Raw genomic sequence first — 114303 nt, 5'->3', positions numbered from 1 at the left:
CCGGCATCCACCCGCGCGCGCGCGGCCTTGCCCAGGTCCTCCAGCGCCGTTGCAGTGTTAGCGACAAGGACGTGCGGGCCGAAGCTGGCATGCTCCACCACCGCGCCTGATGCGCCACGCGCCGTGGCGCCTTCAAGGTAGCGATGGCCGTCAGATGCCTCACCCTTTAACGCAAAAAAGAGATCGCCTTCAACCACTTCGCGGCTGTCTATCTCAACGCCGGACACGGCAAAATGGGCGCTGGCCCGCCCACCGGTGGCGCGGGCGATGTCCTCACTGGTCCAAAGCGCAAGACCCGCCGTATCCGACGGGTCTTCTGGCCATGAAATAAGCGCGGGATGGGCGGTCATGTCGTGCACTCCCTTGCGACCTGTACGTCATCGAACGGCAGGATGCGCATTGCCTCACCCCTGCCAATGATCTGACCCTGTTCGTGCCCCTTGCCTGCGATCAGGACTATATCATCGCGCCCTGCCTCGGCAATGGCGACAGCAATGGCGGTGCGCCGATCACCGATCTCGCGCGCCTTGCCATCGCAGCCGGCCAAAACCGCTGCCCGGATCGTGGCGGCATCTTCGCCGCGCGGATTGTCGTCAGTCACGATCACCACTTCGGACCCCGCACAGGCCGCGCGGCCCATCTCTGGCCGCTTGCCTCCATCGCGGTCGCCGCCAGCGCCAAATACGGTGACCAAGCGCCCAGCGGTGTGTGGCCGCAGCGCAGTGATAGCGGCTTCTATCGCATCAGGAGTATGGGCGTAGTCGACATAAACCGGCGCGCCGGCGCGGTTGATCGCCGCGCGTTCAAGCCGCCCACGCACCGGCTGCAAGCGCGCCAATGCATCGAAAACCTTGTCCGCATCGCTGCCCGAGGCGATGGCGAGGCCTGCCGATACCAGCGCATTGGCGGCCTGATAGGCTCCGATCAGCGGCAGCGTGATCTTGCGCGCTTTGCCCTGCCATTCGATCTCAAGCGTCTGGCCAAGCTGGGTTGGCGCGCGGCCGGCGAGGCGGATCGTGGTGCCACAGGTGCCGACCGAGAACAGCTCTAGCCCCCGGCGCTGTGCATGTTCTGCCGCGCGGGCCGACCATTCGTCGTCCATCCACACCACCGCCGTGCCGCCATCTGTCACAACATGGTCGAACAGCCGCATCTTGGCGGCGAAATAGTCTTCCATCGTGGCGTGGTAATCGAGGTGATCGCGGCTCAGGTTGGTGAAGCCGCCTGCCACCACGCGAAGGCCTTCGTTGCGGTACTGCGAAAGGCCATGGCTCGATGCTTCGTAGGCAACGTGGGTCACCCCCTCGCGGGCGAGGCCGGTCATGTTCGCCAGAAACGTGACGATATCGGGCGTGGTCAGGCCGGTGGAGACGCTCTCGTCTGCGGTAGTGACGCCCAGTGTGCCGATCGAGGCGGCAGACTGGCCGAGCATGCGCCAGATCTGGCGCGTCATCTCCACCGTGGAGGTCTTGCCATTGGTGCCGGTGACCGCAACCACGGTTTCGGGCACCGGCTGAAAGAAGCGCGCGGCCAGCATGGCAAAGGCGCGGCGCGGTTCGGCATCGGCGATGTGGATCGCGCCTTCGACCTTTGCCTCAGGCCGCGCGACAACGGCCACTGCGCCAGACTTTACGGCATCGGCAATGAAATCCTCGCCGTTGAAGCGCGCGCCCGGAAATGCGCCGAAGATCGTACCCGGTGCAACCTTGCGGTGATCAATGGCAAACCCGGTGACATTTGCATCACCGCCAGCAGCCGGAAACCCCGCCGCTTCCAAGATTGCGGCCAGCTTCATTCGCCGTTCCCATTGCCGACCAGTGGCGAGAGGTCGGAGATATCGATATCGCGCGTATCGTCAGGCACGACGCCGAGGAACGGCCCAATGCGCGGTACCAGACGGCCAACGATGGGGCCGGCATTCCATGCGGCCGTGCGCTGGAACGATGTGGCCGCCGTGCCTTTGGGTTCATCCAACATGGCAATCACGACATAGCGCGGCTTGTCCATCGGGAAGGCAGCGGCAAAAGTCGCGACCAGCGAAGTGCGGTTGTAACCACCCTTCCCGCCAGGCTTTTCAGCCGAGCCGGTCTTGCCGCCCACACGAAAGCCGGGAGCATTGGCGGACTTGCCGGTGCCATCGACCACGATCATGCGCAGCAACTGGCGCATGCGTGCGCTGGTGGAGGCCTTGAATACGCGGCGGCCTTCGGGGGCCTTGGCCGGATCAACCTTGTAGAGCGTAGCCGGACGCCAGACGCCGCCATTCACCATTGCCGCATAGGCCGCAGCAAGGTGCAGTGGCGTGACCGCGATGCCGTGGCCATAGCTGACCGTCATCGTGGTGATGCGCGCCCATTCGCCGGTCTTTTCGTGGCCACGCGGCCAGAGCGGGAAGCCACGCGCAGGCAGTTCGATATAAGGGCGCTCGTTCATGCCAAGCGCGGCCATCGTCTTCTTGAGCGCCGGACCGCCGAGCTTGTCGGCCACTTGTGCGGTCACGATGTTCGATGAGTGGATCAGCGATTCTGGCACATTGAGCGAAGCGCCGAAGCTGTGGCTATCGCGGATGCGGAAGCCGCCGATTTCCAGCGGGCGATCCGCTGGATAGCGCACTGACAGATCGGTCACGACACCGGCATCGATGGCGGCGGCAACTGAGAGCGGCTTGAAGGTGGAGCCCAGTTCGTAAACCTGATTGGTGACCTTGTTGAACACCAGATCGTTGTAAGCCATATCCGAACGGTTGGGATTGAACGTTGGCAACGAGGCGAGCGCAATGACTTCGCCGGTATCGACGTCGAGAATGATTCCGGCGGCACCCTTGGCCTCGGTTTCCAGCATGCCCCGACCCAGTTCATCTTCAAGCGCGCCTTGCGCGCGCATGTCGATGGAGAGCGACACCGGACGGCCCCGCAAGGATGGGTCGAGCAGCTGCTTTTCGAGTACCTGCTCCATGCCGACCTGGCCCTTGCCTTCGCTGTCGACATAACCGAGAACATGAGCACCCAGCGACCCTTGCGGATAATAGCGCTGGTTTTCACGCGGAAATTCGAGCGCAGGTTCCCCCAGCGCAAAGATGCGGTTGGCTTCTTCTGGCATGATGCGGGCACGCAGATAACTGGGCCGGTCAGACTTCAGCCGCCGAAGCAGATCGGCATAATCTGCATCAGGAAATATCTGCATCAGCGCAGCGGCAACTTCTTCCGGTGATTTGACAAGCGGCGAACCATTTTCTCCGAATGCCTTGGGATTGTACCACAGAGCATAAGCAGGAAACGCGCGAGCCAGCGGCGCACCGTTGCGATCCACAATCTCACCCCGGGGCGGCAGAAGTGCTTCGGCCAGCGACCGGCGTTCAGGCGCGCCTTCAAAAAAACCAAGCTGTAGAATACGCACGAATGCTGCAAGTGCCGCACACACGAACAGGAACGCCACAACCAGCACGCGGATCTTGGCTTCCACCAGCGAACGCTGACGAACATTGGCCAGAGTGACCCGGCCTGAAGCGATGGCGGCAGAAGCGGTTAGCGCATTCACAGGGCTGCCCTAGCCTCCTTGCGCTTGGTTACACGAGAGGCTGCAGCTGTATTGCCTTTCGCCGCCTTGGATTTTTCCGCGGTTGTGGCAGCCTTGGTCAGCTTCGCGGCCGGCTTGGTCGCCTTGGCCTTTTCCGCTTTTACTACAGATGCCTTGCTGACGCTTTCCACAGGCTTTTTGCTCGCTTTTTCCGACAGTTTCTTGGACCGTGTCGGGGCCTTTGGCTCCGGCTTTTCGGACTTAGTCGCAGTGCGTACGGGCTTGCTCGGTCGTGAATCGACCACTTTGCCGAGCCGTTCATTCAAAGTTTCAACAGCATCAGCATGATCGACTTGAGATACATCACTCGCCTTGATCAGCGTTGGCTTGGGCTCTTGCGCCTCATCACCCAGCGGCTTGCCTGAAAGCGGCGATACCATAGCTGGAAGAGCCGACGAAGAGATCACCGAGTCATCAATGCTGGCGACGCGGATCGGCGCGGGCGCATTGGGTACGCTTGGCATGCTGAATGCTGCCAACTGCCGTTCACCTTCCAGATATTGCCCAGCCAGCGGTGCGGCATAGCCAAATTCTACATCATTCCAAGTCTTTAGCTGCTGCTGGTTCGCGCGCGTCTCAAACTCGGTTTCGAGATACATCTTCTCCTGCTTGAGCGCGACGATGCGCGCTTCCGCATGGTGAATCTGGCTGCGCAGCGCATTAACGCGGAACGCCAAGATCAGCACCATCGCCAGACACAGGCCCAGCAGCACCAGCCATCCAACGGACCGCAAGCGGTTGGCAGAAGCGATCATGCCGCGACCTTTCCTGCGTTTAGGCGGGCGGGTGCCGTCGTGCGGACAGCCCAGCGCAGCGTTGCGGACCGTGCACGCGGATTGCGTGCCTCTTCTTCTGCGGTCGGGCGAATTGCGGCCGATGGCTTTTCGAACACGGCGACCGACTTTTGCGCAATTTGCGGCATATGGCGCGATGCCGCGGGCATGGCTCCTGCTGCTTCACGTAGGAACTGCTTGACGATGCGGTCTTCCAGACTGTGGAAACTGACCACAACCAGGCGCCCCCCCGGCGCCAGCACTTTCTCTGCTGCCGCAAGGCCCGACAACAGCTCATCCAGTTCGCCATTCACGTGAATGCGCACCGCCTGAAAGCTGCGCGTAGCCGGGTCCTTCTGCGCCTTGGGGCCTTTGATATCAGGACGATAGCCAAGCGCTTTGCGCACCACGGTGGCAAACTGACCCGTAGTGGTGAGTGGGCGGGCCGCCACAACGGCGCGGGCAATGCGGCGCGACTGGCGTTCTTCGCCGTAGCGATAGAGCACGTCGGCAATATCTTCTTCAGCCGCTTCATTCAGGAAATCCGCCGCAGTTGGACCGTCCTGTGACATTCGCATGTCTAACGGGCCGTCCGAGGAAAACGCAAATCCGCGCGCTGCCTGATCAAGCTGCATCGAACTGACGCCGATATCGAACACGACACCCTGAACGCTGGCAATTCCGGCATTGGCAAGCCCTTCTGCCAGTTCGGAAAAGCGGCGCGGATGAAGGATCAGGCGCGGATCTTTTCCACAGGTTTCTCCCCAGAGCTGTCCCGCCGCAATCGCGTCCGGATCACGATCAAATGCATGGACGGTCGCGCCGGTGCCAAGGATCGAGCGGGTATAGCCGCCCGCGCCAAAAGTTGCGTCGACGATCAGATCACCGGGCTGCGGGTTCAGCGCGGCCAGCACTTCGTCGATCAGCACGGGAATGTGGGGGGCGCGCATGGTTTCAGCGGGGGCCATTTCAGGCGCGGTCATTTGCGCTTGCCCTTTGCAGCTTCAGCCATCTTGGCGCGGCAACCGGCCTGAGCAATCGCCCACGCCGCATCCTGTTCGAACAGGATGCGCGGGTTCCAGATGGTGATCTGGCGACCACCGCCGTGGAAATAGAGGCCGTCCTCTACTTGCCCGAGTTCGGACAGGTAATCGGGCAGGACGAACCGGCCGCTGTCATCATAGCTGACACGGGTGAAACCGTAGACTTGGCCTTCTGCGGCATCGCGATCAAAATCGAGGCCGAGCCGCAGCTTCTTTTCCTCTTCGCGATCAATCTCGGCAGCGAAATCGGCGAGGCGGGAGAGGCCGAAACCGGTGAGGCATGGCAGGCGCGGGTGCTTATCGAGGCAGAGCACGCGCTGATTCGCAGACGCGGTGAAAATATCGGAGCGGAAATCGGCAGGCAGAACAAAGCGGCCCTTTTCGCCGCGTGGCGAAAAGCCCTGTCCTACGAGATTTACCGACCCTCCCGTCACGCCGACCACCCCGCTCGCGGACGAAAAACTCCATGGCCCGGCCCCACGCCTGCGCGCAGAACCGACTCATCCCCCGCGGATGCGACTGGAGTTCGTCCCGATAACGCACACTCCTAACGCGGGACCGGGCGGGCGAAAAGGGGAAAATGCGGGAAAATGCGGACTATCGCTGATTCTGGACCGTTTTTTCTACTTACTTACGAAAGAGTAACCATAACCTGCCGCAAATAGTGACACAGAACGGCCCGATATTCAGGCCTTTATCCTTTGCCTGGATTTGCTGAAGCACTGCCTGCCCGCGGTTTCCCGCACGCAGGGCCATTTCAACGGTCGAACGCTTCATCCAGAAGTCGCTGCAGCCCGGAAATGCGGGCACTTTCGCCATCGCCGCTTTCCAGCAGAGCGGCGTCTGCAACCAGCACGGCGCGCCCTTTGCCGATGCGGCAGCGCGCAATCAGGCCTGCTGCGCCGATCCGACAATCGGCATCCTGCCCGCCTGCCTGTGCCGAAAATTGCCCCGGAAGGTTGACCGGAAGGCGCTCTCCCGCATTTTCCCGCTCACCCGCAGGCTGGTCTTCATCAAAGCGCAGTTCCAGCCCCCAGCGCGCGAGGATGGGCGAGACCAGCGCCACGTCCTGTGGCCTGCGCCGGTCACCCAGCGCATAGTGGCTGTCTTGTGTGAGCATGGGATCGGCAAAGAACAGCACAGCGCCGCCCCCACGCACCCATGAATCGAGCGCGACGTTTTCTTCCGGGGCAAGCGGGCGCGGCTGGGCAATGATCAGGTGACGGGTGGCGGAAAGATCGAGCAGCGTATTGAGCGGGATCACACGCGCGCGCTCTTCCAGCATGGCTCGCGCCCAGTGCTGGGTCTCTTCGCCATCAAGCATGCCCCTGAGGTCGCTCGATTCGCTCCATAGGATTGGCAGACTGGTGAACAAGCCAAGGCTCTGATCCGCAGCTTTGCCGCGCGATGTGGTGAACCACACACGGCTTGCAACCACAACCAACAACGCCAGCGCCAAGATCAGAATGCGGCGCATTGCCGCTCAGGGTTTTGGCGCGTTGACCGATGGCGCGGGCGCAGGCGGCGCTGGCGAGATCGTGACGGTGGGCTTTTCGTTGGCACTGACCGGGAGTTTTGGGGCGACGCCCATGTCTGCCAGCGGATCCTTGGCTGACGTAGCGCTTGCTTCGACGACAGGAGCAGCGGCATTCACCGCGCTTTCGTCGATGTATTTCGCCCGGTCCATGATCACGTTGGCAAGGCTGACGAGCAGCAGCATCCCGGCAAGGCCGAACAGCCCCACTTGCAGCCGGTGGACCGCCTGTGCCCGCATTTCGCGCATGGTTGGCGGCACGTGCGCCAAGGCGCTTGCAACGGCCGCAGCAGCCTGCTGCTCAGCCGGAGATGCGGGTGCCTGCTTTCTGCCGGGGAGGCCGAACATTGCCATCAGGGCATGGTAGCCTATTGCTCCAACCAAGGAAAGACCGGGAGGCCCTTCGCCTTCAACCAAGCAGGATTGTAGAGCGAGGAGAGATAACGGAAGCCCGTGTCGCACAGAATCGTCGCCACGCGGCTGCCCGGCCCCAGTTGCTTTGCCAGCGCCACCGCACCTGCCACATTGATACCGCTCGAAAGGCCAAGGCACAGGCCTTCGTCGGCCAGCAGGCGCTCCACCCAGTAGATGCCCTCTTCGTCCGAGATGCGGAACTGCGTGTCGATCGGCGCGCCATCGAGATTGGCGGTGATGCGTCCCTGCCCGATGCCTTCGGCCACCGAAGAACCTTCGGACTTCAATTCGCCGTTGGCGTAATAGTTGTAGAGCGCTGCGCCGTGCGGATCGGTCAGCGCGATAGTGACGTTCTCGTCAAACGCCTTGAGGCCCATGCCCACGCCTGCGATGGTGCCGCCGGTGCCCGCAGCGCAAGTGAAGCCATCGATGCGGTGCTCCATCTGCTCCCAGATTTCCGGCGCGGTGGTTTCGATATGGGCGCGGCGGTTGGCGATATTGTCAAACTGGTTGGCCCAGACCGCGCCTTCGGTTTCCTCGGCAATGCGGCGCGAAGTGTGGACGAAGTGGCCGGGGTTGGAGAATGGCGCGGCAGGGACCAGCACCAGTTCGGCGCGGAGCGCGCGCAATGTGTCCATCTTTTCGCGCGATTGCGTTTCGGGCATGACGATGACCGATTTGTATCCGCGCGCATTGGCCACCAGCGCAAGACCGATGCCGGTGTTACCCGCCGTGCCTTCAACGATCGTGCCGCCGGGCTGCAGCAGCCCTCGCTCTTCGGCATCGCGCACGATCCACAGCGCGGCGCGGTCTTTTACCGAGGCGCCGGGGTTGGCAAATTCGCACTTGCCATAGATTTCGGCACCTGCCGCTTCGCTCGGTCCTTTGAGCAGGACGAGCGGCGTGTTGCCGATGAGCGAAATGGTATCGGGTGTAATCGGTGGAGCGTTCATAATCCCCGAATTAGGGACTGTCTGCCCAATTGCCAACGCAATTGCGCTTGTCTGCCAACAAGCGAAGTTACTCGCGTCCCGCCCGGATCGCCGCTCCACCGGCAAAGGGCGCAACTGCCAGCGCAACAAGGCTGCACGCCGCGAGCAAGGCCAGCCCGCCCTCCCCGTCTGGCTGGAGCGAGCCTGCGCCGAAGATTAGGAGCGGCACCGCCATCGGAATTGCCAGCAAGCCGCCCAGCGCTGCACCTGCGCGCATTCCGGCGGTCAGCGCGGCGATGGTCACGCCGATCGCCGCCAGCCCCGGTGTGCCGAGCAGCAGGCCCAGTTCCACCGTCCACAACTGCTGCGCATCAAGCGACAGCAACCCTGCCGAAAGTGGCGCGGCCAGCATCAGCGGCACCCCGAAACTGAGCCAGTGCGCTAGCACGCGCACCGCTAGCAGCGCTTCCTCCGAAATGCCGCGCAAGGCCCATTGATCGAACAGGCCTGCCTCCACATCCGGCTCTACCAGACGGTCGAGCGGCAGGATCGCTGCCAGCAATGCCGCTACCCAGATCACCCCTGCCCCGGTCCGCGCCAGCAACCGCGCATCCGGCCCGACCGCGAAAGGGAACAGCATAGCCACCGCAAGGAAGAACAACAGCGGCAGCACCGCCCCGCCGCGCCCCTGCGCACCGCGCGTCAGCAGGGCGAGATCACGGGTGAAAATCGGCCAGAGCTTGCGGATCATGCCTGGAAGTCCAGCAGCTTGATTTCGTCCACCGCTTCCAGCGACAGCGGCTGGTGCGATGCGATGATAACCGCACCCCCGGCGCGGCAATGCGCATCGATGGCCGCCTGCGCCTTGCACGACCAATAGGTGTCGAGGCCGTTCAGCGGCTCGTCCAGCAGCCACAGCGGGGCACCGCTTGCTGCCACGCGAGCGAGCGCTGCACGTTTACGCTGCCCGGTGGACAGATAGCGAACCGGCACATCAAGCAGATCGGCCAAACCGAAATCGGCGTCCATCGGCGCGGCCCGGTCGATCCGCTGCCAGAACGCCAGCGCCTGCGCCAAAGGTTGATGGCCATCAAGCGCGAGCCGTTCATCCGCCAAAGCAATGTTGCCGGTGCGCTCAACCGTCCCGGCATAGGGCCTCAGCAATCCGGCGAGGATGCGGATGAGGCTCGATTTGCCGATGCCGTTGGGTCCAGCAAGGTGGACGATTTGCCCCGTGCCAACAGACAGCGACAGGCCCCGGAACAAAATCCGGTCCCCGCGCCTGCAGGCAATATCCGTGGCGACGAGACCGCACTCTTGCATAGGATGGAGCGATAGGGGAAACGATGGCGACTGCCAAGCTTACCAAAGGACCGACGATGACCATAGCCCGCCTGACCGACGCCGAACGCGATGCGCTGCTGGCCGAACTGCCCGAATGGCAATTGCGCGAAGATGGACTGGCGATGGTCCGCACCTTCCGCTTCGGCGATTTTTCGGAAGCTTGGGCCTTCATGAACCGCGTCGCGCTCTATGCGGAAAAGGCCGACCACCACCCGGAATGGTTCAACGTCTACAATCGCGTGGAAGTGACACTGACGACGCACGACGCCGATGGGCTGTCGGCAAGGGATGCGGCGATGGCGCGGGCGATGGAGGGGTTTGTTTGAGGGATTGAGACGCGCGGAGGGGTGGCGGGTTTTTGAGGTTTCCGATTGAAAGCTGTCATGCGGGACACGACCCCATTGCGGCCATCGCTCGGTTCCGCTCTAATGTTGCAATGACAAAGGTTTTTTACGGTAGCTACGTGATCTGCGCACTGCTCGGGCTTCTTTTTCTGTTCATGTTCGTCGAGACGTATTTGCGCGGTGAAATAGGAATCTATCACCCAGTGGTCATCTTCACATCGGGTGAGACGAGCATGTTTTTGCTGGCAAGCATATTCTTCCCGCTAAGGGCGAAACTCGTCGCGCTATTGCTGTTCGCATTGTGCACGATCTCCACTTATATTTGGGAAATGAGCAGATGGCCTATCGACTTAACAGGCATGTCATTCTCTAATCGTCTTTTTCAAGGGGGGCTTTTCCTGATCTTTGCTTTCGTGCCGCGCTTAGGCATGGTTAGCGGCGTGTCACTTTTGAGGCGGCATCCCGACCACAAAAGGCACAATGAGGAGGCGTCCTGTTGAACAGCTTAATGCCCGCTTCCCACCCAATTCAAGTCGCTCAAGTTCTCCACAGTCTATCCCAAATCCCGCCGTCACCCCGGACTTGATCCGGGGTCCCGCTTTTCTTTGGCGGCACAAAAAGGGACAGCGGGATCCCGGGTCAAGCCCGGGATGATGAATGAGGGGATGGATTCTTGGCGCAAGGCAGAGTGGCCCTACTTCCCCAGTGGCTTTGCCGATGACCGCATCTGCTTGCGCAACGCCCCCGGCATCCACCGCGACGCGAAGGCCAGTTTGCGGGCGGTCTTGCCTACCACGGTGTGCAACCGGCTCCCGTGCACCGCTGCCCACGCAGCCTCGGCCACTTCGCTCACCGGCGTGAGTTCGAGGCCTGCGCCGAGTACGCGGGTGCGGATGTCTTCGTTGCTGGCGCGGTTGGGGGCGTGGTCGAGCAGCGGGGTTTCGATGAAGCTGGGCATCAGGTCGCGCACCGCAATCCCGTCCTCGGCCCATTCGCCGTCGAGCGATTCGGTGATCGCACGCACGCCGAACTTGGTGGCGGAATAGACCGAAGCTCCGGGTGAGCCGTAGATGCCCGCCGCGCTGGAGGTGTTGAGCAGGCAAGATCCCGGTGCGCTGGCCTTGAGCCAAGGGTGTGCCGCCTGTGCGCCGAAGATCACGCCCTTGAGGTTGATGTCGAGCGTGCGTTCGATCTCCTCAGCAGTCAGGTCGACGATTGCGCCACCAATCGGAACGCCCGCATTGTTGAACACCACATTGATCCGCCCGTCCGAAGCCTTGGCGCAATCCGCCAGCGCCTGATCCCATGCCGCACGGTCACGCACGTCGAGTTTGTGGCAGGAGCTTTGCGCAGACGGCAGCGATGCTGCGGTTTGCGCCATTCCCGCCTCGTTCACATCGGCCAGCCCCACGAACCAACCCCCTTGCGCAAAGCGCTGCGCCACCGCGCGGCCGATTCCCGAAGCGCCGCCGGTGATGAAGATCGTCTTTCCCGCCACTGCCATCCCCTGCTCACATTGTTGTCAGCAGCAGATTACAGCGCCGGATTGTTATAGCAATGCCACGTGAAAATCGCCGCCGCACCGCGATGCGGACGCCAGTCCTCGGCCAGAGCGCGGGTCTCCTTCTCGCTCGGTCGCTCTTCAAGGCCCAGCAGTTTGCCTAGCCCCACCTGCACCGCCAGATCGCCCGCAGGCCAGATGTCGGGCCGTCCCTCGGCAAAGAGCAGGTAGATTTCTGCCGACCAGCGCCCGATGCCCTTGATCCTGACCAGTTCGGCAATCGCCTCCTCGTCATTCTTGGGCAGCGCCTTAAGATCGAGTTCGCCCGAAACGACCAGTTCGCACAAGGACCGCACATAGCCCTGCTTTTGGCGCGACAGGCCGCAAGCGCGCAGCGAATCGAAATCGGCGGCAAGCAGATCGTGCGGTGGCATGTCCTCGCCCAGGAGCGCCTCAAGCTTGGTCCACACCGATGCGGCGGCCGCCACGCTAACCTGCTGGCCGACGATGGTGCGCAGCAGCGTGGCGTATCCAGTGGGGCGCAGGCGCGGTTCGGGGTAGCCGACGCGGGCGATGGCCCCGGCCAGAGATGGATTGCGGGCGGCGATGAAATCCAGCCCTTCGCGGATTGCCTCTGCCGAAAGCCCCACCTTAATTCTCCACAAACACGATATGGCCGGTTCGGCAGTTGCCAAAGCCGGATTGCCGCGATAGCAGCCCCGTCCAAAGGCGAACAGGGGGCGCGGGGATTGCGTTTGGGCCTGCCGCCGATTTTGGAGAACAAGCGATGCCGAAGATCGTGGTTGTCAATCGTGCAGGTGAAGAAAAGACGGTCGAGGCCGATGCTGGCCTTTCAGTGATGGAAGCCATCCGCGACAACGGCTTTGACGAATTGCTGGCCCTGTGCGGCGGCTGCTGCTCGTGCGCCACGTGCCACGTCTATGTCGACCCGGCCTTTGCGGACAAGGTTTCGCCGATGAGCGAAGATGAGAACGATCTGCTCGACAGCTCGGATCACCGCAACGAAACCTCGCGCCTGTCGTGCCAGGTGCAGCTGACCAGCGCGCTGGACGGCCTGCGCGTAACGATTGCGCCGGAAGACTGATTTTCCGCGCTTTGCGTGATGAAAAGGGCCCGCCTCCCGATGGAGCGCGGGCCTTTTTCTTTACTGGGCCTGCTCCCCCGCGAAGGCGGGGGCCTCAGGAGTATTAAGCCGAGGTTCTGTAAACGGCACGAGGTCCCCGCCTTCGCGGGGACGCAGAAACCGCTGAACTAAACGCGCAATCCCGCCGTCTCGTCCAGCCCGGCCATCAGGTTCAGCGTCTGCACCGCAGCGCCACTCGCGCCTTTGCCGAGGTTGTCCAGCACTGCCACCAGCCGCGCCTGTTCACCATCGCCGCTGCCCATCACGTGAAGCTTCAGCCCGTCCCAAGGCTCCATCGACCCTCGCAGCAGCAATTCGCCCTCAGCCGTAGCATCCTGCGCCACTGTCACAATCTTCGATTCGCCATAAAACTGCGTCAGCGCCGCGCGCAGCAGGTCTGCGGGCACATTGCCCGGCATAACACCCAGCGGCAGCAGCACTTCCACCACCATGCCGCGATGGGCAGGCACCACGGCGGGGCTGAACAGCGGGGCAATGGCAAGGCCGGCATAACGCTGCATTTCCGGCACATGCTTGTGCCCAAAGCCAAGGCCATAGCCGCGCCATGCGATATCGCGGTCATCCTCAAACCGCTTGATCAGCGCCTTGCCGCCGCCCGAATAGCCAGAGACGCCGGTGCAGGTATAGGGCCACGCCGAAGGCAGCAGGCCGTTGTGGACCAGCGGGGCCAGCAAGGCGAGGAAGCCGGTGGGATAGCAGCCGGGGTTGGAAACCCGCGCAGCCTGCGCCACCACCTCGCGTCCGACGAGCTCCGGGAAACCATAGGCCCAGCCATCGGCCACCCGGTGCGCGGTTGAAGCGTCGATCACCTTGGTGCGATCATTGCGGATCATCGCCACGGCATCGCGGGCGGCATCATCAGGCAGGCACAGGATCACCACATCGGCGTCATTGATGGCCTCGGCCCGCGCCGCATCATCCTTGCGGCGCACATCATCAAGCGCGATGATCGTGAATTCTCTGCGGCCTGCCAGCCGGTCGGCAATCTCAAGGCCAGTGGTGCCCGCAGCGCCATCGATAAAGACCGAAGTTGTCATGCCGATGGCTCCAGTTGCGCGATTTCGACATAGCCGACCAGCAAGTCTGTGGTGGCCTGCCCCCAGGCCCAGCCGCCTGCGATATCAAGCACATCGAACCCTTCGCCCGCCGCCAGCGCGCGCAGTTCTTCGCCATCGGGCTTGCCCGCGGCCCGCAACATGGCGGGCGATTTCAGCACATGCGGCATTGGCACGGCGTAGTGCGGCACGAAGTAGCGCCCCGCGAGGCCAATATGCGCCAGATCGCCGCGCACCGGCAGGTGCGGCTTGTCCGAACGGTCCGCCGGACGGGTCAGCACGAGCGGTCCAGTCGGCAGTTCGGCAGAAAGAGGCGTGGCGTCAACGGTCAATTCAGGGTGCCCTCGCAGCAGGAAAGCCGGGCGATTAGCGGCGTCGGGGCGGTAGGGCAAGTCATGCGGCATGAGCGGGCGCAATCAGCCGTAGCGCGCCTTCAGCAGGCCCCAGGCCGCGCGTAAGCCCAAGGCATCACCGCCTTTGGGCCGCCCGGGCTTGGCCACAGGCCGCCAGGCGAAAGTATCAAAGTGTGCCCAATCAAGGCCTTCGCCCACAAACCGGTCCAGAAACAGCGCGGCTGTGCTGGCCCCGGCAAAGCCGCTAGCAGGCGCATTCAGCAGGTCTGCCACATCCGATTTGAGGTATTCGCGATAGCCTTCGTAAAGGGGCAGTTGCCAGCACGGATCGTCGCGTTCAAGCCCTGCGGCGATAAGGCCTTGCGCGGTTTCGCTGCGCCGCGCGAAGAGCGCGGGCAGATCCGGCCCCAGCGCCACGCGGGCAGCGCCGGTCAGCGTGGCAAAATCGATGACCAGTTCGGGCTTCAATTCGCTGGCACGAGTCAGCGCATCGCCCAGCACGAGCCGCCCTTCGGCATCGGTATTGGTGATCTCCACCGACAGGCCCGCGCGCGAGCGCAGGATATCGCCGGGGCGGAAGGCATTGCCCGATATGGCATTTTCCACAGCAGGCACAAGCAGATGGAGCCGGATCTTCAGGCCCAGTGCCATGATCAGACCGGCAAGAGCAATGGCATGAGCCGCGCCACCCATATCTTTTTTCATCAGCGCCATGCCGGACGATGGCTTGATATCGAGCCCGCCGGAATCGAAGCAGACGCCCTTGCCGACAATGGCGACGCGCGGATGCTTGGGATCGCCCCATTCCATCTCGATCATGCGCGGCGCGTGGCTGCGGGCAGCGGCACGGCCAACGGCGTGGACCATCGGGTAATCGTGTTCCAGCGAATCGCCTGAAACCACGTGGACTTCGGCGTGGTGCCGTTTGGCCAGCGCGCGCACTTCAGATTCAAGCTGTAGCGGCCCCATGTCTTCGGCCGGGGTGTTCACCAGATCGCGCACGACCAGCACGGCGGTGGCCTCGGCCAGCACAGGTTCGATCCGGGCGACGTCCTTGGTCAGGAGTATGCGCGGCTCTGTGTCCTTTGCGTCCTTGCGATAGCGGTCGAAGCGGTATTGGCCGGTTACCCAGCCGTGCAGCGCCTTTCCTGGTTCTCCTCCGGCGCGGCGATAGGTGCCGCCGGGAAGGACATCGGCCAGCTTGGCCATGCACCACGATGAGAGGTCGTTGACATTGGCAACGCCTGCCACGGCGAACCAGCCATCGCCATCGGGGACGATAGCGTGTTCATAGCCTCCACCTTCAAACTTCTGCGCGGTGAGCGCCGCACGCTGGCCTGGGTTCAGACTTTTGAGAAAGTCAGGCAAGGTGGCCTTGTCAACCAGGTGGAGGACGGTGGCCGGTTGGCCGCGATCAGGCTGGATCAGCGCGTGTTTGTCGGTCATGTTGCCCCACTGCATGCCGCACAGCGCCTTTGGTTGCGAGTGGAATTTGCAGAGTGGGATGCGCACCCGCCTTTGGGACACCGCGGGAATGCCACCAGTCGCAATGAAAAGGTACGTATGGCCTTGCCGGGCACCTCGCATTTTGCAGCATCATTCGCTACATGGGCGCGATGACACAATATCTGACCGTTGAAGACCACGATGTCCTGATGAGGGATGGCACCATCAAGCTGCACGGCCCCGCCGGGTTCGAAGGCATGCGCAAGGCCGGGCGTCTGGCCGCAGAGATCCTTGACGCTTTGGCACCGCTGGTGGTTCCCGGTGCGCGGACCGACCATCTTGACGATGTGGTGCGGCAGATGACGCTGGATGGCGGCGGGATTCCGGCCACGCTGGGGTATCGGGGTTATACCCATTCCTGCTGTATTTCGATCAATCACGTGGTGTGCCATGGCATTCCTTCGGACAAGACGCTGAAGGACGGGGATATCGTCAATATCGACGTGACACCTTTGCTCGATGGCTGGCACGGCGATTCCAGCCGCATGTATCTTGTTGGCGATGTGCCGCTGAAGGCGCGCAAGCTGGTAGACGTCACATACGAATGCCTGATGATCGGCATTGCGCAGGCCAAGCCTGGCGCACGGCTGGGCGATATTGGCGCTGCGATTCAGGCCCATGCCGAAAGGCAACGCTATGGCGTCGTGCGCGAGTTTTGCGGGCATGGCCTTGGCCGCCTTTTTCATGATTCGCCCGAAGTCATTCATGCCGCACGTGCCGGAACCGGGCCGGAGCTGCGCCCCGGCATGTTCTTCACGATTGAACCGATGATCAATCTGGGCAAGCCGAGCGTCAAAATTCTGGAAGATGGCTGGACGGCCGTGACGCGGGACCGTTCGTTGTCGGCGCAATTTGAGCATTCGATCGGGATTACCGATGACGGGTGCGAAATCTTCACCGCCAGCCCCAAGGGATTGCACCAACCGCCCTACGCGGCATGATCTGCCCAAAAAATCGGCAGCCTCTGCGCAAAATTTGAGCACTAATTTAATAAGCCCGCGCAATCTTGCGCATGCAACGCCTGCGCATTCGATTCAAATCTTGCACGCCCCCGGATTTTACGGCTTTCGCGATGCAGCATCATGTCCTAGTGATTTGTGACAGCACGTGGCACGATTCTTGTAACGGGAGTGCTACGAAAAGGATAAATCGCCGGTTTGCGCCAGTTGTGCTCCGGCCCGCGTTGCAGGGGTCTGAACGACGTGAAAAAGGTCGAAGCGATCATCAAGCCCTTCAAGCTCGATGAAGTAAAGGAAGCGCTGCACGAAATCGGCGTGTCGGGCATTACTGTTACCGAAGCCAAGGGATTTGGCCGCCAAAAGGGCCATACCGAACTATATCGCGGTGCAGAATATGTCGTTGATTTCCTGCCGAAGGTGAAGCTTGAAGTCGTTGTGGCTGATGCATTGGCCGATCGCGTAGTCGAAGCCATCGCTTCTGCTGCACAGACAGGCCGGATCGGCGACGGAAAGATATTCGTGATCCCGGTTGAAAGCGCGCTGCGCATCCGCACCGGAGAGCGCGACGACGACGCGATCTGATAATTCCAAACGAATTTTGCCCCGTCCGGTAAACGCGGGACGGGGCGTCAAAGCGGGGGTAGGCCTGTGGACGGGCACGCCTCCAGAAAACCCCAGATACCCCCCGGACCTCTCCCACGGGGGCAAAAGAAGGACTAGCCATGGCAAGTGCAAAGGACATTCTCGCCCGCATCAAGGACGAGGAAATCGAGTGGGTCGATCTGCGCTTCACCGATCCCAAGGGCAAGTGGCAGCACCTGACCATGGTTGCGGGCCTGCTTGGCGAAGACGAGCTGGAAGACGGCCTGATGTTCGACGGTTCGTCGATTGAAGGTTGGAAGGCCATCAACGAATCCGACATGATCCTCAAGCCTGACCTGTCGGCTGTGTTCATCGATCCGTTCAGCGCTTCGCCGATGATGATCATCGTTTGCGACATCGTTGAGCCATCGACCGGCGAACTCTATTCGCGCGACCCGCGCTCGACCGCCAAGCGCGCCGAAGCGTTCGTCAAGTCGGCTGGCGTTGGCGATACTGTCTATGTCGGTCCCGAAGCCGAGTTCTTCCTGTTCGATGACGTCAAGTTCTATGACGGCTACGATGGCAACGGATTCCGCATCGATGACGTGGAACTGCCGACCAACAGCAACAAGGAATACGAAGGTGGCAACATGGGCCACCGTCCGGGCGTAAAGGGCGGCTATTTCCCGGTTGCCCCAATCGACAGCTGCGTCGACATCCGCGGCGAAATGGTTTCGACCATGATCGAAATGGGCCTGCCCTGCGACAAGCACCACCACGAAGTGGCCTCGGCCCAGCACGAACTCGGCCTGACCTTCGGCACGCTGGTCCAGACCGCTGACCGCATGCAGGTTTACAAGTATGTCGTGCAGCAGGTTGCACACGCTTATGGCAAATCGGCCACGTTCATGCCCAAGCCCATCAAGGGCGACAACGGATCGGGCATGCACACCCACATTTCGATCTGGGAAGCAGGCAAGCCTCTGTTCGCCGGTAACGGCTATGCCGGCCTTTCGGAAATGTGCCTGTACTTCATCGGTGGCGTGATCAAGCATGCCAAGGCACTGAACGCCTTCACCAACCCGACCACCAACAGCTACAAGCGTCTGGTGCCGGGCTATGAAGCCCCTGTGCTGCTGGCCTATTCGGCCCGCAACCGCTCGGCATCGTGCCGCATTCCCTATGGCGCCGGTGCCAAGGCGAAGCGCGTCGAGTTCCGCTTCCCTGATGCGATGGCCAACCCTTACCTTTGCTACGCCGCACTGCTGATGGCTGGTCTCGATGGAATCAAGAACAAGATCCATCCGGGCGAAGCCATGGACAAGAACCTCTACGATCTGCCGCCGGCAGAACTCGCCGAAGTTCCAACCGTGTGCGGCAGCCTTCGTGAAGCTCTGGACAGCCTTCAGGCTGACCATGACTTCCTGCTGCAGGGCGGTGTGTTCACCAAAGACCAGATCGAAGCCTACATTGAACTCAAGTGGCCCGAAGTGATGCGTTGGGAAACCACGCCATCGGCGGTCGAATTCGACATGTACTATTCGCTCTGATCCCTGCGATCAGCGAAGACACGAAAGGGCGTCCGGGAAACCGGGCGCCCTTTTCGATTCCCCACCCCGAGCGCCGACAACAACGCACGACGCTGTGATCTTTTCCACAGATTGCGACGAAGCGAGGTGAACGGTGATTGCCGCAGGATGAACGGAGGTGCGCAGGACTCCCCGAATTCGCCAAAATCCTTAGTCATGCTGCACATGCTAAAGAACGTGGTCGCAGCCCTCTTCGCCGTTTTCGCCTTTGTGGCTCTCCCGACGGCAGCACATGCCCGCCTGCAATGCGTGGTTTACGCCCGCCAGATTTCTGACGTGCAGATCAGCGGCAACGCACGCGAATGGTGGAGCAATGCCGAGGGCCGCTACGAACGAGGCCAGGAACCCATGGCTGGCGCAGTACTTGCCTTCAGCGGCACCCGCGCCATGCCCTACGGCCACGTGGCCGTCGTTCGCAAAATCGTCGACGATCGCCACATCCTGATTGATCATGCCAACTGGTCGGGTCCCGGCATGGTTGAACGCGGCGTAATGGCGATTGACGTTTCGGCAGCTGGCGATTGGAGCGAAGTGCGCGTCTGGTTTGCTCCAACAAAATCGGTCGGTCTGCGTGCCAGCCCGGCAAAGGGCTTCATCTACCCTCACACGCAAACTGCCGGGTCTGTGGCAAAGTCAGAGCTTCAAGGCTAAGCGGCCGCGCGCTTAGCCATTTACGACTTTGGCGGGCACGACCGCCGTTACATCGCCAAGCAACGCACGCGCATTCTGTGCAGGCATCGCCTCCCAGAACAGGTGTCCCTGAATCATCTGACATCCGGCCGCCTGCACCAGCGCACGTTGCATCGGGGTTTCTACCCCTTCGGCAACCACCTTCATTCGCAGCGTATGGCCAAGCGATACTATCGCCCGCAGGATCGCATGAGCGTCCAGATCAGCTTCGATGTTCTGCACAAACGAGCGATCAATCTTGATCCGGTCAAACTGGAACGAGCGCAAATAGCTGAGCGAGGAATAGCCAATCCCAAAGTCATCAAGGGCAATGCGGAATCCGCGATACTTCAGCCCCTTGAGCACCTCGATCACGTGCTCACTGCGGTCCAGCATGATCCCCTCGGTCACCTCCAACACGAACCGGCGGGGATCGGCCCCGGTTTCACGCACCATTTCGTCGATAGACTGAAGAAAATCGCTGGCCATGATCTGCAAAGGTGAAAGGTTTACCGAAATGTCGCAGTTCGGCCAGTCGCGGCATTCCGTAAACACGCGACGCAAGACCCATGCACCCAGCGGGATCATCAACCCGGCCTGCTCTGCCACGGGGACGAAAAGCCCCGGACGGATCGATCCGCGTTCAGGGTGAGGCCAGCGAAGCAAAGCCTCGAAGCCTTCGATCGTACCATCAGCAGCGGTCACGATAGGTTGGAAGGCTAGGGTCAGTTCGTCCCGCGCAATGGCACGGCGCAGTTCCATTTCCATTTCGCGCCGCAGTTTTACCGATGCGTCCATATCGCGCGTGAAACGGCGATAGCGGGCTCGACCACGCTGTTTGGCCCGATACAGAGCGATATCAGCACGGCGCAACAGTTCGCCGGGGTCCTCACTTTGATCGGGTCCCCAGCTGATACCGCAGGACAGGCTGATCTCCAGGCTATGTCCAGATATGATAAACGGCTCGCGCGTCATCGCCATCAACTGCCGGCCAAGCATGTCTGCGGCAGTTTTGCCGCCTGTGCTGCGCCGCATAAGCACGAATTCATCTCCGCCAAAGCGCGACAGGAAATCGCCAAGGGGGAGCGAGCGACGTAACCGGATGGCAACCTGCCGCACGAGTTCGTCCCCTACGTGATGCCCCAGCGTGTCGTTCACGACCTTGAACCGATCAATATCGACATAGGCGACGAACACATCGCCCAATTCGCGGCGAGCCACGCAAGCGGCAAGCTCCTGGCGAAGGCGCTGCATGAAATGGGCGCGGTTCGGCAGGCCTGACATGGCATCATGCAGCGCATTGTGCTGGGCCTGCGCCTCACTTGCCATCAGCTCGCTGGTCGTGCGCCGCATGCGCCGCACAATGATGGCACCCCCCGCGACGACACCGACGAAGAACAGAATGTAGATAGCCAGCAAAGGGGCCGTCTGGCGCAGGATGGCTGGTCCTGGCGGCTTGGTCTTCCACCCGATCCAACCGATCGTGCCTCCGTGAATATCCTTGATGGCTAAAGAATTGCGGGTAGGCTCGCTTATCGGCGACGCGAGAATGTGCACGTCCTCCAGCAGCAACGTGGATTGAAGATCGGCAATGATGCGCCGATCCAATTTCCGCACAAACACGAGATAGTCTGGCGCTCCCTTCAGCACAGACGGCGTTGCATTCGGTATGACTGAGGCTACGGCGACGATGGCAGGACTGCCATCGATGCGCATGATCGCCGAAGCCCCCAGCGACAGTGGCAGCCCTTGCGCGTCATAGGGCCATCTTACCGCGCCTTGCTGACGCCACTCGCGCGCATCGTTGCCCGCAGCATCCCTGCGCAGCGATCGTTTGATCAGGTCGTTCGCGGTGGTTTGCAGCTGGTCATAGCGACAATCTTGAACCACCGTCGGCCCTATCCAGCAGCGCAGCAACTGGCCGTTTATCCCGACGTGGTAGATCCTGTCGATCCTGTGGCTGCCCCAAAAATAGCCTGCGATAAAATCCCGCGCCCATACTTCAGCATCTGGAGCCCGGAGCCGGGTAACAGCATCATCCCAGACGAGTTGCAGTTTTCCCGCCTCCAGGATCTGGCGTTCGCTACGCACCAGAAACCGCTGGACCAGATGCTGCTCCTCTTCGCGGGCAAACTTGTCGGCAATGTCGGTGGAGTTGCGGAACGCTGCAACCAAGGCTGCGGTGAGCGCCACAAGGGCAAGAAATGTCGCCACGACAATCCATCCGGCGTTCGTCTCACCATTGTTCTGCCGCCGCCCGGCCATTGTGGATCGTCCCTTCCCCATCTTCGGCAACGTAGACAGAGGGTTGCAAAGAAATGGTTACCAAAAAGTACGCACCGCGACCTTAGGCATTGAAAGACTTGATTCATCTGTCGCGGCGGAACCGAAGCCGCGCTCAGCGGTTTGCGGCATGATACAGGACGGGATGTGGAGAGAACTTTCATGCTGCTGACAATCGCGCTCGTGCTGTTCGTCCTGTGGGCGCTTGGCGTCTTTGCATTCAAGGTTACGGCCGGGGTAATCCACCTGGTGCTGGTTGTGGCGCTGGTGATCGGGATGGTTCAGCTGATCAGGGGCCGCAAAGTCTGAATCTTTAAGTCTGCGATGCTCAAAGGCGAAATCTGACGGAATCTGCCAAGGTAAATCGGTTGCGGATGGCAACTGTGTTGCCTAATCTTCAGCCTCAGACCGGCTGCGTTTTCTCGCGGCCATAATCTCGTGGAGAGCATGACATGCGTGAGCGGCTTCAGCATTACATCAATGGCAAGTGGGTCGACAGCGAAGGAGGCAAGCGCCACGAGGTGATCAACCCGGCAACAGAAGAGGCCTGCTGTGCGATAACGCTTGGCACGTCGGCCGATGTCGACAAGGCGGTCGCCGCCGCTCAAGCCGCATTCAAGACTTTCAGCAAGACATCGCGTGAGGAGCGCTTGGCGCTGATGGATCGCATCGTCGCAGAATTCAAGAAACGCGCTCCCGATCTTGCTGTTGCCATGGCTGAAGAAATGGGAGCACCGGTAAGCTTTGCCGGAACCGGACAAGTCGGTGCCGGGATCGGCGGGTTCCTTGGCACGATGGCCGCGCTCAAGAATTTCAATTTCATGGAAGACAACGGCGCCTACAAGGTCGCTTACGAACCCATCGGTGTGGTCGGCATGATCACCCCGTGGAACTGGCCGCTCAATCAGATCGCGTTGAAGGTTGCACCGGCGCTGGCAGCGGGCAACACCATGATCCTGAAGCCATCGGAAGAATGCCCCACAAACGCTGCGATCTTTGCCGAAATCATGGACGCAGCAGGTGTTCCCCCCGGCGTATTCAATCTAATTCAGGGCGATGGCCCGGGCGTTGGTACGGCGATCAGTTCGCACCCCGGCATCGATATGGTGAGCTTCACCGGATCGACCCGCGCAGGCATTCTGGTGGCCAAGGCCGCAGCCGACACGGTCAAGCGCGTGCATCAGGAGCTTGGGGGCAAATCGCCCAATCTGGTCCTGCCCGATGCCGATTTTGCCGCTCATTTGCCATCAACCGCGTCTGGCCCGCTGGTCAACAGTGGCCAGTCCTGCATCTCGCCCACCCGCATTCTGGTGCCGCGTGAGCGTGAACAGGAGGCTGCAGCGTTCGTCTCTGCGATGTATGCGGCAACGCCGGTGGGCGATCCGATGCAGGAAGGGCAGCACCTTGGTCCGGTGGTGAACAAGACGCAGTTCGACAAGATCCGCGACCTGATCCAGTCCGCCATTGATGATGGTGCCAAGCTGGAGACGGGCGGGCCCGATCTGCCTGCAAACGTGAACCGCGGCTATTACATCAAACCCACGGTGTTTTCGGGCGTAACGCCAGAAATGCGCATTGCGCAGGAAGAAATCTTCGGCCCGGTGGCCACGATCATGGCCTATGACAGCCTTGATCAGGCCATCGAAATCGCCAACGACACCGCCTACGGCCTGTCCGCCTGCATCACCGGCGATCCGGCAAAGGCTGCGGAAATCGCGCCAGCCCTGCGCGCCGGTATGGTAGCCATCAACAACTGGGGCCCATCGCCGGGCGCACCATTCGGTGGCTACAAGCAATCGGGCAATGGGCGCGAAGGCGGGCTTTACGGCCTGAAGGACTTCATGGAAATGAAGGCGATCAGCGGCCTGCCTGCCTAAGCCTGACACCGGGCAAGAGTGAAAGGGCCGCTCCTACTGTGGAGCGGCCCTTTTCGTTGCGCTGCCGGGCAGAGGCTAAGGCGCGGGGATAGACTTCTCCCAGCAACTGTTCGAATGTTTGCTGCCATTCAAAGCGTCCGGTAACGTGGGCACGTGCCGCACGGCCCATCGCTTCGCGTGCCCCGCTGTGCCAGACCTGCATGACCGCGGCCGCCATCGCCTCTGCATCATCAACACTTACCAAGAGGCCGGTTCCCGGAACGACACGCTCGGGCATGGCGCCCGATGAAACGCCGACCACTGGCAATCCGCTGGCCTGCGCTTCAACAATCGATATGCCAAAGGTTTCATCCGCCATCGCCGAGACATAGATATCGGCCGACGCGAGGGCCCGGGCGAGCTCTTTTCGTTCAGCCATGAAACCCGGGAAAGCTACCTGCATGCCATTTGCTTCCTCACGCAGGCTGTCGCGCAACTTGCCATCGCCAATCATCACCAGCCCCGCATCAAGCGCAGGCGGCAAGCGTCGGAACATCGCCAGAAGCCGGTCGGCGCGCTTTTCGTTGTCGATCCTCCCAGCGTATACCAGCAGCGGTCCCTTGGCCGTCAGGCCCAGTTCCGTGCGAAATGCAGGATCATGGCGGTCCGGGTGGAACAACGTCGTATCAACACCCAGTGACATCACATCCACGTGATCGACGCGATATCCCCGCAGCACATCGGCCATCATCGCGCTCAATGTATAAACCCGGTCGAATTCGCGATACGTCACTTGCGCGTAACTTGTCGCCAATCGCCGCAAGCCACTTCCGACGAATTCGCCAAAGAGTTCAGAGCCAACCCGGTGGATATGGGCGTTGGGAAAATCGGTGTGATAACCCGCCACCAGCGCCGTATGCGGAAAGGCTCTGCGATAATTGATCGCCGTCCACGGCAGCACCCATGGGCATTGCGATTCAATCAGGTCGGGCCGAAACTGTTCAAGCACTTCGCGCACCACTTTCGTGCGCATGATGAAGCGATAGTTCGGGCTGCCCCGCACCGGATCAGCGCCCACTTCCACCCAGATATGGCGCCCCTGCTCCACCACGCGGTCTTCCGGTCCAGGCACGATCTGCAACAACCGGTGCTGCGTCTGGTCGATCACATGGCGCTGCTTTTCGCGCAGATAAGTGCCAATTCCGCCGCCGCCGTGCGGAGCATAGCTTTGAGTGAGGTCGCATATCAGCAGGGGTTCAGCGGAGGTGTTCATGCTCCCCGAAAGGCCATGCCAGCGTTTCAGTTTAAGGACGACATGAAGCTGCCGTTACAACCGGATCAGCAATTCCTCAAAGCTCAGTAATCCTTGGCGATGCGCAAGTTGAGGCTCTGATCACCGATGGTCGAAACCATGCCAAGCAACGCCAGCCAGCGGGTGATGCGGAATTCTACCGACGTTGCGTTATAGCCCGCGCCATCGGTAATCAGTTCCACGAACACCCGCCTGCCAAGGTACTTGCCCACCGCGATGCTGGTGCCCGCACCCAAGGCAGGATCGGCACCCACAATCCTCAACCGGTCCAGCCCTATGGCCGCGCGCAGCTTGTTTATCGGATCCAGCCCGCCACCACCACGCAGCGATGCCAGCGCTGCTGCCAATTGCACAGCTTCAGGTGCAGAAATCTGCGTGATCGAACTGCCAAACAGGATGCGACTTAGCAGTTCTTCTTCTGGCAAAGCAGGTGTCGAAGAAAATCCGATGACCGGCTTGTTCCCTGTGCCGGAAATCGTAATCTTCGCATTGATATTGTTGGCATCGCCTTCGGCCACGATATCCAGTTGCGGGTCTACCGGCACTTCGCCGGCAAAGCGGATGCGACCGCGCGTCAATTCAAAGCGCTTACCCGCAAATTCATAGCCGCCGCGCACCAGATCTGCCGTGCCGAAGATTTGCGGCGCAGCAGTCGTCCCGCGCAGGCGGATGTCCGCTCCCCATTCGCTGTCCAGGCCAAGCCCGCGAACATCAATGCGGTTTGCGCCTGCCGCATCGATCATGAACTGCCACGGCTTGAATGCCGCGCGCGGCGGCGCAGCATCGGCATGAGCGTTGATCTCACGCGTGGGGATGTTAGGCAGTTCGCCTACGGCCGTGGCTTGCCCCAGAGCCCATTTTGCCCGTTCAATCCGCACCCGGCCAGCTATGGTGCCACCGACGCCGGAACTAATAATCCGCAAGGGTCCGGTAACGGTCGCACCCATATCGTCTCGGCTGATGAGCTGCGCATTCTGCGCCGACAGCTTCAGGTCGATGGTCGGCCCATGTTCCGACAATTCGGCCAGACCGATCGTGCCACTGCCCGAAACGCGCCCGCCGTTCGCCGTCACACCGCTAAAGCGCGCCAGTTGCAACGAGGAATCGGTGAAGGAGCCCGTCAATGCCACATCGCGTATGTCGGTTCCGGTCAGCGTACTCTGCACGCGCAACCCCTTGGACGAAACCGCCCCGCGCAGAACCGGAGCCATGATCGTGCCCGAAATATCGGCCTGCACGCCAACCGGGCCAGTCAGATCGAAGATTTCCACGCCCGAAAGCCGCCAGAGCGCTTCGGCTGCACCTGAATAGCGCAATTGCCCGGTCAGTTGCCCCGCCTCAAGCCGGTCCATGAACGCACCGCCACGCGGCAATCCGCCGATACGCGCCTGCAACCGCCCACGTACCGCTCCGCTTTCACGGAACACGGTGCGCATCTGCACGGCATCCGGGTCCAACCGGCCCACCAGCGCTACATCAACTGGACGCGACGTCAGCACAAGGCCAGACCGCGACAATCCTTTGATCATCAGCGCAACGTTTCCTGATGGCGCACCCTGCCCATCATTGCTGTAATCGATGATGCCTGAAGCAAGGCCACCAAGGCCCAGATCAGCCACGACAATATCGATCACGGACAGCGGCATCCGCGCCAATTGCACGCGCAGTTGGGTCGGCCCGCCCAATATTCGACCCTCGGCGATGATGATGCCCCGGCCAAATCCGATCTGTGTGGGAGACAAGCGCCAGCCGCGATCTTCACCGTCACCTTCGCGGGTCAGTATGGCGCGCCGCGGCATCGATACCTGTCGCCCGGCATACTCGCCCGAAACGTATGTCACCACCTGTTCCGGTGAAAATGCCGCAGTGCCCTGCAGATTGAAACGGGTTCCCCGCCGACCGGCAACAGAAGCGGTAACCGATCCACTCCCGTCCTGCAGATATGCCGCCGCCGCCAGTTTGCCGATGAAGACTTTGCCCATGCCGATGCCCTCGGCCAGAAGATTGCCCTCAATGGTCGAACTGCCATCTTTCAACAGGCCGCTGGCATCGATCCGGGCATTGCCAACCGAAAGCGGGCTGGCTCCGCCAAATCTGGCATTGCGTGCCGTGATATTGGCATCAAAGCCCTGGCCACCATCGCGTGGAGCCAACAGAACTGTGCCGTCAAGCCCTCCGCCGACCAGCGCAATTTGCCCCGCAAGCCCCTGATCACCCAGCGTAAGCCCGCCAGTAACGTCAGTTTGCCAAACGCGGAAGCGCTCGATATCGATGCGGGTTGCCTGCTTTGGCGGCATGAACAGGCCAAAAGCGCCATTGAATGGTCCAAGAGCGGATTGGCCTTCAGTCTCGATACGGAACCCGTCGGCGATGGGCGCCAACGCAACCCGCACATCCTTGAGCCCTGCCGCAGGCAACGGGCTGGCCAATACCAGCACGGCGTTCGGACCGGCAGACGTCATCGCCGCTTCGACTGTGAACGACCCATATTCGGTATGCCGCCCGCTGCCTTTGAGCGAGGCAGTACCACCCATTTCAACCCGCCCATCGAGCGCCATCTGCAGCTTGGCCGAATTGATCGTTGCCTTGCGGAACGTCACCGGCACCCGCTCACCCAGCGCCAGCCCACCGGCGAAGCGCAAGCCGCCGCCGGTCAGCGTTTGTAGAGTAGCGTTGTCGATCCGGGTCATGCGTCCGGCAAGATTCGCCTGCAACGTCCACGGCACGCCATTGCCCAGCTTGAACAGGATCTTGGCAGTACCGTCCACGGCACCAAGGTGTTCAACCGCAAACCCGCGCGCGACCACCGGCCCGGCCAGCGCATAGCCACCGCGCGCCATATCGCCACGCAAATAGAGCTTTGCGCCAAGGCCTTTCATCGCCAGCGTCAGGTCATCCGATGTCAGCCTGCTGCCTTCGAACACCAGATTTCCGCCAATGCGGGCACCTGGGAAACGGGGATCGATCATCGCATTGCCGCTGACAACGCGCCTCGCCGTTACGGCCAGTGGCAGTACGAAGCGCTTGCCATCCCATGTTGCAGTGCCTTCTGATCTAAGGCCTTGCGCGTCTAGAGTGCCAAGCTTCAAGCGCTCTACTGCAACCGTATGTTCGATGGCCAGATCATCAAATGCGCCATCCAGCGTCGCATCAATATCCACGCCCGCCAGTTCGGGCGTTGCCAGCACCAGCGCTGGCTGGAGCAGCTTGGCTTTGACCCGCAGAGCATCAGCCGTGTTTTCGGCCAGATTAAGTCCGCCCTCAGCCGATGCCTTGAATGCAGCGCCTGCCGTACGGAACTGCCCGTTGAAGACGTTGCCCGCAAATGTGCCGTCATAAAGCACCGATAGCGCGTCACCGACAGCTTGCCCTGCGGTCCCGCTCAACAGTGATCCAGCATAGGCCTGCCCGGCAAGGCGATAGGTGCCCGAACGGTTGCCAAGCTGGAACGCCGCCAGCTTGCGTCCGTCTTGCGTGGCATAAGCGATGCCATCCCACTTCGACCAACCACCACGGCCAAAGACTTGTGCCTTGATATCGGATTCCACGCCCGCCATCGCCGCGATCACACCATCCTTGGGCGCATCATAGACCAGCCGCAGATCAAACTTGTTGCGATCAGGCTCGCTGTCCAGCCGGAACATGATCCGGTCCTTGCCACCAAACAGGCCGTCCACATCGACAATGGCATTGCCGCCCCGGATATCGGCCTTGGCCAGAACGTCGACACGCCGCTTCTGTCCGGCCAGCGCTTCAGACACGGTCAGGTTGTCGATCACCAGCTTGTCCACCCGAATATCGAAGTCGGGCAGAATCGGCGCATTGGGGTCTTCGCTGGGCCGCAAGCGCGGGGCGCGGCGCAGAACACCGCGATGCAGTGCAAGCAGGCGTACGTCGAGGCCGGTCTTCAGCCATGACAATGGCCGCCAGTCCAGCTCAGCTTCCGGCACGGTCAGGAACACGCCTTCAGGGTCGCTCACCCGGATATCGCGCAGCTTCGCCTCGCCATAGATCGAACCGTCGATCCGGCCGATCTCGATGCGCAGGCCCGATCCTGGCGTGATCGCAGCGATCCGGTCGGCCACCAACCGGTGCCCCAGCGAAGAATCGAGAATCATCAAAGCCGCCAGAACAAGCGCGACAGCCGCCACCGCCAAAATCGCCAACCGCTTGGCAAAACCACGCGCAATGCGGCTCCGGCGCGATCGGACCGGTACTGCGGGTTGCGCTGCAATCTGCAGATCTTCGTCTGGCGACGGCATAGGCGGCTGTTCGTCGGCCATCAGAATGCCTGCCCCAAAGCAACGTACACACCGATGCGGCTGTCCCCCGGCGAGGGGTTGAGCGGCGTGCCCAGATCGATACGGATTGGGCCGAAGTTGGTTTCGTACCGCAGGCCGATCCCTACGCCGACCTTGATATCGCGCAAGCGGGGCGTGCTCGTGGTGTCCACCGCGCCTGCATCCACGAATGGCACAAGGCTGATCGCCCCACCCATCAGGCCCGTCTTGACCCGCGCTTCGAGCGAGAATTCGCTCAACGACCTGCCGCCGCTGGGCTCGCCTGCGGTATCGCGCGGGCCGATAAGCTGGAACCCATAACCGCGCACCGATCCGCCACCACCGGCATAGAACCGGCGCGATGGCGCAATGTTTGTAATATCGGTGCCCAGGATCGAACCAAGACGCACGCGCCCTGCTACGACCAGCTTTTCGCCAAACGGCTGATAGTAGCTGGCATCAAACTGCAGCTTGCCATAGCTCGACCGCGCACCATCCTGCACCGAGATTTCGGGCGAGGCGCGCAAGCCAACGCGGAAACCTCGCTTGGGATCCAGCAGATCGTCGCTGCCATCGTAGGCGATACGCATCGGCAGTGCGCCGATGAAATAGGTCTGGCGCGGCGCATTGGCTGCGATTGCTGCAGCATCGCGTTCACTCGTCGCCAGAATTTCAACGCCCGCTGCAAATATGACCGGCTTCTGGTATAGCAGCGTCTGCAACCGCTCCAACCCGCCAAGGAAGGAAACCGTCCGGGCCTGAAACGCCGTGTTGCGCTGCTGCCGTCCATAAAGATCGGCGGTCAGCACCAGATCACGCGTCAGGAAATTGTTGCGGCGGAACGTCAGCCCCAGCAATTGCTCCTGCGTCCCCGCCACGCCGCGCACGCGCACCATGCCTTCGGGCGGGAAGAAGTTGCGGTGTTCCCAGCTGGCTTCCACGCGGAACCCTTCGCCGCTGGAATAACCCACCAGCCCAGCTAAAGTGCGCAGCGGCCCCGGTGTCAGCGAAACATCGACATCGACCGTCCCCGGCGCCCCATTGGCTGGCGGCGTGGCTTCGCGCGTTTCGACAGATACCGATGATACCAGCCCGGTCGCCAGCACGGCCTGCCGCAGATCGTCCACGTCTGATCGTTGGAACACATCACCCGGATCGAACTTGGCAATGCGCTGCAAATGCTTTGCGCTCAGGAACTTGTCGCGAGAAGATGTAACCTTGCCAAAGCGGTATAAGCCACCCGGTTCAACCGGCACGGTAAGATCACCTTCGCGCCGTTCATGGTCGATCAGCAGGTCCGGTTCGGCCACTTTGGCAAAGGCATAGCCTGTTTCACCAAGCGCGGCCTGAAGGTTCAACCGTTCGGCCACGATCCGATCAGCGTTGACGGCGTCCCCGGGATTGATCTTGAACGCGCCGCGCAAAGCGCTGAAGTCGTTGCCAGTCGCTTCCAACTTTCCGAAAGCCAACTGGCCAAATTTGTACTGCGGACCCGGCTGGATGTCGAAGCGCACTACAACCTTTTCGACATCAATCGGTCCGCGCGCATCGCCCTCGCCGGCTCGCTCCAGCCCACCCAGCGATTGAAACACGCTGGCGTCATAATATCCGTAAACCCGCAGTATCTCTACCAGCAGTTCGGAATCCGTCCTTCCGCGCCGCACTACCTGCGCAAGATTGTCCTTGCTGTCGTCATAAGTCTTGAGGCTGGACAGCGAAGCAAACCGGGCGACAATTTCGTCTTTCTCGGCAATCGCATCTTGCCCGATCGGGAATGCCAGCTCCACCTGCTTGCCAATCCGCGCAACATCGGCTTTGGCGAGGCGCTCTTCCACTTCGGCCTCGTCCTGACCCGGAAGCGCGTCGACCGCCGCATCGACGGACTGTTCAGCTACATCAATGTCAGGATCGGGCGAGAGCGGCGTGATCTCGGGAATCTCGCTGCCATCGGGCCAGGGGATCGTAATCCCCGGCAACTCAGGCATTTCCACATCAGCCGAAAGCTCGCTGACGGCCAGAGCGGTCGGCACGACACTGCGCGCCGCTTCGGTATCAAGCGCCCAGCTTTCCGCATCCTTCACCGCCGAATCCGGGATCAGCGCTTCAAGCTCCTGATCCGCATTTAACGATTGGGCCAACGCATGACCGGGCAATGCCAGCACCATCAGTCCGGCAAGGATACGGAACAGCGGCTGCTGGTAGTTTGGCCTAGATGTGGGCGTAACGCTCCTGCGCGCCGTGCACGCCATCTTTAAGGCTGCCTTCGACACCTGGCTCCACACCGGTCCGCCCGCGCCGCAGCGATACGGCCCGCTCGATTGCAATGGCCTGTTCGGCAGGTTCAAAGCGTTCCCACCCATCGCGGCCCAGTTTTTCCATGGGGCGGAAGCGCACCTTGTATTGCATGCGCTCGGATCCTTCGACCCAATAGCCGAGGTACACATAGGACAGCCCGACTTGAGCCGCGCGCTGAATGTGGTCGAGGATGATGAAAGTGCCAAGCCCGGCCCGCGTCTCGTGTTGGGGATCATAAAAACTGTAGATCATCGAGAGGCCATCGCCCTGCTCGTCGGTCAGACAGGCTCCTACCAGTCTTCCCGGCGAGCCGTCCAGCGTTGGCTCCCTGTATTCAATCACATAACTCTTGACGGGCGTGTGCTCCACCATGTCCGCGAAATCCATCTCGTCCATGGTCGCCATCCCCCCGCCGGGATGACGCACGGCCAGATAACGCTGCAACAGTTCGAATTGTTCCGGCGTCGACCAGGGTTTGCAAACATTGACCACCAGATCGCGATTGCGCTTCCAAATCCGCTTCTGCGTGGAGGAGGGGCGGAAATCCTGCGACACCACGCGAACCGATACGCAAGCCATGCAATCAATGCAGCTCGGCCGATAGGCTACGGTCTGGCTTCGTCTGAATCCGATGCGGCTAAGCGCATCGTTCAATTCGTCCGTGTTCGCGCCCTTAAGCTCGGTAAATACCTTCCGCTCGCTCCGCCCCGGCAAATAAGGGCACGGCGCGGGGCTGGTCACGAAAAAGCGCGGAAAGCGGACGGGCGCGGTCACGGCGTTGCGGATGCTCCTCAGGCCGGACTATCCTGCCTGTCAGTAAGGAACATGCCCCAGTCGTGGCATTCGTAAAAGCCCCTTAACCATATCGTTGTGTACATTTCTGGCAGAAAACGGTGCCGAAACGGCGTCAACACCCGTTCATTTACCGCCAGTCCGGATACAGGACAGTGCCCCGTCAACAAGTTAACGCCACCAAGCCGCGCTCAGCCCAGTTCCACCTGCTCCACATCGTATCCTTTGGCGCGCAAGCCCGCCACCAACTGGTCGATCTGTTCGCGGTCCCTTGCCTCGCACTCGATCTCGGCGGTCAGGCCCTTCGCAGGCAGCGAGGTAAAGATGCGCTGGTGCCAGACCTCAAGGATGTTCACCTGATGGCGGTTGAATTCCTCCACCACCTTGAACAGCGCCCCCGGCCGGTCCTGCAGCGTAATGCGCAGCCGCCCCAGCCGCCCGGACCGCGCCAGATCGCGCAGCAACACGTTGGCCAGCAGCCGCGTGTCGATATTGCCACCGCACAGCACCACGCCCACCTTGCGCCCGGCAAAGCGCTTGCGATGCGTCATCACCGCCGCCAGCCCCGCCGCGCCTGCACCTTCAACCACGGTCTTTTCAATCTGCAGCAGCAGCGCGACCGCACTTTCCAGCGCCGGTTCGCCCACCAGCACGATATCGTCGACAATCTTGGCCAGTACCCTTCGGGTAAACTGCCCCGGCTCCTTCACCGCGATACCCTCGGCCAGCGTATCGCCGCCGCAAGGCAGATCGAGGTGCTTGAGCGTGGCATACATCGAAGGGAACAGTTGCGCCTGCACGCCCACCAGCCCGATCCCCGGCTTGATCCCGCGCGCCGCTGTGCCCATGCCCGAGAGCAGCCCGCCACCGCCAATCGGCACGACCAGCGTCTCGATCTCGGGCGCATCTTCCAGCATTTCCAGCGCGACAGTGCCCTGCCCTGCCGCCACGTTCGGGTCATCGAACGGGTGAACGAAGGTCAGCCCCAGTTCACCCTCCAGCCTCCGTGCGTGGGCATAGGCCTCGTCAAAAGTCTCACCTTCCAGCACCACTTTGCCGCCCACCGCCTCGGTCTGCATGATCTTCACGGTGGGCGTGGTCTTGGGCATCACGATCGTCACCGGCACGCCCAGCCGCGTGCCATGATAGCTGAGGCCCTGCGCATGATTGCCGGCCGAAGCGGCGATAACCCCCCGCGCGCGCTGCTCATCATTCAGCAGCAACAACGCATTGAGCGCGCCGCGCTCCTTATAAGCCGCGGTAAACTGCTGATTTTCAAACTTCAGCCAGATATCGGCCCCAGTGATCGCGCTCAGCGTCTTGCTGTGCATCGTGGGTGTGCGCACCACATGGCCCGCAATTCGCCCCGCTGCCGCACGAACATCGGCAAGGGTCAGCAGGGCATCGCCCTGATCGGCGGTTTTGAGCGCAACATTTTCCATAGGGGAGCGCCCTAACGGAAAGCGGGCTTCAAGAAAACCTCCGAGTCTGCACCAAACTGCCGGTCAGACCGTGCTGCGCTGCTCCAACAGGCTGCGAAACACCGCCACTGGCACCAATGCCGCGCAGATCGCAGCAGTATCAGCCACCCAATCGCGCCAATCTGCCGTACGATGCAGCGCCGGAATCGCCTGCACCAGCTCAATTCCCGCCCCCACCAGCGAAAGCCAGACCAGCGCCCGCACCAGCGAAAGGCGCGGCCACCCCGTGCCTGCCAGCAACGTCAGCGTGAAAAAGGCCAGCATGTGCTGCACCTTGTCGCCCACATCGGTCATCGGCAACTGGGGTGGCTTGGGCAATACCGCCATGACCAACGCAAAGATCAGCGCAGGCCAGAACAGCAGCTTCGCCAGACGGGAGAGGGTTTCAAGCGCTTTCAGCATCTGCCTCAACCATGCTGCAATGCAGCACAACTGGCAAGTCCAAGCGCCAAGTAAGCGGGGGTGGCACGAGGCCGTAAACCGGATATGAAGCGGTGCATGACAGACGAAATCGCCCCCACATCGCCCCTAAATGTCTCCTTCCTCGGCCTTGGCAAAATGGGCGGAGCCATGGCCCGCCATCTTGGCAATGCTGGGCACCGGCTAACGATCTTCAACCGCACGCCAGCCCGCGCAGAAGCCTGGATTGCCGCCAATCCCGGCCTTGCGACGCGCAGCGCATCAAGCCCGGCAGAGGCCGCCGATGGTGCGGACGTCGTGATCACGTGCGTCGGCAACGATGATGATCTGGCCGACGTCGTACTCAGCCCGAATGGCGTTTTCTCCACGCTGAAGCGCGGCGCGCTCTACATCGATCACACCACTGTCTCTGCCCGTATCGCCCGCCAGATCGCCGTCGAAGGGCGCGACAAGGAATTGCTCTGTGTTGATGCGCCGGTCACCGGCGGCCAGTCTGGCGCCGAAAGCGGCACGCTGGCCATCATGTGCGGCGGTAGTGCAAAGGCGGTAGACGCCGCCCGCCCGGTGCTATCAGCCTATGCCAAGCGCGTGGTTCATGTTGGCAAATCAGGAGCTGGCCAAACCGCCAAGATGGCCAACCAGATGTGCATTGCAGGGGCCATCGCTGGTCTGTCTGAAGCCATCCGCTTCGCCCAGCTTGCGCACCTTGATCTTGATAAAGTGTTCGAAGCCATTTCGGGCGGCGCGGCGCAATCGTGGCAGATGGACAACCGCTTCCACACGATGGCCAAGGACGAATTTGATTTCGGCTTTGCGGTGGACTGGATGCGCAAGGATCTGGGCCTTGCCATGGACGAAGCGCGCAATCTGGGGGCCAGCGTGCCCGTCACCGCGCTGGTCGATCAGTTCTACGTCGATGTTCAGGCCATGGGCTATGGCCATGAAGATACGAGCGCGCTGATCCGCCGCTTGCCTCACCGGAAGGGCAAGGCATGATGCTGCTCCGCACTGCGCTGGCAGCCCTGCTGCTCACCACATCAACTACAGCCCTTGCCGATACGCTGGTTGATAACGTGCGCGGCGCAACTATTGGTGCAAACGGGCAAGTCGAACAGTTCACCGGCCTGCTGTTTGATGCCACCGGCACGATCAAGCGCGTTATCCATGCGGGTGACAAAAAGCCCCGCCCACGCAAGGAATACCAGTACCGCATTGATGGCAAAGGCCGCGTCATGCTGCCCGGCATGATCGATGCCCACGCGCATGTGATGGGCCTTGGCTTTGCCGCGCTCAGCCTCGATCTGTCCGAAACCACCTCGCTGGCCCAAGCGCTCACCCTGATTGGCAAGTTTGCGGCCGAACACCCTGATCGGCCATGGATTGTCGGGCGCGGCTGGAATCAGGAATTGTGGAAACTGGGCCGCTTTCCCACAGCGGCAGAGCTTGATGCCGTCACCGGCGGCAGGCCGGTCTGGCTCGAACGCGTCGATGGTCACGCCGGATGGGCCAATAGCGCGGCGCTGAAAGCTGCGGGCATTACCGCCGCCACGAAAGACCCGGCAGGCGGCAGCATCGAACACTTGGCCGATGGCGGACCCGCAGGCGTACTGGTCGATGCTGCGATGGACCTCGTCGGCGCAAAAGTTCCTGCCCCACGCGCTGAAGACCGCGACGTTGCCTTTGCCACCGCCCAGCAGATCCTGTTCAAGCGCGGCGTTACTGCGGTGGCCGATATGGGCAGCACCATCGAAGACTGGCAGACCTACCGCCGCGCAGGCGATGCCAACAAGCTCTATGTGCGCGTCATGTCCTATGCTTCGGGCGTCGATCAGATGACGCTGATCGGCGGCCCCGGCCCTTCGCCCTGGCTCTATCAGGATCGGTTGCGGCTCAATGGCGTGAAGCTCTATCTCGATGGCGCACTCGGCTCACGCGGGGCATGGCTGAAAGCCCCCTATGCTGATGCCCCCACCACGCGCGGGCTGCCGCAATTGAACCAGACTCAGCTTGGCAATCTGATGAGCCGGGCGGCGATGGACGGCTTCCAGATTGCCGTCCACGCCATCGGCGATGAAGCCAACGCCACCGTCATCAGCGCCATCACCGACCTTGCCGATACCTACAAAGGTGATCGGCGCTGGCGCATCGAACATGCGCAGATCATCGATCCCAAGGACTACGCAAAGCTCGCCCGCAGCGGGGCCATCGCCTCGATGCAGCCCATCCACCAAACGTCTGACCGTGTGATGGCCGAAGCCCGCCTTGGGCCAGATCGCCTCGCCGGGGCCTATCCGTGGAAGTCGCTAAAGACTGCAGGCGTCCGCCTTGCTTTCGGGTCAGATGCGCCGGTCGAACTGGCCGATCCATGGGCAGGCCTCGCCGCCGCCATCAGCCGTCAGGGCCCGGACGATCAGCCCACCGGCGGCTGGCAACCGCAAGAACGCCTTGCCCCTGCCGAAGCGCTGGCCGCTTACACCGCCGATGCCGCTTATGCAGGCTTTGCCGAAACCCGCTTCGGCCGCCTCGCCCCGGGCATGCGTGCGGATTTCGTGCTGGTCGATGTCGATCCCCTCACCGCCAGCGCTGCACAGGTCCGCGCCACGAAAATCAGCGAAACGTGGATCGGTGGGGGCCGCGTGTGGTCGGTGGAGGAAGGGACGATTACAGGTAAGTCCGCAAACTAGGAAAATCTCCCAAAGTCCCGTTCGTGTCGAGCGAAGTCGAGACACCTCACGCGGTGTCTCGGCTTGGTGCCACGGCACGAAGTTCATCCCGAGCTTTTCGAGGGGCTCAACACGAACGCCTCTTGATCAAACTCAAGGCAAAAGCGGCGTCTGCCTTGCGTCCATCTCCGCTGCCCGCTCCGCCGCCTCTTCCTCGGCCCGGCGCTTGGCATCGGCCTTTTCGGTAAAGCGCATTAGCACCAACGTGCCTTCGAACAGCAGCAGCAACGGGATCGCCAGCATCAGTTGTGAAACCACATCCGGTGGCGTGGCCACGGTTGCCACGGCAAAGATGCCCACGATCACATAACGCCGTGCCGTCACCAATTGAGTGCGTGACACGATCCCGGCACGGTTCAGCAGCATCAGCAGCACCGGCAGCAGAAAACTGATGCCGAAGGCCAGAATGAACTGCATGACGAGGCTCAGGTAATCCCCCGTCCCCGGCAGCGCTTCCAGTTGCAGCCCGCCCTTGTTGCCTTCAAAACCAAGAAACCATTTGAACGCGGTCGGCATCACCACGAAGTAAGCAAGACTTGCCCCCATCGTGAACAGGACCGGCGTTGCCAGCAGGAACGGCAGAAACGCCTTCTTTTCACGCGCATAAAGCCCCGGCGCGACAAAGGCCCAAAGCTGATTGGCGATCACTGGAAAGCTGACCAGAAACGCTGCAAACATCGAAACTTTCAGCTCGACGAAGAACGCCTCATACAGCTTGGTGTAGATCAGCTTGCCCTGCCCCGGTGGAAAGGCATGGACCAGCGGCTGCACCAGCACGGCGAAGATGTTGTCGGCAAAGTAGAAGCACACCGGAAACGCGATGACCAACGCATAGACGCAGCGCAGCAGACGGGTGCGCAGTTCCAGCAGGTGATCCAGCAGCGGGGCCTGTGTTTCGTCGATATCGCGGATCATGGCTGCGATGTATCCGGCTTTGCCGCAAGGTCAGGCACCACTTCGGGTGGCATTGGTCCAACCATCACCGGATCAGCATTGGGAGCATCTGGCGCCAGCGGCGTTGGAAACGGATCGTTCTGATCGGCGGCTGCTTCAGGCGTCTGTCCGGCAGCAGCGGCTGCAGCCTCCTGCGCCGCCGTTTCGCGCATGATGCGCTCGTTCTGCTCCTTCCACTTCTTTTCCATCTCCTCCATCTCCGCCTCGCGGATCATGGTTTCGATGCCAGAGCGGAAGTGGTTGGAAACGCGGCGCATCTTCGCCACCCACTTACCAGCCGTGCGCAGCGCAAGCGGGAGGTCCTTCGGGCCGATCACCACGATCGCCACAATGACCAGCAACAGAAGTTCGGACGCGCCGACGTCAAACACGGCTAATGCGCCTTTATAATCAGTATCTTACTGTACCTGATCGGTGGAGGTTGGCTGCTGCGCAGGCTGCGCGGGCGGCGGGGTCTGCTGCTGCAGTTGCGCAGGCGGCGGCGGGACCGGCTTGTTGTCCTCGTCCGTCATGCCCTGCTTGAAGCTTTTGATACCCTTGCCGAAATCGCCCATCATTTCCGAAATGCGGCCACGGCCGAACAGCACCAGCACGACCAGCGCCAGCACGATCAGGTGAGGAAGGGAAAGACCACCCATGTCACAAACTCCTTTGCGCCCCTAGATAGGGACGGCGCGCGCCACTTGCCAGCAAATCAATCGCTTCAATCCGCGCTTTCTTCATCAGGCGGATCAGTGGCTTCCGTGTCCCCATCACCGCCCCCCGTCAAGACGGCAAAGGCATCGTCCACCGGATCAAGCAGCCCCGCCGCGCGCAATTCCTCGATCCCGGGCAGGTCTCGCCGCGATTTTAGACCGAAATGTGTGAGAAATTCGGAGGTTGTCGCGTAGATCGTAGGCCGCCCCGGAACTTCGCGCCGCCCGGCGATGCGCACCCAACCCGCCTCAAGCAACACGTCCAGCGTGCCCTTGGCGGTCTGCACCCCGCGAATCGCTTCGATCTCGGCCCGGCTGACGGGTTCGTGATATGCGATGATTGCCAACGCTTCGGTCGCCGCGCGTGACAGGCGTTTGGGCTCCTCCTTTTCGCGGCGGAGCAAGTGCGCCAGATCAGGAGCGGTCTGGAAGTGCCAGCGGCCTCCTCGCTCCACCAGATGGACGCCTCGGTGCGCGTAGGTGCATCTCAGTGCATTTAAGGACGCGCTTACGTCCGCCCCTTCAAGGTGCGCGGAAATCTGTTGTTCCGTAAGGGGTTGCACAGAGGCGAACAGCGTCGCCTCAACCGCGCGTTCTAGGTCGTCGGGCTGCGTCATGCCGCTCGTCCTGAGCCTGTCGAAGGAGTTGCTCGCAACATCAGCGGCCCAAAAGCTTGATCCTGAGCGATTTCTGCCTTGCCCTGCTTGGCCAGTTCCAGCGCAGCCAGGAAACTGGAGGCCAATGCCGATTTGCGCAACATCGGATCGCCATCCAGCGGCAAAAACGCGCGCAAATCGGTCCAGTCCATCGCCACGCCCAGCATCTTTGACACCCGCGCCAGTGCCGCGTCCAACGTCATCACCGCGCGTTCACGCACCATGTGGACGACCGGCCGATTGCGGTGCTTGATCGCGCCATAGGCCTGGATCAGCGAAAAAATATCACATTTCCACAAGGCTTTGCGATCTACGCGCAAGCCCTCGGGGGCAGCCCGCACAAACACCTCACGCCCCACCCGGTCCCGCGCCATCAGCCGCGCTCCAGCTTCGCGCATTGCGCCAAGGCGTTGCAGCCGCAGTTGCAGTTTAAGCGCCAATTCTTCGGGGCTTGGCTGAACCTCGGGATCACGCGGCAGCAATAATAAAGACTTGAGATAGGCCAGCCACGCCGCCATCACGAGGTAGTCAGCAGCCAGTTCGAGCTTAAGCGCCTTGGCCTGCTCGATATAGTCGAGATACTGTCCCACCAGTTCGAGGATCGAGATGGTCCGCAGGTCCACCTTCTGCCGCCGGGCCAGTTCCAGCAACAGGTCGAGCGGCCCTTCCCACCCATCCAGCTCGAGATAAAGCGCCGCATCGCCCGTTTCCGCCGCAGCAATGCCGCCCCATTCGGCCTGATCGTCAAACAGCGCGGGTTCGGCCAGATCGTCCATCAGGCAAGCGCCAGCAGCTGGTCGCGGGTGGCAAGCAGTTCAGTCTGATCCGCCAGTTCGGCAGGGCCATCAAAGCTGGCCGTCGGGGCTAGCGCGCGTTCAAGCCGTTCGGCAGTCTTGACGCTCATCGGGGCCAACGCCTTGGCGATGCCGACCATATCGTCCATTTTTGCCCAGCAATTCAGGGCAATATCACAGCCCGCAGCCTGCGCCCTCGCCGCACGATCAGACACGGCACCGCCCAAGGCCTGCATGTCGAGGTCATCGGTCAGCAGAAGACCGTCAAAGCCAATCGCCTTGCGGATGATCTCTTCGATCACAAATGGGGAAAGTGTGGCAGGGTTTTCCGCGTCCCACGCGATGAAGCGCAGATGGCCGGTCATGCCGATGGTGGCGTGCTTTAGCGTGCGGAACGGGGCGAGGTCTAACTCAAGTTCTTCAGCCGATGCGGTGACGAGCGGCGTTTCCTTGTGGCTATCGACCAGTGAACGGCCATGCCCCGGCATGTGTTTGACAACGCCCGCAATTCCGGCCCGCGCCAGCCCATCGAGCGTTGCCCGCCCCAGCGCCGCCACACGCAGCGGTTCAGTGCCCAGCGCACGATCCCCGATCACATCGTGCGCGCCGGGTTGGCGCACATCAAGCAGCGGAAGGCAATCGACGCTGATCCCCGCCTCGGCCAGATCCAGCCCGAGCGCATGGGCATTGGCCCGCGCCGCCTCAATCGCGCTGGCAGGGGCCACATCATAGAGCCGGTCAAAGGCCTCCCCCGCGGGATACGCCTGCCAGACCGGCGGCTTCATCCGCGCGACCCGCCCACCTTCCTGATCGATGCAGATAAAGGTGCGGTCGCGGCCATGAAGCTTACGCAAATCATCGGTCAGCGCGCGGACTTGCGCGCGGCTTTCGATGTTTCGCCCGAACAGGATATATCCAGCAGGATCGCAATCACGAAAAAACGCGCGTTCATCGTCAGTCAGGACGGGGCCGGACAGGCCGAAGATGGCAGGCAACATCCCACTGGAATCGCGCAGGATCGCCCGATTTGCAAGGGTAGTGGCGGTGTTGGCGGGGGAAAAGGGACGGTGGTGTTTGTGCCGGGGCGTAGTTGAAGCAAAAAAGCCAAGCCCCGGATCAAGTCCGGGGCGACGATGACATTTGGATGATGGCTGGGGCGCGTTGGATATTCAATCTATCGTCAGCCCGGACGTGATCCGGGCCAAGGCTCACTCGTTCAACGCTTTACCTGACACTTAAGGCCACCAGCCTGCAACCGGCGGCACAATGTATCCGCCGCTGCACCATCAGCGGCCACAGCCTGCAAGCGGTGGACGGTGCCGATATCGGCTTTCCCCTCAATCACGCGGTGTGACAGGCCTTTAAGCGCTTCGTGATTAACCTGCAGCTTCTGCCACGCAGCCTCGGCGGTGGCCTTGGACGAGAATGCGCCGATCTGCACGCCAACCCCGCCAGTAGCCGGTGCCGGAGCTGCAGCGACTGCCGAAGCCGACGCGCTAGGCTTGGCTGAAGGCGATGCAGCTGGTGCAATTGCAGGTGTGGGCGATGCTGATACGGCAAGGTTGGCGGCAGGCTTTTCGCCCTCGCTTACCTTGAAGCTGGAATCGCCGGTGCCGGCAAATGTCTTTCCGCCCGGATCGCTGGGCGCGACCTTGTATGGCTCTTTGCTGGCCTCAATCAGGCTGCCATCGGCATTGTTGGCTACCGAACTGCGATTGCTGGCATACCAGATCCCGCCGATGAGCGCAGCGAGGACGAGCAGGCCGCCAAGGGCGATGCCGATCAGGCGACCGTTGCCGCTGTCTTCCTCGTCACCGTCAAGATCATCGGCGCTTTCCAACCACGGCAAACGCTCTTCATCGCCGAGCGCAAGGCGTTCGCCCGCCACAGCTTCGCCAAGTTCCTCGGACACATCGAAAGGCTTTTGGACACCGGGTTGCAGCGCCGTCGTGTTGTCCCAGTCACCGTTCTGGTCATTCTCGCCGTGCATCTTATGCCCCTGCTACGCTTATGCCTGACGCCGCGATTTCGTTGGCGTCAAAGTTCCTCAGCGGCCACGACGCCAAGCAGCGCCAGACCATTGCGGATTACCTGCCCGATTTGCGCCGCAAGGAAAAGCCGGGCTGCAGTCAAAGCGGAGTCATGTGCCACAATGAACCGCTTCTCCGGCCGATCATTCCCAAGATTGTAGTAGGAATGGAACGCCGAGGCGAGATCGTGGAGGAAGAACGCCACGCGGTGCGGCTCGCGCGCCACAGCGGCAGCTTCCACGTTGCGCGGGAATTGCGCAGCAAGCTTGACCAGCGCCAGCTCTTCCTCACCTAGCAATGACAGGTTTTCACCTGATGGGGCAAAGCCTTCGTCGGCACCCTTACGAATGTTCCTGCAGATGCGCGCATGGGCGTACTGCACATAGAACACCGGGTTATCCTTGCTCGCTTCCACCACCTTGGCAAAATCGAAGTCCATCTGCGCATCGGGTTTGCGGGTGAGCATGGTGAAGCGCACCACGTCCTTGCCCACTTCATCCACCACATCAGATAGCGTCACGAAATTGCCGGAACGCTTGGACATTTTCACCGGCTGGCCATCGCGCAGCAACTGCACCATCTGCACCAGCTTGACCTCGAACGGCTTCGGAGCACTGCCATCAGCGCTGGTCAGCGCGGCCACGGCGGCCTTGATCCGCTTCACCGTGCCCGCATGGTCCGCGCCCCAGATATCCACCAGCGCATCGGCATTCTGCGCTTTCTGGAAATGATAGGCGAGATCAGCGCCGAAATAGGTCCACGCGCCGTTCGATTTCTTGATCGGGCGGTCCTGATCGTCGCCGAACTTCGTGGAGCGGAACAGCGGAAGTTCCACAGGTTCCCAATCGTCGAGTGTCTTGCCCTTGGGCGCTTCGAGCAGGCCATCATAGATCAGATCGTGGCTGCGCAGATATTGCTCAGCCGCATCGACTTTGCCCGAGGCCTGAAGCTCCGCTTCGGAGGAGAAAAGATCGTGGTGAATGCCGAGGGTGGCAAGATCAGCGCGGATCATGTCCATCATCGCGGCCACGGCGCGGGTGCGGAACGCGATCAGCCAGTCAGCTTCGGGCGCGGCCGCATACTTGTCGCCAAACTCAGCTGCCAGTGCCTGCCCTAACGGGACGAGATATTCGCCGGGGTAAAGGCCTTCGGGGATTTCAACGCTTTCGCCCAGCGCTTCACGATAGCGCATGTGGACTGAACGGGCGAGAACATCGACTTGCGCGCCCGCATCGTTGACGTAGTATTCCTTGATGACCTTGTGCCCGCTGTAGGACAGCAGATCGGCCAGCGCATCGCCCACCACCGCACCACGGCAATGGCCCATGTGCATGGGGCCGGTCGGGTTGGCCGAAACATATTCGACATTCACCACTTTGCCGCCACCCATGGTGGAACGGCCGTAATCTGGGCCTTTTGTCGCAATCAGCGCAAGTTCGCCGCGCCATGCGTCATCGGTCAGCCGCAGGTTGATGAAGCCGGGCCCGGCGATTTCTGCCGAGACGACGCGCGGCTCTTTTTCCAGCTCAGCCACCAGCGCCGTTGCCAGCGCGCGCGGGTTGGTTCCGGCAGGTTTGGCCAGCACCATGGCGGCATTGGTGGACAGATCTCCATGCGCCGCATCGCGCGGAGGCTCACACGTGACGGCACCTCGCGAAAGGCCAGCGGGCAGCGTGCCTGCGGTTTCGAGCGCGGTCAGCGCGGTGTCGATTACCGATGCGAAATCGGCGTGAAGGTTTATCCGGGCTTCAGTCATGGCCGCGCGGTTAGCCCAATCGCGCGCGGAGCGAAAGAGCGCTTACTTGCGGACGTTATACTGCAACTGCGCTTCGTTCAGTTGGAAGCCCACCAGCAGTTCGAAATTAGCGCGGGCAAGCGCCGCCTTTACATCGGGCTGCGAGAGCGGATCGATGGCCGCATCCTGATCCCCGGCGCGGCGCTTGCGCGTGATGCGCTTTACCATGTCTTCGGGCAGCGATGCCTCGGCCTTGCTGACATAGGCAGCGGCTTGGCCCTTGGCGGTGGCGCGGGCTTGCCCATCGGCAAACTCGATCACGACTGTGCCGAGCCGCTTGGCCACCACCGAATTGCCGCCCCGAACGACGGTGGAAAAATAGGGCAGTTCCACACGGCGGGCGCCGCTGGTGTTAGTACGGCGGGCCAGCACATCGAAGCTGGCAACCGAATAGAGCTTTTCTCCATCCGAGCACTGCGCGCGCAAGTTGGTGATCACCGCTTCAATATCAATCGCCGCCGAATCGGTGCGGCCCGGGGCTGAGAACATCGTGATATCGCCGGTGTAATCAGGAATGCCCACGCGTGGGCAAGGATCGCGCAGCGCGGTGACGCCCACGGCATCATCAACCACCAGTTCGCCGCGCTTTCCGCCACAGGCCGAGAGCGCCAGCGCCGCCAGGAGCGGAACGCCCAAAAGCGCGATACGGCGGGTGGATGCGTTCATGGGCACTGTATCCTCAAATCACGGGCGGCACACGCAGGTGCCGGAATTTGCGCCACCTCTAATCGCCGCATGCGCTTTCGGCAATGTTGCTTTCGGCCCGAAGCTTTCAACAGGGCCAGCCGCTTTCGGCAATAGCAGTAGGGCGCGCTTGCTGCTAAGTGGCAAAGCATGAACGCCAGCTTGCCAGATGTCGCCGCCGAAACGGCCCCCATACGCCTGCTTATCGCCGCCCCGCGCGGTTTCTGTGCCGGAGTCGACCGCGCCATTGAAATCGTCGAACGCGCGATCGATCGCTATGGCGCGCCCGTCTATGTGCGGCATGAAATCGTCCACAACCGCTTTGTGGTGGATGGGTTGAAGGCCAAGGGCGCGATTTTTGTGGAGGAACTGGATCAGGTGCCCGATGGCGCGCCGGTGGTCTTTTCCGCGCACGGCGTGCCCAAGGACGTGCCGCAGGACGCCACCGCGCGCGGGCTGGACTGGCTGGATGCCACCTGCCCGCTCGTGTCCAAAGTTCACCGGCAGGCCGAACGGCAGGTTGAGGCTGGACGGCATATCCTGTTCGTGGGCCATAAAGGCCATCCCGAAGTGATCGGCACGATGGGCCAGGTGCCCGATGGCACGATCACGCTGGTTGAAACAATCGAAGATGTCGCCAAGCTGCCGTTTGGGCCAGAAGAGCCGCTGGCTTTCTTGACGCAAACCACGCTTTCGGTGGACGATACGGCAGAGATCGTGGCCGCGCTGCGGGCGAAGTTTCCGCAGATGGTCGGGCCGAAGGCAGAAGACATTTGTTATGCCACGTCCAACCGGCAGGAAGCGGTCAAGGCGATTGCCGGGGAGTGCGATCTGCTGCTGGTGATCGGCGCGCCCAACAGTTCCAATTCGTTGCGGCTGGTCGAAGTGGCCGAACGCATGGGCACGCGCGCCAAGTTGATCCAGCGGGCGGTTGAGATCGATCCTGAATGGCTGGACGGTGTGAACACGCTCGGCCTTACAGCGGGTGCCTCTGCCCCTGAAGTGCTGGTGCGCGAAGTGGTGCAGAAGATCGGCGAACTGCGTAGCGTTTCTGAAGAGACGGTGACCACCACCGAGGAAAAGATGGTGTTCAAGCTGCCGCGCCAGTTGACCGACTGAGGGCACCACAATCATGGCGGTCTATACCCAGATCGGCGCGGAGGAAATGGCCGCGCTTGTGAGAGAGTTTGACGTTGGCGAACTGGTTTCGGCCAAGGGCATTGCCGAGGGCGTTTCGAACAGCAACTGGCTGCTCGATACCACCGGCAAGGATGGCAACGGCGCACGGTTTATCCTGACGATGTACGAATTCCGGATAGAGCTGGAGGACCTGCCCTATTTCCTCTCGCTGCTCGATCATCTGGCGGCCAAGGGCTGCCCGGTGCCGCGCACGATCCATGACCGCGAAGGCGCACTGTTCCGCCGTCGTGGGGAAAAGGCACTGGCGCTGATCGAATTTCTTCCCGGCGTTTCGGTGAGCGAGCCAACGGTGGGACAGGCGCGCGCGGTGGGCGCGGCATTGGCGCAGATGCATGGCGCAGCGTCGGACTTTGGCGGATCGCGGGCCAACGGCATGGGCCTTGCCGAATGGCAGCGGCTGTTCGATGCCTGCGGGGCTGATGGGCTTGCCTCCATCGATCCGGCGCTGGCGGGGCTGGTGGCGGACCATCTGCCGCGCGTAGCGGCGGGCTGGCCGGAAGGGCTGCCCCGCTCGGTCATCCATGCCGATCTGTTCCCCGACAATGTGCTGATGCTGGGCGACAAGGTCGGCGGATTGATCGACTTCTACTTCGCCTGCAACGATCTGATGGCTTATGACGTGGCAGTGACGCACGCGGCGTGGTGCTTTGATGGGGCGGGCCGCAATTTCAATGCGGACATCTCCAAGGCCCTGCTGGCTGGGTACGAAGCCGTCCGTCCGCTGTCCGCCAATGAGCGTGCGGCCCTGCCCTTGCTGGCGCAAGGCGCGGCGCTGCGGTTCACCTCCAGCCGCGCCTTTGACTGGCTGAATACGCCCGCAGATGCGCTGGTGGTGCGCAAGGACCCGATGGCCTTTGCGCGGCGCTTGCAGTTCTATGCGGCCAATCCCGCCATATTCGAAAAGAGTGTTTTCGCGTGAAGCACGTCGAAATCTTCACCGACGGCGCGTGCAAGGGCAATCCCGGCAAAGGCGGCTGGGGCGCGCTGCTGCGCATGGGGGAGCGCGAGAAGGAGCTGTCCGGCTCGGAAAAGGACACGACCAACAACCGCATGGAACTGATGGCCGCGATTCAGGCGCTGCAGGCACTGAAACAGCCCTGCCGCGTGACGCTGCACACCGACAGCAAGTACGTGCTCGACGGCATCACCAAATGGATCTTCGGCTGGCAGAAAAAGGGCTGGAAAACCGCCGACAACAAGCCGGTGAAGAACGAGGACCTGTGGCGCCTGATGCTTGATGCCGTGCGCCCGCACCAGATCGAATGGGTCTGGGTCAAAGGGCATGACGGCCACCCCGAAAACGAGCGCGTGGACAAGCTGGCCAGCGATGCGGCGGTGGCGGCTTGAAGGATTTAGCGCTTATCGGAGCATTCAGCACGCCGATACCAAGTCACCATCTTCAGTTGGCCTAACACTTTCGATTCACCCGGTTGATAGGCAGACGAGCCATCCGTAGCGCTGCAGACATGCTTTTGCGGGAAAAGCGTAGGCACTTCATCCCATTCAACGGTGCGCATGACAGGTCCGCCAACTGACCACGCCTGATGCTGTGAGATCACCATCTGGCCTGACAGCCCCTTAGACCATGGAGAGTTTTCTGGCGTGGTCACCACAAACACGCGGATCGGGCAACTGCCAAAACGCTGCTGGCAATAACGCCCGAAAGCCATTGCAAATGCTTCGTTTATCACGAACACAGGGATCGTCGGATCGGCACTTGCCAATGCCACGGCTTCGGGCCAGCGATCCCACTCACGGTTGGGATAATCCTCCCGATACGCAAAGCCCGATAACGTCAGCGGCAGCAGGACAAGCGCGCCTGCCACAAATGCCTGCCGGATCTGGTGAATTGCCAGTCCCAGCCCGACTGCAAATATCGGATAAAGCCCAAGGATCGTGCGTTCCTGCATGATGGTGGTCTGTTGCGAACCGAGATAGAAAATCAGCAGAGCGGCCGCGCAAAGCGCCATGATTGCTGCTCCCCAACGCACCATCACCGCAAAGATCACCACGGGCACCAGAGTTACCGCAGCAATGCCGGTAGGCACAAACGTGGGCTGAGGCGCAAAGACTTCCCGAATGAAATAAACCGCAAGGCCTGCATATACTTCATCCATCCAATCAAGGTTCTTGTTTGAACCCATTTGCTGGAAAGTAATCAAAGCCCACCATGCATAGCCGATTCCTACGATAAGGTTGCTGACCATCCATCGCGTAAAGACCGGATGTTTGTGATCGGAAGCCAAAATCCAGCCTGCAATCAGGATATTAAGTGCAGCATACACCACGAGTATTGTTGTGTGACTGTAAAGCGCTGCAAGCATGCCGACGGTAAAAACTGCCCAGTCTGATCGCGCGCCGCCCTGGGTTGATCCGGCGTGGTGATCCTTGACGATGCGAACAAGGGCGAGGCAAGCAACACTCGTTGCGAAGGCAGAAAGCGCATAGGCCCGCGCATGTTGGCTGTAGAAAATGTGGTACGGATTAAGGCCAACGAACAATGCCGTAACCATGGCAGGAAGCCAACTTCCGCCAATTCGGCGGCTTATCAACGCGGCGACAATCACCGTGCCACTGCCGAAAAACGCCGAAAGAGATTTGATGGCCAAGTCCGACTGACCGAATACACCCATCCAATAATGCAGGATTGTGTAGTACAGTGGTGGATTAGGCTCGCGCACCATCCAGTCGCTCCACAGCCGCGACATCGGCTGCTGCGCAAATGCGATCGAAGCGATCTCATCGTGCCAAAGCGAATAATCAAGACCAATCAGGCGCACAGCAACGCCAAGGCCAATGGCCAAAAGCGTCAAGCAGAAGAAGATGCGTTCGCCACGGACGCCCATCGCGCCTGATGGATCAGCCCACGCCTTCACAAACAAGCTTCTGCCCCAGTCACCCAAGGTCAACCCGGTTGCGCTCTTTCGCTTGATCACCTGCCTCCACGTTCAGCGACGCAATTTGATTAAGTTTGAAGTATCCTTCGGTTTTCAGGCTCTGAACCCAAGAATTTCGGCGTTGGACCTGCCGTCGGCTCCTGCACTCCACGCAGTACTGTGCGCAACGATTGAACGGCCATCGCCCTTAACATCTTCTCGGCACTGGCAACGACGTGGGCAACGCGTGTTGGTGACCGCCCATCTGCGGTGCATGATGCTTGTCACCTTGTAAGAAAAGCGCCCGATTTTACTCGACGGTGGTGTCCACCACTTCGGCAGCAGGCCCGTTCTTCAAGATCGATTCAATCGCGTTCTTTGCACTGGCCTTGCTGGAATAGCCTTCGGTCCAGAAGATCGATTCCTTGTTGTAGCAAAAGTACGCGACGAACTCTCCGGCCTTGTTTTTCCGAATTTCAAAACGGTGTGCCATCATGATTCCCCTCAAGTGGTCCAATGAGGAACCTACCACGCAATCTCAGCCGGCAAAGGGCCAATTCTGTCCTATCCGGCGGCAAACCGCGCGGGCGAATAGACCGCTGCATCGATTTCCGCTGTCAGTCCATCACGCGGCAGGCCGAGCAGCGATTGCGCGGCAAGGCGCGCGGCAGCAGGGGCGGTCTGGATGCCAAAGCCGCCTTGGCCTGCAAACCAGAAAAAGCCCGGCACCGCAGGATCGAAGCCATAGACTGGCAGCCGATCCGGCGCGAAGGAGCGCAGGCCGGCCCAACGGCGCTCCACCGCTGCGATCTGCCAGTCCACGACATGTTCGAAGCGATCAATGGCGATGGCCACGTCCAGTTCCTCGGGCGCGGCATCGCCCGCCACATCGGGGATTTCGTCGTGCGGGGACAACCACAGACGGCCGCCTTGAGGCTTGAAATAGAAGTCCTCGTTGATGCCCAGCACCAGCGGCAGGTCTTCGGGCGGGGCGGGATCGGTGCGCACTTGCGCTATCGTGCGGCGGAGCGGTTGAATGCCCAGCGGCGCGGCACCGGCCAGCGTCGCAAGGCCATCCGCCCACGCCCCGGCGGCATTGGCGATCAAGCTCACACGCGCTTCACCGCCTGCCCAGCCAATGCGCCAGCCCTCGCCCTCACGCTCGATCTGCTCCACCCGCGCGCGGACGCGCAGGACAGAGCCGGTACGCTTTGATGCGGCAAGGTAATGCTGGTGCAGGCCTGCAACGTCGATATCCGCGCATTCCGGCTCCCATACGCCGATCACCCATTCGGAACGCAGGCCGGGAACCCGCGCGGCGATGGCAGCGCGATCCTGCAGGTGCAGCGTCGCGCCAAGCGCCGTGAAGGTTTCGGCAAAGGCCTCCACCTTCTCACGGTCTGCCGCCTGCCCGATGTTGAGCGCCCCGCGCGGCGAGAGATAGCCGCCTTCGCGCAAGAAGCGGCCCGATGCCATGGTCAGCGGCACCACGCCCGGCCCGCCATAAGTCTCTTCCCAGAACGCAGCAGACCGGCCCGTGGTGTGATAACCCGGCGTATCTTCTGCTTCCACCAGCAGCACGCGGGCATGGGGCGCGCATTCAGCCGCAAGGCTGGCACCGGCCATCCCTGCGCCAATCACGGCAACATCAAACTCGCCTGCAAATCCGGTCATGCAGCGGGGGCCTCATCCACTGGAGGGGCCAGCCGGTCGAGAAAGTCGTCAATCGTGCGCACCACCTTGTCGCGCACCGCATCAACCTCGCGTAGCAGCTCGTGCCGCGCCTCACGACCCCAGACGTTGAGCTGCGCGCGCGGCAGGCGGCGGGCGGCGGTTTCCGTGGCTTTTGACGAAACCAGCCCATCATACTTGGCCGAAACCAGCAGCACTGGAATGTCCACGTTCTCCAGCAAGCCCGGCGCATCAAGCGCGACCATCGAGGCATAGGCCCGCTCCACCCAGCGCCACGTGCCCGGCCCCATGCCCAGATAGGGCCGCGCCACTTTCCAGTGCGCTTCATCAGCATAGCGCGCTTCATCGTGTGTCAACAGCGTGTTGCGCGCGGCCAGCGTGGTGCCGGGCTTCTCGCTGATCTTCCATGCGGCACGTTCGGGATCACCGATTCGGCACATCGCCTGCGCCACCTTGTGTAGCACCCGATTCGGCCCCGGTGTAAGGAAGCCGAGCATTGGCGCACTCAACACCACCGCAACAGGGTTAATTTTTTTCTCCGCCACACTACGCAAAACCAAATGCCCGCCCATCGAATGACCGATGATTACATGGGGCGCCGGGGCCTGCTGCACCCATTGCGCCCAAAAGACTGCAAGATCATCGATCCACACCGAAAAGTCGCTGATGTGGCCCAGATCAGGGTGTGCCGAAAGCCTGCCGGATCCAGCCTGCCCGCGCCAGTCGAGCGCGGTTACGCGCCACCCTTCGCGGTGCCAGTAATCAAGCGATTCCAGATACTTCTCATAAAAATCGCCACGTCCCGGCAGGAACAGGATCGAACCGCGCGGGGTGCCGTCTCCATCCGGCAAAGGCACGCCCGGCCAATCGATCCGGCGGATGGTCCAACCATCTGATGCCCCCCACATGGCCTCTGCCGCAGCGGCGGAAATCACCCTGCGGTCTATCACGCCTGCCCTGCCCGATTCCATGCCGAAGCGCCTTCTCCTGCGCAATTCCGCGCCAAGGTTTGGTTACCGTTTGGTAAGTGATTGTCCCGTATGCCCCGAACCATGCAGGGGAACTTCATCGTTTACGGACTGGTCGGAGCATTGGCAATCGCGCTGCTGGTTGCCGCTTTCACCGATATCCGCCGCCGCCAGATCGACAACTGGCTGAACGCTGCCATCGCGCTGGGCGCGCCTGCCTATTGGTGGGCTGCGGGCCTGTCGCTCTGGCCGGATGTGGCGATGCAGGTCGGCGTGGCGATTGCCGCGTTCGTACTGCTGGCGGGCCTGTTTGCGTTGAAACTGATGGGCGGCGGAGATGTGAAGCTGCTCAGCGCGCTGGCACTGTGGCTGCAGCCGATGGTTTTCCTGAAACTGCTGTTGATGATGTCATTGATCGGCGGCGTGCTGACGATCGTGTTCGGTGCGTGGCACTTCATGGTGACCCGCAGGCGCGATGCGAAGATCCCTTATGGCGTGGCCATTGCGGCGGCGGGCCTGATCACTCTGGCTCCCGTGCTGGAGGCCGGCTGGCGCTCCGTCTCCGGGGCTGTGTCCGGGGCCTGAAACGCACTGACACAATTTTTAACCATTTTGCCCGAGACATGCGGGCCGGACTTTAGAAGGCGGGACAAGTAGCGATGGACAAGAGGAAGCTGATGCTGCTGGTGGGGGCGCTGATCGTAGCGATCGGCACGGCCTTCGCTGCCAGGAGCCTTTTCGCCGGCGCGGCAACGCCCGAGGCAGAAGCTGCAGCCAAGATGCCGATGGGAGACAAGGTCCTTGTTGCCCAGCGCGCGCTGCCGGTGGGCACGATCATCACGGTCGATTCTGTCAACTTCCAGGCTTGGCCCAAGGACATGGTGCAGGACGCCTACTTTGTCGAAGGCGAGGCTGACCTCCAAAAGCTGCTCGGCACCGTAGTACGCAACCCGATTACGGCGGGTGAGCCGGTGACCAAGGGCAACCTGGTAGCTCCCGGTGATCGAGGCTTCCTTGCTGCGGCTCTCGGGCCGGGCATGCGCGCTGTCACGATCCCCGTTTCGGCCCGTACCGGTGTTGCCGGTTTCGTTTTCCCGGGTGACCACATCGATCTCGTGCTGACCCAGACGGTCAAGGGCGATGGCGATGCACGCGCTCTGAAGGCCTCCGAAACGATCATGAAGAACCTGCGCGTGCTCGCTACCGACCAGTCCACCGAACAGGTGATGGTCGAGGGCAAGACCCAGGTCCGCGCCTTCAGCACCGTCACGCTCGAAGTGACGCCCAAGATCGCCGAAAAGATCGCCGTGGCGCAAACCATCGGCACCATCAGCCTTTCGCTGCGCTCGCTGGCAGACAATAGCGCCGAACTGGAACAAGCCATTGCCTCGGGCGATGTGAAGATCCCGGCTGGTGTCAGCAAGAGCCAGGAAGAGGCACTTCTCAAGCAGGCGATGAACCGCCCGCTCGAAGTGAACAAGGCCAGCTTCGTGACCGGTGGTGATGTCTCCCGCTTCCAGCGCTCGACCATTCCTGTGGCGCAGAACCGTTACGGTGGTTCGGCTTACAACCCGGCCCCGCAGGTCAGCAGCGCCAACAGCGCGCCTGTCAACCGCGGCCCGATTGTCCGCGTGACCCGCGGCAAGACCACCGAAGACGTCCCGCTGGGAGGCAAGTGATCATGAACGTCACAAGACCGACCCCGATCCTGAAGGGCAAGACCATGAACCGCCGTCTTTCTGCCACGCTTGTCTCGGCTGCGATGATCGCAACGCCGCTGGCGCTGGTGCCAACCGCTTCGATGCTGCACGCACAAAGCACGTCCAGCCCCGCCCGCACCGTTACGCTGTCCATCGGACGGGGCGAGCTGGTTACTGTGCCAGGGCGCATGGCCGACGTGTTCGTGGCCAACGATGACATTGCCGATGTCCAGGTAAAGTCTGCCAACCAGCTCTACGTGTTTGGCAAGGCCGGTGGCGAAACCACGGTCTATGCCAGCAACGCCGCAGGAGCCGTGGTGTGGTCTGCCAACATCCGCGTCGGCAACAACCTCGACTCGATCGACCAGATGCTCGGCCTCGCCATGCCTGAGGCCCGTGTCAACGTATCGACCATGAACAACACCGTGCTGCTGACCGGCACGGTTGCCGCGCCCGAGGATGCAGCCGAAGCTGAACGTCTGGTCAAGGCCTTCGTGGGCGACAAGACCAACGTGATCAGCCGCTTGAAAATGGCAACGCCGCTCCAGGTCAGCCTGCATGTGAAGTTTGCCGAAGTCAGCCGGTCGCTGGTTCGCGATCTCGGTTTCAACCTGACCACAATCGATGGGACCGGCGGCTTCAAGTTCGGCGTTGGTCAGGGCCGTGCCATCGGTTCGACCTTTACCACCGACCCGCGCCTGCCCTTCGCAGTCGGTGCAGGTGACATTTCAGTGAACGGATTTGTCCCCGATCCCACCGGTGCCACGCAGAATCTGGTCAGCCGTCCGGGCACTGCAGTCAGCTCAATCGGTTCGGGCACCACGCTTTCGGGAATGGGCAAGCTGCTTGGCCTCGATCTGCTCGGCGCACTTGATGCAGGCGAGACCCTGGGCCTCGTGACCACCCTGTCAGAACCGAACCTTACCGCGCTTTCGGGCGAAACGGCAGATTTCCTTGCTGGCGGCGAATATCCGATCCCGATTGCACAAGGCCTTGGCCAGACCACGATCGAGTTCAAGCGCTACGGCGTCAGCCTTGCCTATACGCCGACGGTGCTGGCCAATGGCCGTATTTCGATGCGCGTGCGGCCAGAAGTCTCGGAGCTTACCAGCAACGGTTCGATCACGTTCAACAGCATCGCGATTCCGGCGCTGACAGTGCGCCGCGCCGAAACCACCATCGAGCTCGGATCTGGCCAGTCCTTCATGATCGCAGGCCTGCTCAGCAACTCTGCGCAGAACACGCTCACCAAGATGCCCGGCGCAGGCGATGTGCCGATCCTGGGCTCGCTGTTCCGCTCAACCCGCTATCGCAAGGGCGAGACCGAACTGGTGATCGTGGTGACGCCATACCTCGTCAACCCGGTCAACGCCAACGACATCAAACTGCCCACCGACGGCTTCCAGAGCCCGAACGACATCCAGCGCTTGCTGGGCAACATGGAAAACGACGGGGTGACCGGTGGTGACCGGCCCAAGCCGACCGAAAAGGAAGGCAGCGTTCAGCCCGGCCCAAAAATCGGCGCGCTTGATGCCGATCGCCGCAGCGACAAGAAGGTTGCCAGCGCGCAGCCTGGCTTCAGCATTCAGTGAACAGGGGAAAAGCAATGCGCATCAGCCTCAATCGCAGCGTGAATGCGGCGCTGGCCCTCTCGCTCGCCGTCACCGTGTCGGCCTGCTCGGTCAACGCGCCGGAAAACCGCATGCTCAATTCGGTCCACCAGCCGGTGGTAGAGCGTGACCGCTATGTCTTCGATGTGGAAACCCTGCCCGGCGGCGGCCTCGCGGTAACCGAACAGCGCCGTCTGGCCGATTGGTTCGAAAGCCTCGGTCTGAAGTATGGTGACAAGATCGCCATCGACGATCCGCTGCAATCCAGGGCAACCGTAGCCTCGATCGATGGCGTCGCCGGTCGCTGGGGTATGTTCGTCGATGGTCCGGCCCCGGTAACGCCCGGCTATGTTGCCGCAGGTGGCGCCCGCATCGTGGTGACCCGGGCCAAGGCCTCGGTACCGGGCTGCCCGGACTGGACCGCCAAGTCCGATTTCTCGATGAGCAACCGCACAACATCAAACTTTGGCTGCGCCATCAACAGCAACCTTGCGGCCATGGTCGCCGACAAGGAGCACCTTGTGCAGGGTGCGACTGGCAATGGCGGAACGGTAGTGATGACCGGCAACAAGGCCATCGACTCCTTCCGCAACGCCAAGCCTTCGGGCCAGAACGGCCTGAAGGCCGGCGCAACGTCGAACTCCGGCGGAGGTAACTGATCCATGAGCCTGAAGAACTCCACCCGCGATACCTTCGCCGCTTTCATGTGCGATGATACGGCACTTGATGTCCTGCGCGCGGCTGTCGTCGACATGGGCTGGGCACCCGAAAAGTGCCACCGTGGCGGCTTGCGCAACGCTATCCAGTCATTGTCAATCACGGCCAGCCCCAACATCCTGATGGTCGATCTGTCGGAAAGCGGCGATCCGCTGAACGATATCAATGCGCTGGCCGAAGTGTGCGAACCCGGCACGGTCGTGATTGCGGTCGGCCAGGTCAATGACGTACGCCTCTATCGCGATCTGGTTGCCTCGGGCATTCAGGACTATCTGCTCAAGCCGCTCAACCCCGGGCAGATCCGCGATGCACTGGTACAGGCGCAGGCGATCTTCACCGCCCCCAAAAGCCACGATCCTGCGGGTGCGCGCAAGCATATCTCGATGGCCGTGGTCGGCACGCGCGGCGGCGTTGGTGCATCGACGCTGGCGACCTCGCTCGCCTGGCTGTTCAGTACCGATCACAAGCTGCCAACCGCGCTGCTCGATCTCGATGTCCACTTCGGCACCGGCGCGCTGACGCTCGATCTCGAACCCGGCCGCGGCCTGACTGATGCGCTCGATAACCCCAGCCGCATCGATGGCTTGTTCATCGAACGCGCGATGATCCGGGCAAACGACAATCTGGCGATCCTTTCGGCCGAAGCGCCGATCAGCGCTCCACTGATGACCGATGGCAGTGCCTTCCTGCAGCTGGAGGAGGAATTCCGCCAAGCGTTCGAAATGACCGTCATCGATATGCCGCGCAACATGCTGATCAACTTCCCGCATTTGCTGGCCGATGTGAACGTGGTGATCCTTGCCACCGAACTTACGCTGGCCGGCGCACGCGATGCAATCCGCCTGCTGTCCTGGCTGAAAAGCAATGCCTCGCACGCCCGTCCGATCGTGGTGGCCAACAAGGTGCAGGCAGGTGCCAACGAGATCAGCAAGGCCGATTTCGAAGCCTCGATCGAACGCAAGATCAACTTCATGATCCCCTATGACATCAAAGGCGCGTCGAATTCCGCCAAGCTTGGCCAGACATTCGTTGCGGCCAACCGCGCCTCAAAGGCCGGAGGCATCTTGCGCGATATCGCGCAGGCCGTGATCGGTTCGGTTGATGAAGACGGCAGCACCACTGCCGATGCCGGCGCAGACGTCCGCAAGGCATCGCTGCTGGGCAAGTTCGATCTGAAAAAGATGCTCTCTGCCAAGCCGAAGACAAAGACCAACGCCTGATCTGGCGCGCGGATTTGACAGAGGCAGGCGGAATTTGACGTGACAGGAAGGCGCCCGGAATGACGAACATTCTGCAATTGCTGGTGATGGCGGGCGGCCTGATGCTGGCCATGGTGCTGGGTTACGCCGCACTTTCAGGGCCTTCGGCTTCGAAGGAAAGCGGGCGTCGCCTGCAGTCGGTGCGTTTCCGCCATTCCGACAGCATGATCGACAAGGTCGAAGCGCAATATCGCAAGACTGTGGCCGCGCGCAAACCCACGTCCATGAAGATCGCCGGGTCCGGCTCACGCCTCGAAGCGCTGGAATTGCGGTTGCGGCGTACCGGCAAAGGCTGGACGCTGACCCAGTACCTCTATGTCAGTGGCGGCCTTGCGCTGGCTATTGCCATCCTGTTGTTCCTGAAAACCGGGGCACCACTGCTGGCGCTTGGCGCTGGCGTGCTGGTCGGTGGCGGGCTGCCGCATTTCCTTGTCGGTCGTGCCATCAACAAACGTATCGATGGCTTTGTAAGCCGTCTGCCCGATGCACTCGATCTGCTGGTGCGTGGCCTTCGCTCAGGCCTTCCGGTAACAGAAACGCTTGGTGTGGTTGCCCAGGAACTCCCAGGCCCGATTGGCGAGGAATTCAAGCTCGTAACCGACCGCATCAAAGTTGGCCGGACGATGGAAGATGCGCTGCAAGACACGGCGGACCGGTTGAATCTGGCCGAATTCAACTTCTTCTGCATCACACTTGCCATCCAGCGCGAAACCGGCGGCAACCTGGCTGAAACGCTGGCGAACCTTTCGGACGTGCTGCGCAAACGCGCGCAGATGAAGCTGAAGATCAAGGCAATGAGCTCGGAATCAAAGGCCTCGGCCTATATCGTCGGCTCCCTGCCCTTCATCGTCTTTGCGCTGATCTACTGGGTCAACCCGGGATATCTCTCCAACTTCTTCGTCGATGAACGCCTGATCATTGCGGCAATGGGCGGGCTGACATGGCTGGGGATCGGGGCCTTCATCATGGCCAAGATGGTCAACTTCGAAATCTGAACGAGAGCCACAGGCCATGATCCAGAACCCGCCCGGACCCACTCTTCTCGGCTTCGACGTCTACCTCGTCGGATCGATCCTCGTAGGCATTGCCGCTGCCGCCGTATTGCTGGCCATTTATGCCGCAATCACCGTGCGCGATCCGATGACCAAGCGCGTCAAGGCGCTGAATGATCGACGCGAACAGCTCAAGGCCGGTATCGTCGCTTCCGGTGCCCGCAAGCGCCAGAGCATTGTGCGCCGCAACCAGACGACTGACCAGATCCGCGGCTTCCTTGAATCCCTCAAGGTGCTGCAGGACAGCCAGCTTGCGGTGGTCCAGCAGAAGTTGGCACAGGCCGGCATTCGCAAAAAGGAATGGGCCGTTGCGGTCATCCTTGGCCGTCTGGTCGGCCCGATCGTGCTGGGTCTGCTTGGTGCAGTGCTGTTTTACTGGTCCGACACCTTCCCCGAATGGGGCCCGCTCAAGCGCTTTGCCGGCTTCGCCATCTGCCTGATTCTGGGCTACAAAGGGCCCGATCTGTTCGTACAGAACCTGATCGGCAAGCGCACGCACGCCATCCGCAAGGGCCTTCCTGACGCGCTCGACCTTCTGGTGATCTGCGCCGAGGCCGGCCTGACCGTCGATGCCGCATTCAACCGCGTGGCCCGCGAGCTGGGCCGCGCCTATCCCGAACTGGGCGATGAATTCGCCCTGACCGCCATCGAATTGTCGTTCCTGACCGAACGCCGCAACGCGTTTGAAAACCTCGCCTATCGCGTCGATCTCGATTCAGTGAAGGGCGTGGTCACCACGATGATCCAGACCGAACGCTACGGGACGCCGCTGGCATCGGCACTGCGCGTGCTCTCTGCCGAATTCCGCAACGAACGCATGATGCGTGCCGAAGAAAAGGCCGCGCGCCTGCCAGCTATCATGACGATCCCGCTGATTCTGTTCATCCTGCCAGTGCTGTTCATCGTGATCCTCGGCCCTGCGGCCTGTTCGATCACCGACAGCCTGATCAACCGAAAGCCATAACGGCCACATTCAGATCAGCACAAAGCCCCGCAAGGTCAATCAGCCTTGCGGGGTTTTCTTTTCGCGCAAAATGCCGCAAATCTGCTGATTCAGGCTCCATCATCCCAACCGGATCAGCCAGCCACAACCGCCTGATCAATTGCCCCGAAAATGCTTTTGCCTTTTGCGTCGCGCATTTCGATGCGCACCGTATCGCCGGGCTTGAGGAAGGGCGTTGCTGCTTCGCCTGTTGCGATCGTCTCCACCATCCGCTGTTCGGCGATGCAGGCATAGCCGCGCCCGCCCTGCACCACAGGGCGTCCCGGCGAGCCATCGGGATCGCGGTTGGACACGGTGCCAGATCCGATGATCGTTCCGGCACCAATGCTGCGCGTCTTTGCCAGATGCGCGATCAGTGTACCGAAATCAAAGGTGCATTCTTCACCAGATTCGATCCGGCCAAACGCCCTACCGTTCAGATCGACCATCAAGGTGCCTGAAAGCCTGCCGCCCTGCCATGCTGCACCCAGCGCTGCGGGCGTGACAAAGACTGGCGAGAAGTGGCTGGAGGGCTTTGATTGGACAAAGCCAAACCCTTTGACCAATTCGCCGGGCATCAGGTTGCGCAACGAAACATCGTTGATCAGCCCGATCAGGCGGATGTGCCGCAGGGCCTGCTCGGCTGAAATGCCTTGCGGCACATCGCCAGTCACCACCACGATTTCTGCTTCGAAATCGCAACCCCAGGCATAGTCCCGCAGCCGGATCGGATCACGCGCACCGCGCAGATCGTCACTGCCGCCTTGATACATCAACGGATCGGTCCAGAAACTGGCGGGCAGTTCTGCCCCATGGGCCTTGCGCATCAGTTCTACGTGATTGACATAGGCACTGCCATCCACCCACTGGTAGGCTCGTGGCAAAGGCGCGCATGCTTCCCGCTCATGAAACCGCCGACGTGGAATGGCAGCGTGAGCCAGTTCGATGGAAAGCGCCTCTATCTGCGGAAAATAGCGGTCCCAATCATCCAGCAGCGCCTGCATGGTGGGCACAATGTGATCGGCATCGGCATACCATGCCAGATCATCCGAAACCACGATCAGCCGCCCATCGCGGCCCTGCGGCAATGAAGCCAGCTTCACTTTCCGTCGTCCGCAAGCGCCCGCGCGGCTTTCAACAACTTGTCCAGAATGCTGCGCAGCTTTTCTTGTTCGCGTGACGTGATCGAGGAGAAGATCTTTTCATACATCTCCACCGCCTGCGGCCAAATGGCGGCGTGCAGTTCCTGTCCAGCAACAGTCAGTTCCAGATGATGCGAGCGGCCGTCTTCCGCATTCGGGCTACGCTGCAAGAAACCTTTTTCTTCCAGAACCTTGCACGCACGGTTCACCGCCACCTTGTCCATCAAGGTGGAGTGCACCAGATCGCGTTGGGTCAGCGGACCAACTTCACCCAGCACCGCCATGATCCGCCATTCCGGTATCTTCAGGCCAAATTCGCTGCGATATTCGCCAGCGATAAGGCCGCTCACCGCGTTCGAGGTGATGGCCATGCGATAGGGCAGGAAATCGGTGAGGCGGGTTTCTGTTCCAGACATAAGGTAGTATCACATGAAACCAGATTAAATTGCAAGCGCGAAATAAAATGACATCGCGGCATCGGTTCTGCGCCAATTCATTGCAATCGCGCGCCGTCAGCGTAATATTCTTTATTCCATCTGTTCATCGCCATCAAACGAAATCGGGCGCAGCATCTGCTGATGCTGCGCCCGATAGCTGCAAGATTGGCGGGTTAGCGGCGCGTCAGTGCGCCAGAATGCCCGCCATCACGAAATCGACCGTGTGTTCTCGATAACTGTCGCGCAGTTCCTCGGTCAGCGTGTCCTGATCAAAGCAATGCTTCAGCACCAGCCGCGCGGAAAAGAACCGGTCTGCCGCGCCGGTCAGCGTGAAATAGAACAGCCGCGGGTTGATCGGGCGGAACACACCTTCTTCCACGCCATCACCGATGAACCGTTCATAGGCCCGCTGCAGCGGCAGCAGATACTGCTCGGCAATGCGCTTGGCCTCGGATTCGTCGCTATCGCGCACCAGCCGCATCAGCAGCCGGTTCAGATAGGGGTAGGCGTAATAGGTATCGATGCATTTCGAGATATGCTTGCGCAGCTTGGCCTCGGGGCTCATGTCGTCCTTCGACAGCAGCGCATCGACCGATTTGACGATGTTCTCCATGTCGCGGTCCAGCAGCGCTTTCAGCATGCCCGCCTTGTTGCCGAAGTAATACTTCACCAGCGCCGAGTTCAGGCCCGAACGCAGGCTCAGTTCCGACAGCGATATGTCGACGACATCGCCTTCGCGCATGATGGCCGATGCGGTCTGCAACAGCATCTCGCGCGCGCCCGGTGTCTCCATACCTACGCCCTTTGGGCCAGCCCCCTTTTCCACGTCCACACTCATTCCCAACCCGGCTCACTCCACCACGGATAAAATGCAGGCATATCCGAAGAAACGCGTCCCGGGTAGCGGGGGCTGCGTTTTTCCAGAAAACTGGCAATGCCCTCAGCCGCATCGCCCCCGCGCGAGAGGGTATAGATCGCGCGGCTATCCACGCGGTGCGCTTCCATCGGGTGAGAAAGTGTGGGGTTGCGCCACAGCATCGCCCGCGTCATCGCCACCGAAACCGCGCTGGTATTGTCGGCAATCTCGCGCGCCAGCGCAACGGCGGCAGACATCAGATCTTCGGGTTCGTGCAAGGACCGCACAAGCCCACCGCGCAGGGCTTCCTCCGCATCGAACACGCGCCCCGTCATGCACCACTCCAGCGCTTGCGGCATGCCTACGATGCGGGGCAGAAACCAGCTCGATGCGGCCTCGGGCACGATCCCGCGCCGCGCAAAGACCAGCCCGAACCGCGCCTTGGTGGAGGCAAGGCGCATGTCCATCGGCAATTGCATGGTCACGCCCACGCCCACCGCCGCACCATTGATTGCACCGATCACCGGCTTTTTCGATGCATAGATGCGCAGCGCAATCATCCCGCCGCCATCGCGCACGCGCGGGTCAGACAGGTCCTCCACTGCATCGCCGCTAGAGAAAATGCGCCCGCCATCCTCCGGCGTCAGATCCGCCCCGGCGCAAAAAGCCCGGTCTCCCGCGCCCGTCACGATCACCGCCCGCACGCGGTCATCGGCATCGGTCCGGTCAAACGCATCGATCATCTCGGCCATCATCGTGCCGGTATAGGCGTTCATCTTCTCGGGCCGGTTGAGTGTTAGCGTGGCAATGCCATCGGCGATGTCGAGCCTGATCTGTGTGTAGTCAGCCAACTAGACTCTCCCAAAACCACCCGCAAAACCCAATCGCGCCCTCGCGAAGGCGGGGGCCTCAGGCCTCAGAGCGTGCCCCCACGAAGGTGGGGCCTCAGGCGGTTTAAGCCACCGCTCCGTAACACCACCGAGGTCCCCGCTCCAAAAAACCTTGGCGCGGGGACGCTACAAGCAAAACCTCAACGCGGCGCCATGCGGATAGCGCCATCAAGCCGCACATCTTCACCGTTGAAGTAGCTCGTCTCGATCATGCACATCGCCAATTTGGCGTATTCATCAGGAATGCCCAGCCGCTTGGGGAACGGCACCGAAGCCGACAGCGCATCGCGCACATTCTGCGGGGCCCCTGCCAGCAGCGGCGTATCAAAGATGCCCGGCAGGATAGTGTTGACGCGAATGCCCTCGCTCATCAGGTCGCGCGCGATGGGCAGGGTCATGCCCACAACGCCGCCCTTCGATGCCGAATAAGCGGCCTGCCCGATCTGGCCATCCTCGGCCGCGACCGACGCGGTGTTCACAATCGCGCCGCGCTCGCCAAACTCGTCGCACGGATCAAGCGTCATCATGCCAGCCGCCGACTTAGCGATGCAGCGGAACGTGCCGACCAGGTTGATCTGGATCAGCCAGTTGAACGCCTCCAGCGGGAAGTGCTTGATCTCGCCGGTTTCCTTGGAACGGCTCGCGGTCTTGACCGCGTTGCCGGTTCCGGCGCAGTTCACCAGCACGCGCTCCTGCCCGTGGGCCTCACGCGCCTTGGCAAAGCCTGCGTCCACGCTTTCATCGCTGGTCACGTTCACTTCGCAAAACACGCCACCAATCTCGGCGGCAAGCGCCTCACCTTTGGCCTTCTGCAGATCGAAGATGGCGACCTTCACGCCTTTTGCCGCCAGCGCGCGGGCCGTGGCTGCACCAAGGCCGGAAGCGCCACCAGTGACCACGGCAGCTACGGTATTGTCGAGCTTCATCAGTTAAGTCCTTCTTCTTGAATGCGTAAAATTCAAAGCGCTTCGATGATCGTCACGTTGGCAACGCCACCGCCTTCGCACATCGTTTGCAAACCATACTTGCCACCCCGCGCCCGCAGCGCGTGGACCAGCGTGGCCATCAGCTTCGTGCCCGAAGCGCCCAGCGGATGCCCCAGCGCAATCGCCCCACCGTTGACGTTGAGCCGATCCGGGTCCGCCCCGGTATGCTTCAGCCACGCCATCGGCACCGAAGCGAACGCCTCATTCACCTCGAACAGATCAATGTCCCCAATCGACAGCCCCGCTCGCTGCAACGCGCGATCAGTGGCGAACAGTGGCTCTTCCAGCATGATCACCGGATCGCCCGCCGTCACCGTCAGGTTGTGAATACGCGCCAGCGGCACCAACCCATGCGCCTTGAGTGCCGCCTCCGACACCACCAGCACCGCGCTCGACCCATCGCAGATCTGGCTGGCGCTGGCCGCCGTCAGAAATCCCTCGGGGTTCAGCAGCTTGACCGATGCAATGCTCTCCAGCGTCGCGTCAAAACGGATGCCCTCGTCCACCGTGTGCATCGCCGGGCCATCGGGCGTCTCGATCTCGACACCCACAATCTCGTTCGCAAAAGCCTGTGCATGGGTCGCGGCAATCGCCTTCTGGTGGCTCGCCAGCGCAAAGCGGTCCAGTTCATCCTTCGTGAAGCCGTGCTTCTTCACGATCATTTCCGCGCCCATGAACTGCGAGAACATCACGCCCGGATACTTCTCGTCCAGCCCCGGCGATTTGTAGTGCCCCAGCCCTTCCTTCATATGGAACGTGGCGTTCGATCCCATCGGCACCCGGCTCATGCTCTCCACGCCCGCCGCAATCACCACGTCCTGCGTACCCGACATCACCGCCTGCGCCGCAAACTGGATCGCCTGCTGCGATGATCCGCACTGCCGGTCAATCGTCACCGCAGGCGTCGATTCCGGCAGCAGCTTGGATGCCAGCACCGCATTGCGCCCCACCTGCATCGCCTGCTGGCCCGCCTGCGTGACGCAGCCCATGATCACATCGTCCACCGCCGCCGGATCAAGGCCCGCGCGCGCAATGATCGCATCCAGACTTCGTGCGGCCAGATCCACCGGATGCACGCCCGCCAACCTGCCACCGCGGCGTCCTCCCGCCGTGCGCACGGCATCGACGATATAGGCTGTTGCCATTGCTCCGACTCCTCTCAGCTCTCTTTAACCGGACGATTAAGCAGCCTGTGCCCCCTGTCAAGCACACTTGTGCCAATCCCGCCCCCACCGCATAGACGACTGCGTGAGCAAGGAATCTGCCCTGATCGCCGCGCTGCGCAGCATCGCCCCGCACCCCGCCGCGCGCGGGCTTCAGGACGATTGCGCCGTGCTCGAATTCGGCGGCGAAACCATGGTCCTCACCCACGACATGATGGTCGAAGGCGTCCACTGGCTGCCAGGGCAGGACATGGCCGATGTGGCGTGGAAACTCGTCGCCACCAACCTGTCGGACCTCGCGGCCAAAGGCGCGGAACCCGTCGGCGTCCTGCTCGGCTTCACGCTGGGCGAGGACGAAACCCGCTTCCTAGCGGGCCTGAGCGAAGCCCTCACCGTCTTCAACGTCCCGCTGCTGGGTGGCGATACGGTCAGCGCCAATGGCCCGCGCAGCCTCGGCCTGACCGCGCTGGGCCGCGCTACATCGCACCCAGCGCCCGACCGTCGCGGCGCAAGCCCCGGCGATACGCTATGGCTCACAGGCCCGGTCGGCGCGGCCATGCTCGGCTTCGAAGCGCTGCGGGACGGGACGATGGCCGACAGCACCGCCTTCCGCCGCCCCCAACCCCGCCTGTCAGAAGGCCGCGCCCTCGCCCCAATCGTCACCGCGATGATGGACGTGTCAGACGGCCTGCTGATCGACGCGTCGCGCATGGCGCAGGCCAGCAAAATCACATTCGCCATCGACAGCGACCGCGTGCCCTTCCCGCCAAACCTGCCGCCCGAACGCCAGGACGACGCCATGCGCTGGGGCGACGATTACGAACTGCTGTTCACGCTCCCTCCCGGCATCAAGCCCCCCAGCCAGGCCCACTGCATCGGCATCGCCACCGCAAACACTGGCAGTCCGCTCACCGTCGATGGTGCAGTGCCGCATGGCGCACTTGGTTATTCGCACGATTAAATTCCAGTTGATCCACGTCATGGAAAAGGTTGCGACCCGGAAATAAAACTATAGCGTCCCGTCTACCCGCAACGACGGGTGCGGACTTTTTACAGGTCCGGCAATAAAGGGGGATGCCATCGTGAACCTAGTCGTCTTGTCGATTCTACTAGGGTTGCTGGCCATTGTTTATGGCTTCGTGACCAGCCGCCAGGTGCTCGGCGCACCGGCAGGCAACGCGAAAATGCAGGAAATCGCCGCCGCCATTCAGGAAGGCGCACAAGCCTATCTGAAGCGCCAATACACCACCATTGCAATTGTCGGCGTGGTCGTCGCCGTCATCATCGCCGCCACATTGGGCACGATCTCGGCCACCGGCTTCGTAATCGGTGCCGTGCTTTCGGGCGTTGCGGGCTTCATCGGCATGAACATCTCGGTCCGCTCGAACGTCCGCACCGCGGCTGCTGCACAAAACGGCCTGCAGGCAGGCCTCACGCTGGCCTTCCGCGCAGGGGCCATCACCGGCATGCTCGTGGCAGGCCTTGCCCTGCTCGCCATCGCGGTGTTCTACCACTACCTGACCGCCATCGCCGGATACACCGTGGGCGGCGATGATCGCACCGTGGTCGATGGCCTCGTCGCGCTCGCTTTCGGCGCATCCCTCATCTCCATCTTCGCGCGCTTGGGCGGCGGCATCTTCACCAAGGCGGCAGATGTCGGCGCTGACCTTGTCGGCAAGGTCGAAGCAGGCATCCCCGAAGACGATCCCCGCAACCCCGCCGTGATTGCCGATAACGTGGGCGATAACGTTGGCGATTGCGCCGGCATGGCTGCCGACCTGTTCGAAACTTATGTCGTCACCGTCGGCGCAACCATGGTTCTCACCGCACTGCTGCTCAAGGGCCTTGGCGAAGGCCTCGGCGCAATGATGGCACTCCCGCTGCTGATCGGCGGCGTGTGCATCGTCACCTCGATTATCGGCACCTATTTCGTCAAACTCGGCAGTTCGAACAACATCATGGGCGCAATGTACAAGGGCTTCCTTGTCACTGCCGTGCTCTCTGTCGGCGCGATCTGGTGGGCGATCGACTATGCCCTTGGCGGCATGGAAACGGCGATGAGCTACACCATCCTTGCTGATACGGTCACGTTCACCGGGCGCACACTGTTCTACTGCTCGCTGATCGGCCTGATCATCACCGGCCTGATCATCTGGATCACCGAATACTACACCAGCACCAGCTACCGCCCGGTGCGCTCCATCGCCAAATCGTCTGAAACCGGCCACGGCACCAACGTGATTCAGGGCCTTGCCATCAGCCTTGAATCCACTGCCATGCCAACACTGGTGATCTGCGCAGGCATAATCGGCGCGTACCAGCTCGCTGGCCTGATGGGCATCGCCTATGCCGCCACCGCCATGCTGGCGCTGGCTGGCATGGTCGTAGCACTTGATGCCTATGGCCCGGTGACAGACAACGCAGGCGGCATTGCCGAAATGGCAGGCCTCGATGATTCGGTCCGCGAAAAGACCGATGCGCTGGATGCGGTGGGCAACACCACCAAGGCCGTGACCAAAGGCTATGCCATCGGCTCTGCAGGCCTTGCCGCGCTCGTCCTGTTCGCAGCCTACACCACCGACTTGCGCGAATTCTTCCCGAATCTCGCAGTCAGCTTCAGCCTTGAAAACCCCTATGTCATCGTCGGGCTGCTGCTCGGCGCGCTTCTGCCGTACCTGTTCGGTGCGATGGGCATGACCGCCGTGGGCCGCGCCGCCGGAGACGTGGTGATCGACGTGCGCAACCAGTTCCGCGAAAATCCGGGAATCATGGCAGGAACATCAAAGCCGGATTATGCTCGCACCGTGGACCTTGTGACCAAGGCCGCGATCAAGGAAATGATCGTGCCGTCACTATTGCCGGTGCTCGCGCCGGTCGTCGTCTACTTCGTGATCACGGCGGTTGCCGGGCAGGCCAACGGCTTTGCCGCCCTTGGCGCGCTCCTCCTCGGCGTGATCGTCAGCGGCCTGTTCGTGGCCATCTCGATGACCTCGGGCGGCGGCGCGTGGGACAACGCCAAGAAGTACATCGAAGACGGTCACCACGGCGGCAAAGGCTCAGAAGCCCACAAGGCCGCCGTAACGGGTGACACCGTGGGCGATCCCTACAAGGACACCGCCGGACCCGCCGTCAACCCGATGATCAAGATCACCAACATCGTCGCACTGCTGCTTCTGGCGGCACTTGCGAGCAACGCAGCCGGATAACCGGCGCGTTACCCACAAGTTGGGGAGAGGAGACCCCGCCCGGCGCAATCCGGGCGGGGTTTTTCTGTTTGGGCTAAGGGAGAGTTGGTTCACGCAGAGACGCAGAGAAGAAAAGGGAGACGCAGAGAAACAGCCCTGCGGCAACGCCGCTCTCTGAATCAACCGTCAAGCAAGCGCGACGGTCGAGGAAGCCATTGGCCTGACGGCCAAACACAACACCCCTCTGCGTCTCCCTTTTCTTCTCCGCGTCTCTGCGTGAAACAGGAAAGGTCCGACCTCTCGATTCAAATTCCGCACCCCAATTTTTGCTGGAATGTTAACCGAGTTTTCGCGCCTTGCCGTCTAGAGCCAATGGCGGAGACCCGAGATTTGAACGCGCCGACCCTCTCAGCCCAATTCGGCCTTGCGCCGATGAAACCCACCGGCACGGTGCGCGCGGGGCTGGATCCGTGGCCGCTCTGGGCCACGGTTGATCGCCGCCGCGCGTGGGCAGAGCTTGCTGATGCTGCCACCACGCCCAATCCGTTTTTCGAAGAATGGTATCTTTTACCGTCGTATCAGGCATTTGATCCCCACGGCACCGGTTCGATCTTTTCGCTGTATATCGGTTCCGAACTGATCGGCCTGCTACCGCTCACGCAGCCGCAACGCTATGGCCGCTGGCCGTTGCCTCACTTTGCCACTTGGCTGCACCCCAATGCCTTCCTCGGCGCGCCACTGGTGCGGGCAGGCTGTGAAGCGCTGTTCTGGGAGGCATTGCTGGATTGGGCCGATACCGATGGCTCGGCCAAGGCCCTGTTCCTGCACTTGCCCGCCATGCCGCTGGAACACCCCCTGACGCAGGCCCTGTTCGATGTGGCTGATCGGGACCAACGCACCGCCGCACTGGTCATGCGCCAACAGCGCGCCCTGCTTCATTCCCCGCTCTTGCCAGACCTCTATCTGGAACGCGCGCTGACCGGCAAGAAGCGCAAGGAACTGCGCCGCCAGCATGCGCGACTGGCAGAACAGGGCGAGCTGGTGTTTGCCCGCCATGATGACTGCGCAGGCCTTGGCGAATGGACCGAAGCCTTCCTCAATCTGGAAAGCCGGGGCTGGAAAGGCGCTGGCGGCAGCGCGCTTGCATCAGACCCGGCCACCGCCGCGCTGTTCCGTCAAGCACTGGCCGGCGCCGCTGCTGCCGGAAAGCTGGAACGGCTGGCCCTTACGCTCGATGGCCGCCCCATCGCCATGCTCGCCAATTTCCTGACGCCCCCCGGCAGCTTTTCGTTCAAGACCGCGTTCGACGAACACTACGCCCGCTTCTCGCCCGGCGTGCTGCTGCAGCGCGAAAATCTGGCACTGCTCTCGCGACCCGAAATCGCCTGGTGCGATAGCTGCGCCACGCCCGATCACCCGATGATCGACAGCTTGTGGACCGAACGCCGTCCCATCGGCCGCATATCGGTGGCCATCGGCGGAAAATTGCGCCGCACCGCCTTTGCCTCGCTCCTCGCGCTTGAACTGCGCCGCAACCCCACCGGACTTGCCCGATGAACCAGCCCAATCCTGCCTTCAACCTGTCCGCACCCGCCACAGCCTTTGCCGAAGAAGCGCGCAGCACCTTTGCGGCAAACTACCCCGAAGTGCCGCACAAGCTGACGCACGATCTGGGCCACCATCCGCTGATGCAGCTTGATGCGCTGGCAGAACTGGCAGAATCGCTGCCGGACAGCGCGGTGGAGTATAACCGCGCCGCTCTGCCCCTTGGCCTGAATGGCGAGAAAGCCCCCGCCAACGGCATCGGCATTGGCGAAACGATCCGCAACATCGCCACGACCGGCAGCTGGGCCGCGCTGAAGAACATCGAACAAAGCCCGGTATACAACGCTCTGCTGATGAATCTGCTGGAGGAGCTGCGCCCTACCATCGAAGCGCGCACCGGCGCGATGCTCAAACCGCAGGGCTTCGTCTTCGTCACCAGCCCCAATGGCGTCACGCCCTATCACTTTGATCCCGAACACAATATCCTGCTGCAGCTGATGGGCTCGAAGGAAATGACGATGTTCCCCGCAGCCGATCCGCGCTTTGCCCCCGATGAAACGCACGAAAGCTATCACACCGGCGGCCCGCGCGATCTTTTTTGGCGCGATGAACTTTTGCCCCATGGGAAGGTCTGGCCGCTCTCACCGGGAGAAGCCCTGTTTGTGCCGGTCATGTCTCCACATTTCGTGCAGAACGGCCCCGCCCCTTCCGTGTCGCTGTCCATCACATGGCGTTCCGAATGGAGCTTTGCCGAAGCCGATGCCCGCGCCTTCAACAGCCTGCTGCGGCGGGCTGGCATGAAGCCGCGCGCACCGGGGCGCTGGCCCGCGACCAATCGCGGCAAGGCGCTTGGCTGGCGTCTGGCGCGCCGCCTGCTCGGCTGACACGCACGGTTGACGCAAACGGAAACGCGGTCCATCGCGCACCGCCATGACCGAACACGAAAATCCCACCCCGCAGCAACTTGTCGCCAGCCTGCTCGACCTGCTCACCGTCAAGGACCACGGCGGAGACCGCTTCGAAGGTCGCCGCAAGATCGGCGGCGTGGGCCGCGTGTTCGGCGGGCAAGTCATCGGCCAGGCCTTGGCCAGCGCTGAACGCACCGTGCCCGATGACCGCCCGGTCCACTCGCTCCACGCCTATTTCCTGCGCGGCGGCAACGAAGATCACGAGATTGATTTCAAAGTAGAGCGCGATCTCGATGGCGGCTCCTTCTCCAACCGCCGGGTCGTCGCCAGCCAACTGGGCAAGCCGATCCTCAACATGGTCGCTTCGTTCCACAAGCGCGAGGAGGGCCGCTATCACGCTGAATCCATGCCCGAAGTGGCAGGTCCAGACGGACTGTTGAGCGAAAGCGAACTGCGCCACAAGCATGCCGATCGGATGACCGAACAGCAGCGCGCCTACATGCTGCAACCGCGCCCCATCGAACTGCGCCCATTGGAATCGCGGCACTGGATGGGCGGTGGGCCGCAAGAGCCCAAGGCGCACACGTGGTTCCGCTCGGTCGCCGCCCTGCCCGATGATCCGCGCATCCACCGCGCGATCCTTGCCTATGCCAGCGACATGACACTGCTGGGCACATCAACCCTGCCCCACGATATCAGCTGGTCCAAAGGCAACCTGATGGGCGCCAGCCTCGATCACGCCATCTGGTTCCATGATGATTTCCGGGCCGATGAATGGCTGCTCTATGCCTGCGACAGCCCATGGGCAGGCCGTGCGCGCGGGTTCAATCGCGGGCGGATTTACACGCGCGAGGGGCGCTTGGTGGCCAGTGTGGCGCAGGAAGGGCTAATTCGCCCGATCACGCCCAAAAAAGCTGACTGATCAGGGCTTTGCGCAAACTGTCCCGCTGATCCGCGGCTCGGCCACCATCGCAAAAACGACTTTGCCCAGCGATGCCACACCGGGAGTCGCCGCCAAATCTTGCGCCACGGCTTCGAACCGGCGGCAATTGGCAGGATCGGTCGCCCCGCCGCCATAACGGTTGCCCACGCGTGTGGCATAAGCATCGTATGCATGGCCCTGATCACCATAGAATGCGCGCAAGTGGCGGCCTGCTGCGGCAAAGGCGGGGCGATGGGTCTGCCCCATCGCTTCGTAGCCAGCTCTGATATCCACACCGATGGCGCGGCAGCGCAGCGATACGGCCATCATCATCGCTTCGAATTCGTGCAACCGCGCTGCGGCCAGCGTCTGCCCGTCAAGACACCCCTGCGCCTGTGCGCTTTGCACAAAAGGCAGGGAAACCAGCGCAATAGCGGCTGCGAGGCGCTTCATCGGGCAGCCTCGGCCAGATGGCAGGACGTGACCGGCACCGCCATCACCGCATCAAACTGCCGCACCACCGCCGCCTGATGGCTATAGGTCACTGCCGCCACTTGCTGCTGATAGTCACGCGCTTCAGCAGCAAGCGCGTTCATCGGCGTCGGATCGCGTGAAAGCTGGTGGCTATCATAGGCGTCCTGCAACACCTTCATATGCGCAATCGCCGCCGCATTGTTGCCCCGCGCCACTTCCAGCACCGGCTTGTAGCGCGTTTCGTAAAAGGCATTGCGCTGTTCGGCTGAACAGAACGCGGTTGGCAGCGGCAGATCGGCCACCTCTTGCAATGCCGGCCGCAGCGGAAGCGCAAACCCTTGCGCCGCCACAACTTTCGCAGTCCCGGCACCTGCTTCCTGCGATTTCGCCAGTTCGCTCAACAGTGCTGCGTCGCTCAACCCCGGATCGACGCTTTCCGTCTGCATTACAGCAGGTTGCGCCACAGGAGCGGCAGTGCGTTGGGCCGGGCGCAACGCCGCCAGCTTCGCCTTGGCCAGCCCGCTGAACGTTCCCGATGGATATTGCGCCAGATAAGCTTCATAAACTGCCGGATCGTCGCTGCCTGCCACCGATTGCCAGAAGGCCAGTTCGAACGGCGTCCCGACCCCGTTCACACTTTGCGCACATAGCGGAGCGCCTGCCAGAAGCAGGCATGCGACAAACGCGGTTCTTGCCATCAGGCGACCCGGTCCCGAAACCATATCTCTCGTCTCCAACCCCGCGATCCCATGCGCGGGGACTGTCCCGTTGTCGATAAAACACGACGAGTTTGAAGGACGCACAAACAAGTTCAGTTAAGCGGGCAGAAACCCTGTTCTGTTCGGCGTTTGCGCGCCGCTTGGTGCAGATAGGTGTTTCTAGGTGCTTCTAGGTGCACTTCAGGAATGCACCCGTTTCACCCGTTCGGGTGATAGAAATCATAGACCGTCTGCGCCACGGCAGAGCTCACTCCCGGCGCCCGCTGCAAGTCTTCAAGGCTGGCTGCGCGCACTTTTCCGGCAGTGCCAAAGTGCAGCAACAGCGCTCTTTTCCGCGCTGGGCCGATGCCCGGAATCTCGTCCAGGGGACTGGCCGTAATCGCCCGGCTGCGCTTGGCGCGGTGCGCGCCGATGGCAAAGCGGTGAACCTCGTCGCGCATGTTTTGCAGGTGGAACAGCAGCGGTGAATTCACGGGAAGCATCTTTTCGCGCCCATCGGGAAAATGGAACACTTCGCGCCCATCGCGTCCGTGATGCGGGCCCTTGGCGATGGCGATCAGCGGCACGTCCTCGATGCCCAGTTCGCCCAAGGCTTCCTTCACCGCCGACATCTGCCCTTTGCCGCCATCGATCAGCACAAGGTCGGGCCACATCCCGTTTTCCCGGTCAGGATCGTCTTCCTGCGCTTTTCCAAAGCGGCGCGTCATCACTTCGCGCATCATGCCAAAATCGTCGTTGGTCTGCGCGGTCTTGATGTTCCACTTGCGATATTGTGCTTTTACAAAGCCTTCCGGCCCCGCCACAATCATCGCGCCGAGCGCATTGGTGCCCTGAATATGGCTGTTGTCGTAAACCTCGATCCGCTGCGGCACTTCGGAAAGTTCAAGAAATTCAGCGAGATCGCGCATCATACGCGCTTTGGTGCCACTTTCGGCCAGACGCCGGTCGAGCGATTCCACGGCGTTGCGCTGCGCCTGCTCCATCAGCCGCCGCCGGTCCCCTCGCTGGGGCACCGAGACTTCCACCTTGCCGCCCGCACCTTCATACAGCGCTTCGGCCAGAAGTTCGGCTTCCGGCAATTCGCGGTCAACCAGAATCAGCCGCGCCGGGGGCACTTCTTCATAGAACTGCGCAAGAAACGCGGTCATCACCTCGGCCTCGTCCAGTCCTTCGGTGTGGCTGGGAAAGAATGCGCGGTGGCCCCAGTTCTGGCCGCCGCGGATGAAGAAGGCCTGCACCGCCACCTGCCCGCCCTTCACCGCCATGGCAAAGACATCGGCATTGCCCACACCCTCGGCATTGATGGCCTGGCTACCCTGAATGAAGGTGGCGGCGCGCAGACGGTCACGCAGTCTGGCGGCGCGTTCGAAGTCGAGCGCTTCGGCAGCAGCCTGCATCTCCACTTCGATCTCGCGCTGCACCGCTCCTGATTTGCCACCAAGGAAATCCTTGGCCTGCCGCACCAGTTCGCCATAATCTTCTGGGCTGATCCGGTCCACACAGGGGGCCGAACAGCGCTTGATCTGATAGAGCAGACACGGCCGGTCGCGCCGGGACATGAAGCCATCGTTGCAACTGCGCAAGAGGAACAGTTTCTGCAGCGCGTTGATGGTGGTGTTGACGCTGCCCGCGCTGGCAAACGGGCCATAGTAATTGCCCTTCGCCTTGCGCGCACCGCGATGTTTCTGGATGCGCGGGTAGGCGTGATCGCCGCGCAGCAGGATGAACGGAAACGATTTATCATCGCGCAGCAGCACGTTGTAGGGCGGGCGGAAGCGCTTGATCAGTTGCGCTTCCAGCAGCAGCGCCTCGGCTTCCGAATTGGTCGTGATGATCGTCATCGACCGCGTCTGGCTGACCATGCGGCGCAGGCGATTGGGGAGCCGGTCGACTTGCGTGTAATTGGCCACGCGGTTCTTCAGCGCGCGCGCCTTGCCCACATAGAGCACATCGCCCTTGGCGTCCTGCATGCGATAAACGCCGGGCTTGGGCTTGAGCGTATTGACCGTATCGCGGATGACCGAGATGCCCAGTTCAATGTCGGGACGTTCCGATCCGCGCACGGTCGTGGCCGCGCGGTCTTCGTGGAACCGTTCAGTATCGCGATCAGGCGGGGCAGCGGGCTTTCTGGCCATGCTTGGCAAATAGTCGCTCGAACGGCTTAGGCAATGGCGCGAAGGTCTGTGTCCACGGGTGTATCAGGGTTTTCCCGCATGGTCCGTTTCGGTGGTTTTAGGCGGACTGCGGCACAATTGGCGAATGATCGGGCAACCAACAAGAACCTTTGGTACACGCAGCAGCGCCGTTGTGCCCGGACGCCGTGCCGATGCGCGCGTGCGCCTGCACCTGCCCGCGCGGTTAGTCATGCTGTCGGGTACGCAGCAGTGCTTTCTGGAAGACCTGTCGGTGACCGGTGCCGCGATTATTCCGCAAGGCGCGCTGCCGCAACCGGGCGCATCAGCAATCCTGGTTTGCGAACACATCGAAGGCTTCGGCGTGATCCGCTGGGCTCGCCATGGTCGCTGCGGAATCATGTTCGACGAGAAAATGCCGCTGCCTCAGGTCATTACGCTGCGCCACATTGCCGACAGCTATGAAACCACCGAACGCGAACGCAACATGGAGCGCGCGCGGGCGTGGGTTCAAGGGCGATCGAAGATAATGTGATCGACGCGGCAGGCCGCTCAGGCCGTCAGCCGATCCAACGGAAGGCGCGCTCGATCTCGGCCGCAGCATCAGCCCGATAGCATTTGCCATGCGACAGGATAACGCTTGCCGGCTGCCACGCGATCATCTGATCGACTCCGCGACGCAATGCCGCACGATGGTGACGCGCAGCCAAGCGGATCTCTATGGAAGCCCGGCCATTTGGCCCCGTCGCTCCGCCTGCAAACAGCAGAAACCTGACCAGTGGATTGCGCACCCGGCCTGCTTCGAAGTTTTGCATCAGGTCCGTGACGATTAAAGTGCGTGATCCGCGGTGAAAGAACACGGCTTCGGTAAAGTCACCAAGTTCGAACACGTGAAGATCGATTTCCGCGCGCCAGCTTGCCATCAGATGTTCTGAAAGCAACTCGAAAGGCCGCGGCGCAATCTTCGCATCAAGGCCGGGCGCGGCGTAAAGTGCCGCATCGGGAAAGGCCTGCGCCCAATCGGAAAAAGAGCTGTAGTGAAACGCATTTGGCGCGACAACGGCAGCGGCAGGCCCGATCTCTGCCATCTGTGCGGTCACTTCCGGAGTCAAGCACACCGGCGAATGCACCCACAAGCCGCCATCATGCAGCCGAACGACCGTCATACGCGTGGGACATGGAATCGTGGCGCCGCCAAGCGCATAGGCGATTTCGGGGCCATCTACCGTCCAGACATCCTCCCCCCATGCAACAGGCCGCAATTGCGGTTGATAGGGGAGGTATCCAGCAGGCTTCGTCATCCCCGGATCGTCACTGATGGCGGAAGATTTGGCAAAGCCTTATAGTTTGGCGGGCGTGCGGGGAGTGGTCCGAATGGACTAGCGCCCTCACCCACTTTTGAGCTGCTGCTTCCTAGCGTCGGATATGATCTGATCGACCCGCGCCATTGCCTCTTCGTGTGGTATGACGCGGCCAGCTGCCATGTCAGCAAGGTCTCGATGGATGCCTTCAACTATCGGAGTTTCGTGGTTTAAATAGGCTTCCAAAGCTTTGACAGCGAGACTCGATCTTTTGGAGCCTGTCTTCTCCGCAAGAAGATCAAGCTTTCTTTTCAGTTCGGGTGTCACCCTAAACGTTATGGTTGAACTTACTCCCATTTCGCGGTCCTCCGATGCTATCGCAACTTTGCCACGACAGGCAGCAGTTGTCCCTAACTTCACGCTCTAAAATGAAGGTAGAGTTCGAGTCCGATTTACATCTTCAAAACTGCTTGCGGAACTCCACTTCGAACACCGCGCCACGGGGGTCGAGGTAGCCGGGGTTGTAGCGTAGGGGCACGGTCCCGGTATCGTCGGTCACGCGCTGCTGCGCATTGAAAAGGTTGTCGACCGACAGCGAGACGCGCGAGCCTTTGAGGAAAGGCACCTTTTCCACCAGCTTTTCCTTGCGGCCCAGATCGGCAAAGACCCGCAGGTTGAAGGTGGCGAACGGCGCAAAGCGCAGTGTCGTCGATCCCGGCAGGCCACTGGCATCGATGCGCGAACCGCCAGTGTAATTGCCGCTCATGCGCAGGCCGAAGCCACGGTAGAAACCGCCGCCTTCCAGCTCGATCGAATGACGTGCAACGGTGCCATCGAGCGCCTGCCCATCGAGCAGGTTTAGCACTTGCCCGCCCGGCGCGATCTGCACCGATTGCTGGAATTGCACGGTGTGAAAGATCGAAAGGTTCCAACGGCCGCGTCCATCTCCGCCGAAGCCGCCCGGCCCGCCGCGTGGACCACCGCCGCCGCCACCGCCCGCCGGGGGGCCGCCCGCTGCCGCAGGTGGCCTGCCCGCGCCCGGAGGACCGCCAGCAGCGCCCGGTGGTCTGCCACCGGCTGCGCCCATCATCCGCCCCATCGGCCCGCGCTGCGCTGCTGCCGGATCGGGAGTGCCGAAGTTGCCCGAGACATTGAGGCCATAGCGCAAGCGCGAGCCCTTCTCCTCGGCAAAGGTAACCGAGCTTTGATCGACCGAGATGATCCGCCCCTCGGCATCTCGTATCACGCGCCCCGGAAATGACGCTTCCACTTCAGGCGTCAGCAGCGGGAAACCGTTGGTGGTGTTGGTGGACCGGTTGCGGAAGTATTCGGCCACAAAGGTCGAATCCTTGAGGAACGGCAGGGTCCAGTTCAGGCCAAACTTCCAGTCGCGCTGGCTTTCCTTCACGAGGTTCGGATTGCCGCCGGAAATCACCGTGGCCAAGACGGTTTCACCGCGCGTAAAATCGAAGATCGAAACATTTGGCGTCACCGTGGTCGGCCCGCCCAGCGCGGTCAGGCCCGGGGCCTTTTCTGCAGCAACGTAGCTGGCCGTCAGTGTCAGCTTGTCGGTAGGGCCATAAGTCAGCCCGCCGCCCCAGTTCGTCAGCGTGCCGAAGTCTGACAGTTCGTGCAGTTCGGCATTGGCGTTGAGCGACAGATCGCCGAGCCTTGCGCCAAAGCCTTCCTTGCGGCTGGTAATCGGAAGATCGATGCTGAACCCGCCCTGCGCATCGCCACGCTTCAGGTTGATCGTGCCTGTGGTGCTGCGGGTATCGTTGCTTTCGATGCCCGAATAATCGAACCCGGCCTTGACCGTAAGCGACACCTCGCCGCCCGGCAGGCGCAGGGGCCTGCCGGTGAGCGTGGCAAGGCTCGTTACCGTATCCGTCTTTGACAAGGCCCGGTCGGCCACGCCGGGGGTGATCGCGCTGCTGGGCAAGGCACCCGAGGCACTGAGCGAGCCTGCCGCAACCAGCGTCTGCAACCTCGAAAGGTCTGCGCGCCTGTCGATCGTGCTGTTGGTTTCGACATGGCCTGCATCGGCTGTCAGCGCCAGATTCCAACCGCCGAGTGGCTTGTTGAGCGCAGCCCCTGCCTGCAGCGTGGTGGTGCGACGGAGTGTGGTGATCGGTTGCGGTTCCAGCGTAGTGCGCGAAAAGCTGCCTGTGGCGTCAGTCAGGGTGATGGCGTTCAAACCGTTAAGGCTGCGCGAATCATCGCGTTGGACCAGCAGGTTGGCGCTCAACCCTGCGCCTGCGCCCAAAGCGCGGGCCAGCGTGGCGTTCAATTGGGCCGATTTGCTGTCGGCAATCAGCGTGCGGTAATCCGCCGAAAGAGGATCGCCCGATACCAGCGCTCCGGTGGTGGGCTGAAAGATGCCGCGCTCGGCCTCGGTCAGCGGGCTGGCGTCTTCCAGCTTGCCGGTCACGTTGATGCGGTTGCCGCCCGCAATCTTGGTCAGCGTGAATTCCTGTTCCCATTCGCTGAACCCGCCGCTGGCTGGCAGGCGGTACTCGGTCTCGCTGCCAAAGCTGCTGAAGTTGTCTTTCAGGATGAAATTGACCACGCGCTGATCGGGGCGATACCCATATTGCAGCGCCACTTCTTCGGGCAGTACTTCCACGCGGCGGATCGCTTCGGGCGGAATGCCGCGGAGTTCGCGGAAACCTGAAATGCGCATGCCGTTCAGCAGCACCACCGGCATCCCGCCGCCGCGCCCGCGCCCGGAACCCGTCTGTGGGGCCAGCGAGGCCAGCAATTCCTGCAACGATCCAGCACCATAGGATGCAATCGCAGCTTCATCCAGCACGGCAATCGGCGGCTGAGTGGTATCGACCTGCCCCTTTATCCGCGTGGCGATGACGAGGATCTGGCCGGGTTCGCCGATGATCTCCTCCTCGTCCCCGTCCAGCACGCCTTGCGCAGCATCTTCGGTGCCCGAAGTCACATCCTGCGCCATGGCGGGATTGATGATGGTCAGGCAGAAGGCGAGTGTGGCCAGCGATGTCGCTGCAGTCTTGATCACGTTGTCTACCCTTGGATTTTGCGCGCCGTAATCCGGCCCGGTAATTACAACGCTGCTGTTGCCGAAGCGGCTCTGGTGGAACAACGCGCATTTGGTAACAGTTTGTCGCACTGCAACATTAAGGTGCTGGATGGGCAGGCATACCTGAACCAAAGATGGCCTGAAGTCCGGCCCCTCTTCCCTTTTGCGCCAAGCACGGCTAAGGGCGGCACGGAATCCTGAGCGTAAGAACTGCTGATGGCGGTCCGTGCGCGCCTTGAATACACTCTGACATACTCTGATAAAAGGCTGCTGAACCCGCCGATGGCGAAAGAAGAACTCCTCGAAATGCGCGGACAGGTGGTGGAACTCCTCCCCAACGCGATGTTCCGCGTCCGTCTGGAAAACGACCATGAAATCCTCGGCCACACCGCCGGCAAGATGCGCAAGAACCGCATCCGCGTGCTGGTGGGCGATGAAGTGCTGGTCGAACTCACCCCTTATGATCTGACCAAGGGCCGCATCACTTACCGCTTCATGCCCGGTCGCGGCGGTCCCGGCGGCTTTTGATGGCGGGCGACAGTTCGCCCGCATCTCATCTTCCCGAACTGGTTTTGGCATCGGCCAGCCCTCGGCGGCTTGAGCTTCTTGGACGCTTGGGCATTGCCCCGGCCCGCGTCGTCGCCACCGATATCGACGAATCCCCGCTGAAGGCAGAACGGCCGCGTGCCCATGCGGTGCGTCTGGCGGCGGAAAAGGCACGCGCTGCGGCTGCGCTTGCGCCGGGCTGCGTTATCCTGGCAGGCGATACGGTGGTGGGCGCAGGCGCGCGCATCCTGCCCAAGGCCGAAGACGAGGCGACCGCGCGCAAGTACCTCGCCCTGCTCTCGGGCCGCCGTCACCGTGTGTTCTCCGCCATTGCCGTGATCACGCCGGACGGCAGATTGCGCGAGGCGCTTTCAGAAACCATCGTGCGGTTCAAGCGGCTCAGCCCTGAAGAGATGGACGATTACATCGCAGGCGGGCAATGGCACGGCAAGGCCGGTGGCTATGCGATCCAGGGCAGTGCCGAAGGGTTCTGCGATTGGCTTTCAGGCAGCCATTCGGGCGTGGTCGGCCTGCCGCTCTATGAAACGCGCAAGCTTTTGAAGGCTGCGGGCGTGAAGGTGAAATAGCGCATGTCGGCGGAATGGCTTTACGAAGACGGCATTGCCGAAGAGCGCGCGATTCTGGTGGCGAATGGCGCGATTCTTTCGGCCCGCGTCGAATGGGGCGAAGGACTGCGTCCCGGCCTTGTTGCTCAGGTGAAATTGGCCAAACGCCATTCAGGCAGCAAACGCGGCACCGTGCGGTTTGACGATGGCACCGATGCGCTGATCGACCAGTTGCCGCATGAAGCAACTGATGGCGCGCGGTTGATGGTGCGCGTGGTGCGCGCGGCCATTGCCGAAAAGGGCCGCACCAAGCTGCCCGTGGTCCGCCCGGCGCCCGGCGCAACGCCCTGCCCCGCGCCCACCTTGCGCGAGGAGATCGAGGCAAATGGCGCATCCGTGCGCGCCCTGCCCGCCACCAGCCGCGCCTTTGCCACCAATGGCTGGGACGAACTGGTAGAACAGGCGCAGACCGGCGAGATCGCCTTTGCAGGCGGCACCATCATCATCAGCCCCACGCCCGCCATGACTTTGATCGATGTTGACGGCACGCTGCCCCCGCTCAAACTGGCGCTGGCCGCAGTCGATGCCATCGCCGATGCGCTGCACCGCATGGACATCGGCGGCAACATCGGCATCGATTTTCCCACTCTGGCCGACAAGAAGGACCGCCAGCATGTGGACAAGGCGCTGGCCGATGCGCTGATCGATTGGACGGGTGAGCGCACCGGCATGAACGGCTTCGGTTTTGTGCAACTGGTCGCGCGGCTGGAACGCCCCTCGCTCATCGCGCGCTTTGCCCGCCAGCCTGCCGCCGCCGCTGCGCGCATCCTGCTGCGGCAGGCCGAGCGTGTGGCAGAGCCGGGCACGCTGCTGCTGAGCGCCCATCCGCGCGTGCTTGAAGCGCTGAGCCTTACGTGGGAGGCGGAACTTGCGCGCCGAACCGGGCGGGCCATCCGCCGCAAACCCGACGCAGCGCTGGCCCTCACCGGTGGCTTTGCGCAGGCGGTGCCATCGTGAACGGAAATGGCATGAACACACCGGTGATCCGCCGCTGCCCGATCTGCCGCAAACCGCGCGTGGAAGAGCACAAACCCTTCTGCTCCACCCGCTGCCGCGACCGCGATCTGCTGCGCTGGCTGGACGATGGCTACGCCCTGCCGATCAGCCCGACAGAGCCAGACCCGGAAGACTGAAGCGCAACCCTCCCGCCAAAACCCCGCTCCCCCGCGAAGGCGGGGGCCTCGGGCGTGCTACGGAACCGCTGCTTAACCAGCCTGAGGTCCCCGCCTGCGCGGGGACGCAACACGCCATCGCAAAATTTTCGTACCACAGGACTTGCCAACCCCGCCCCGCTTCGCCATAGGCGCGCTTCCCATCGCCTTCCGATCCAGAAGATCGCGGCACGGACGATGCCCGGGTAGCTCAGTTGGTAGAGCAGCGGATTGAAAATCCGCGTGTCGGCGGTTCGAATCCGTCCCCGGGCACCATTGGCCTCTTCGCCAACATCCGCCGAAAACTGACCAGCGTGTCATGAAGCTGAGTTTGCATGCTTCCTTCTGCACTCCTGTTCCAGCCCTTATCGAGGCCGGACTTGCTTGTGGCGAGAGTGGATCCAGATTGTCCTTGCCGCGCCTTTTGACCCGCGCCAAACCGTGGCCATGGTGTCCAAATGAGCGCTGAACTTGCCGGCCTGATGGCGTCAATGCTGGCGCTGGCGCTGTTTGCGGTGCTGTTTGGCGTGGCCGCCGCGATTGAGCGCGGGGCCTTCCGCTGGCGGTCGCAGGCGCGGCTGCGGCATGGGGCCTATACGCTGGCGCTGGGCGTTTATTGTTCCAGCTGGACGTTTTATGGCGCGGTGGGCACTGCGGTCAGCGAGGGGTGGAATTATCTGCCCATCTATCTGGCACCCGCGCTGTTCCTGCTGGCGGCGCCTGCGTTCTTTGCGCGGCTGGCCGAAGAGGTGCAGCGCGAGCGGGCATCGACGATTTCGGATTTCATTGCCGCCCGCTTTGGCCATGATCCGGGCGTGGCGCGGATCATCACGGTGATCGCGCTGTGCGGCACGGTGCCCTATATCGCGCTGCAATTGCGCTCCATCGGGACGGCCATTGCCACATCTTCAGCGCAAAACGTGGCAGTGCCAGTGATGATCGGCAGCGCCGTGGTGCTGGCGCTGTTTGCCATCCTGTTCGGCGCGCGGCGCTATGAGATTGCCGGGCGCAGCGAAGGGCTGGTCTTTTCCATCGCGCTGGAATCGCTGATAAAGCTGGTATCACTTACGCTGGTAGGGCTGGTGGCGGTGGTGGTGCTGACACAGGCCGATACCGCCGCCCTCGCCACCGCCACCCGCGCCATCGGCCGCCAGTTCGCGCCTGATCACGTGACGCTTGAGACGTTCGTGATCGCGCTGATTTCGGCCTTTGCGATCATCGTGTTGCCGCGCCAGTTCTACATGGGGCTGGCCGAGGCGCACTCCTCGCGCGATCTGCCCCGCGCGCGGGTGGGGCTGGCAGTCTACATCCTGGCCATGGCCGGGCTGGTCGTGCCGATTGCGCTGGCCGGGCTGGTGGCGCTGCCTGAGGGCACATCGCCTGATCGGTTCGTGCTGCTGCTGCCGGGCAGCGCAGGCTTCGGCCCCATCGCAGTGGTGGCATTGCTGGGTGGGGTTAGCGCGGGTGCGGCGATGGTGATCGTAGATGCCACGGCGCTGGCCATCATGGTATCCAACGATCTGATCTTCCCGGCGGTGCTGCGGAACGAAAGCGGGGCGCAAGCAGGGGAGCTGGGCCGCCGCATGCTGATCGTTCGGCGCGGCGCGATAGTCGGGATCGTCGGGCTTTCGCTGCTCTGGGCCTTGCTGGTCGATCCCTCGCGCTCTTTGGCATCCATCGGGCTGGTGGCCTTTGCCGCGATGGTGCAGTTCGTGCCGCACCTGCTGCTGGGCCTGTCATCGCCGGGGCACGATCCCCTTGCTGCGCGCGCCAGCCTGCTGATGGGTCTTGCGCTGTGGCTCTATACACTGGCCTTGCCCCCTATCCTCCCGCGCCCGGTACTGATCTGGCTTGAGGGCACCCTGTTCGATCCGGTGCGCCTGCTCGGGATCGGCAGCGCCACCCCGCTGGTGCACGGGGTGGGGTGGAGCCTTGCCGCCAACCTTGCCGTGCTGGCACTGGTGCGCGCCCGCAAAGGGGCAGTGCCGCGCAGTCCGAGGCTGCTTGCAGGTGGGCGCGGAGGCGGCACGCTGGGCGATCTGGCAGCGCTGACCGCCCGCTTTGTGGGCGAGGAACGCGCGGCGCAAGTTTTTCCGCCCGCCCGTCATGCCCAGCCCGTTGATCGTCAAACCGCAGCATTGGCGCGAGAGCTGATCTCGAGCGTGGTGGGCAGTTCATCGGCCCGCGCGCTGGTGGCATCGGCATTGGCAGGCGGTCAGATGACGGTCGACGATGTCACGCGGCTGCTGGATGAAGGGGGCCAATCGCTGGGCTTTTCGCGCCAGTTGCTGGCCGCCACGTTCGAAAACCTGCAATCGGGCGTCAGCGTGATCGATGCCGATCTCAATCTGGTGGCGTGGAACGCGCGCTATGTCGATTTGTTCGGCTATCCGCCCGGGCTGGTGCGGGTGGGCGTGCCGATTGCCGATCTGATCCGCTTCAATGTGCAGCGCGGCAACTTTGCCAGCCCGGTGGAAGCCGAAGTGGACAAGCGGCTCAACCACTTGCGCGCGCGCCGGGCCTATGAATCGGAGCGCGTCCACGCCGATGGCCGCGTGATCAAATCGGTGGGCGGGCCGATGCCGGGCGGCGGTTACCTGACCTCGTTTACCGATATTACCGAAGAAGCGCGCGTCCGGGCGGAGCTGAACCGCACGCTCGAAGGGCTGGAGCAGCGCGTGGCCGCCCGCACCAGTGAACTGAGCGAAGTGAACCAGCGCCTTGCCGCCGCCACGCACGAAAAAACGCGCTTTCTGGCCGCCGCCAGCCACGATCTGCTGCAACCGCTCCATGCCGCGCGGCTGTTCACCTCGGCGCTGGACCGCAATCTGGAGGGGCGCGACAAGCAACTGGCTGGGCGGATCGACCGTTCGATCCTGTCCGCCGAAGCGCTGCTGCGCGCGCTGCTGGATATTTCGAAGCTGGACGCTGGCGGCATTCAGCCCAGTCCTGAACCGGTGATGCTTGCGCCGCTTATCGGTGAACTGGTGGAAACGCTGCGCCCGCTAGCCGAAGAAAAGGGCCTCACCTTGCGCACCGGGCCGTTGCGCGGTGCCGTGCGGACCGATCCCGGCCTTCTCCGCTCCATCGTGCAAAACCTGCTGACCAATGCGCTGCGCTATACCACGCACGGCGGCGTGGTGATCGGCGTGCGGCAGCGCGGGGCCGATCTGCGCATCGATGTGATCGACAGCGGCGTGGGCATTCCGGCGCACCGGCAGCGCGAGATCTTTGGCGAATTCACGCGGCTGGGCGCGGTGGAGGCCGAAGGGCTTGGGCTGGGCCTTGCCATTGTCGAGCGCATCGCGCGGCTGCTTGATGCTCGCATCACCCTTGCCTCACGCGAAGGAAGCGGCAGCCGGTTCAGCGTATCCTTGCCCGCCCAAGCCATGCCCGAAACCCGCGCCGAGGTGCCAATGCCTGTTTCAGATACCGGGCTGGCCCGGCCCGTGCGGGTGCTGGTGGTCGATAACGAACAGGACATCGTCGATGCTTCAGTGGCCATGATTGCAGGCCTTGGTCACCAGGCCATCGGCGTGCGCAGCGGCGAGGAGGCGCTGGGCCATGTGGCCGACGTCGATGTTTTGCTGGCAGACTATCACCTCGATCAGGGCGAGGACGGGTTGCGGTTGATCGATCAGGCGCGGCAGCGCAATCCGGCGCTGGTAATTGCGATGATCAGTGCCGAGGGCGGCCCGGCCTTGCGCAACCGGCTGAGGATGCGGCGTGTGCCCTTGTTCGTAAAACCAGCCGATCCCGCTGCCCTTGCCGCGTTTCTCGCCAGTGCCGCTGTGCCCTCAACCGCGCAAGTCGAGCCCGAGTGAGCGCGCAATAAGCGCTGCCTGCGTGCGGTTCTGCACGTCCAGCTTGCGCATGATCGCGGTCATGTGCGCCTTCACCGTCGCCTCGCTCATGCCAAGATCAAAGGCAATCTGCTTGTTCAGCTTGCCATCCAGTACTTCGAGCAGAACTTTCAGCTGCGTGGGCGTAAGGCCAGCCACTTCGCGGCGCACCTGTTCAACGGGTTCATCGCTGGCAACCGCCGCTGACCGTCCACCTAGCGCCACGCGGATGGCATCTTCGATCCGGGCAAGGTCCACGTCCTTGCGCAAGAAACCAACCGCACCAAACGCGCGCGCTTCTTCGGCCACTTTGGCCCCTTCCGCGCTCGACACCACCAGGATCGGCACATCAGGCCGTTCGGCATGGAGCAGCGCAATACCCGAATAGCCAATGGCACCGGGCATTTTCAGATCGAGCATGATCAGCTTGAGGTCCGGCGCATCGCTGGCTGCGCGCGCTGCAGCCGTCAGCGTTCCGGCCTCGACCACGCGCGCGCCTGGCGCGGCATTGGCCACTGCCAGCGCCAGAGCTTGCCGGAACAATGGATGATCGTCTGCGATCAGGATCGTCTCGCTCACGGCTCTCCCTTTTGGCGACGTTCGTTCATTGGTCGGATGTCGCCCCCCGCCATCCAGCTTATCCATCAGCGCAGGATCGGCAAGCCCCGCGTCCACCGGTGTTTCACCCCAACTTGCGCGAAACCGGAACGACATGGACGTCAGACTTTGGTCGCATATCTCAGACCAATCGCCCGCTGGTTGGACGGCGCGATCTGACAGAACCTGCTTTTCGGAAAGTGCGAAGCCGCACACCGGGAGAGGGATATGTCGGGATCAATCGCAAGGAAACTGTCCTTGCTGCTTGCTGCAACCAGTTTAAGCCTTCCAGCCTTGGCGCTGGCCGCGGCCCCTGCCAGCCGCGAAGCTGAACTGGAAGCACGCCTGCTGCGGCTTGAGGCCGAAATGGCCACGATGAAGGCCGATCTGCAGCAGGCCCGCGCGGAACGGGCTAGCACTCCCGACAATGCGCAAGCCCTCGCCGTGGCCCGCGCCGCAGAAACCAAGGCCGATGCCGCCACGGCAAAGCTTGCGGCGATCGAAGCAACCCCGCAGCCCGATGGCTTCAAAGTTAGTGGCACCACATGGAAGATGGGTGGCTTTGTGAAGGTCGTCGGCAGCGCCACCCGCTTTGGCAATGGCGAGCTGGCGAGCGGATCGCTCGGCAAGGAATTCTTCCTGCCGCAGCAGATCCCGGTCGGCGGCGCGGCCAGCACCGATGTGATCGGCCATGCCCGGCAAACCCGGCTGTTCTTCTCCACCAGCACACCGGTTGCGGGCAAGGCGCTGAAAGGCCACGTCGAGTTTGACTTTGCCCTCGCCGCCGCGCCGCTGGGCGCACAGCGCGCGACCAATGCCTATACCCCCACGTTCCGGCGCGGGTTCATCAGTTATGGCAACCTGTTGATCGGGCAGGAATGGACCACGTTCCAGAACCCGGCACACTTGCCCGAAAGCACCGATTTCGTTGGCCCGATGGACGGTTCTATTTTCGTGCGGCAGATGATGGTGCAATACCGCCAGCCACTGGGCGGCGGGCTGGATCTCTATCTCGCAGCGGAAAACCCGCAGACTGAAACGCTGACCTCAACTTCCGCCGCAATGGTGGATAACGATCAGGACCGTATGCCCGATCTGATCGCCAAGCTGGCGTTCAAGAGCAAAACCGCCGAACTGCACATCGCAGGCCTAGCCCGCAGTGTGTCCGTGCACGGCGCAGGCGCGGGTGACAATGCGTTCGGCTGGGGCGGCACGGTGGGCGGCAAGCTGCTGTTCGGGCCGGACTTGCGCCACGATTTCCGCTTTGTAGCCTCGGCCGGGCGCGGCATCGGGCGGTACTTTACCGTCGGCTTTGCCCCCGATGCCATCTATGACCGCGCCGTGGCCGACCGGCTCAATCTGGTCAGCAATGTCGCAGGGTGGGCCTCAGTCAAGCTGGGCTGGACCGACACACTGCGCTCCACCTTCATGGCGGGCTATCAGCATGCCGATTATCCCGATAGCATCCCGCAACCCGGGCTTGCCAATGTCGAGGCGTGGAGCGTTGCCGCCAACCTGTTCTGGTCGCCGGTGCGCAATCTCGATTTCGGGATCGAATACCGCCATGCCGTGCGCGAAGTTGCCAGCGGACTGGTCGGCACAATGGATCGCGTCGAAATGGCCGCGAAGTACACGTTCTAAAACAAGGGGAGAGGCCCGATGGCAAGTTTTGAAGGCACCGTGCCGATAAAAGAGCCGGTCAAGCACAACGAAAAACTGATCATTACTGCATCGTCGCTCGGCACGGTGTTCGAATGGTACGATTTCTACCTCTACGGTCTGCTGACCGCGATCATCGCGGCCAAGTTCCTGACTGGGCTGAACCCCACCACATCGTTCATCATGGCGCTGCTGGTGTTTGCCGCCGGGTTCATCGTGCGCCCGTTCGGCGCGCTGGTGTTCGGCTCCATTGGTGACATCGTGGGGCGGCGCTATACCTTCATCATAACGCTGCTGGTGATGGGCCTGTCCACCTTCCTCGTCGGCTGCCTGCCCACTTATGAAACCGCAGGCGTTGCGGCCCCCATCATGCTGGTGGTGCTGCGCATGTTTCAGGGCCTTGCCCTTGGCGGCGAATATGGCGGCGCGGCGACTTATGTTGCCGAACACGCGCCACAGAACAAGCGCGGCCTGTACACCAGCTGGATTCAGATCACCGCCACCGCAGGCCTTGCCATGGCGCTGTTGATCGTCATCCTCGTACGCTCGCCGGTGACCGGCGTGGGCGAGGAAGCGTTCAAGGACTGGGGCTGGCGCATTCCCTACCTGCTTTCGGGCCTGTTCCTCGCCATTGGCCTGTGGCTGCGCCTGAAGCTGCATGAATCGCCGGTTTTCCAGAAGATGAAGGACGAAGGCACATCGTCCAAGCGCCCCTTGCGCGAAGCCTTTGGCGAATGGGGCAACGTCAAGATCGTGCTGATCGCGTTCTTCGGCGCCATCGCAGGCCAGGCCGTGGTCTGGTACACCGGACAGCTCTATGCGATGTACTTCCTTGAAAAGATGCTCAAAGTTGACGGCCTCACCGCCAACATGCTGATCATCATCGCGCTGGCGCTTGCCACGCCGTTCTTCCTGTTCTTCGGCTGGCTGTCTGACAAGATCGGCCGCAAGAAGATCATCCTCACCGGCTGCGCACTGGCCGCACTCACCCTGTTCCCCGCGTTCAAGCTGCTGACCGTGGCCGCCAACCCGGCCCTTGCCAGCGCCCTTGCCACCGCGCCGGTCAAGGTGACTGCCGATGCCTCCGAATGTTCATCACAGTTCGATCCGGTGGGCGGCAACAAGTTCGACACGACCAGCTGCGATATCGTGAAAAATGCGCTGGCCAAAGCGGCGGTAAACTACGAAAACGTCGAAGCCCCCGCAGGCACCCTCGCCTCGGTCCAGATCGGCGGCATGACGCTGACTGCGCCTGATCCGGCCACAGTGACCGGTGACGACAAGAAAGCTGCCATCGCCGCCTTCACCAAGCAGGTCACCAGCGATCTTGCCAAAGTCGGCTATCCCGCTGCGGCTGACCCGGACCAGATCAACAAGCCGCTGGTCGTGGCGATCCTGTTCTACCTCGTGCTGCTGGTGACCATGGTCTACGGTCCGATTGCAGCGATGCTGGTCGAACTGTTCCCCAGCCGCATCCGCTATTCCTCGATGAGCTTGCCCTACCACATCGGCAATGGCTGGCTCGGCGGCCTGCTCCCGGCCATCGGCTTTGCCATGGTCGCGGCCAACGGGGATATCTACTACGGCTTCTGGTATCCGGTGATCGTGGCCGCTGCCACTTGCGTGTTCGGCCTGTTCTTCCTGCCCGAAACCTACAAGCGCAGCATCGATTAAAACCAATGACCAAGGCGGCGTGCTCCGGGCCAACCGGGGCCGCCTGCCAAAGTCTGGCTGGCGCAGAAGTGCCTCCCCGCAAACGGCTGCGCCAGCCAATATCAGGAATGGATTAGGGACATGAGCGAAGCCTACAACCGGGCATGGCAAACCAGCATCGCTGACCGAGACGCTTTCTGGGGCGAAGCGGCCAAAGCGATTGACTGGGCCGTGCAGCCCTCAGCCACCTTCAGCGATGCGCAAGGCTGGTTCCCCGGTGGCTCGCTCAACACTTGCGCCAATTGCCTTGACCGCCATGTGGCGGCGGGTCGCGGGGATGCGGTGGCCTTGATCCATGACAGTCCGGTCACCGATACAGTCCGCCGCATCACCTATTCCGAACTTCTCGAAGAGACCGGCCGCGTGGCCGCCATGCTTTCCGCGCTGGGCGTCGGCAAGGGCGACCGCGTGATCCTGTACATGCCGATGATCCCCGAAACCGTCTTTGCCATGCTCGCCTGCGCGCGGCTGGGGGCGATTCATTCGGTGGTGTTCGGCGGCTTTGCCCCGCTCGAACTGGCCAAGCGGATTGACGATGCCACGCCCAAAGTCCTCCTCACCGCCTCGTGCGGCATCGAAGGCACCCGCACGCTTGCCTACAAGCCGATGGTGGATGAGGCGCTGAAGCTTGCCCATCATCAGGTGCAAAGCGTGGTCGTTCATCAGCGCGAGCGCATGCCCGCAAACCTGAACGACACCTACGACCACGATTGGGCGGCCCTGCGCGCCGCCACCGCAAACGACCCAGTGCCTGCCCCGGTGGCGGTCGCATCGGACGATCCGCTCTACATCCTATACACATCGGGCACCACCGGCACCCCCAAAGGCGTCGTGCGCGAAAACGGTGGCCATGCCGTCGCGCTCGCGTGGTCGATGACCAACATCTACGGCATCGGCGCCGGCGACGTGTTCTGGGCGGCCTCGGACGTTGGCTGGGTCGTGGGCCATAGCTACATCGTTTACGCCCCGCTGCTGGTCGGCGCGACGACGGTGCTGTTCGAAGGCAAGCCCGTCGGCACGCCCGATCCCGGCACGTTCTGGCGCGTGATTGCCCGGCATGGCGTGAAGACCTTCTTCACCGCCCCCACCGCGATCCGTGCGATCCGCAAGGAAGACCCGGAGGCCAACTTCCTCGCCGAAATCGGCACAGGCCAATGCCAGGCCGTGTTCCTTGCAGGCGAACGCGCCGATCCTGACACCATCGGCTGGCTTGAGGACAAGTCCGGCCTGCCCGTGATCGATCACTGGTGGCAAACCGAACTCGGCTGGCCCGCCACCGCATCGTGCTTTGCATTGGGCGACGTGCGCCGCAAACGCGGCAGCGCAGGCTTTCCCGTCCCCGGCTATGCCTTTGCCATTCTTGATGAAGCGGGACACCCCCTCCCCGCTGGCCAAAGCGGATCGGTCGCCATTAAGACCCCGCTCGCCCCCGGCGCATTCCGCACCTTGTGGAACAACCATGCCGGATACGCGAAAAACTTCGCCACCTTCGATGGCTACTATGAAACCGGCGATGCAGGCTTTGTTGATGATGAAGGCTTCGTCCACATCATGGGCCGCACCGACGATATCATCAACGTCGCGGGCCACCGCCTCTCCACCGGGCAGATGGAGCAGATCGTTGCGGCCACCGATGGCGTGGCCGAATGCGCAGTGATCGGCGCAGACGATGCGATCAAGGGCATGGTCCCCATCGCCTTCGTCGTGCCCCGCGCAGGCTTCGAAGCCGACGACACGCTGGAAAAGCGCGTTATCGCCGCCGTGCGCGCGGAACTGGGCGCGGTTGCCGCATTGAAGACCGCCTACATCGCCAAGGGCCTGCCCAAGACTCGCTCGGGCAAGATCCTGCGCAACCTGCTGCGCAAGATCGTCAATGGCGAGGAATGGGTGACCCCGCCCACCATCGATGATCCCGCCGTGCCCGAAGCGCTGCACGCACTGGTCCACCATCACGCACCAGTCTGACTGCGAGACTTGCTCCTGCACCGCGTTCTGGCACACTGAACGGTGATGACAGACAGCATGAACATTGCGGCAAACCCGGCACCACGGCGCGTCTGCGTGGCCGGAGCCACCGGCACAATTGGCCGTGCCACGGTAGCCGCCCTGCTGCGAGATGGCCACGCCGTGACCTGCCTTGTCCGTCCCGGATCGGCGGCAAAACACGCCGCTACGCTTGCCGGTACGACAGTGATCGAGGCTAGTCTTGGCCTCGATCTCACCCTTGAGCAGTGCGACGTGGTCATCTCCTGCATCGCCTCACGCACCGGCGTTCCGGCAGACGCATGGGCGGTCGATCACGTCGCCAACCTGCATTTGCTCAACGCCGCAAAGCGCGCAGGCGCAGACCATTTCATCCTGCTTTCGGCCATTTGCGTGCAAAAGCCGCTGTTGGCGTTTCAACATGCCAAGCTGGCGTTCGAAGCCGCCCTCATCGCCTCGGGCCTGCGCTACAGCATCGTGCGCCCCACCGCGTTCTTCAAATCGCTGTCGGGCCAGATCGAGCGCGTGCGCAATGGCCGCCCGTTCCTGATTTTCGGCGATGGCGAATTGACCGCCTGCAAACCGATCAGCGACCGCGATCTTGCGGAATTCATCACTGGCTGCATCACCGACGAAACCCGCTGGAACCGCATCCTGCCCATCGGTGGCCCCGGCGATGCAATCACCCCGCGCCAGCAGGGCGAAGCGCTGTTTGCGATGCTGGGCAAACCACCCCGCTTCCGCTCGGTCCCGCTGGCGCTGCTGGATACCATCGGCGGTGCGCTGGGCCTGTTCGGAAAGATTGTTCCGGGCCTTGCCACCAAGGCTGAACTCGCGCGCATTGGTCGCTATTACGCTAGCGAATCCATGCTCGTGCTTGATCCTGTCACCGGGCAATATGATGCTGCGGCCACGCCTTCGACTGGCGAAGACACGCTGTTCGACCACTACCGCGCCGTAATTGATGGCACCGCCAGCGCCGAACGCGGCGATCACGCCGTGTTCTGAGCTGGCGTCAGCCGAAGCGCCTTACCAGCGCATCGGCTGCAGTACAGACATCCGCCCAGGTTTCCTCAAAGTCCTGCTCGTCGCCGTAATAGGGGTCCATCACCGCGGTCCCCTTGCGCCCGGGCACAAGGTCCATCAGCAGCCGCACTTCAGCAGAATGGCGCGAAGGTTCGATCCGGCGCAGGTCTTTCAGGTTCTGCGGATCAAGCGCAAAGATGTGGCCAAACTTCTGGAAATCCGCCTCGGTAACCTGCCGCGCACGATAGCTGGAAATGTCGATGCCGTTGTTGCGCGCCAGCGCAATCGCGCGCGGATCGGGCGGGCTGCCAGCATGCCAATCCCCGGTTCCGGCAGAATCAATGGTAATCGCCACCCCCGCCGTCACCGCCCGGGCGCGCAGTGCCGCTTCGGCCAGCGGCGAACGGCAGATGTTTCCAAGGCAAACGAACAAAACTGATGGTTGAATCACGGGATCACGAAACCTTTTTGGTCGGACCTTCTGGGCAGATTCGCTCACAGATGGACCCTAATCAGACCAAAAAAGAACATGTTACGTGACACGATGTCCAGTCCTTTAAGGCTGTCCCGCACCTGCCAGTACCCCCACTGCACTTAAGGCTATGAGCAGATTCCCCACCCCGCTCGTCCTGAGCCTGTCGAAGGACGCCAGCCCAGCGCCACATGTTTCGACAAGCTCAGCATGAGCGGGGTTTGGAGAGAGGCGCTCACCTGCACATCATCGCCAAAACCTTGGCCACAATCCCGTCCCGGCTCGGCAGAGTGTGCGTCGCCGCGCGCGCCAGCGGGATGAAACTGTCCTGCGCTGCCATGCGCGCAATCGCCTTATCCGGCACACGCTCAGCCAGAAGCGCCATCAGCGCCTCGTTCTGCCCGCCGGTGATGCGGCATTCGTCCACCACCAACACGCGCGAACACGGCGCAACCGCCGCCAGCATGGCATCCTCGTTCACCGGCCCCAGCCAGCGCAAATCGATCACCCGGACGGTCACACCCTTCTCAGCCAAAAGCTTCTGCGCCTGCAAGGATAGGTAAAACCCGTTGCCATATGTTACCACTGCGAGGTCCGTTCCCTCGCCCGCAATCCCGATTTCGCCAAAGCCAATCGCGCCTTCACCGGGAGGCTGGTAGACACTGGCCCACAGCCCATCGCCCGGCGCATGCAGATCGCGCGTCATGTAGAGCGCAATTGGCTCGACAAACACGACCACACGCTGCTCCTCATGGGCCAGCCGCACGCACTCGCGCAGCATCGCCACCGCATCGCGCCCGTTCGATGGCACGGCCAGCACCACGCCCGGAATATCGCGAAACACGGCCAGCGAATTGTCGTTGTGGAAGTGCCCGCCAAAGCCCTTCTGATAGGGTAGCCCGGCAATCCGCACGACCATGGGATTGGTGAATTGCCCATTGGAAAAGAACGACAATGTCGCCGCCTCCCCCCGGATCTGGTCTTCGGCATTGTGGACATAGGCGAGGAACTGGATTTCCGGCAGCGGCAGCAACCCGTTGTGCGCCGCCCCAATCGCCAGCCCCAGAATGGCCTGCTCATCGAGCAAGGTGTTGATCACTCGCGCCGACCCAAACCGCGCATGCAGCTTTTGCGTGGCGGCATAGACCCCGCCCTTCGGCCCCACATCTTCGCCACACACCACGGCGCTCGGATATTGTAACAGCAGATCGGCCAGCGCCCAGCTGATCAGCTTGGCCATATGCTGCGGCTTATCCATCGCGCCCGCATCGTCGGCAAACAGCGTCGCGCGGTCCTCCGCCGAAGCCAATGAACGCTCCACACCATCGCGCCGGGGCGGAACGATGCTCGCCATTACCGCCGTCGCATCGGGCAGCTTGGGCCGCGCAATGGCCTGCTCCACCTGCTGTTCCAGCGTGGCCTCGATCCCGTCGTAGACCGCGCGCACCTCCGCCGCCGTCATCACCCCTTCCTCGATCAGCAGCGCCGCACTCGCCAGCAAAGGATCGCGCGCTTCCTCGGCGCGCACCTCGTCTTTCGAACGATAGGCCAGCTGCACGTCGTTCCCCGCATGGCCGTAAAGCCGCACCGTCTGCATGTGCAGGAACACCGGCTTGCGCTCGCGCCGTGCCACCTCCTCGGCGCGTCTGACAGCCGCATAAGTGTCAATCAGGTCGCACCCGTCACAGGCGATATAGGTCAGCCCGGCGCGCGTGGAAAAGTTCGCCGCGATCCAGCCTGGCGGCGTGCGCGTGGAAATGCCGATGCCATTGTCCTCGCACAGGAAAATGATCGGCATGGGCGTGCCCTGAAACGCCGCCCAGCACGCGGTGTTGATTGCCCCCAGCGCGGTCGAATGGTTCGCGCTCGCATCGCCAAAGCTGCACAGCACCACGCCATCCTTGGCCAGTACCGTGTCGCTCCACCCCATCCGTCGCGCAATGCCAATGGAAAACGCGGTGCCCACCGCCTTTGGCAGATGGCTGGCAATGGTCGATGTCTGCGGCGGAATGAACAGGCGTTTCGATCCCAGCACTTTGTGCCGCCCGCCCGAAATCGGATCGTCCATGCTGGCCGTAAAGCTCAGCAGCATGTCCCATGCCGGATTTTCGCCCGGAACGCGGTGTGCGCGGTGGATTTGGAACGCGGCATCGCGATAATGCAGAAACGCCATGTCATCGGTGCGCAGCACTTCGGCCAGCACCGCATTGCCCTCATGCCCCGATGACCCGATGGTATAGAACCCCTCACCCCGCGCCTGCAGCTTGCGGCTCATCCGGTCCAGTTGGCGCGACAAAGCTTGCGAGCGGAACAACGCTGCGGCCCTGTCCGCAGCCAACCCTACGTCCTTTAGTCCGAGGTTCGATCTGCGCCGCACCGTCCCGCTCTCTAGCGCCTCCAGGAATTGCCGGTGGACCTGTTCGGCGGCATCAAGCGACATGGCAGATGGTTTCCTTCGTAACGAATGCCTATCCTAAGCGCAGCCCGCCCGGAAAGGAAACCCCCGCGCGATGGTGGCCTGAAGCATGCCCGGGGCAGCCCACCCCACCGCAATTGCACTTTGGCCCATGTTGGCCTATGGGCGAGAAGAACGCCCCGGCGCTTGCGATGGATTCGCCTCCACCGCTGCCGGGGTTTTGTAATTCCGGCCGGGACTTAACGCCCGGCGCCGCGCAGGAAACACGATGATGTCTCGTCGCCGCCAGATCTACGAAGGCAAGGCCAAGATCCTTTACGAAGGTCCCGAACCGGGCACGATCATCCAGTATTTCAAGGATGATGCCACCGCGTTCAACGCGCAAAAGCGTGGCACGATCAATGGCAAGGGCGTGATCAACAACCGCATCAGCGAGTATGTGTTCACCCGCCTTGCTCACATCGGCATCCCCACCCACTTCATCCGCCGCCTGAACATGCGGGAACAGCTGGTGCGGCAGGCCGAAATCATCCCGATCGAAGTGGTCGTGCGCAATATCGCCGCAGGTTCCATCTCCAAGCGCCTCGGCATCGAAGAGGGTGAGCCGCTGCCGCACACCCTGATCGAGTATTACTACAAGGACGATGCGCTGGGCGATCCGCTGATCGCTGAAGAGCACATTGCCTGCTTCGGCTGGGCCAGCAACGAGGAAATGCAAGACATTTCCAGCATGGCCATCCGCGTGAACGATTTCCTCTGCGGCATGTTCGCAGCGATCAACATCAGCCTGGTGGACTTCAAGCTTGAATTCGGCCGCATCTGGGACGGTGATTACAGCCGCGTGATCCTCGCCGACGAAATCAGCCCCGACGGCTGCCGCCTGTGGGACATGACCACCGGCGAAAAGCTCGACAAGGACCGCTTCCGCCGCGATCTGGGCGGCGAAGAAGAAGCCTATCAGGAAGTCGCGCGGCGTCTGGGCCTGCTGGAAAACGATGGCGGCCCAAGCGAAGTGTTCGACCTTGGCGCGCATCGGAAGTTGCGCGGGAAGAAGTAAGGTTTTGGCCTTGCGCGAAATACAAAGCCCCCTTCGGCAACGGAGGGGGTTTTTGTTTGTGCCTCTGTCACCCACCCCGCGCATCCTGAGCTTGTCGAAGGATGCCCGCACCACGCCGCATGCTTCGACAGGCTTAGCATGAGCGAAATATGTACGGGCAAACTTCCCCCAATTCCGCTCATCCTGAGCTTGTCGAAGGACGCCAGCCCACCTTACGTTTTATCAACTCCCTGCTTGTTGCGCGCCAAAAGGCTAACTCGCGCCCAATCGCCCGCGATCAGAGCTTCCTTCTTGGCCCTGCTCCAACCCTTGATCTTGCGCTCGGCGGCAAAGGCCTCATCGCGGGTCGGGAGAGTTTCGCACCATACCAGCGTGACTGGTCGCCGGGTGGAAGTGTAACCTTCGAATGCACCGGACTGATGCTGTGCAAACCGCATTTCGAGGTCATCGGTATGGCCAGCATAGTATGACCCGTCACGGCAGCGCAGCAAGTAAGCGTAGAAGGCCATGACAAAAGTCTAGCGTGAGAACACATCCTTCGACAGGCTCAGGATGAGCGGATTTGGTGGGATCGGTCGGTTTTCCAAATCGAGGTTGGCAGCTGTTGTGATTTCCTGGATCTCCCCACCCCGCTCGTCCTGAGCTTGTCGAAGGACGCTGGCACTACCCATACCCGAACGCCCCATTGCACCCCCGCCCCCAACCGGGCAAACCCCACCGCAATGATCCACCGCCTCCTCTCCCTCGCCGCCGCCCTAACCCTAACCGCCTGCGCCACCCAGCCCGCAGCGGTCAACAGCGCGCCCAAACCCCTCTGGGCCTTCCAGCAAAGCGACCTGCCTCCAGACCCAGCGTTCCGCTATGGCCAGCTCCCCAACGGAATGCGCTTTATCATCCGCCGCAACGCCACGCCCGCAGGCACCGCGCAAGTGCGCATGGACATCGCCACCGGCTCGCTGGACGAGCGCGAGAGCGAGCGCGGGTTTGCCCATTATGTCGAGCATATGGCCTTCAACGGCTCCACCCACGTGCCCGAAGGCGAGATGATCAAGCTGCTCGAACGCAACGGCCTGTCGTTCGGTGCAGATACCAACGCGCAGACCTCGTTCGAACAGACGCTCTACATGCTCGATCTACCCCGCGCGGACCCAAAGCTGCTCGATACCGCGCTGATGCTGATGCGCGAAACCGCCAGCGAACTGCTGTTCGACCCTGAAGCCGTTGCACGCGAACGCGGCGTCGTCCTGTCCGAATTGCGCGATGGGCAAGGGTGGCAGCGCACCAATCTGGAAGACCAGCTCGCCTTCTTCTATCCGCAGGCCACCTACCCCAAACGCCTGCCCATCGGCACCATCGACGCACTCAACGCCGCCACAGCAGACACGCTAAAGGCCTTTTGGGCGCGCGAGTACGTGCCATCGAAAACCACCATGGTCATCGTCGGCGATTTCGATCCTGACGTGGTCGAAACCGCCATCCGCACCCGGTTTGCCGATTGGCAGGCAAAGCCCGAAACCCCGCGCCCCGATCAGGGCAAGGTCGATCCGAAACAGAAAGCCGCCGTCGATATCCACATCGACCCATCGCTGTCCGAACGCGTCACCGCATCGCGCCACGGCCCGTGGAAGGACGAGCCCGATACCATCGCCAACCGCCGCACCGCGCTGCTTTGCCAGATCGGTTATGGCGTGGTCAACCGCCGGTTTCAGCGCATGAGCCGCACCATCGATCCGCCGTTCCGGGGCGCAGGATTCGGCACCAGCGAGGTGTTCAAGATCGGCCAGACCACCAACCTGATCGTCGATACCACCGATGGCGGCTGGCAACGCGGGTTCGCCGCCGCCGCCGGAGCCTATGCCCGCGCGCTCAAAGGCAGCTTCACGCAAGGCGAGATCGACGAGCAAGTCGCCAACATCCGCACCGCGCTGGAAAACGCCGCTGCCGGGGCCGACACCCGCCCCCACAGTGCGCTCACAGGCGCCGCCCTCGCACTGGTTCGCGATGAACAGGTGCCCACCACTCCCCAATCCGGGCTGGACCGCTTCAACCAGTTCGCCCCCACCATCACACCGCAAACGGTCATGGCTGCGCTCAAGGCCGAGGCGATCCCGCTCAAAGACCCGCTGATCCGCTTTCAGGGCCGCACCGCGCCCAAGGGCGGAGAGCAGGCCCTGCGCCAGACTTTCAGCAAAGCCAGGCGCGCCAAGGCCCCGGCGGGCGAAGTCCCCGCGCTCATCCCCTTTGCCTATACCGATTTCGGCCCGGCTGGCACGGTCGTGTCAGACACCACCGAGCCGCTCTACGGCATCCGCCAGATCCGCTTTGCCAACAACGTACGCCTGAACCTTAAACGCACCGATCTTGCCAAGGACCGCATCCAGCTCAGCCTCAATCTTGATGGCGGCGAAATGCTGGATAGCAAGGCCGAGCCGCTGAACACGGAAATGACTGCTGTCCTCGCCCGGGGCGGACTTGCCAAGCATAGCGAGGACGATCTGCAAACCCTGCTGGCCGGGCGCTCGGTATCCCTCGGCCTTGGCACATCGGGTGATGTGTTCGATACCAGCGCCACCACCACCCCGCGCGATCTGGCGCTGCAATTGCAAGTGTGGGCCGCGCTGCTGATGGACCCCGGCTACCGCCCCGAAGGCGAAGTGCTGTACCAGCAGAACATCGCCAACTTCTTCGCCCGCCTGCGTTCCAGCCCCGGCGCAGCGCTGGCCAACAGCATCGGCGGCGTACTGTCAGACGATGATCCGCGCTTCACGCTCCAGCCCCAACCGGCCTACAGCGCGCTGACATATGCCACCTTGCGCAAGGCCATCACCAGCCGCCTTTCACGCGGAGCTATCGAAATCGCCGTGGTGGGCGATATTGACGAAGCCGCCACGATTGATGCGGTGGCCCGCACGTTCGGCGCGCTGCCACCGAGGGAGGCCGACTTCCGCCCCTATTCAGCCGAACGCCAGCGCAGTTTCACCACTACACGCGGCCCGCGCATCGTGCGCCACACCGGCGAAGCCAACCAGGCGATCATCCGCATGATCTGGCCCACCCGCGATGATAGCGATGCCGACGAGGCAATGGCTTTTACCCTGCTGGCCGAAGTCACCGGCATCGAAGTGCTTGATACGGTCCGCGAAAAGCTGGGCAAAGCCTATAGCCCCGGTGCCTCCAGCAGCCTCAGCCGCGTTTGGACCGGCTATGGCACTTTCACCATCAACGCCTCGGTCGATCTGGCAGACCTTGCCGCCACCCGCGCCGCTTTGCGTGAAACCATGCGCACTCTGGCCACCACGCCGGTCGATCCCGACGTTCTGCAACGCGCCCGCGCCCCGATGCTTGAACGCATCGACAATGCGCTGAAAACCAACAGCGGCTGGATGGCCTTGGCCGAACGCGCGCAAACCCAGCCAGACCGCCTGCAGCGCGCACAAAGTGCCCGCGCGCGGTTGGAAACCGTCACCGCCGCCAATCTGCAAACGCTGGCCCGCCGCTATCTCACCCCCGAACAAGCGGTGGAATTGCTGGTCCTGCCCGAAGACGCGCCAACACCTGTCAAATGACGCTTCTCAAAAACAAAGCTGCGTCCCCGCGAAGGCGGGAGCCTCGGTGTTCTAACGGAATCCTAGCGTAAAAGGCCTGAGGCCCCGCCTTAGCGGGGGAGCCGCGCTATTAAGATAGCGCAACACAAAAGCCCTCTCCCGCTCATCCTGAGCTTGTCGAAGGATCACCCCACCCGCAACCCCGCCAGCGCCAACCCCGCATGGCATTCCGCCAGCCAGTCCAGATCCAGCACCTCGGCCCCCACCGGCTCAAACACACCGCGCCACAGTGCAGCATGAATGATCCCGCCCGTCACGCTATGCGCTGCCATTTTTGGATCGGTGCAGGCAAATTCGCCGCGCTCCACGCCGTGGATGATCAGCCGCTCCACGGCACCAAGCACGCAGATCGTCGCCGTTTCGTGATAGAACCGTGCGAGTTCGGGGAAATTGCGCCCCTCGCCCACAATCAGACGCGGCAGAAATGCGGTGTCGGGGCTGGCCAGACGCTTCATCGCGTTCTTCACAAATGCGCGCAGCAGTGCCGGTGCAGGCAGCGCACCATAGTCGCTGGGCAGCAGCGCGGGCATGATCTCGGTAATGACTTCGGAAACCAGCGCCCGGAACAGCGCTTCCTTGCTATCGAACGCGAGATAGAGCGCAGCGCGGCTGATGCCCACGCGCTTGCCCACGTCTTCCATGCGCGCGGCAGCAAAGCCGCGTTCAGAAAATTCCTCACGCGCTGCATCAAGAATGCGTGTCCGGCGATCAGGGGGCGTTACGCGTGGCATGGCACAACAATATCTGACGCTTGCGTCATGTAAAGGGGCCAGCCACCAAAGCTCGGAAAAGGCGGTGGCAGGCTGTCTCTAGTGCCGCGTGGGGTGCATTCGTGGAGAGACCAGCCTGCCACCAGAAGGACAAATTCCCGTCCTTGGGGTAAGCGGACGATACCCCCAGTCCGCCACAGCAGCGCTATTGTTTTCCTACTTACGCAAAGGTCGCTAGGCTCCGAATCATGTTTTCGCCCACCCCCTTTTGCCGCACCCTTCGCAAATCAACGCGGGGCCTTGCTCTGGCAATGAATGGGGTCGTCGGAAGTTGGAGAAATCCAAAGCCGAACCGGTGCGAAAAGCACTCCTTGAACCGTGTAAACTGTGTAAACCCCCTTCAGGAAACTCCCGCTCTTCCTTAACAGATTGCGCCACGCTCGGGGTTGCTCTTCGTGGCCCGAGGTTGCATAGGCCGCCCCAGAATCTCCCGTGTTGCAGTGTCCGAAAGGCCCCCGTCGATGAAGGTCCGCGTCCTGGTAACTCTCAAGAACGGCGTGCTCGATCCGCAGGGCCGCGCTATTCACCACGCGCTTGAAGGCTTAGGCTTTACCGGCGTCAACGATGTGCGCGCGGGCCGCGTGATCGAACTTGATGTGGCAGACAGCACCTCGGACGAAGCGCTTGACGATATGTGCCGCAAGCTGCTGGCCAACATGGTGATCGAAAACTACCGCATCGAAAAGGCGGCCTGAGGAAGGAACCTGTCCCATGGCATTCACCTCTGCCGTCATCACCTTCCCCGGATCGAACTGCGACCGTGACATGGCCGTGGCGATTGAACAGGTCTGCGGCGGCACCGTCCACCGCGTGTGGCACGGCGATGCCGATCTGCCGAAAGACCTCGATTTCATCGCGCTGCCCGGTGGCTTTTCCTACGGCGATTATCTGCGTTCAGGCGCGATGGCCGCCCGCTCGCCCGTGATGAAGGCAGTGGTCCGCGCGGCTGAGCGTGGCGTGGCGGTGCTCGGGGTGTGCAACGGCTTTCAGGTGCTGACCGAAGCAGGCCTGCTGCCCGGCGCGCTGATGCGCAATGCTGGCATCCGCTTCGTGTGCCGCGATGTGGCGCTGACGGTGGAAAACGCCCAGTCTCTGTTCACCGCAGGCTACGCCCCGGGTCAGCAGATCACGATTCCCGTGGCGCACCACGATGGCAATTACTTCGTCGATGATGCCACGCTCGACCGGATCGAAGGCGAAGGCCGCGTCGCGTTCCGTTATGCCGAACCAGTCAACGGCTCAGCCCGGAACATCGCAGGCGTGCTTAATGATCGCGGCAATGTGTTGGGCATGATGCCGCACCCCGAACGCATGATCGAGGCCGCACACGGCGGAGCCGACGGTCGGGCTGTGTTCGAAAGCGTGGTGCGCGGGCTGGTTAGCGCCTGAAGACAGGGCTTCAACCAGCCTTTCGCTGGCGGTAACTGGCCTTGGCAAACAGGCTCAACGCATCGGCCGGGCTCATCGGGCGGCCGAAGTAATAGCCCTGAATCTTCTTGCAGCCGATCCGGCGGATCACTTCCAGTTCCAGTTCGGTTTCAACGCCTTCGGCCGTGGTGGACATTTCCAGACTGTCGGCCATGGCCACCACCGCACGGCAAATCGCCAGGCTTTCCGGGTTGTCCTTGGCCGCGCCCTGCACAAAGCTGCGATCAACCTTGATCGTCGAAAACCGCATCTTGCGCAGATAGCCGAGCGAGGAATAGCCGGTGCCGAAGTCGTCGAGCGCCACGCCGCAACCGATGCCCATCAGGTTTTCCAGCGTCAACTGCGCAGTGGCCCCATCGCGCACGAAGATGCTCTCGGTCACCTCGATTTCCAGCCGGTGCGGCGAAAGCCCGCTGGCGGTCAGTGCGCCAACCACGGTTTCGGCAAAGTAGGGATCGAGCAGTTGCTCACCCGAAACATTGACTGCAATCTTGATGTTATCAGGCCACTTCATCGCTTCATGGCAGGCGGTGCGCAGCACCCATTCGCCAATCGGCACGATCAGGCGCGTATCCTCAGCGATCGGCACAAACTTTGCAGGGCTGACGCTGCCATGCTCGGCGCTGTTCCAGCGCAGCAGCGCCTCGAAGCTTAGCACTTTTTCGGTCACCGCATCGACGACCGGCTGATACATTAGCGAAAATTCGTGACGTTCGAGCGCGTGGCGCAGCGAGAATTCCAGCTTGCGCCGCTCTTCCGCATGCGCGTGGAGCGAGGGTTCATAAGTGCAATGCCGCCCGCCACCTTCATCCTTGGCGCGATAGAGCGCAAGATCGGCGTTGCGCAACAAGGTCTCTACGCTCGTCCCATCGCGCGGGCCATAAGCCGTGCCTACGCTGGCACCAACATAGAGCGTGTGGTGATCCACCTCGTAGGGTTTGGACAGTGTCGAGATGATCGCATCGCCCAGGTCTGCCACGCGCTGCGGATCAGCGGCATCGCGGATCACCACGGCAAATTCATCACCGCCCAGCCGACCGCAAACCTCGCCCTCGGCCATGATCAGCCGCAACCGTTCAGACACGAGCGCGAGCATCTGATCACCCACGAGGTGGCCCAGCGTATCGTTGATCGCCTTGAACCGGTCGAGGTCGATCATCATGAAGGCACAATCGGTGCGCCACTTTTCGGCATAGGCCATCGCGCCCGCCAAAGCCTCGGTCAGCATCAGGCGGTTGGGCAGGCCGGTGAGCGTGTCATAGCGGGCAAGGTAGGCGATCTTTTCGGCGCTTTCGCGCTGTTCGGTCACATCCGAGCCGACCCCCCGAAAGCCCACGAATGCGCCGTTTTCATCGAACTTGGGCGAGGCGGACAGTTCCCACCAGCGCGGGGAGCCGCGCAGGGTGACGCGGACCAGCAGGTTGGAAAAACTCTCGCGGCGCTTCAGACGCTCGGCCAGATCGTGCAGGCTGGAATGGAAGTGGCCACTGTCCCATGATTCCCCGGCGATCAGTTGGATCAACGGCTTGCCATCGGCGTCTTCCGGGTCCTCGCCCAGCGCGAACGCGAAGCGCGGGCTGACCGAGCGGACGCGGCGGCCTGCATCAATCTGCCACAGCCAATCGGCATCGCCCTCTTCGAATTCACGCAACAGGAGCGAGACGACTTCGGCCTTTTCCGCCATCCCCGCCTCGGCCACCCGCGCGCCCAAGAAACTGCGCGCAGCTTCGATGCCGCCAACGCTGACAATCGCGACAAAGGCCGCTGCCACGCCAGCCGCCGTATACTGCCCCCACCACGCGAACGTGACGATGGCCGAAAACCCGACGACGCCTGAAAACATCACGGTCGCAATCGGCAAGGCAGCAAAGGTTACCGCCATGCCAGTCATAAGCATGGCCAGCACTGTCCACAGCGTCATGCGGTGCTCGGCATCACCAAACGGCGAAAATGCCAGCATCGGGATGGCCCATACGGCGGCCACTGCCAGCGAGCTAACCGTCTGGCGGTGCATTTCCTGCCGACTGACGCGCCTGCGATCCGCATCGATCAACGAGCGATCATACCGCGCGCCATAGATCAGTGTACCGATCAGCAGTGTCATCCAGCCGATCAGGATAGCCGGATTCAGAATGAAGGCGAAAATCTGGATGACCAGCAATCCGGCCAGGGCATGGCCGAACAGGCGGGCAAAGGTCGAGCGCGCCAGACTGGAGTATTGCAGACCGCGCAATCGTCCCCAATCGCCTTCGGTCGGCTCGCGCAGGCCAATCACCGCAAGCACAGGCAATTTTTCGGCACGCGTTTCGGCAGGAATGGTTGGGGCGCTTGTCACATACTGGTGCTTACCGCTGAAGTGTTATTCAAATGTAAGCAAACCGGACTGTCTGTGGGGTCTGGCAAACAAAAAAGAGCCCGCCGCGCTCCTAGCCGAAACGCGACGGGCTGGACTTTCCTCCCCAGGAAAGATCCTTAAGTGGCTGGTGCCAAAGCGTTAACGCCCAAGCGCCGAGCCAAGCCGGTGGTAAAGGTTTGAGAACTTGACCGATTCAGGCTGGTCCTCAATCGCCTTCAAATAATGCAACACCGCTTCGCGGATCAGCTTGAAATCTTCGGTCGAGAGGACCGCGCGGGCACGTGCTGGTTCAGCCATTGTGGGTCTCCTGCTTGATTCTTCGGGGCTGGATTGCCCTTGAGGTTTGTTTGGGACGGAGAGGGTGGGACCCCCTCCCCCCCCCTCCCCTTTAGGGGAGGGGCTTTTGACGTTTAGGCGGCGAATTGGTTACCCCGCTGCTTTAGGCAGCGAATTGATTCCCCCGCTGCTTTAGGCAGCGAATTGATTCATCGTGTTGTGCGCCCCGCCAGCCTTGAGTGCGGCTTCGCCCGAGAAGTATTCCTTGTGGTCATCGCCGATGTCCGAGCCGGACATGTTCTGATGCTTCACGCAGGCGATGCCCTGGCGGATTTCCTCGCGCTGCACCTGCTTCACGTAGCCGAGCATGCCTTCTTCGCCGAAGTAGCGCTTGGCGAGGTTGTCGGTGCTCAGCGCAGCCGTGTGGTAGGTTGGCAGCGTGATCAGGTGGTGGAAAATGCCAGCCTGTGCCGCAGCATCGCGCTGGAACGTGCGGATGCGCTCGTCGGCTTCCACGCCCAGTTCGGTGCTGTCGTAATCCACGCTCATCAGCTTGGCCCGATCATAGGCTGACACGTCCTTGCCCGCTTCAACCATCGCATCGTAGACTTGCTGACGGAAGTTCAGCGTCCAGTTGAAGCTGGGGCTGTTGTTATAGACCAGCTTGGCATTGGGGATCACTTCGCGGATGCGGTTCACCATGCCACCGATCTGGCCGATGTGCGGCTTTTCGGTTTCGATCCACAGCAGGTCCGCGCCGTTCTGCAGCGAAGTGATGCTATCAAGCACGCAGCGATCTTCGCCGGTTCCGGGGCGGAACTGGAACAGGTTGGACGGCAGACGCTTGGGCCGCATCAGCTTGCCATCGCGGGCAATCAGCACATCGCCGTGGCCGAGGTTGGCAGGATCAACTTCATCGCAATCGAGGAAGCTGTTGTACTGGTCGCCAAGGTCGCCGGCTTCACGGGTATAGGCAATCTGCTTGGTGAGGCCAGCGCCCAATGAGTCGGTGCGGGCCACGATCACACCATCATCGACGCCCAGTTCCATGAAGGCATAACGAACGGCGCGGATCTTCGCGAGGAAGTCTTCGTGCGGGACGGTAACCTTGCCATCCTGATGGCCGCACTGCTTTTCATCCGAGACCTGGTTTTCGATCTGGATGCAGCAAGCGCCTGCTTCGATGAACTTCTTGGCGAGCAGGTAGGTGGCTTCTGCATTGCCGAAGCCTGCGTCGATATCGGCGATGATCGGCACGATGTGGGTCTCGAACTCGTCGATCTTGTGGAGCAGACGGTGGGTGTTGACCGCATCGCCAGCCTTCTTGGCGGCATCGAGATCGCGGAACAGCATGCCCAGTTCGCGGGCATCGGCCTGCTTGAGGAAGGTGTAGAGCTCCTCGATCAGGTCGGAAACCGACGTCTTTTCATGCATCGACTGGTCGGGCAGCGGACCGAATTCGCTGCGCAGCGCGGCGACCATCCAGCCCGACAGATAAAGGTAACGGCCCTTGGTGGTGCCGAAGTGCTTCTTGATCGAAATCATCTTCTGCTGGCCGATGAACCCGTGCCAGCAACCCAATGACTGCGTGTACTTGGCCGGATCAGCATCATAGGCGGCCATATCGGCGCGCATAATCTTGGCGGTGTATCGCGCGATATCAAGGCCGGTGTGGAAGCGGTTCTGCAGGCGCATACGGGCCACGGACTCAGGCTCGATCCCATCCCAGGTTTGTGCGAACGGCGCGATGGCCTTGCCTGCTTCGACGATCTTGCTGTGGTAGGTCATTCCCGTATTCCCTTGCGTGGTAAGCGTCTTGTTCGACTTGTCTAACCAAGCTTTCGCAGGTGCGAAATGCTGTGCGAGGTCATGTTGTCAAACTTTACAAGATATGCTTGTAAAGTTGTGCAGAGACTACAAAGGCCGTGTGTGATGTCGACAAGACCGCTTTATCTGGGGCCAAGGCTCAAGCGTATTCGCCGCGAATTGGGGCTGACGCAGCAGGCGATGGCCGATGAACTGGACATTTCGGCCAGTTACATCGCGCTGATCGAACGCAACCAGCGGCCCCTTACCGCCGATCTGCTGCTGCGGCTGGCACGCGCCTACAAGCTGGACATGGCCGATCTGGCGAGCGACGAGCGCGACGATTATGCGCGGCGGCTGAGCGATGCGCTGCGCGATCCGATCTTTGCCGACATCGATCTGCCCGCGCTGGAAGTGTCTGATGTGGCGGCCAGCTATCCGGGGGTGACCGAGGCCCTGTTGCGGCTTTACGGCGCGTGGCAGCGCGAACAGCAGGCACTGGCCGAACAGCGCAGCGCCCTGCCCGGCCCTGGCACCAGCGATCCGGTAGGCGAAGCGCGGCGATTCGTGGCGGTGCGGCGCAACTATTTCCCGACCATCGATTCGAAGGCTGAGGAACTGTCTGCCGAGATCGACAAGGCAGGCGGCGCGGCGGAATGGCTGCGGCTGCGCGGGGTGCGCGTGCGGTTTCTGCCGCCCGATGTGATGATGGACGCGGTGCGCCGTTATGACCGGCACAACGAGCAGTTGCTGGTTGATGATACGCTTTCACCATCGGGGCGGGCGTGGCAACTGATGCAGCACATTGCCTATACAGCGCTGCGGACTGAGATTTCGGGCGTCATCCGGGGTGAGAGCTTTTCCAGCGAGACGGCGGCGCAACTGGTGCGGCGTGCGCTGGCGGGATATGCGGCGGCAGCGCTGGTCATGCCTTATGACCGGTTTGCCCGCGCAGTGGATGCGCGCCGCTATGATCTTGAGGCGCTTTCGGGGCAGTTCGGCGCGAGTTTCGAGCAAGTGGCACACCGGCTGACCACGCTGAACCGGCCGGGGCAGGAGCGGGTGCCATTCTTCTTCATCCGCGTGGATGCGGCGGGCAATGTTTCGAAGCGGCTGGATGGCGCGGGCTTTCCCTTTGCTGCGCATGGCGGCGGGTGCCCGCTTTGGTCGGTGCACGAATGCTTCCGCACGCCGGGGCAGATTCTGACGCAGTGGCTGGAATTGCCCGATGGGCAGCTCTTTTTCTCATTGGCGCGCACGGTAACATCGGGCGGCGGCGGGTTTGACCGGCCCCGCACCACCCGCGCGATTGCGCTGGCCTGTGCGGCGGAACATGCGCCACGGCTGGTCTATGCCGCAGGGGCCGATCCGAAGGCGGCGCGGGCCACGCCCATCGGCGTTGCCTGCCGTCTGTGCCACCGCGCGCAATGCACTGCGCGCGCTGAGCCGCCGATCGGGCGCGATATCCTGCCCGATGATTACCGGCGCGGGGCCGAACCGTTCAGCTTTGCCGAAAGTTGATCGCACTACGCCGTGATCGCATTACTTGCAGCCGTCACCTTGGGGGGCTATCGGCGCGCTTCCTGCCGGGGGTCCCCGGACGAGAGAAAGTTCCGCAGTTGTCCAAGATCATCCCGCTTGCCGATGTCGATCCCGAACTGGTCGAGCAATTGCTCGACACCGCGTTCGAGCCTGAGCGGCGTGGTCGCACGGCCTACAAGGTGCGCGAAGGGATGGAAGCGCTGGGCAATCTTTCGTTCGCGGCGCTGGACGATTCGGACATGTTGGCAGGATCAATCCAAAGCTGGCCCGTGGGGCTGACTGATCGTGAGGGGCGGATGCATCCGATGATCATGGTGGGACCGGTTGCGGTAATGCCGCATCTGCAGGGCGAGGGCTTTGGCAAAGCGCTGATGACTGCAGCGCTGACCGCCATCGATCCACGCGCGCCACTGCCGCAAGTGCTGATTGGTGATCCTGAGTATTACGAGCGCTTCTTTGGTTTCAGCAATGCCCACACCGGTGGGTGGACTTTGCCGGGGCCGTATGAGCAGCACCGGCTGCTGTGCCGCACCGCCAATCCCGCCATTCTGCCGCAAGAGGGCACGTTGGGGCCTTGGCGGCGCTGATCTGATCTGGCATCGGCAAACGGTGCCCTATACTCCTCCCCCCGAACTTGCTGCGCTGAGCCTTGGCCAATTGGCCGAACAGGTGGCCGCGCGGAAAATTCCGCCGGTTGACCAGTGGAGCCCGCAGGAAGTGGGCGACAGTGAAATGCGCATTGCCGCCGATGGGCGCTGGTATCATCAGGGCGGGGAGATTCGGCGTCCGGCGATGGTGCGGGCGTTTTCCTCGCTGCTGATCCGCGATGCGGAGGGCCAGCACTGGCTGGTGACGCCGTTTCAGAAGCTGTCGATTGAGGTGGAGGACGCGGCCTTCCTTGCCACCGATATGCAGGTGAAGCTGGATGAAGCGGGGCGGCCAGCCATCGCGTTCCGGCTCAATTCCGATGATCTGGTGGTGTGTGGGCCTGACCATCCCTTGCGGGTGGGCGGGACAGCAGAAGTGCCGGCGTTCTACCTGATGGTGCGCCATGGAGTGGAGGCGCGGCTTAACCGCAGCACTTATGGCCAGCTGATCGATCACGCGCTGGCGCTGGCCGGGGATAAGCTGGCGGTGGAGAGCATGGGCGCGCGGTTTGCACTGGTGCCTGGACTGTGAGCCTGCTTTCGCGGTTGATGCGGCTTTATGAGGCGGGTCACGCCACGCCTTTGCAGGATCTGTATGAAGACTGGCGGCCCCTGCCCGAACACGGATTGCGGCCTGCGGCAGTGCTGATTGCGGTGACGGACCGGGTGGGGCATCCCGATGGGCCGGGCGTGCTGGTGACGCACCGCCCATCGCACATGCGGGCGCATCCGGGGCAAGCGGCGTTTCCGGGCGGCAAGCTTGATCCGGGCGAGACGCCGGTGGAAGCCGCGCTGCGCGAGGCGAATGAGGAGCTGGGCATAAGGCCCGAGGACGTGACCGTGATCGGCACAAGCGACCGGTTCCGCACCGGTACTGGGTACGACATTACGCCGGTGCTGGCGATGGTTCCGCCGGACCTGCCGATCTATCCCAACCCGGCTGAGGTGGCGGGATGGTTTGAGCCGCCGCTGGGCTTTCTGCTCGATCCGGCCAACCACGTGTGGCAATCGGCGCAATGGGAGGGCCGCACCGGGCGCTTTATCGAGATCTTATGGAACGAGCATCGGATCTGGGGCGTGACGGCGGCGATTATCTCCAATCTGGCCAAGCGGATGAGTTGGCATGATTGATCTTTTGCCAGCAGCGCAATGGACCGCGCGGGCCGATCTGGCGGCGCTGGTGGAGGCGCTTGATCCGCAAGCGCAGGGCAATTGCCGCTGGGTGGGCGGCGTGGTGCGCGATACGCTGCTGGGCCTTGTCCCCAAGGATATCGACATGGCGACGATCTTGTTGCCGGAAGAGACAGCCGCGCGGCTGCAGGCAGCGGGAATCAAGGTCGTGCCGACGGGCATTGCACATGGCACTGTGACTGCGGTGGTCAGCGGCGGGCCGGTGGAGATCACCACGCTGCGGCGCGATGTTTCCACCGATGGGCGGCATGCCACGGTGGCGTTCTCGTCCGACTGGCAGGACGATGCAGCGCGGCGCGATTTCACGATCAACGCGCTCTATGCCGATCCGCGCACGCTGCAGGTGTTCGATTACACCGGTGGGCGTGATGATCTGGCGGCGCGGCGGGTGCGGTTTATCGGTGATGCGCGCCAACGGATTCGCGAGGATTACTTGCGCATCTTACGCTATTTCCGGTTTCAGGCGCGGTTTGGTTCATTGCCTGCCGATGCTGAGGCTGAAAGCGCGGTCAGTGAGCTGGCAGCGGGGATGAAGGGCCTGTCGCGTGAGCGGGTGGGCTGGGAGCTGATGGCGCTGCTGGCCCTGCCGGATCCTGCGCCCACGATGCGGCGGATGTCGGAGTTGGGCGTGCTGGCGCAAGTGCTGCCCGAAGCGCAAGTGGCCTCGCTGGAAGCCTTGACCGCGCATGAGGCCGCGCTGGGCGTTGGGTCAGACGCTTTGCGCAGACTGGCGGCGCTGCTGCCTGCCGATCCGCCGCTGACCGATCAGGTGGCGGCGCGGCTGCGGCTGTCGGTGGCGCAGCGCAAGCGGCTGGCGTGCGCTGCGGCGCGGGATGGTGCGGCAACAGAGCCACCCGCGCTGGCCTATCGGCTGGGCATGACCGAGGCGCGCGACCGGCTGTTGCTTGACGGGCGGGATGTGGCGGCACTTGATGGATGGGAAGTGCCGACTTTCCCACTCAAGGGCGGCGCAATCGTGGCGCGAGGGGTGACAGCTGGGCCAGAAGTGGCGCGGATTTTGCGGACGGTGGAGAGCCGATGGGTGGCCGAGGGTTTTCCTGACGAGGCGCGTGTTTCGACACTGCTCGACGACGCGCTCACAGCGGACTAACAGGACCAGCACCACCCCCGTTCGTGTCGAGCGAAGTCGAGACACCGCCCAGTGTGTCTCGACTTCGCTCGACACGAACGGGATCAAGTTAGGCTTGTCTAATCTCAGCCCTTCCACTCGCGGCGTTCTTCGGCCGCGCGCAGGACTTCGTAGGACACTTGCAGCTTCTGGAACTGTTCTGCCGCCGCCTTGTCACCGGGGCGGACGTCGGGGTGGACTTCCTTGGCTTTGCTGCGCCAGGCCTTTTTCACCGCATCGAAATCGGCATCGGGATCAAGGCCCAAGACTTCCAGCGCGCGCAGTTCATCGCGACTGCGGGTGCCATCGCCCGAACCGCCCCATTCGGCCCATGCGGCCTGCCGATAACCCGAAGTGTCGCCGCGCTCGGCCTGTTCGCGCTGTTCGGCCTCTTCCTTGTCCAGCCCTTCGAAGTAGTTCCAGCCCTGGTTGTATTCGGCCGCATGCTGCTGGCAGAAGTACCAGCGGTCAGGATTGTTAGGAGATTTGGGCGCGGGGCAATCGCCCTTTTCGTTGCAGCCGGCACGGTCGCACAGCCGCACCGGGGCCGCATCGAACGCGCTGCCATAGCCGCGCCAGCGGGGGAAGCCCCAATCCGTCTTTCGTGTTGAACGCGCCATAAGAAATGCAAAGCCGAAGGCGGGGGCAAAGGTCAAGATGAACCCGATGACCGGAACGCAAAAAAGGCCCGGAGCAATGCCCGGGCCTTTTGCATCGGAAGCTTGCGATCAGTTGACCGTGACGGTCACCGCGCGGCGGTTGCGTGCCCATGATTCCTCGTCAGAACCCAGCGCAATCGGGCGTTCCTTGCCATAGCTGAGGACTGTGATGCGCGAGGGATCGATGCCGAGGCTGACCAGATAGTTTTTCGCCGAATTGGCGCGGCGTTCGCCCAGCGCAAGGTTGTAATCGCGGGTGCCGCGCTCGTCCGCGTGGCCTTCGATCGTGACGGTCTTGTTGGGATAGCGGCTCAGCCACTGCGCCTGGCTTTGCAGGATGCCCTGATCCGACGCATCGATGTTGTAGCGGTCCAGATCGAACAGCACCGTATCCGACATGACCGAGGCGAGGAAATCGGCCTGGCTGCCGGGGACCGGGCCGGTGGGCTGCATCGGCGGCTGTGTGGTCTGCGTGGCGGCGGTGCCGGGTTCGGGCGGCAGTTCCTTGGGCTTGGATGCGCAGGCGCCCAGCACCAGCGTGGTGGCAGCAACGCCAGCAATCAGAAGTGAACGGTTCATGGCAATCTCCTTGGGGAGGGACGGGAGAACTGACGCGCGCATCGTGCAATCTGCGCGCGGCGATTACAAGTGAACAGAATCAGGGCAAGACTGGCCCCCATGCAGGGTCAGAACCATCGACGGGCGTGTTCAGTTTCCGCTCGTTGCGCCCGGTCAGATCAACCTGCCAGATGCCGGTCTTGCCGCTGCCGCGTTCAGTGCGGAAGAACTGCACGATGCGGCCATTGGGTGACCATGTGGGCGCTTCATCCTGCCAGCTGTCGGTGAGCGAGCGCATACCCTTGCCGTAAGGATCGGTCACCGCGATCTTGAAGTTGCCTGCCATGTGCGTGAAGGCAATCTGGTCCCCGCGTGGGCTCCATTCGGGCGTGGCGGCACGGCCTCCGAAAAAGCTGATGCGCTTCTGGTTCGATCCGTCGGCATTCATCACATAGAGCTGCTGCCCGCCCGACCGATCGCTTTCGAACACGATCTTGCTGCCATCGGGCGAGTACGATCCGCCAACGTCGATGCCGGGGCTGTCAGTCAGCCGGGTGGAAGCGCCACCAGTTGCTGGCACGCGATAGATATCGGTATTGCCCGAAACGGCCATCGAATAGAGGATGTACTTTCCATCGGGCGACCACCGCGGTGCAAAGGTGGGATTGGTGCTTGAGGTGACCAGCGTCTGCTGCCCGGTGCCCACATTATAAACGTAGATGCGCGGCGCGCCGTTCAGATAGCTGAGATAGACGATCCGGCTGTAATCGGGCGAATAGCGCGGCGTCAGCGCGGTGGCCTGCCCATTGGTGATGAAGCGGTGGTTCGCGCCATCCGAATCCATGATCGCCAATTGCTTGCGGCGGCGGTCCTTTGGCCCGGTTTCGGCGATGTAGGCGATCTTGCTGTCGAAGAACGGGCTTTCCCCCGAAAGCCGTGAATAGACCATGTCCGCGCATTTGTGCGCCGCGCGTCGCCATTCCTCTGGCTTTACCACATAGCCCTGCCGCGCCAGTTCGCTGCCCAACGCCACGTCATAAAGGTAGCACCCGACGGTGAGCCGCCCATCCGGGTTGGCTTTCACAAAGCCTTGCACCAGCATTTCCGCCGAGCGCCCGCGCCATGTGTCGAACGTGGGCGCGGCAACTTGTGGGAACGCCACGGCGGGCAGTTGATCGGGTCCAAGCGGCTTGAACAGGCCATTATTCTTCAGATCGTTGAACACCACCCGCGCCACATTCTTGCCGAGCGCCTCCGTCGTGCCGCCCTCAGCGCCCGTTGCGACACTTTCGTTGGTCGGGAACGAAGGGATGGCGATGCCAAGGTCCTGCCATTCGTTTTCGTCAGAGACCGAACCGGTGAGGCCCTCGTCCACCGGGCCTGCAGCCGATGTCGGAACTTCGACCTGCTGGGCGGCAACCAGTGCCGGAACCGAAGCCATACCTGCGGCAAGAGGGAGGAAACGCAACTTCATTGGGACAACTTCCTGTCAAAGCGGAAGGCAGTGATGCGCTTCCAACCGGAATAATAGGTGTCGGGCAGATCGAACGGCGCGGCAAGCTGCACCGCGCGGATCGCTTGTTCGGCATGGCGCTTGGCCTGCGCCTCGTTCGCTGGCGTAATGCCCTGCTGATCCACAACGCGCGGACGCCCGGCAAGGGTTCCATCCGTGTTCAGATCCCACGCAAGGATTGTCACCAGCTTGTCGGCATCCACACCCTGTGGCGCGGCCCAGTGCGGCTTGATCTCACGCGAGATGGCGCTGGCGAGCGAGGAGCGCACATCAGGGCCAATTGTGGTAGCGGGCGCTGCCTTGGCCGTGCCCGGCTTGGTCGCGCCGGGAATGCCTTTGAGGAAATCATCCCCGATCCGGCTGCCGCCAGCGGGTGCATCGGGGCGACGGCGCGGGCTGGTATCGGCGGTTGCAGTCTTGGCCGGAGCAGCTTTGGCTGGGGTGGCTGCCTTTGCCGGAGCGGGCTTGGCCGGAGTCGGCTTTGGCGGAACAGGTTTGGGCTGAGGTTTAGGCGCAGGTTTGGGCGGCGCAGGCTGCGGCTTTGGAACAGGCTTCGGCGCAGGTTTGGGCGGCGTTGGCTGCGGCTTCGGCGCGGGCTGCGGCGGCGCGGGCACCGGCCTTGGTGGTTCAGGGCGGGGCGGTTCGGGCCGGGGTTGCGGCTCCACAACCGGCTCTGGCTGTGCCTCCCCCAGTTCTGGCGCAACATCGGGAGCTGCCTGCGCCATCGGATCGGGCGAGGTCGATTGTTGCGAGATTTCCTCGGAGAACGTCACTTCCATCCGCTCGGGCGGGGGCTTGATTTCCTTGCCTGGCGGAGACAGCGTGAAAGCGACAACCAGCGCGGCATGGGCTGCGGCCGCAATGACCAGCCCTGCGCCTTCCTGCTTTGTCAGGCCTCCTGCGGTGGGGTCTCGCATCAGATAAGGCCTATTGCGGCGCGGATGAACTGTTGGTGACCAGCGAGATCGATTTGAAGCCCGCTGCGTTCAACTCGCCCATCACGGCGGCAACGCGCCCCCAATCAAGCACGCGATCGGCGCGCAGGGTGACCAGCGGCGGTTTGGCTCCACGCTGCAGACCTGCAAGGCGATCCGTCAATTCACCCGGCGCGAGCTGTTCATCATCGAGGAACACCCCGCCATTGGCATCAATGCTGACGGTGATCTGGTCCTGCTGCTGGTCGAGCGGGTCAGCCTTGCTGTCAGGCAGGTCCACCGGAACGCCTGCGGCCAGCATAGGTGCGGTAACCATGAAGATGATCAGCAGCACCAGCATCACGTCCACAAACGGCGTGACGTTGATCTCGCTCATCGCGGTGCGGCCACCCCGGCCCCGCCGCCCGCGCCCGCGACTGCCGCCGCCTCCGCCCACTGACATGGCCATGCCTCAGGCCTCCAGTTCGCGGCTGAGCGAGGCGTGGAAACGGTCGGCAAAGCGATAGAGCCGGGTTTCGAAACGGTTCACGCGGTGCGAAAAGCGGTTGTAGGCGATCACGGCGGGGATGGCTGCAAACAGGCCGATGGCAGTGGCGAACAGCGCCTCGGAAATACCCGGAGCCACCACCGCGAGCGAGGAATTCTG

The 114303-nt window shown here is 62.2% G+C and carries 107 protein-coding genes and 1 tRNA gene (2 of these 108 running past the window's edge); 46 read left to right on the top strand and 62 right to left on the bottom strand.

What is annotated here, in order from left to right:
- From AC2A1F_RS02450 to ccmA, 11 genes are all read right to left on the bottom strand, one after another.
- Window positions 1-350, bottom strand: partial view of a UDP-N-acetylmuramoyl-tripeptide--D-alanyl-D-alanine ligase gene (locus tag AC2A1F_RS02450; protein WP_484207181.1) — the 5' portion only. Its footprint begins 1120 nt before the window's first position; 350 of the gene's 1470 nt are visible here — the first part of the coding sequence; the start codon lies at window positions 348-350; its stop codon lies beyond the left edge, outside the window.
- Window positions 347-1795 (bottom strand): UDP-N-acetylmuramoyl-L-alanyl-D-glutamate--2,6-diaminopimelate ligase, encoded by a 1449-nt coding sequence (locus AC2A1F_RS02445; protein WP_484207180.1) that lies wholly within the window; start codon window positions 1793-1795, stop codon window positions 347-349. The genes AC2A1F_RS02450 and AC2A1F_RS02445 overlap by 4 nt, the downstream gene beginning before the upstream one ends.
- Window positions 1792-3537: a peptidoglycan D,D-transpeptidase FtsI family protein gene (locus tag AC2A1F_RS02440; protein WP_484207179.1), complete on the bottom strand. Its 1746-nt coding sequence runs from the start codon at window positions 3535-3537 to the stop codon at window positions 1792-1794. The genes AC2A1F_RS02445 and AC2A1F_RS02440 overlap by 4 nt, the downstream gene beginning before the upstream one ends.
- The gene (locus AC2A1F_RS02435) at window positions 3534-4331 is read right to left on the bottom strand and encodes a hypothetical protein (protein WP_484207178.1); all 798 of its coding nucleotides are present in this window, start codon (window positions 4329-4331) and stop codon (window positions 3534-3536) included. The genes AC2A1F_RS02440 and AC2A1F_RS02435 overlap by 4 nt, the downstream gene beginning before the upstream one ends.
- A complete protein-coding gene (rsmH, locus tag AC2A1F_RS02430; protein ID WP_484207177.1) occupies window positions 4328-5332 on the bottom strand; it encodes a 16S rRNA (cytosine(1402)-N(4))-methyltransferase RsmH in 1005 nt (334 codons plus the stop codon). Before rsmH ends, AC2A1F_RS02435 begins: the two co-directional genes overlap by 4 nt.
- Window positions 5329-5826, bottom strand: a complete 498-nt coding sequence (locus tag AC2A1F_RS02425; protein WP_292631147.1) for a division/cell wall cluster transcriptional repressor MraZ — start codon at window positions 5824-5826, stop codon at window positions 5329-5331. The genes rsmH and AC2A1F_RS02425 overlap by 4 nt, the downstream gene beginning before the upstream one ends.
- Before the next feature lie 323 nt (window positions 5827-6149).
- A complete protein-coding gene (locus tag AC2A1F_RS02420; RefSeq protein ID WP_484207176.1) occupies window positions 6150-6869 on the bottom strand; it encodes an ABC transporter in 720 nt (239 codons plus the stop codon).
- A gap of 6 nt (window positions 6870-6875) precedes the next feature.
- On the bottom strand, window positions 6876-7280 hold the full coding sequence (locus AC2A1F_RS02415; RefSeq protein WP_484207175.1) for a hypothetical protein: 405 nt from the start codon (window positions 7278-7280) through the stop codon (window positions 6876-6878).
- Between the two features lie 14 nt (window positions 7281-7294).
- Window positions 7295-8293 (bottom strand): cysteine synthase A, encoded by a 999-nt coding sequence (locus AC2A1F_RS02410; protein WP_484207174.1) that lies wholly within the window; start codon window positions 8291-8293, stop codon window positions 7295-7297.
- Between the two features lie 67 nt (window positions 8294-8360).
- The gene (gene ccmB, locus AC2A1F_RS02405) at window positions 8361-9023 is read right to left on the bottom strand and encodes a heme exporter protein CcmB (RefSeq protein WP_292622378.1); all 663 of its coding nucleotides are present in this window, start codon (window positions 9021-9023) and stop codon (window positions 8361-8363) included.
- Complete coding sequence (ccmA, locus tag AC2A1F_RS02400) at window positions 9020-9595, bottom strand: heme ABC exporter ATP-binding protein CcmA (RefSeq protein ID WP_484207173.1); 576 nt, start codon at window positions 9593-9595, stop codon at window positions 9020-9022. Before ccmA ends, ccmB begins: the two co-directional genes overlap by 4 nt.
- A 56-nt stretch (window positions 9596-9651) precedes the next feature.
- Between ccmA and AC2A1F_RS02395 the strand changes: the two genes are divergently transcribed.
- The gene (locus AC2A1F_RS02395; RefSeq protein WP_484208150.1) at window positions 9652-9942 is read left to right on the top strand and encodes a 4a-hydroxytetrahydrobiopterin dehydratase; all 291 of its coding nucleotides are present in this window, start codon (window positions 9652-9654) and stop codon (window positions 9940-9942) included.
- A gap of 110 nt (window positions 9943-10052) precedes the next feature.
- Window positions 10053-10460: a hypothetical protein gene (locus AC2A1F_RS02390; protein WP_484207172.1), complete on the top strand. Its 408-nt coding sequence runs from the start codon at window positions 10053-10055 to the stop codon at window positions 10458-10460.
- 194 nt (window positions 10461-10654) lie between these two features.
- On the opposite strand, the gene AC2A1F_RS02385 is transcribed toward AC2A1F_RS02390, so the two are convergent.
- Window positions 10655-11464 (bottom strand): SDR family oxidoreductase, encoded by an 810-nt coding sequence (locus tag AC2A1F_RS02385; protein ID WP_484207171.1) that lies wholly within the window; start codon window positions 11462-11464, stop codon window positions 10655-10657.
- 29 nt (window positions 11465-11493) lie between these two features.
- Entirely contained in the window at window positions 11494-12111 is a 618-nt protein-coding gene (locus tag AC2A1F_RS02380; protein ID WP_484208149.1) for a DNA-3-methyladenine glycosylase family protein, read from the bottom strand.
- Between the two features lie 137 nt (window positions 12112-12248).
- Here AC2A1F_RS02380 and AC2A1F_RS02375 point away from each other — a divergent pair, with 137 nt between their 5' ends.
- A complete protein-coding gene (locus tag AC2A1F_RS02375; protein WP_292631162.1) occupies window positions 12249-12566 on the top strand; it encodes a 2Fe-2S iron-sulfur cluster-binding protein in 318 nt (105 codons plus the stop codon).
- Between the two features lie 167 nt (window positions 12567-12733).
- Here AC2A1F_RS02375 and argC read toward each other — a convergent pair whose 3' ends face one another.
- From argC to AC2A1F_RS02360, 3 genes are all read right to left on the bottom strand, one after another.
- Window positions 12734-13663 carry an N-acetyl-gamma-glutamyl-phosphate reductase gene (argC, locus tag AC2A1F_RS02370; protein ID WP_484207170.1) on the bottom strand — a complete coding sequence of 310 codons (930 nt, stop codon included), beginning with the start codon at window positions 13661-13663 and terminating at the stop codon, window positions 12734-12736.
- On the bottom strand, window positions 13660-14013 hold the full coding sequence (locus AC2A1F_RS02365; protein WP_484207169.1) for an SH3 domain-containing protein: 354 nt from the start codon (window positions 14011-14013) through the stop codon (window positions 13660-13662). Before AC2A1F_RS02365 ends, argC begins: the two co-directional genes overlap by 4 nt.
- 84 nt (window positions 14014-14097) lie before the next feature.
- Window positions 14098-15480 carry a leucyl aminopeptidase family protein gene (locus AC2A1F_RS02360; RefSeq protein ID WP_484207168.1) on the bottom strand — a complete coding sequence of 461 codons (1383 nt, stop codon included), beginning with the start codon at window positions 15478-15480 and terminating at the stop codon, window positions 14098-14100.
- Between the two features lie 170 nt (window positions 15481-15650).
- Between AC2A1F_RS02360 and map the strand changes: the two genes are divergently transcribed.
- The 4 genes from map (at window position 15651) to AC2A1F_RS02340 (ending at window position 19321) form a co-directional block, all read left to right on the top strand.
- Window positions 15651-16481, top strand: coding sequence for a type I methionyl aminopeptidase (gene map / locus AC2A1F_RS02355; RefSeq protein ID WP_484208148.1), 831 nt, complete (start codon window positions 15651-15653; stop codon window positions 16479-16481).
- Between the two features lie 261 nt (window positions 16482-16742).
- The gene (locus AC2A1F_RS02350; protein ID WP_484207167.1) at window positions 16743-17081 is read left to right on the top strand and encodes a P-II family nitrogen regulator; all 339 of its coding nucleotides are present in this window, start codon (window positions 16743-16745) and stop codon (window positions 17079-17081) included.
- Between the two features lie 140 nt (window positions 17082-17221).
- On the top strand, window positions 17222-18631 hold the full coding sequence (glnA, locus tag AC2A1F_RS02345; RefSeq protein ID WP_484207166.1) for a type I glutamate--ammonia ligase: 1410 nt from the start codon (window positions 17222-17224) through the stop codon (window positions 18629-18631).
- 216 nt (window positions 18632-18847) lie between these two features.
- A complete protein-coding gene (locus AC2A1F_RS02340; protein WP_484207165.1) occupies window positions 18848-19321 on the top strand; it encodes a CHAP domain-containing protein in 474 nt (157 codons plus the stop codon).
- 12 nt (window positions 19322-19333) lie between these two features.
- Here the strand turns inward: AC2A1F_RS02340 and AC2A1F_RS02335 are convergent, their stop codons facing one another.
- Window positions 19334-21604 (bottom strand): putative bifunctional diguanylate cyclase/phosphodiesterase, encoded by a 2271-nt coding sequence (locus AC2A1F_RS02335; protein WP_484207164.1) that lies wholly within the window; start codon window positions 21602-21604, stop codon window positions 19334-19336.
- Window positions 21605-21784: 180 nt separating this feature from the next.
- On the opposite strand from AC2A1F_RS02335, the gene AC2A1F_RS02330 reads away from it, so the two are divergent.
- Together AC2A1F_RS02330 and AC2A1F_RS02325 are read left to right on the top strand one after the other, a co-directional pair.
- Window positions 21785-21931, top strand: coding sequence for a lmo0937 family membrane protein (locus tag AC2A1F_RS02330; RefSeq protein WP_484207163.1), 147 nt, complete (start codon window positions 21785-21787; stop codon window positions 21929-21931).
- A gap of 143 nt (window positions 21932-22074) precedes the next feature.
- Complete coding sequence (locus tag AC2A1F_RS02325) at window positions 22075-23499, top strand: aldehyde dehydrogenase family protein (protein WP_484207162.1); 1425 nt, start codon at window positions 22075-22077, stop codon at window positions 23497-23499.
- Here the strand turns inward: AC2A1F_RS02325 and AC2A1F_RS02320 are convergent.
- From AC2A1F_RS02320 to AC2A1F_RS02295, 6 genes are all read right to left on the bottom strand, one after another.
- Window positions 23480-24751, bottom strand: coding sequence for a glycosyltransferase (locus tag AC2A1F_RS02320; protein WP_484207161.1), 1272 nt, complete (start codon window positions 24749-24751; stop codon window positions 23480-23482). The two genes, AC2A1F_RS02325 and AC2A1F_RS02320, sit on opposite strands and share 20 nt — an antisense overlap.
- A gap of 83 nt (window positions 24752-24834) precedes the next feature.
- Window positions 24835-29073, bottom strand: coding sequence for a translocation/assembly module TamB domain-containing protein (locus AC2A1F_RS02315; protein WP_484207160.1), 4239 nt, complete (start codon window positions 29071-29073; stop codon window positions 24835-24837).
- The gene (locus AC2A1F_RS02310; protein ID WP_484207159.1) at window positions 29073-31319 is read right to left on the bottom strand and encodes an autotransporter assembly complex protein TamA; all 2247 of its coding nucleotides are present in this window, start codon (window positions 31317-31319) and stop codon (window positions 29073-29075) included. Before AC2A1F_RS02310 ends, AC2A1F_RS02315 begins: the two co-directional genes overlap by 1 nt.
- Entirely contained in the window at window positions 31279-32139 is an 861-nt protein-coding gene (locus AC2A1F_RS02305) for an arginyltransferase (protein ID WP_484207158.1), read from the bottom strand. Before AC2A1F_RS02305 ends, AC2A1F_RS02310 begins: the two co-directional genes overlap by 41 nt.
- Window positions 32140-32348: 209 nt before the next feature.
- Window positions 32349-33599 carry a threonine ammonia-lyase gene (locus tag AC2A1F_RS02300; RefSeq protein WP_484207157.1) on the bottom strand — a complete coding sequence of 417 codons (1251 nt, stop codon included), beginning with the start codon at window positions 33597-33599 and terminating at the stop codon, window positions 32349-32351.
- Window positions 33600-33662: 63 nt separating this feature from the next.
- A complete protein-coding gene (locus AC2A1F_RS02295) occupies window positions 33663-34040 on the bottom strand; it encodes a VanZ family protein (protein WP_484207156.1) in 378 nt (125 codons plus the stop codon).
- Between the two features lie 96 nt (window positions 34041-34136).
- Here AC2A1F_RS02295 and AC2A1F_RS02290 point away from each other — a divergent pair, with 96 nt between their 5' ends.
- Both AC2A1F_RS02290 and AC2A1F_RS02285 read left to right on the top strand, forming a co-directional pair.
- Window positions 34137-35054: an NAD(P)-dependent oxidoreductase gene (locus AC2A1F_RS02290; protein WP_484207155.1), complete on the top strand. Its 918-nt coding sequence runs from the start codon at window positions 34137-34139 to the stop codon at window positions 35052-35054.
- Window positions 35051-36742, top strand: a complete 1692-nt coding sequence (locus AC2A1F_RS02285) for an amidohydrolase (protein WP_484207154.1) — start codon at window positions 35051-35053, stop codon at window positions 36740-36742. The genes AC2A1F_RS02290 and AC2A1F_RS02285 overlap by 4 nt, the downstream gene beginning before the upstream one ends.
- A gap of 132 nt (window positions 36743-36874) precedes the next feature.
- Here the strand turns inward: AC2A1F_RS02285 and tatC are convergent, their stop codons facing one another.
- From tatC to AC2A1F_RS02240, 9 genes are all read right to left on the bottom strand, one after another.
- Window positions 36875-37696, bottom strand: a complete 822-nt coding sequence (tatC, locus tag AC2A1F_RS02280) for a twin-arginine translocase subunit TatC (protein ID WP_484207153.1) — start codon at window positions 37694-37696, stop codon at window positions 36875-36877.
- Window positions 37693-38106: a Sec-independent protein translocase protein TatB gene (gene tatB, locus AC2A1F_RS02275; RefSeq protein WP_484207152.1), complete on the bottom strand. Its 414-nt coding sequence runs from the start codon at window positions 38104-38106 to the stop codon at window positions 37693-37695. The genes tatC and tatB overlap by 4 nt, the downstream gene beginning before the upstream one ends.
- Window positions 38107-38133: 27 nt before the next feature.
- Window positions 38134-38373: a twin-arginine translocase TatA/TatE family subunit gene (locus AC2A1F_RS02270; RefSeq protein WP_484207151.1), complete on the bottom strand. Its 240-nt coding sequence runs from the start codon at window positions 38371-38373 to the stop codon at window positions 38134-38136.
- 65 nt (window positions 38374-38438) lie between these two features.
- Window positions 38439-39047: an SMC-Scp complex subunit ScpB gene (scpB, locus tag AC2A1F_RS02265; RefSeq protein ID WP_484207150.1), complete on the bottom strand. Its 609-nt coding sequence runs from the start codon at window positions 39045-39047 to the stop codon at window positions 38439-38441.
- Window positions 39044-39862 (bottom strand): segregation and condensation protein A, encoded by an 819-nt coding sequence (locus tag AC2A1F_RS02260; protein ID WP_484207149.1) that lies wholly within the window; start codon window positions 39860-39862, stop codon window positions 39044-39046. The genes scpB and AC2A1F_RS02260 overlap by 4 nt, the downstream gene beginning before the upstream one ends.
- Window positions 39862-40878, bottom strand: coding sequence for a beta-N-acetylhexosaminidase (gene nagZ, locus AC2A1F_RS02255; RefSeq protein ID WP_484207148.1), 1017 nt, complete (start codon window positions 40876-40878; stop codon window positions 39862-39864). Before nagZ ends, AC2A1F_RS02260 begins: the two co-directional genes overlap by 1 nt.
- Before the next feature lie 218 nt (window positions 40879-41096).
- A complete protein-coding gene (locus tag AC2A1F_RS02250) occupies window positions 41097-41870 on the bottom strand; it encodes an SPOR domain-containing protein (protein WP_484207147.1) in 774 nt (257 codons plus the stop codon).
- Between the two features lie 47 nt (window positions 41871-41917).
- Window positions 41918-43666 (bottom strand): arginine--tRNA ligase, encoded by a 1749-nt coding sequence (gene argS / locus AC2A1F_RS02245; RefSeq protein WP_484207146.1) that lies wholly within the window; start codon window positions 43664-43666, stop codon window positions 41918-41920.
- Between the two features lie 42 nt (window positions 43667-43708).
- Entirely contained in the window at window positions 43709-44371 is a 663-nt protein-coding gene (locus tag AC2A1F_RS02240) for a hypothetical protein (RefSeq protein WP_484207145.1), read from the bottom strand.
- Window positions 44372-44539: 168 nt separating this feature from the next.
- On the opposite strand from AC2A1F_RS02240, the gene ispH reads away from it, so the two are divergent.
- From ispH to rnhA, 3 genes are read left to right on the top strand one after another with little or no spacing between them, the layout of a single operon-like run.
- Window positions 44540-45508, top strand: a complete 969-nt coding sequence (ispH, locus tag AC2A1F_RS02235; protein WP_484207144.1) for a 4-hydroxy-3-methylbut-2-enyl diphosphate reductase — start codon at window positions 44540-44542, stop codon at window positions 45506-45508.
- Between the two features lie 13 nt (window positions 45509-45521).
- Window positions 45522-46508: a homoserine kinase gene (gene thrB / locus AC2A1F_RS02230; RefSeq protein ID WP_484207143.1), complete on the top strand. Its 987-nt coding sequence runs from the start codon at window positions 45522-45524 to the stop codon at window positions 46506-46508.
- Entirely contained in the window at window positions 46505-46936 is a 432-nt protein-coding gene (gene rnhA, locus AC2A1F_RS02225; RefSeq protein WP_298288422.1) for a ribonuclease HI, read from the top strand. The genes thrB and rnhA overlap by 4 nt, the downstream gene beginning before the upstream one ends.
- 5 nt (window positions 46937-46941) lie before the next feature.
- Here the strand turns inward: rnhA and AC2A1F_RS02220 are convergent, their stop codons facing one another.
- From AC2A1F_RS02220 to AC2A1F_RS02205, 4 genes are all read right to left on the bottom strand, one after another.
- Window positions 46942-48525, bottom strand: a complete 1584-nt coding sequence (locus tag AC2A1F_RS02220; protein WP_484207142.1) for a glycosyltransferase family 39 protein — start codon at window positions 48523-48525, stop codon at window positions 46942-46944.
- Between the two features lie 250 nt (window positions 48526-48775).
- Window positions 48776-48958, bottom strand: coding sequence for a YegP family protein (locus AC2A1F_RS02215; RefSeq protein ID WP_484207141.1), 183 nt, complete (start codon window positions 48956-48958; stop codon window positions 48776-48778).
- Between the two features lie 71 nt (window positions 48959-49029).
- Window positions 49030-50139, bottom strand: coding sequence for an NAD(P)/FAD-dependent oxidoreductase (locus tag AC2A1F_RS02210; RefSeq protein ID WP_484207140.1), 1110 nt, complete (start codon window positions 50137-50139; stop codon window positions 49030-49032).
- Window positions 50136-51128 carry an alpha/beta hydrolase gene (locus tag AC2A1F_RS02205; RefSeq protein WP_484207139.1) on the bottom strand — a complete coding sequence of 331 codons (993 nt, stop codon included), beginning with the start codon at window positions 51126-51128 and terminating at the stop codon, window positions 50136-50138. The genes AC2A1F_RS02210 and AC2A1F_RS02205 overlap by 4 nt, the downstream gene beginning before the upstream one ends.
- A 69-nt stretch (window positions 51129-51197) precedes the next feature.
- Here AC2A1F_RS02205 and AC2A1F_RS02200 point away from each other — a divergent pair, with 69 nt between their 5' ends.
- The 7 genes from AC2A1F_RS02200 (at window position 51198) to AC2A1F_RS02170 (ending at window position 58427) form a co-directional block, all read left to right on the top strand.
- On the top strand, window positions 51198-51710 hold the full coding sequence (locus tag AC2A1F_RS02200) for an A24 family peptidase (RefSeq protein WP_484207138.1): 513 nt from the start codon (window positions 51198-51200) through the stop codon (window positions 51708-51710).
- 74 nt (window positions 51711-51784) lie between these two features.
- A complete protein-coding gene (gene cpaB / locus AC2A1F_RS02195; RefSeq protein WP_484207137.1) occupies window positions 51785-52804 on the top strand; it encodes a Flp pilus assembly protein CpaB in 1020 nt (339 codons plus the stop codon).
- Window positions 52805-52806: 2 nt separating this feature from the next.
- Complete coding sequence (locus AC2A1F_RS02190) at window positions 52807-54417, top strand: type II and III secretion system protein family protein (protein WP_484207136.1); 1611 nt, start codon at window positions 52807-52809, stop codon at window positions 54415-54417.
- Between the two features lie 14 nt (window positions 54418-54431).
- Entirely contained in the window at window positions 54432-55094 is a 663-nt protein-coding gene (locus AC2A1F_RS02185; RefSeq protein ID WP_484207135.1) for a CpaD family pilus assembly protein, read from the top strand.
- 3 nt (window positions 55095-55097) lie between these two features.
- On the top strand, window positions 55098-56372 hold the full coding sequence (locus AC2A1F_RS02180) for a CpaE/TadZ family protein (RefSeq protein ID WP_484207134.1): 1275 nt from the start codon (window positions 55098-55100) through the stop codon (window positions 56370-56372).
- Between the two features lie 59 nt (window positions 56373-56431).
- On the top strand, window positions 56432-57406 hold the full coding sequence (locus AC2A1F_RS02175) for a type II secretion system F family protein (protein WP_484207133.1): 975 nt from the start codon (window positions 56432-56434) through the stop codon (window positions 57404-57406).
- A gap of 16 nt (window positions 57407-57422) precedes the next feature.
- The gene (locus AC2A1F_RS02170; RefSeq protein ID WP_484207132.1) at window positions 57423-58427 is read left to right on the top strand and encodes a type II secretion system F family protein; all 1005 of its coding nucleotides are present in this window, start codon (window positions 57423-57425) and stop codon (window positions 58425-58427) included.
- 113 nt (window positions 58428-58540) lie between these two features.
- On the opposite strand, the gene AC2A1F_RS02165 is transcribed toward AC2A1F_RS02170, so the two are convergent.
- From AC2A1F_RS02165 to AC2A1F_RS02140, 6 genes are all read right to left on the bottom strand, one after another.
- Complete coding sequence (locus AC2A1F_RS02165; RefSeq protein ID WP_484207131.1) at window positions 58541-59548, bottom strand: fumarylacetoacetate hydrolase family protein; 1008 nt, start codon at window positions 59546-59548, stop codon at window positions 58541-58543.
- A complete protein-coding gene (locus tag AC2A1F_RS02160; RefSeq protein WP_484207130.1) occupies window positions 59545-59958 on the bottom strand; it encodes a MarR family winged helix-turn-helix transcriptional regulator in 414 nt (137 codons plus the stop codon). The genes AC2A1F_RS02165 and AC2A1F_RS02160 overlap by 4 nt, the downstream gene beginning before the upstream one ends.
- 250 nt (window positions 59959-60208) lie before the next feature.
- Window positions 60209-60862, bottom strand: coding sequence for a TetR family transcriptional regulator (locus tag AC2A1F_RS02155; RefSeq protein ID WP_484207129.1), 654 nt, complete (start codon window positions 60860-60862; stop codon window positions 60209-60211).
- Window positions 60859-61731: a crotonase/enoyl-CoA hydratase family protein gene (locus AC2A1F_RS02150; RefSeq protein ID WP_484207128.1), complete on the bottom strand. Its 873-nt coding sequence runs from the start codon at window positions 61729-61731 to the stop codon at window positions 60859-60861. Before AC2A1F_RS02150 ends, AC2A1F_RS02155 begins: the two co-directional genes overlap by 4 nt.
- A gap of 179 nt (window positions 61732-61910) precedes the next feature.
- Window positions 61911-62696 carry an SDR family NAD(P)-dependent oxidoreductase gene (locus AC2A1F_RS02145; protein WP_484207127.1) on the bottom strand — a complete coding sequence of 262 codons (786 nt, stop codon included), beginning with the start codon at window positions 62694-62696 and terminating at the stop codon, window positions 61911-61913.
- Between the two features lie 32 nt (window positions 62697-62728).
- Window positions 62729-63901, bottom strand: coding sequence for an acetyl-CoA C-acetyltransferase (locus AC2A1F_RS02140; RefSeq protein WP_484207126.1), 1173 nt, complete (start codon window positions 63899-63901; stop codon window positions 62729-62731).
- 103 nt (window positions 63902-64004) lie between these two features.
- On the opposite strand from AC2A1F_RS02140, the gene thiL reads away from it, so the two are divergent.
- The 5 genes from thiL (at window position 64005) to AC2A1F_RS02115 (ending at window position 70479) form a co-directional block, all read left to right on the top strand.
- The gene (gene thiL, locus AC2A1F_RS02135) at window positions 64005-64880 is read left to right on the top strand and encodes a thiamine-phosphate kinase (protein ID WP_484207125.1); all 876 of its coding nucleotides are present in this window, start codon (window positions 64005-64007) and stop codon (window positions 64878-64880) included.
- 121 nt (window positions 64881-65001) lie between these two features.
- Entirely contained in the window at window positions 65002-67125 is a 2124-nt protein-coding gene (locus AC2A1F_RS02130) for a sodium-translocating pyrophosphatase (RefSeq protein WP_484207124.1), read from the top strand.
- Between the two features lie 369 nt (window positions 67126-67494).
- Window positions 67495-68661 (top strand): GNAT family N-acetyltransferase, encoded by a 1167-nt coding sequence (locus AC2A1F_RS02125; RefSeq protein ID WP_484207123.1) that lies wholly within the window; start codon window positions 67495-67497, stop codon window positions 68659-68661.
- The gene (locus tag AC2A1F_RS02120; protein ID WP_484207122.1) at window positions 68658-69533 is read left to right on the top strand and encodes a transcriptional regulator; all 876 of its coding nucleotides are present in this window, start codon (window positions 68658-68660) and stop codon (window positions 69531-69533) included. Before AC2A1F_RS02125 ends, AC2A1F_RS02120 begins: the two co-directional genes overlap by 4 nt.
- Window positions 69534-69579: 46 nt before the next feature.
- The gene (locus tag AC2A1F_RS02115; protein ID WP_484207121.1) at window positions 69580-70479 is read left to right on the top strand and encodes an acyl-CoA thioesterase; all 900 of its coding nucleotides are present in this window, start codon (window positions 69580-69582) and stop codon (window positions 70477-70479) included.
- On the opposite strand, the gene AC2A1F_RS02110 is transcribed toward AC2A1F_RS02115, so the two are convergent.
- The 3 genes from AC2A1F_RS02110 to uvrC all read right to left on the bottom strand — a co-directional run bounded on the left by AC2A1F_RS02110 (window position 70480) and on the right by uvrC (window position 73807).
- Window positions 70480-70932 (bottom strand): hypothetical protein, encoded by a 453-nt coding sequence (locus AC2A1F_RS02110; RefSeq protein ID WP_484207120.1) that lies wholly within the window; start codon window positions 70930-70932, stop codon window positions 70480-70482.
- Entirely contained in the window at window positions 70929-71651 is a 723-nt protein-coding gene (locus AC2A1F_RS02105) for a hypothetical protein (RefSeq protein WP_484207119.1), read from the bottom strand. The genes AC2A1F_RS02110 and AC2A1F_RS02105 overlap by 4 nt, the downstream gene beginning before the upstream one ends.
- Before the next feature lie 218 nt (window positions 71652-71869).
- A complete protein-coding gene (uvrC, locus tag AC2A1F_RS02100) occupies window positions 71870-73807 on the bottom strand; it encodes an excinuclease ABC subunit UvrC (RefSeq protein ID WP_484207118.1) in 1938 nt (645 codons plus the stop codon).
- A gap of 172 nt (window positions 73808-73979) precedes the next feature.
- Between uvrC and AC2A1F_RS02095 the strand changes: the two genes are divergently transcribed.
- Window positions 73980-74339 carry a PilZ domain-containing protein gene (locus tag AC2A1F_RS02095; protein ID WP_484207117.1) on the top strand — a complete coding sequence of 120 codons (360 nt, stop codon included), beginning with the start codon at window positions 73980-73982 and terminating at the stop codon, window positions 74337-74339.
- A 25-nt stretch (window positions 74340-74364) separates the two neighbouring features.
- Here AC2A1F_RS02095 and AC2A1F_RS02090 read toward each other — a convergent pair whose 3' ends face one another.
- The 3 genes from AC2A1F_RS02090 to AC2A1F_RS02080 all read right to left on the bottom strand — a co-directional run bounded on the left by AC2A1F_RS02090 (window position 74365) and on the right by AC2A1F_RS02080 (window position 78133).
- Window positions 74365-75105 carry a DUF4336 domain-containing protein gene (locus tag AC2A1F_RS02090; RefSeq protein WP_484207116.1) on the bottom strand — a complete coding sequence of 247 codons (741 nt, stop codon included), beginning with the start codon at window positions 75103-75105 and terminating at the stop codon, window positions 74365-74367.
- 87 nt (window positions 75106-75192) lie between these two features.
- On the bottom strand, window positions 75193-75462 hold the full coding sequence (locus AC2A1F_RS02085) for a CopG family ribbon-helix-helix protein (protein ID WP_484207115.1): 270 nt from the start codon (window positions 75460-75462) through the stop codon (window positions 75193-75195).
- A 103-nt stretch (window positions 75463-75565) separates the two neighbouring features.
- Window positions 75566-78133: a TonB-dependent receptor gene (locus AC2A1F_RS02080; protein WP_484207114.1), complete on the bottom strand. Its 2568-nt coding sequence runs from the start codon at window positions 78131-78133 to the stop codon at window positions 75566-75568.
- A gap of 303 nt (window positions 78134-78436) precedes the next feature.
- Here AC2A1F_RS02080 and infA point away from each other — a divergent pair, with 303 nt between their 5' ends.
- From infA to AC2A1F_RS02050, 6 genes are all read left to right on the top strand, one after another.
- The gene (infA, locus tag AC2A1F_RS02075) at window positions 78437-78682 is read left to right on the top strand and encodes a translation initiation factor IF-1 (protein ID WP_039338683.1); all 246 of its coding nucleotides are present in this window, start codon (window positions 78437-78439) and stop codon (window positions 78680-78682) included.
- Window positions 78682-79287 (top strand): Maf family protein, encoded by a 606-nt coding sequence (locus tag AC2A1F_RS02070; protein WP_484207113.1) that lies wholly within the window; start codon window positions 78682-78684, stop codon window positions 79285-79287. Before infA ends, AC2A1F_RS02070 begins: the two co-directional genes overlap by 1 nt.
- Window positions 79288-79290: 3 nt before the next feature.
- On the top strand, window positions 79291-80283 hold the full coding sequence (locus AC2A1F_RS02065) for a ribonuclease E/G (RefSeq protein WP_484207112.1): 993 nt from the start codon (window positions 79291-79293) through the stop codon (window positions 80281-80283).
- Window positions 80284-80294: 11 nt separating this feature from the next.
- Entirely contained in the window at window positions 80295-80459 is a 165-nt protein-coding gene (gene yacG / locus AC2A1F_RS02060; protein WP_484207111.1) for a DNA gyrase inhibitor YacG, read from the top strand.
- 218 nt (window positions 80460-80677) lie between these two features.
- Window positions 80678-80753, top strand: a tRNA-Phe gene (locus tag AC2A1F_RS02055).
- Between the two features lie 182 nt (window positions 80754-80935).
- Window positions 80936-84301, top strand: a complete 3366-nt coding sequence (locus tag AC2A1F_RS02050) for a PAS-domain containing protein (protein ID WP_484207110.1) — start codon at window positions 80936-80938, stop codon at window positions 84299-84301.
- Here the strand turns inward: AC2A1F_RS02050 and AC2A1F_RS02045 are convergent.
- Entirely contained in the window at window positions 84275-84898 is a 624-nt protein-coding gene (locus tag AC2A1F_RS02045; RefSeq protein ID WP_484208147.1) for a response regulator transcription factor, read from the bottom strand. The two genes, AC2A1F_RS02050 and AC2A1F_RS02045, sit on opposite strands and share 27 nt — an antisense overlap.
- A 276-nt stretch (window positions 84899-85174) precedes the next feature.
- On the opposite strand from AC2A1F_RS02045, the gene AC2A1F_RS02040 reads away from it, so the two are divergent.
- The 4 genes from AC2A1F_RS02040 to AC2A1F_RS02025 all read left to right on the top strand — a co-directional run bounded on the left by AC2A1F_RS02040 (window position 85175) and on the right by AC2A1F_RS02025 (window position 91279).
- Window positions 85175-86557 (top strand): DcaP family trimeric outer membrane transporter, encoded by a 1383-nt coding sequence (locus AC2A1F_RS02040; RefSeq protein ID WP_484207109.1) that lies wholly within the window; start codon window positions 85175-85177, stop codon window positions 86555-86557.
- 18 nt (window positions 86558-86575) lie between these two features.
- Entirely contained in the window at window positions 86576-88249 is a 1674-nt protein-coding gene (locus tag AC2A1F_RS02035; protein ID WP_484207108.1) for an MFS transporter, read from the top strand.
- Between the two features lie 120 nt (window positions 88250-88369).
- Window positions 88370-90253, top strand: a complete 1884-nt coding sequence (locus AC2A1F_RS02030; RefSeq protein ID WP_484207107.1) for an AMP-binding protein — start codon at window positions 88370-88372, stop codon at window positions 90251-90253.
- Between the two features lie 45 nt (window positions 90254-90298).
- Window positions 90299-91279, top strand: coding sequence for an NAD(P)H-binding protein (locus AC2A1F_RS02025; protein WP_484207106.1), 981 nt, complete (start codon window positions 90299-90301; stop codon window positions 91277-91279).
- 7 nt (window positions 91280-91286) lie between these two features.
- Here the strand turns inward: AC2A1F_RS02025 and AC2A1F_RS02020 are convergent, their stop codons facing one another.
- Entirely contained in the window at window positions 91287-91748 is a 462-nt protein-coding gene (locus AC2A1F_RS02020; RefSeq protein ID WP_484207105.1) for a low molecular weight protein-tyrosine-phosphatase, read from the bottom strand.
- A gap of 256 nt (window positions 91749-92004) precedes the next feature.
- Window positions 92005-94209 carry a dehydrogenase E1 component subunit alpha/beta gene (locus tag AC2A1F_RS02015; RefSeq protein WP_484207104.1) on the bottom strand — a complete coding sequence of 735 codons (2205 nt, stop codon included), beginning with the start codon at window positions 94207-94209 and terminating at the stop codon, window positions 92005-92007.
- Window positions 94210-94456: 247 nt separating this feature from the next.
- Here AC2A1F_RS02015 and purC point away from each other — a divergent pair, with 247 nt between their 5' ends.
- Complete coding sequence (gene purC, locus AC2A1F_RS02010) at window positions 94457-95242, top strand: phosphoribosylaminoimidazolesuccinocarboxamide synthase (RefSeq protein ID WP_292629959.1); 786 nt, start codon at window positions 94457-94459, stop codon at window positions 95240-95242.
- A gap of 212 nt (window positions 95243-95454) precedes the next feature.
- Here the strand turns inward: purC and AC2A1F_RS02005 are convergent, their stop codons facing one another.
- Entirely contained in the window at window positions 95455-95751 is a 297-nt protein-coding gene (locus AC2A1F_RS02005; RefSeq protein WP_484207103.1) for a GIY-YIG nuclease family protein, read from the bottom strand.
- A 213-nt stretch (window positions 95752-95964) separates the two neighbouring features.
- Here AC2A1F_RS02005 and AC2A1F_RS02000 point away from each other — a divergent pair, with 213 nt between their 5' ends.
- Complete coding sequence (locus AC2A1F_RS02000) at window positions 95965-98808, top strand: M16 family metallopeptidase (protein WP_484207102.1); 2844 nt, start codon at window positions 95965-95967, stop codon at window positions 98806-98808.
- A 164-nt stretch (window positions 98809-98972) separates the two neighbouring features.
- Here the strand turns inward: AC2A1F_RS02000 and AC2A1F_RS01995 are convergent, their stop codons facing one another.
- Window positions 98973-99578 carry a TetR/AcrR family transcriptional regulator gene (locus AC2A1F_RS01995; protein ID WP_484207101.1) on the bottom strand — a complete coding sequence of 202 codons (606 nt, stop codon included), beginning with the start codon at window positions 99576-99578 and terminating at the stop codon, window positions 98973-98975.
- A 500-nt stretch (window positions 99579-100078) separates the two neighbouring features.
- Here AC2A1F_RS01995 and purS point away from each other — a divergent pair, with 500 nt between their 5' ends.
- Together purS and purQ are read left to right on the top strand one after the other, a co-directional pair.
- Window positions 100079-100312 (top strand): phosphoribosylformylglycinamidine synthase subunit PurS, encoded by a 234-nt coding sequence (gene purS, locus AC2A1F_RS01990; RefSeq protein ID WP_484207100.1) that lies wholly within the window; start codon window positions 100079-100081, stop codon window positions 100310-100312.
- Window positions 100313-100328: 16 nt separating this feature from the next.
- Window positions 100329-101006 carry a phosphoribosylformylglycinamidine synthase subunit PurQ gene (purQ, locus tag AC2A1F_RS01985; RefSeq protein WP_484207099.1) on the top strand — a complete coding sequence of 226 codons (678 nt, stop codon included), beginning with the start codon at window positions 100329-100331 and terminating at the stop codon, window positions 101004-101006.
- Window positions 101007-101016: 10 nt separating this feature from the next.
- On the opposite strand, the gene AC2A1F_RS01980 is transcribed toward purQ, so the two are convergent.
- From AC2A1F_RS01980 to AC2A1F_RS01970, 3 genes are all read right to left on the bottom strand, one after another.
- Window positions 101017-103380, bottom strand: coding sequence for a putative bifunctional diguanylate cyclase/phosphodiesterase (locus AC2A1F_RS01980; RefSeq protein WP_484207098.1), 2364 nt, complete (start codon window positions 103378-103380; stop codon window positions 101017-101019).
- Between the two features lie 159 nt (window positions 103381-103539).
- The gene (locus AC2A1F_RS01975; protein ID WP_011444689.1) at window positions 103540-103698 is read right to left on the bottom strand and encodes a hypothetical protein; all 159 of its coding nucleotides are present in this window, start codon (window positions 103696-103698) and stop codon (window positions 103540-103542) included.
- 171 nt (window positions 103699-103869) lie between these two features.
- Window positions 103870-105465, bottom strand: a complete 1596-nt coding sequence (locus AC2A1F_RS01970) for an isocitrate lyase (protein WP_484207097.1) — start codon at window positions 105463-105465, stop codon at window positions 103870-103872.
- Between the two features lie 141 nt (window positions 105466-105606).
- On the opposite strand from AC2A1F_RS01970, the gene AC2A1F_RS01965 reads away from it, so the two are divergent.
- The 5 genes from AC2A1F_RS01965 to AC2A1F_RS01945 all read left to right on the top strand — a co-directional run bounded on the left by AC2A1F_RS01965 (window position 105607) and on the right by AC2A1F_RS01945 (window position 109974).
- On the top strand, window positions 105607-107004 hold the full coding sequence (locus tag AC2A1F_RS01965; protein WP_484207096.1) for a helix-turn-helix domain-containing protein: 1398 nt from the start codon (window positions 105607-105609) through the stop codon (window positions 107002-107004).
- 98 nt (window positions 107005-107102) lie between these two features.
- Entirely contained in the window at window positions 107103-107612 is a 510-nt protein-coding gene (locus AC2A1F_RS01960) for a GNAT family N-acetyltransferase (protein WP_484207095.1), read from the top strand.
- A gap of 22 nt (window positions 107613-107634) precedes the next feature.
- Window positions 107635-108204: a DUF1285 domain-containing protein gene (locus AC2A1F_RS01955; RefSeq protein ID WP_484208146.1), complete on the top strand. Its 570-nt coding sequence runs from the start codon at window positions 107635-107637 to the stop codon at window positions 108202-108204.
- Window positions 108201-108803 (top strand): NUDIX hydrolase, encoded by a 603-nt coding sequence (locus AC2A1F_RS01950; RefSeq protein WP_484207094.1) that lies wholly within the window; start codon window positions 108201-108203, stop codon window positions 108801-108803. Before AC2A1F_RS01955 ends, AC2A1F_RS01950 begins: the two co-directional genes overlap by 4 nt.
- Complete coding sequence (locus tag AC2A1F_RS01945) at window positions 108796-109974, top strand: CCA tRNA nucleotidyltransferase (protein WP_484207093.1); 1179 nt, start codon at window positions 108796-108798, stop codon at window positions 109972-109974. Before AC2A1F_RS01950 ends, AC2A1F_RS01945 begins: the two co-directional genes overlap by 8 nt.
- Before the next feature lie 104 nt (window positions 109975-110078).
- Here the strand turns inward: AC2A1F_RS01945 and AC2A1F_RS01940 are convergent, their stop codons facing one another.
- The 6 genes from AC2A1F_RS01940 to tolQ form a co-directional block, all read right to left on the bottom strand.
- A complete protein-coding gene (locus AC2A1F_RS01940) occupies window positions 110079-110612 on the bottom strand; it encodes a J domain-containing protein (RefSeq protein WP_484207092.1) in 534 nt (177 codons plus the stop codon).
- Between the two features lie 108 nt (window positions 110613-110720).
- On the bottom strand, window positions 110721-111230 hold the full coding sequence (gene pal, locus AC2A1F_RS01935; protein WP_484207091.1) for a peptidoglycan-associated lipoprotein Pal: 510 nt from the start codon (window positions 111228-111230) through the stop codon (window positions 110721-110723).
- 79 nt (window positions 111231-111309) lie between these two features.
- Entirely contained in the window at window positions 111310-112683 is a 1374-nt protein-coding gene (tolB, locus tag AC2A1F_RS01930) for a Tol-Pal system beta propeller repeat protein TolB (protein ID WP_484207090.1), read from the bottom strand.
- Window positions 112680-113639 carry a hypothetical protein gene (locus AC2A1F_RS01925; RefSeq protein WP_484207089.1) on the bottom strand — a complete coding sequence of 320 codons (960 nt, stop codon included), beginning with the start codon at window positions 113637-113639 and terminating at the stop codon, window positions 112680-112682. Before AC2A1F_RS01925 ends, tolB begins: the two co-directional genes overlap by 4 nt.
- Window positions 113640-113649: 10 nt before the next feature.
- The gene (locus tag AC2A1F_RS01920; RefSeq protein WP_484207088.1) at window positions 113650-114105 is read right to left on the bottom strand and encodes an ExbD/TolR family protein; all 456 of its coding nucleotides are present in this window, start codon (window positions 114103-114105) and stop codon (window positions 113650-113652) included.
- A 3-nt stretch (window positions 114106-114108) separates the two neighbouring features.
- Window positions 114109-114303: the 3' portion of a protein TolQ gene (tolQ, locus tag AC2A1F_RS01915; protein ID WP_484207087.1), read on the bottom strand. It continues 507 nt past the right edge of the window; 195 of the gene's 702 nt are visible here — the last part of the coding sequence; the start codon falls outside the window, past its right edge — the gene reads right to left on this strand; the stop codon is at window positions 114109-114111.

It is taken from the genome of Novosphingobium sp. HNCC26BN242 (genome assembly GCF_057180525.1).
The sequence above is the reverse complement of the archived record's forward strand: the minus strand, read 5'-3'. Positions and strand labels throughout refer to the sequence as shown.

Excerpts from the sequence above, each read along its gene's own strand:
- AC2A1F_RS02445 (WP_484207180.1), bottom strand. The coding sequence starts at position 1,795 with ATGAAGCTGGCCGCAATCTTGGAAGCGGCGGGGTTTCCGGCTGCTGGC.
- AC2A1F_RS02435 (WP_484207178.1), bottom strand. The coding sequence starts at position 4,331 with ATGATCGCTTCTGCCAACCGCTTGCGGTCCGTTGGATGGCTGGTGCTG.
- rsmH (WP_484207177.1), bottom strand. The coding sequence starts at position 5,332 with ATGACCGCGCCTGAAATGGCCCCCGCTGAAACCATGCGCGCCCCCCAC.
- AC2A1F_RS02420 (WP_484207176.1), bottom strand. The coding sequence starts at position 6,869 with ATGCGCCGCATTCTGATCTTGGCGCTGGCGTTGTTGGTTGTGGTTGCA.
- AC2A1F_RS02415 (WP_484207175.1), bottom strand. The coding sequence starts at position 7,280 with ATGGCAATGTTCGGCCTCCCCGGCAGAAAGCAGGCACCCGCATCTCCG.
- AC2A1F_RS02410 (WP_484207174.1), bottom strand. The coding sequence starts at position 8,293 with ATGAACGCTCCACCGATTACACCCGATACCATTTCGCTCATCGGCAAC.
- ccmB (WP_292622378.1), bottom strand. The coding sequence starts at position 9,023 with ATGATCCGCAAGCTCTGGCCGATTTTCACCCGTGATCTCGCCCTGCTG.
- ccmA (WP_484207173.1), bottom strand. The coding sequence starts at position 9,595 with ATGCAAGAGTGCGGTCTCGTCGCCACGGATATTGCCTGCAGGCGCGGG.
- AC2A1F_RS02395 (WP_484208150.1), top strand. The coding sequence starts at position 9,652 with ATGACCATAGCCCGCCTGACCGACGCCGAACGCGATGCGCTGCTGGCC.
- AC2A1F_RS02390 (WP_484207172.1), top strand. The coding sequence starts at position 10,053 with ATGACAAAGGTTTTTTACGGTAGCTACGTGATCTGCGCACTGCTCGGG.
- AC2A1F_RS02385 (WP_484207171.1), bottom strand. The coding sequence starts at position 11,464 with ATGGCAGTGGCGGGAAAGACGATCTTCATCACCGGCGGCGCTTCGGGA.
- AC2A1F_RS02375 (WP_292631162.1), top strand. The coding sequence starts at position 12,249 with ATGCCGAAGATCGTGGTTGTCAATCGTGCAGGTGAAGAAAAGACGGTC.
- argC (WP_484207170.1), bottom strand. The coding sequence starts at position 13,663 with ATGACAACTTCGGTCTTTATCGATGGCGCTGCGGGCACCACTGGCCTT.
- AC2A1F_RS02360 (WP_484207168.1), bottom strand. The coding sequence starts at position 15,480 with ATGACCGACAAACACGCGCTGATCCAGCCTGATCGCGGCCAACCGGCC.
- map (WP_484208148.1), top strand. The coding sequence starts at position 15,651 with ATGACACAATATCTGACCGTTGAAGACCACGATGTCCTGATGAGGGAT.
- glnA (WP_484207166.1), top strand. The coding sequence starts at position 17,222 with ATGGCAAGTGCAAAGGACATTCTCGCCCGCATCAAGGACGAGGAAATC.
- AC2A1F_RS02335 (WP_484207164.1), bottom strand. The coding sequence starts at position 21,604 with ATGGCCGGGCGGCGGCAGAACAATGGTGAGACGAACGCCGGATGGATT.
- AC2A1F_RS02330 (WP_484207163.1), top strand. The coding sequence starts at position 21,785 with ATGCTGCTGACAATCGCGCTCGTGCTGTTCGTCCTGTGGGCGCTTGGC.
- AC2A1F_RS02325 (WP_484207162.1), top strand. The coding sequence starts at position 22,075 with ATGCGTGAGCGGCTTCAGCATTACATCAATGGCAAGTGGGTCGACAGC.
- AC2A1F_RS02320 (WP_484207161.1), bottom strand. The coding sequence starts at position 24,751 with ATGAACACCTCCGCTGAACCCCTGCTGATATGCGACCTCACTCAAAGC.
- AC2A1F_RS02315 (WP_484207160.1), bottom strand. The coding sequence starts at position 29,073 with ATGGCCGACGAACAGCCGCCTATGCCGTCGCCAGACGAAGATCTGCAG.
- AC2A1F_RS02310 (WP_484207159.1), bottom strand. The coding sequence starts at position 31,319 with ATGGCGTGCACGGCGCGCAGGAGCGTTACGCCCACATCTAGGCCAAAC.
- AC2A1F_RS02300 (WP_484207157.1), bottom strand. The coding sequence starts at position 33,599 with ATGGAAAATGTTGCGCTCAAAACCGCCGATCAGGGCGATGCCCTGCTG.
- AC2A1F_RS02295 (WP_484207156.1), bottom strand. The coding sequence starts at position 34,040 with ATGCTGAAAGCGCTTGAAACCCTCTCCCGTCTGGCGAAGCTGCTGTTC.
- AC2A1F_RS02290 (WP_484207155.1), top strand. The coding sequence starts at position 34,137 with ATGACAGACGAAATCGCCCCCACATCGCCCCTAAATGTCTCCTTCCTC.
- AC2A1F_RS02285 (WP_484207154.1), top strand. The coding sequence starts at position 35,051 with ATGATGCTGCTCCGCACTGCGCTGGCAGCCCTGCTGCTCACCACATCA.
- tatC (WP_484207153.1), bottom strand. The coding sequence starts at position 37,696 with ATGATCCGCGATATCGACGAAACACAGGCCCCGCTGCTGGATCACCTG.
- AC2A1F_RS02270 (WP_484207151.1), bottom strand. The coding sequence starts at position 38,373 with ATGGGTGGTCTTTCCCTTCCTCACCTGATCGTGCTGGCGCTGGTCGTG.
- scpB (WP_484207150.1), bottom strand. The coding sequence starts at position 39,047 with ATGACGCAGCCCGACGACCTAGAACGCGCGGTTGAGGCGACGCTGTTC.
- AC2A1F_RS02260 (WP_484207149.1), bottom strand. The coding sequence starts at position 39,862 with ATGGACGATCTGGCCGAACCCGCGCTGTTTGACGATCAGGCCGAATGG.
- nagZ (WP_484207148.1), bottom strand. The coding sequence starts at position 40,878 with ATGTTGCCTGCCATCTTCGGCCTGTCCGGCCCCGTCCTGACTGACGAT.
- AC2A1F_RS02250 (WP_484207147.1), bottom strand. The coding sequence starts at position 41,870 with ATGCACGGCGAGAATGACCAGAACGGTGACTGGGACAACACGACGGCG.
- argS (WP_484207146.1), bottom strand. The coding sequence starts at position 43,666 with ATGACTGAAGCCCGGATAAACCTTCACGCCGATTTCGCATCGGTAATC.
- AC2A1F_RS02240 (WP_484207145.1), bottom strand. The coding sequence starts at position 44,371 with ATGAACGCATCCACCCGCCGTATCGCGCTTTTGGGCGTTCCGCTCCTG.
- ispH (WP_484207144.1), top strand. The coding sequence starts at position 44,540 with ATGAACGCCAGCTTGCCAGATGTCGCCGCCGAAACGGCCCCCATACGC.
- thrB (WP_484207143.1), top strand. The coding sequence starts at position 45,522 with ATGGCGGTCTATACCCAGATCGGCGCGGAGGAAATGGCCGCGCTTGTG.
- AC2A1F_RS02215 (WP_484207141.1), bottom strand. The coding sequence starts at position 48,958 with ATGGCACACCGTTTTGAAATTCGGAAAAACAAGGCCGGAGAGTTCGTC.
- AC2A1F_RS02210 (WP_484207140.1), bottom strand. The coding sequence starts at position 50,139 with ATGACCGGATTTGCAGGCGAGTTTGATGTTGCCGTGATTGGCGCAGGG.
- AC2A1F_RS02205 (WP_484207139.1), bottom strand. The coding sequence starts at position 51,128 with ATGGAATCGGGCAGGGCAGGCGTGATAGACCGCAGGGTGATTTCCGCC.
- AC2A1F_RS02200 (WP_484207138.1), top strand. The coding sequence starts at position 51,198 with ATGCCCCGAACCATGCAGGGGAACTTCATCGTTTACGGACTGGTCGGA.
- cpaB (WP_484207137.1), top strand. The coding sequence starts at position 51,785 with ATGGACAAGAGGAAGCTGATGCTGCTGGTGGGGGCGCTGATCGTAGCG.
- AC2A1F_RS02190 (WP_484207136.1), top strand. The coding sequence starts at position 52,807 with ATGAACGTCACAAGACCGACCCCGATCCTGAAGGGCAAGACCATGAAC.
- AC2A1F_RS02185 (WP_484207135.1), top strand. The coding sequence starts at position 54,432 with ATGCGCATCAGCCTCAATCGCAGCGTGAATGCGGCGCTGGCCCTCTCG.
- AC2A1F_RS02180 (WP_484207134.1), top strand. The coding sequence starts at position 55,098 with ATGAGCCTGAAGAACTCCACCCGCGATACCTTCGCCGCTTTCATGTGC.
- AC2A1F_RS02175 (WP_484207133.1), top strand. The coding sequence starts at position 56,432 with ATGACGAACATTCTGCAATTGCTGGTGATGGCGGGCGGCCTGATGCTG.
- AC2A1F_RS02170 (WP_484207132.1), top strand. The coding sequence starts at position 57,423 with ATGATCCAGAACCCGCCCGGACCCACTCTTCTCGGCTTCGACGTCTAC.
- AC2A1F_RS02160 (WP_484207130.1), bottom strand. The coding sequence starts at position 59,958 with ATGGCCATCACCTCGAACGCGGTGAGCGGCCTTATCGCTGGCGAATAT.
- AC2A1F_RS02155 (WP_484207129.1), bottom strand. The coding sequence starts at position 60,862 with ATGAGTGTGGACGTGGAAAAGGGGGCTGGCCCAAAGGGCGTAGGTATG.
- AC2A1F_RS02145 (WP_484207127.1), bottom strand. The coding sequence starts at position 62,696 with ATGAAGCTCGACAATACCGTAGCTGCCGTGGTCACTGGTGGCGCTTCC.
- AC2A1F_RS02140 (WP_484207126.1), bottom strand. The coding sequence starts at position 63,901 with ATGGCAACAGCCTATATCGTCGATGCCGTGCGCACGGCGGGAGGACGC.
- AC2A1F_RS02120 (WP_484207122.1), top strand. The coding sequence starts at position 68,658 with ATGAACCAGCCCAATCCTGCCTTCAACCTGTCCGCACCCGCCACAGCC.
- AC2A1F_RS02115 (WP_484207121.1), top strand. The coding sequence starts at position 69,580 with ATGACCGAACACGAAAATCCCACCCCGCAGCAACTTGTCGCCAGCCTG.
- AC2A1F_RS02110 (WP_484207120.1), bottom strand. The coding sequence starts at position 70,932 with ATGAAGCGCCTCGCAGCCGCTATTGCGCTGGTTTCCCTGCCTTTTGTG.
- AC2A1F_RS02105 (WP_484207119.1), bottom strand. The coding sequence starts at position 71,651 with ATGGCAAGAACCGCGTTTGTCGCATGCCTGCTTCTGGCAGGCGCTCCG.
- uvrC (WP_484207118.1), bottom strand. The coding sequence starts at position 73,807 with ATGGCCAGAAAGCCCGCTGCCCCGCCTGATCGCGATACTGAACGGTTC.
- AC2A1F_RS02090 (WP_484207116.1), bottom strand. The coding sequence starts at position 75,105 with ATGACGAAGCCTGCTGGATACCTCCCCTATCAACCGCAATTGCGGCCT.
- AC2A1F_RS02085 (WP_484207115.1), bottom strand. The coding sequence starts at position 75,462 with ATGGGAGTAAGTTCAACCATAACGTTTAGGGTGACACCCGAACTGAAA.
- infA (WP_039338683.1), top strand. The coding sequence starts at position 78,437 with ATGGCGAAAGAAGAACTCCTCGAAATGCGCGGACAGGTGGTGGAACTC.
- AC2A1F_RS02070 (WP_484207113.1), top strand. The coding sequence starts at position 78,682 with ATGGCGGGCGACAGTTCGCCCGCATCTCATCTTCCCGAACTGGTTTTG.
- AC2A1F_RS02065 (WP_484207112.1), top strand. The coding sequence starts at position 79,291 with ATGTCGGCGGAATGGCTTTACGAAGACGGCATTGCCGAAGAGCGCGCG.
- yacG (WP_484207111.1), top strand. The coding sequence starts at position 80,295 with ATGAACACACCGGTGATCCGCCGCTGCCCGATCTGCCGCAAACCGCGC.
- AC2A1F_RS02050 (WP_484207110.1), top strand. The coding sequence starts at position 80,936 with ATGAGCGCTGAACTTGCCGGCCTGATGGCGTCAATGCTGGCGCTGGCG.
- AC2A1F_RS02035 (WP_484207108.1), top strand. The coding sequence starts at position 86,576 with ATGGCAAGTTTTGAAGGCACCGTGCCGATAAAAGAGCCGGTCAAGCAC.
- AC2A1F_RS02030 (WP_484207107.1), top strand. The coding sequence starts at position 88,370 with ATGAGCGAAGCCTACAACCGGGCATGGCAAACCAGCATCGCTGACCGA.
- AC2A1F_RS02025 (WP_484207106.1), top strand. The coding sequence starts at position 90,299 with ATGACAGACAGCATGAACATTGCGGCAAACCCGGCACCACGGCGCGTC.
- AC2A1F_RS02015 (WP_484207104.1), bottom strand. The coding sequence starts at position 94,209 with ATGTCGCTTGATGCCGCCGAACAGGTCCACCGGCAATTCCTGGAGGCG.
- purC (WP_292629959.1), top strand. The coding sequence starts at position 94,457 with ATGTCTCGTCGCCGCCAGATCTACGAAGGCAAGGCCAAGATCCTTTAC.
- AC2A1F_RS02005 (WP_484207103.1), bottom strand. The coding sequence starts at position 95,751 with ATGGCCTTCTACGCTTACTTGCTGCGCTGCCGTGACGGGTCATACTAT.
- AC2A1F_RS02000 (WP_484207102.1), top strand. The coding sequence starts at position 95,965 with ATGATCCACCGCCTCCTCTCCCTCGCCGCCGCCCTAACCCTAACCGCC.
- AC2A1F_RS01995 (WP_484207101.1), bottom strand. The coding sequence starts at position 99,578 with ATGCCACGCGTAACGCCCCCTGATCGCCGGACACGCATTCTTGATGCA.
- purS (WP_484207100.1), top strand. The coding sequence starts at position 100,079 with ATGAAGGTCCGCGTCCTGGTAACTCTCAAGAACGGCGTGCTCGATCCG.
- purQ (WP_484207099.1), top strand. The coding sequence starts at position 100,329 with ATGGCATTCACCTCTGCCGTCATCACCTTCCCCGGATCGAACTGCGAC.
- AC2A1F_RS01975 (WP_011444689.1), bottom strand. The coding sequence starts at position 103,698 with ATGGCTGAACCAGCACGTGCCCGCGCGGTCCTCTCGACCGAAGATTTC.
- AC2A1F_RS01970 (WP_484207097.1), bottom strand. The coding sequence starts at position 105,465 with ATGACCTACCACAGCAAGATCGTCGAAGCAGGCAAGGCCATCGCGCCG.
- AC2A1F_RS01945 (WP_484207093.1), top strand. The coding sequence starts at position 108,796 with ATGATTGATCTTTTGCCAGCAGCGCAATGGACCGCGCGGGCCGATCTG.
- AC2A1F_RS01940 (WP_484207092.1), bottom strand. The coding sequence starts at position 110,612 with ATGGCGCGTTCAACACGAAAGACGGATTGGGGCTTCCCCCGCTGGCGC.
- pal (WP_484207091.1), bottom strand. The coding sequence starts at position 111,230 with ATGAACCGTTCACTTCTGATTGCTGGCGTTGCTGCCACCACGCTGGTG.
- tolB (WP_484207090.1), bottom strand. The coding sequence starts at position 112,683 with ATGAAGTTGCGTTTCCTCCCTCTTGCCGCAGGTATGGCTTCGGTTCCG.
- AC2A1F_RS01925 (WP_484207089.1), bottom strand. The coding sequence starts at position 113,639 with ATGCGAGACCCCACCGCAGGAGGCCTGACAAAGCAGGAAGGCGCAGGG.
- AC2A1F_RS01920 (WP_484207088.1), bottom strand. The coding sequence starts at position 114,105 with ATGGCCATGTCAGTGGGCGGAGGCGGCGGCAGTCGCGGGCGCGGGCGG.